This window comes from Caloranaerobacter longqiensis (assembly GCF_050286925.1).
GTDB lineage: Bacteria > Bacillota > Clostridia > Tissierellales > Thermohalobacteraceae > Caloranaerobacter.
This window is the reverse complement of record NZ_JBFWFX010000002.1, coordinates 1-115343: the sequence shown is the minus strand read 5'-3', so window position 1 is coordinate 115343 and position 115343 is coordinate 1. Positions and strand designations below refer to the sequence as shown.

Annotated in this window: 97 protein-coding genes, 1 tRNA gene, 1 pseudogene and 2 riboswitches (1 of these 101 running past the window's edge); of the genes and pseudogenes, 22 read left to right on the top strand and 77 right to left on the bottom strand. The window is 28.9% G+C overall.

Features of this window, described 5'->3' with window-relative positions:
* Positions 1-539 carry the 3' portion of a DMT family transporter gene (locus tag AB4Y15_RS02610; protein WP_427338280.1) on the top strand. Its footprint begins 340 nt before the window's first position, so 539 of the gene's 879 nt are visible here — the last part of the coding sequence; the start codon falls outside the window, past its left edge; its stop codon occupies positions 537-539.
* Positions 540-687: 148 nt separating this feature from the next.
* Here the strand turns inward: AB4Y15_RS02610 and AB4Y15_RS02605 are convergent, their stop codons facing one another.
* Both AB4Y15_RS02605 and AB4Y15_RS02600 read right to left on the bottom strand, forming a co-directional pair.
* Positions 688-1020: a DUF5320 domain-containing protein gene (locus tag AB4Y15_RS02605; RefSeq protein ID WP_427338279.1), complete on the bottom strand. Its 333-nt coding sequence runs from the start codon at positions 1018-1020 to the stop codon at positions 688-690.
* A 141-nt stretch (positions 1021-1161) separates the two neighbouring features.
* A complete protein-coding gene (locus tag AB4Y15_RS02600) occupies positions 1162-1659 on the bottom strand; it encodes a DUF134 domain-containing protein (protein ID WP_427338278.1) in 498 nt (165 codons plus the stop codon).
* Positions 1660-1912: 253 nt separating this feature from the next.
* Here AB4Y15_RS02600 and AB4Y15_RS02595 point away from each other — a divergent pair, with 253 nt between their 5' ends.
* Positions 1913-2719, top strand: coding sequence for a VanW family protein (locus AB4Y15_RS02595; protein WP_427338277.1), 807 nt, complete (start codon positions 1913-1915; stop codon positions 2717-2719).
* Between the two features lie 71 nt (positions 2720-2790).
* Here AB4Y15_RS02595 and AB4Y15_RS02590 read toward each other — a convergent pair whose 3' ends face one another.
* From AB4Y15_RS02590 to AB4Y15_RS02540, 11 genes are all read right to left on the bottom strand, one after another.
* Positions 2791-3291: a cupin domain-containing protein gene (locus tag AB4Y15_RS02590; protein WP_427338276.1), complete on the bottom strand. Its 501-nt coding sequence runs from the start codon at positions 3289-3291 to the stop codon at positions 2791-2793.
* Positions 3292-3416: 125 nt separating this feature from the next.
* Positions 3417-4316, bottom strand: coding sequence for a hypothetical protein (locus tag AB4Y15_RS02585; RefSeq protein ID WP_427338274.1), 900 nt, complete (start codon positions 4314-4316; stop codon positions 3417-3419).
* A gap of 124 nt (positions 4317-4440) precedes the next feature.
* Complete coding sequence (locus tag AB4Y15_RS02580; RefSeq protein WP_427338273.1) at positions 4441-7221, bottom strand: DEAD/DEAH box helicase; 2781 nt, start codon at positions 7219-7221, stop codon at positions 4441-4443.
* Entirely contained in the window at positions 7214-8389 is a 1176-nt protein-coding gene (locus AB4Y15_RS02575) for a hypothetical protein (protein ID WP_427338272.1), read from the bottom strand. Before AB4Y15_RS02575 ends, AB4Y15_RS02580 begins: the two co-directional genes overlap by 8 nt.
* Position 8390: 1 nt before the next feature.
* A complete protein-coding gene (locus tag AB4Y15_RS02570) occupies positions 8391-9128 on the bottom strand; it encodes an OmpA family protein (protein WP_427338271.1) in 738 nt (245 codons plus the stop codon).
* 16 nt (positions 9129-9144) lie between these two features.
* Entirely contained in the window at positions 9145-10794 is a 1650-nt protein-coding gene (locus AB4Y15_RS02565; protein ID WP_427338270.1) for a MotA/TolQ/ExbB proton channel family protein, read from the bottom strand.
* A 317-nt stretch (positions 10795-11111) separates the two neighbouring features.
* Entirely contained in the window at positions 11112-11726 is a 615-nt protein-coding gene (locus AB4Y15_RS02560; protein WP_427338269.1) for an SIR2 family NAD-dependent protein deacylase, read from the bottom strand.
* 60 nt (positions 11727-11786) lie between these two features.
* Positions 11787-13073 carry a TIGR02679 family protein gene (locus AB4Y15_RS02555; RefSeq protein WP_427338268.1) on the bottom strand — a complete coding sequence of 429 codons (1287 nt, stop codon included), beginning with the start codon at positions 13071-13073 and terminating at the stop codon, positions 11787-11789.
* Between the two features lie 2 nt (positions 13074-13075).
* Entirely contained in the window at positions 13076-17179 is a 4104-nt protein-coding gene (locus AB4Y15_RS02550; RefSeq protein WP_427338267.1) for a TIGR02680 family protein, read from the bottom strand.
* Positions 17172-18320, bottom strand: a complete 1149-nt coding sequence (locus AB4Y15_RS02545; RefSeq protein WP_427338266.1) for a TIGR02678 family protein — start codon at positions 18318-18320, stop codon at positions 17172-17174. The genes AB4Y15_RS02550 and AB4Y15_RS02545 overlap by 8 nt, the downstream gene beginning before the upstream one ends.
* 11 nt (positions 18321-18331) lie before the next feature.
* A complete protein-coding gene (locus tag AB4Y15_RS02540; protein ID WP_427338265.1) occupies positions 18332-19807 on the bottom strand; it encodes a TIGR02677 family protein in 1476 nt (491 codons plus the stop codon).
* Positions 19808-20013: 206 nt separating this feature from the next.
* Here AB4Y15_RS02540 and AB4Y15_RS02535 point away from each other — a divergent pair, with 206 nt between their 5' ends.
* Entirely contained in the window at positions 20014-20223 is a 210-nt protein-coding gene (locus AB4Y15_RS02535; RefSeq protein WP_427338264.1) for a zinc ribbon domain-containing protein, read from the top strand.
* Positions 20224-20280: 57 nt separating this feature from the next.
* On the opposite strand, the gene AB4Y15_RS02530 is transcribed toward AB4Y15_RS02535, so the two are convergent.
* The 3 genes from AB4Y15_RS02530 to AB4Y15_RS02520 all read right to left on the bottom strand — a co-directional run bounded on the left by AB4Y15_RS02530 (position 20281) and on the right by AB4Y15_RS02520 (position 23498).
* Complete coding sequence (locus AB4Y15_RS02530) at positions 20281-20781, bottom strand: hypothetical protein (RefSeq protein ID WP_427338263.1); 501 nt, start codon at positions 20779-20781, stop codon at positions 20281-20283.
* 110 nt (positions 20782-20891) lie between these two features.
* A complete protein-coding gene (locus tag AB4Y15_RS02525) occupies positions 20892-22088 on the bottom strand; it encodes an MFS transporter (RefSeq protein ID WP_427338261.1) in 1197 nt (398 codons plus the stop codon).
* Positions 22089-22634: 546 nt separating this feature from the next.
* On the bottom strand, positions 22635-23498 hold the full coding sequence (locus tag AB4Y15_RS02520; protein ID WP_427338260.1) for a DegV family protein: 864 nt from the start codon (positions 23496-23498) through the stop codon (positions 22635-22637).
* A gap of 386 nt (positions 23499-23884) precedes the next feature.
* On the opposite strand from AB4Y15_RS02520, the gene AB4Y15_RS02515 reads away from it, so the two are divergent.
* Positions 23885-24469, top strand: coding sequence for a hypothetical protein (locus AB4Y15_RS02515; RefSeq protein ID WP_427338259.1), 585 nt, complete (start codon positions 23885-23887; stop codon positions 24467-24469).
* A 64-nt stretch (positions 24470-24533) separates the two neighbouring features.
* Here the strand turns inward: AB4Y15_RS02515 and AB4Y15_RS02510 are convergent, their stop codons facing one another.
* From AB4Y15_RS02510 to sigI, 7 genes are all read right to left on the bottom strand, one after another.
* The gene (locus tag AB4Y15_RS02510) at positions 24534-26327 is read right to left on the bottom strand and encodes an ABC transporter ATP-binding protein (protein ID WP_427338258.1); all 1794 of its coding nucleotides are present in this window, start codon (positions 26325-26327) and stop codon (positions 24534-24536) included.
* Positions 26327-28060, bottom strand: a complete 1734-nt coding sequence (locus AB4Y15_RS02505; protein ID WP_427338257.1) for an ABC transporter ATP-binding protein — start codon at positions 28058-28060, stop codon at positions 26327-26329. Before AB4Y15_RS02505 ends, AB4Y15_RS02510 begins: the two co-directional genes overlap by 1 nt.
* Positions 28061-28409: 349 nt before the next feature.
* Positions 28410-30029 carry a methyl-accepting chemotaxis protein gene (locus tag AB4Y15_RS02500; protein WP_427338255.1) on the bottom strand — a complete coding sequence of 540 codons (1620 nt, stop codon included), beginning with the start codon at positions 30027-30029 and terminating at the stop codon, positions 28410-28412.
* A 225-nt stretch (positions 30030-30254) separates the two neighbouring features.
* The gene (locus AB4Y15_RS02495) at positions 30255-31979 is read right to left on the bottom strand and encodes an HD-GYP domain-containing protein (RefSeq protein WP_427338254.1); all 1725 of its coding nucleotides are present in this window, start codon (positions 31977-31979) and stop codon (positions 30255-30257) included.
* 77 nt (positions 31980-32056) lie between these two features.
* A riboswitch (cyclic di-GMP riboswitch) is annotated at positions 32057-32142 on the bottom strand.
* A gap of 138 nt (positions 32143-32280) precedes the next feature.
* On the bottom strand, positions 32281-33558 hold the full coding sequence (locus AB4Y15_RS02490; protein ID WP_427338253.1) for an MFS transporter: 1278 nt from the start codon (positions 33556-33558) through the stop codon (positions 32281-32283).
* Between the two features lie 427 nt (positions 33559-33985).
* Positions 33986-35161, bottom strand: coding sequence for an anti-sigma factor domain-containing protein (locus AB4Y15_RS02485; RefSeq protein ID WP_427338252.1), 1176 nt, complete (start codon positions 35159-35161; stop codon positions 33986-33988).
* A gap of 4 nt (positions 35162-35165) precedes the next feature.
* Positions 35166-35873, bottom strand: a complete 708-nt coding sequence (gene sigI / locus AB4Y15_RS02480; RefSeq protein WP_427338251.1) for an RNA polymerase sigma-I factor — start codon at positions 35871-35873, stop codon at positions 35166-35168.
* A gap of 281 nt (positions 35874-36154) precedes the next feature.
* On the opposite strand from sigI, the gene AB4Y15_RS02475 reads away from it, so the two are divergent.
* On the top strand, positions 36155-36895 hold the full coding sequence (locus tag AB4Y15_RS02475) for a CAP domain-containing protein (protein ID WP_427338249.1): 741 nt from the start codon (positions 36155-36157) through the stop codon (positions 36893-36895).
* Between the two features lie 134 nt (positions 36896-37029).
* Complete coding sequence (locus AB4Y15_RS02470; RefSeq protein WP_427338248.1) at positions 37030-37812, top strand: ZIP family metal transporter; 783 nt, start codon at positions 37030-37032, stop codon at positions 37810-37812.
* A 61-nt stretch (positions 37813-37873) separates the two neighbouring features.
* Here AB4Y15_RS02470 and AB4Y15_RS02465 read toward each other — a convergent pair whose 3' ends face one another.
* The 5 genes from AB4Y15_RS02465 to AB4Y15_RS02445 form a co-directional block, all read right to left on the bottom strand.
* Positions 37874-38845 carry an acyl-CoA dehydratase activase gene (locus AB4Y15_RS02465; protein ID WP_427338247.1) on the bottom strand — a complete coding sequence of 324 codons (972 nt, stop codon included), beginning with the start codon at positions 38843-38845 and terminating at the stop codon, positions 37874-37876.
* A 15-nt stretch (positions 38846-38860) separates the two neighbouring features.
* Entirely contained in the window at positions 38861-39955 is a 1095-nt protein-coding gene (locus tag AB4Y15_RS02460) for an acyl-CoA dehydratase activase-related protein (RefSeq protein WP_427338246.1), read from the bottom strand.
* 2 nt (positions 39956-39957) lie between these two features.
* Positions 39958-40950, bottom strand: a complete 993-nt coding sequence (locus tag AB4Y15_RS02455; protein ID WP_427338245.1) for an acyl-CoA dehydratase activase-related protein — start codon at positions 40948-40950, stop codon at positions 39958-39960.
* A 104-nt stretch (positions 40951-41054) separates the two neighbouring features.
* Positions 41055-41222 (bottom strand): aspartyl-phosphate phosphatase Spo0E family protein, encoded by a 168-nt coding sequence (locus AB4Y15_RS02450; protein ID WP_427338244.1) that lies wholly within the window; start codon positions 41220-41222, stop codon positions 41055-41057.
* A gap of 81 nt (positions 41223-41303) precedes the next feature.
* Positions 41304-43022 carry a glycosyl hydrolase family 18 protein gene (locus AB4Y15_RS02445; RefSeq protein ID WP_427338243.1) on the bottom strand — a complete coding sequence of 573 codons (1719 nt, stop codon included), beginning with the start codon at positions 43020-43022 and terminating at the stop codon, positions 41304-41306.
* A 226-nt stretch (positions 43023-43248) separates the two neighbouring features.
* On the opposite strand from AB4Y15_RS02445, the gene pepT reads away from it, so the two are divergent.
* Complete coding sequence (pepT, locus tag AB4Y15_RS02440; RefSeq protein ID WP_427338242.1) at positions 43249-44475, top strand: peptidase T; 1227 nt, start codon at positions 43249-43251, stop codon at positions 44473-44475.
* Positions 44476-44490: 15 nt separating this feature from the next.
* Here the strand turns inward: pepT and AB4Y15_RS02435 are convergent, their stop codons facing one another.
* Positions 44491-46536: a methyl-accepting chemotaxis protein gene (locus AB4Y15_RS02435; RefSeq protein WP_427338241.1), complete on the bottom strand. Its 2046-nt coding sequence runs from the start codon at positions 46534-46536 to the stop codon at positions 44491-44493.
* Between the two features lie 91 nt (positions 46537-46627).
* Positions 46628-46714: riboswitch (cyclic di-GMP riboswitch) on the bottom strand.
* A 291-nt stretch (positions 46715-47005) separates the two neighbouring features.
* Between AB4Y15_RS02435 and AB4Y15_RS02430 the strand changes: the two genes are divergently transcribed.
* A complete protein-coding gene (locus AB4Y15_RS02430) occupies positions 47006-48790 on the top strand; it encodes a M3 family oligoendopeptidase (RefSeq protein WP_427338240.1) in 1785 nt (594 codons plus the stop codon).
* A gap of 23 nt (positions 48791-48813) precedes the next feature.
* Here the strand turns inward: AB4Y15_RS02430 and AB4Y15_RS02425 are convergent, their stop codons facing one another.
* From AB4Y15_RS02425 to AB4Y15_RS02380, 10 genes are all read right to left on the bottom strand, one after another.
* Positions 48814-48960 (bottom strand): hypothetical protein, encoded by a 147-nt coding sequence (locus AB4Y15_RS02425; RefSeq protein WP_427338239.1) that lies wholly within the window; start codon positions 48958-48960, stop codon positions 48814-48816.
* A gap of 40 nt (positions 48961-49000) precedes the next feature.
* On the bottom strand, positions 49001-49993 hold the full coding sequence (locus AB4Y15_RS02420; protein WP_427338238.1) for an ABC transporter ATP-binding protein: 993 nt from the start codon (positions 49991-49993) through the stop codon (positions 49001-49003).
* The gene (locus tag AB4Y15_RS02415; protein ID WP_427338237.1) at positions 49993-50976 is read right to left on the bottom strand and encodes an ABC transporter ATP-binding protein; all 984 of its coding nucleotides are present in this window, start codon (positions 50974-50976) and stop codon (positions 49993-49995) included. The genes AB4Y15_RS02420 and AB4Y15_RS02415 overlap by 1 nt, the downstream gene beginning before the upstream one ends.
* A 12-nt stretch (positions 50977-50988) precedes the next feature.
* Positions 50989-51891: an oligopeptide ABC transporter permease gene (opp4C, locus tag AB4Y15_RS02410; RefSeq protein ID WP_427338236.1), complete on the bottom strand. Its 903-nt coding sequence runs from the start codon at positions 51889-51891 to the stop codon at positions 50989-50991.
* Between the two features lie 21 nt (positions 51892-51912).
* A complete protein-coding gene (locus AB4Y15_RS02405) occupies positions 51913-52875 on the bottom strand; it encodes an ABC transporter permease (protein WP_427338235.1) in 963 nt (320 codons plus the stop codon).
* A 148-nt stretch (positions 52876-53023) separates the two neighbouring features.
* Positions 53024-54745, bottom strand: coding sequence for a peptide-binding protein (locus AB4Y15_RS02400; protein WP_427338234.1), 1722 nt, complete (start codon positions 54743-54745; stop codon positions 53024-53026).
* Between the two features lie 270 nt (positions 54746-55015).
* The gene (locus AB4Y15_RS02395) at positions 55016-56521 is read right to left on the bottom strand and encodes a carboxypeptidase M32 (protein WP_427338233.1); all 1506 of its coding nucleotides are present in this window, start codon (positions 56519-56521) and stop codon (positions 55016-55018) included.
* A gap of 288 nt (positions 56522-56809) precedes the next feature.
* On the bottom strand, positions 56810-57310 hold the full coding sequence (locus AB4Y15_RS02390; RefSeq protein ID WP_427338232.1) for a D-glycero-alpha-D-manno-heptose-1,7-bisphosphate 7-phosphatase: 501 nt from the start codon (positions 57308-57310) through the stop codon (positions 56810-56812).
* A gap of 14 nt (positions 57311-57324) precedes the next feature.
* Positions 57325-58188, bottom strand: coding sequence for an aminotransferase class IV (locus AB4Y15_RS02385; protein WP_427338231.1), 864 nt, complete (start codon positions 58186-58188; stop codon positions 57325-57327).
* A gap of 30 nt (positions 58189-58218) precedes the next feature.
* Positions 58219-61269, bottom strand: a complete 3051-nt coding sequence (locus tag AB4Y15_RS02380; protein ID WP_427338230.1) for an ATP-binding protein — start codon at positions 61267-61269, stop codon at positions 58219-58221.
* Positions 61270-61656: 387 nt separating this feature from the next.
* Here AB4Y15_RS02380 and adhE point away from each other — a divergent pair, with 387 nt between their 5' ends.
* Positions 61657-64248, top strand: coding sequence for a bifunctional acetaldehyde-CoA/alcohol dehydrogenase (gene adhE, locus AB4Y15_RS02375; RefSeq protein ID WP_427338229.1), 2592 nt, complete (start codon positions 61657-61659; stop codon positions 64246-64248).
* A gap of 441 nt (positions 64249-64689) precedes the next feature.
* The gene (locus AB4Y15_RS02370) at positions 64690-65043 is read left to right on the top strand and encodes a hypothetical protein (RefSeq protein WP_427338228.1); all 354 of its coding nucleotides are present in this window, start codon (positions 64690-64692) and stop codon (positions 65041-65043) included.
* A gap of 57 nt (positions 65044-65100) precedes the next feature.
* Here AB4Y15_RS02370 and AB4Y15_RS02365 read toward each other — a convergent pair whose 3' ends face one another.
* The 13 genes and pseudogenes from AB4Y15_RS02365 to yiaY all read right to left on the bottom strand — a co-directional run bounded on the left by AB4Y15_RS02365 (position 65101) and on the right by yiaY (position 78808).
* Complete coding sequence (locus AB4Y15_RS02365; protein ID WP_427338227.1) at positions 65101-66285, bottom strand: YibE/F family protein; 1185 nt, start codon at positions 66283-66285, stop codon at positions 65101-65103.
* A gap of 284 nt (positions 66286-66569) precedes the next feature.
* Positions 66570-66704: pseudogene (locus AB4Y15_RS02360) on the bottom strand (hypothetical protein); the annotation flags it as partial.
* Between the two features lie 29 nt (positions 66705-66733).
* Positions 66734-66865 carry a hypothetical protein gene (locus AB4Y15_RS02355; protein ID WP_427338226.1) on the bottom strand — a complete coding sequence of 44 codons (132 nt, stop codon included), beginning with the start codon at positions 66863-66865 and terminating at the stop codon, positions 66734-66736.
* A gap of 27 nt (positions 66866-66892) precedes the next feature.
* The gene (locus tag AB4Y15_RS02350) at positions 66893-68638 is read right to left on the bottom strand and encodes an ABC transporter ATP-binding protein (RefSeq protein WP_427338225.1); all 1746 of its coding nucleotides are present in this window, start codon (positions 68636-68638) and stop codon (positions 66893-66895) included.
* Between the two features lie 388 nt (positions 68639-69026).
* Positions 69027-69359, bottom strand: coding sequence for an SdpI family protein (locus AB4Y15_RS02345; protein WP_427338224.1), 333 nt, complete (start codon positions 69357-69359; stop codon positions 69027-69029).
* Positions 69360-69525: 166 nt separating this feature from the next.
* Positions 69526-69933: a hypothetical protein gene (locus AB4Y15_RS02340; RefSeq protein ID WP_427338222.1), complete on the bottom strand. Its 408-nt coding sequence runs from the start codon at positions 69931-69933 to the stop codon at positions 69526-69528.
* Positions 69934-70080: 147 nt separating this feature from the next.
* Positions 70081-70698, bottom strand: a complete 618-nt coding sequence (locus AB4Y15_RS02335) for a cyclodeaminase/cyclohydrolase family protein (RefSeq protein ID WP_427338221.1) — start codon at positions 70696-70698, stop codon at positions 70081-70083.
* Positions 70683-71963: an imidazolonepropionase gene (hutI, locus tag AB4Y15_RS02330; RefSeq protein WP_427338220.1), complete on the bottom strand. Its 1281-nt coding sequence runs from the start codon at positions 71961-71963 to the stop codon at positions 70683-70685. Before hutI ends, AB4Y15_RS02335 begins: the two co-directional genes overlap by 16 nt.
* Positions 71964-71967: 4 nt before the next feature.
* Complete coding sequence (gene ftcD, locus AB4Y15_RS02325) at positions 71968-72873, bottom strand: glutamate formimidoyltransferase (protein WP_427338218.1); 906 nt, start codon at positions 72871-72873, stop codon at positions 71968-71970.
* 66 nt (positions 72874-72939) lie between these two features.
* Positions 72940-74985: a urocanate hydratase gene (hutU, locus tag AB4Y15_RS02320; protein ID WP_427338216.1), complete on the bottom strand. Its 2046-nt coding sequence runs from the start codon at positions 74983-74985 to the stop codon at positions 72940-72942.
* 15 nt (positions 74986-75000) lie between these two features.
* Positions 75001-76680, bottom strand: a complete 1680-nt coding sequence (locus AB4Y15_RS02315; RefSeq protein ID WP_427338215.1) for a formate--tetrahydrofolate ligase — start codon at positions 76678-76680, stop codon at positions 75001-75003.
* Between the two features lie 277 nt (positions 76681-76957).
* On the bottom strand, positions 76958-77503 hold the full coding sequence (locus AB4Y15_RS02310) for an HD domain-containing protein (protein WP_427338214.1): 546 nt from the start codon (positions 77501-77503) through the stop codon (positions 76958-76960).
* Positions 77504-77653: 150 nt separating this feature from the next.
* Positions 77654-78808 (bottom strand): L-threonine dehydrogenase, encoded by a 1155-nt coding sequence (yiaY, locus tag AB4Y15_RS02305; protein ID WP_427338213.1) that lies wholly within the window; start codon positions 78806-78808, stop codon positions 77654-77656.
* Positions 78809-79018: 210 nt separating this feature from the next.
* On the opposite strand from yiaY, the gene AB4Y15_RS02300 reads away from it, so the two are divergent.
* Positions 79019-79858: a helix-turn-helix transcriptional regulator gene (locus AB4Y15_RS02300; RefSeq protein ID WP_427338212.1), complete on the top strand. Its 840-nt coding sequence runs from the start codon at positions 79019-79021 to the stop codon at positions 79856-79858.
* 115 nt (positions 79859-79973) lie between these two features.
* Entirely contained in the window at positions 79974-80180 is a 207-nt protein-coding gene (locus AB4Y15_RS02295) for an ATP-binding protein (protein ID WP_427338211.1), read from the top strand.
* Between the two features lie 41 nt (positions 80181-80221).
* Here AB4Y15_RS02295 and AB4Y15_RS02290 read toward each other — a convergent pair whose 3' ends face one another.
* Positions 80222-80608, bottom strand: a complete 387-nt coding sequence (locus AB4Y15_RS02290; RefSeq protein ID WP_427338210.1) for an ATP-binding protein — start codon at positions 80606-80608, stop codon at positions 80222-80224.
* A gap of 161 nt (positions 80609-80769) precedes the next feature.
* On the opposite strand from AB4Y15_RS02290, the gene AB4Y15_RS02285 reads away from it, so the two are divergent.
* On the top strand, positions 80770-81645 hold the full coding sequence (locus AB4Y15_RS02285) for a DMT family transporter (RefSeq protein ID WP_427338209.1): 876 nt from the start codon (positions 80770-80772) through the stop codon (positions 81643-81645).
* 142 nt (positions 81646-81787) lie between these two features.
* On the opposite strand, the gene AB4Y15_RS02280 is transcribed toward AB4Y15_RS02285, so the two are convergent.
* The 3 genes from AB4Y15_RS02280 to AB4Y15_RS02270 all read right to left on the bottom strand — a co-directional run bounded on the left by AB4Y15_RS02280 (position 81788) and on the right by AB4Y15_RS02270 (position 83744).
* Positions 81788-82663, bottom strand: coding sequence for a hypothetical protein (locus AB4Y15_RS02280; protein ID WP_427338208.1), 876 nt, complete (start codon positions 82661-82663; stop codon positions 81788-81790).
* Positions 82664-82722: 59 nt separating this feature from the next.
* Entirely contained in the window at positions 82723-83121 is a 399-nt protein-coding gene (locus AB4Y15_RS02275) for a secondary thiamine-phosphate synthase enzyme YjbQ (RefSeq protein ID WP_427338207.1), read from the bottom strand.
* Positions 83122-83333: 212 nt separating this feature from the next.
* The gene (locus AB4Y15_RS02270) at positions 83334-83744 is read right to left on the bottom strand and encodes an ATP-binding protein (RefSeq protein ID WP_427338206.1); all 411 of its coding nucleotides are present in this window, start codon (positions 83742-83744) and stop codon (positions 83334-83336) included.
* 318 nt (positions 83745-84062) lie between these two features.
* Here AB4Y15_RS02270 and rd point away from each other — a divergent pair, with 318 nt between their 5' ends.
* The 4 genes from rd to AB4Y15_RS02250 all read left to right on the top strand — a co-directional run bounded on the left by rd (position 84063) and on the right by AB4Y15_RS02250 (position 85844).
* Positions 84063-84224: a rubredoxin gene (gene rd / locus AB4Y15_RS02265; protein WP_427338204.1), complete on the top strand. Its 162-nt coding sequence runs from the start codon at positions 84063-84065 to the stop codon at positions 84222-84224.
* 208 nt (positions 84225-84432) lie between these two features.
* Positions 84433-84669 carry an EamA family transporter gene (locus AB4Y15_RS02260; protein WP_427338453.1) on the top strand — a complete coding sequence of 79 codons (237 nt, stop codon included), beginning with the start codon at positions 84433-84435 and terminating at the stop codon, positions 84667-84669.
* A 217-nt stretch (positions 84670-84886) separates the two neighbouring features.
* Positions 84887-85603, top strand: coding sequence for a hypothetical protein (locus AB4Y15_RS02255; protein WP_427338203.1), 717 nt, complete (start codon positions 84887-84889; stop codon positions 85601-85603).
* 25 nt (positions 85604-85628) lie between these two features.
* Positions 85629-85844 carry a hypothetical protein gene (locus AB4Y15_RS02250; RefSeq protein ID WP_427338201.1) on the top strand — a complete coding sequence of 72 codons (216 nt, stop codon included), beginning with the start codon at positions 85629-85631 and terminating at the stop codon, positions 85842-85844.
* Positions 85845-85885: 41 nt separating this feature from the next.
* Here AB4Y15_RS02250 and yihA read toward each other — a convergent pair whose 3' ends face one another.
* The 7 genes from yihA to AB4Y15_RS02215 form a co-directional block, all read right to left on the bottom strand.
* Positions 85886-86476 (bottom strand): ribosome biogenesis GTP-binding protein YihA/YsxC, encoded by a 591-nt coding sequence (gene yihA / locus AB4Y15_RS02245; RefSeq protein WP_427338200.1) that lies wholly within the window; start codon positions 86474-86476, stop codon positions 85886-85888.
* Entirely contained in the window at positions 86466-88820 is a 2355-nt protein-coding gene (lon, locus tag AB4Y15_RS02240; RefSeq protein WP_427338199.1) for an endopeptidase La, read from the bottom strand. The genes yihA and lon overlap by 11 nt, the downstream gene beginning before the upstream one ends.
* A gap of 53 nt (positions 88821-88873) precedes the next feature.
* Positions 88874-89689 carry a CPBP family intramembrane glutamic endopeptidase gene (locus AB4Y15_RS02235; RefSeq protein WP_427338198.1) on the bottom strand — a complete coding sequence of 272 codons (816 nt, stop codon included), beginning with the start codon at positions 89687-89689 and terminating at the stop codon, positions 88874-88876.
* A gap of 122 nt (positions 89690-89811) precedes the next feature.
* Positions 89812-91089 carry an ATP-dependent Clp protease ATP-binding subunit ClpX gene (clpX, locus tag AB4Y15_RS02230; RefSeq protein ID WP_427338197.1) on the bottom strand — a complete coding sequence of 426 codons (1278 nt, stop codon included), beginning with the start codon at positions 91087-91089 and terminating at the stop codon, positions 89812-89814.
* Positions 91090-91108: 19 nt separating this feature from the next.
* Positions 91109-91693, bottom strand: a complete 585-nt coding sequence (clpP, locus tag AB4Y15_RS02225) for an ATP-dependent Clp endopeptidase proteolytic subunit ClpP (protein ID WP_427338196.1) — start codon at positions 91691-91693, stop codon at positions 91109-91111.
* Between the two features lie 24 nt (positions 91694-91717).
* Positions 91718-93004 (bottom strand): trigger factor, encoded by a 1287-nt coding sequence (tig, locus tag AB4Y15_RS02220; RefSeq protein WP_427338194.1) that lies wholly within the window; start codon positions 93002-93004, stop codon positions 91718-91720.
* A 501-nt stretch (positions 93005-93505) separates the two neighbouring features.
* Positions 93506-93589 (bottom strand) — tRNA-Leu (locus AB4Y15_RS02215).
* A gap of 341 nt (positions 93590-93930) precedes the next feature.
* On the opposite strand from AB4Y15_RS02215, the gene AB4Y15_RS02210 reads away from it, so the two are divergent.
* Together AB4Y15_RS02210 and AB4Y15_RS02205 are read left to right on the top strand one after the other, a co-directional pair.
* Entirely contained in the window at positions 93931-95151 is a 1221-nt protein-coding gene (locus tag AB4Y15_RS02210) for a NupC/NupG family nucleoside CNT transporter (RefSeq protein WP_427338192.1), read from the top strand.
* Between the two features lie 257 nt (positions 95152-95408).
* A complete protein-coding gene (locus tag AB4Y15_RS02205; protein ID WP_427338190.1) occupies positions 95409-97493 on the top strand; it encodes an ATP-dependent helicase in 2085 nt (694 codons plus the stop codon).
* A 16-nt stretch (positions 97494-97509) separates the two neighbouring features.
* On the opposite strand, the gene AB4Y15_RS02200 is transcribed toward AB4Y15_RS02205, so the two are convergent.
* The 10 genes from AB4Y15_RS02200 to AB4Y15_RS02155 all read right to left on the bottom strand — a co-directional run bounded on the left by AB4Y15_RS02200 (position 97510) and on the right by AB4Y15_RS02155 (position 108095).
* Positions 97510-98475 (bottom strand): ABC transporter ATP-binding protein, encoded by a 966-nt coding sequence (locus tag AB4Y15_RS02200; protein WP_427338188.1) that lies wholly within the window; start codon positions 98473-98475, stop codon positions 97510-97512.
* A complete protein-coding gene (locus AB4Y15_RS02195; RefSeq protein ID WP_427338186.1) occupies positions 98475-99470 on the bottom strand; it encodes an ABC transporter ATP-binding protein in 996 nt (331 codons plus the stop codon). Before AB4Y15_RS02195 ends, AB4Y15_RS02200 begins: the two co-directional genes overlap by 1 nt.
* Before the next feature lie 16 nt (positions 99471-99486).
* Positions 99487-100368: an ABC transporter permease gene (locus tag AB4Y15_RS02190; RefSeq protein WP_427338184.1), complete on the bottom strand. Its 882-nt coding sequence runs from the start codon at positions 100366-100368 to the stop codon at positions 99487-99489.
* A 32-nt stretch (positions 100369-100400) separates the two neighbouring features.
* A complete protein-coding gene (nikB, locus tag AB4Y15_RS02185; protein ID WP_427338182.1) occupies positions 100401-101327 on the bottom strand; it encodes a nickel ABC transporter permease in 927 nt (308 codons plus the stop codon).
* Between the two features lie 133 nt (positions 101328-101460).
* Positions 101461-102990, bottom strand: coding sequence for a glutathione ABC transporter substrate-binding protein (locus tag AB4Y15_RS02180; protein ID WP_427338180.1), 1530 nt, complete (start codon positions 102988-102990; stop codon positions 101461-101463).
* A gap of 456 nt (positions 102991-103446) precedes the next feature.
* Complete coding sequence (locus AB4Y15_RS02175) at positions 103447-104616, bottom strand: class I SAM-dependent rRNA methyltransferase (RefSeq protein ID WP_427338178.1); 1170 nt, start codon at positions 104614-104616, stop codon at positions 103447-103449.
* A 226-nt stretch (positions 104617-104842) separates the two neighbouring features.
* Positions 104843-104986: a cyclic lactone autoinducer peptide gene (locus tag AB4Y15_RS02170; RefSeq protein ID WP_427338176.1), complete on the bottom strand. Its 144-nt coding sequence runs from the start codon at positions 104984-104986 to the stop codon at positions 104843-104845.
* Positions 104983-105570 carry an accessory gene regulator ArgB-like protein gene (locus AB4Y15_RS02165; protein WP_427338174.1) on the bottom strand — a complete coding sequence of 196 codons (588 nt, stop codon included), beginning with the start codon at positions 105568-105570 and terminating at the stop codon, positions 104983-104985. Before AB4Y15_RS02165 ends, AB4Y15_RS02170 begins: the two co-directional genes overlap by 4 nt.
* Before the next feature lie 356 nt (positions 105571-105926).
* On the bottom strand, positions 105927-107243 hold the full coding sequence (locus AB4Y15_RS02160; protein ID WP_427338172.1) for a sensor histidine kinase: 1317 nt from the start codon (positions 107241-107243) through the stop codon (positions 105927-105929).
* A gap of 129 nt (positions 107244-107372) precedes the next feature.
* Positions 107373-108095, bottom strand: coding sequence for a LytR/AlgR family response regulator transcription factor (locus tag AB4Y15_RS02155; RefSeq protein ID WP_427338170.1), 723 nt, complete (start codon positions 108093-108095; stop codon positions 107373-107375).
* 207 nt (positions 108096-108302) lie between these two features.
* On the opposite strand from AB4Y15_RS02155, the gene AB4Y15_RS02150 reads away from it, so the two are divergent.
* On the top strand, positions 108303-109316 hold the full coding sequence (locus AB4Y15_RS02150; protein ID WP_427338168.1) for an asparaginase: 1014 nt from the start codon (positions 108303-108305) through the stop codon (positions 109314-109316).
* Between the two features lie 545 nt (positions 109317-109861).
* Here AB4Y15_RS02150 and AB4Y15_RS02145 read toward each other — a convergent pair.
* Positions 109862-110068: a hypothetical protein gene (locus tag AB4Y15_RS02145; RefSeq protein WP_427338166.1), complete on the bottom strand. Its 207-nt coding sequence runs from the start codon at positions 110066-110068 to the stop codon at positions 109862-109864.
* Positions 110069-110278: 210 nt separating this feature from the next.
* Here AB4Y15_RS02145 and AB4Y15_RS02140 point away from each other — a divergent pair, with 210 nt between their 5' ends.
* Positions 110279-110467: a hypothetical protein gene (locus tag AB4Y15_RS02140; RefSeq protein WP_427338164.1), complete on the top strand. Its 189-nt coding sequence runs from the start codon at positions 110279-110281 to the stop codon at positions 110465-110467.
* Between the two features lie 536 nt (positions 110468-111003).
* Positions 111004-111564 (top strand): SHOCT domain-containing protein, encoded by a 561-nt coding sequence (locus tag AB4Y15_RS02135; protein WP_427338162.1) that lies wholly within the window; start codon positions 111004-111006, stop codon positions 111562-111564.
* 189 nt (positions 111565-111753) lie between these two features.
* Here the strand turns inward: AB4Y15_RS02135 and AB4Y15_RS02130 are convergent, their stop codons facing one another.
* The 3 genes from AB4Y15_RS02130 to AB4Y15_RS02120 form a co-directional block, all read right to left on the bottom strand.
* Entirely contained in the window at positions 111754-112518 is a 765-nt protein-coding gene (locus AB4Y15_RS02130; RefSeq protein WP_427338160.1) for a DUF1444 family protein, read from the bottom strand.
* Positions 112519-113620: 1102 nt separating this feature from the next.
* Positions 113621-114676 (bottom strand): PDDEXK-like family protein, encoded by a 1056-nt coding sequence (locus AB4Y15_RS02125; protein WP_427338158.1) that lies wholly within the window; start codon positions 114674-114676, stop codon positions 113621-113623.
* 161 nt (positions 114677-114837) lie between these two features.
* Positions 114838-115119, bottom strand: a complete 282-nt coding sequence (locus tag AB4Y15_RS02120; RefSeq protein WP_427338156.1) for a hypothetical protein — start codon at positions 115117-115119, stop codon at positions 114838-114840.
* Positions 115120-115343 lie beyond the last annotated feature (224 nt).

Genomic DNA, 115343 nt, shown 5'->3' with positions numbered 1-115343 from the left:
TACCCATACTTGAATCTTTTATAAATAAACATATACCTACACTTTGGACTATCATATGTGTAGTATCTTCTATTTTTGGACTTTATTTAATATCGGGTATGAATGGCAGTAATTTGAATTTTGGTGATATTCTCGTTATAGGTTGTGCATTTGTCTACACTATTTACATCATCATACTAGATAAATATGGTGATGATAAGGATAATCATATCCTTTCATTTATACAATTATTAATTGTTACAATATCTAGTCTGTTTTTCAGTATTTTTTATGAAGGTCTTAATCTCGCTTTATTAATAAAAAATATCATTGTAATTATTATAATCGGAGTTTTCAGCACAGGATTAACTATGTACCTTCAAACAAAAGCTCAGAAAGTTGTAAGTCCTGAAAGTGTAGGAATTATACTTTTAGGAGAGCCTTTATTTACATTAATTCTTGCATATGCCTTTCTTCATGAAACAATTTTACTCAAAGGGCTTATAGGAAGTGGACTCATAATAATATCTTTGGTTATAGCTATTATTAAAAAGATATAACAAAATCTTCGATTAAATAAATTATAAACTAAGGTAGATTTTGTTGAAATCCATTACGGAAATTATATTAAATTTATCCACAATTCAATGTAGTTTATAATTTCCTATGGATTATAAAAATGCTTAAGAAGCCTAAGTTTTTTTAACCTTAGGCTTCTTCTTTTCCATCAAGCTCTTTTAATCTTTTTTCTAAACTGTCTAATTGACTTTTAAGAAATTTTATTTCTTCATTTATATATCCTTTTAACTCTTCTTTTGATGGTGCATTATAAGCAAAAGCTCTCCATCCAAATCCTCTACCGAATCCAAATCCAAATCCTCTTCTACAAAATCTACCGAATCCTCTTCCAAGTCCTCTACCATAACCTCTGCCATATCCTGCATTCATATATCCTGGAACATCATAACCTGCACAATAACCCATCCTTCTACCAGTCATTGGTCCTACTCCCATTGGACCTGTTCTATCTCCTCTTGGCATTTTAACCCCTCCTCAATTATTTTTGGCATATGCTCATTTCTAACTTTATTATAATTCCATTTTGGGCATATGTCAATAACTTTTTTCAAAAAAAAGAAGACTCTGTATTAATTATTAATACAGAGTCAATTGGTAATAAAGTTATTCATTGTCAATCTCACATCTTCTATGTCTTCTTAAGCCTCTTCCTCTACCTCTACACCTATTTTGGCAAAAACTTCTTCTAGGTTTATCTGCACAGTAAACATCTTTTGAACCACATTCAGGACATTTTACTTCATCTTCATAAATATCTTCTACTCTATTTTCCCATTTTGTCCCACATTTCTCACATATAAATACACATATATTCTGTGTATAATTTCCTCCCTTTATTCTTATAGCTTTTCCATTAACTAAGCTATCTGCTATCTTCATCTTAGCTTCATTATAAATTCTCTGGAATGTCTGCCTTGAAACCTCCATTCTCTTAGCACATGTTTCTTGATCTAGTCCTTCTAAATCTTTAAGCCTTATAGCTTCTAATTCTTCAACTTTAATGATATTTTCTTCTAATTCACAATTAGATACATTAACTGGCACGAAATATTCATATTCTGGTAGGTTTTCAATCCTTCTCCATTTAACAGGCCTCGGCATTCAACTACCTCCTACTTTGATGTTTATACTAATTATTATATTACTATTAATTATAAAATAAAAGCTCTTTTATATTTATATTATGTAATATATTCATGTATATATAAATACAAAAGTCTGGCTTACTGCATGTCAATTTTTTAAAATTACGATGCCATATTCAGAATCTTATTTTTTTAATTTTGACATAAAAATCTATTATTGGTAAAATAATAATAGTGATAGCTTGTCTAATCTTTTAGGAGGATTTTGAATGAAACCAATTAAAAGGTCAGCTCTTAGAATTTTTTTAGGTAAAAATTATTACAAAGCTAAAAAGTATTTTGAATGGTATTTTGGCAATAAAAAATATGCCAAAACCTTAAATACCTCAAAATTACCTTATGTAATATTTAAACATCAAACTCCTCTAATTAGAAAACTTAAGAATATTGACATGTGGTTGCAGTATAATAAGATTATTAATCTCAAAATTGCAACAAAAAAAGTTAACGGGATAATAATCAAACCTGGAGAAACATTTTCATATTGGAAATTAATTGGTAAACCAACTAAAAGAAAAGGATATGTAGAAGGAATGAACCTTTTTTATGGGAGTTTCCGTCCTGAAATAGGTGGAGGACTTTGCCAATTATCAAATCTAATCTACTGGATGACCTTGCACACCCCTTTAACTGTTACAGAAAGGTATCGACACAGCTTCGATGTTTTTCCTGATGTAAATAGAACTCAGCCTTTTGGTAGTGGAGCTACTTGTGTATATAATTATAGAGATTTGCAAATATATAACGGAACTAATGAAACTTATCAATTAATTGTCTATTTGACAGACAAGTATTTAGTTGGCGAATGGAGAGCTGATAAACCTATAACTAAAAGATATGAAGTTTATGAAAAAAAACATTGGATTACACATGAATATTGGGGTGGTTATATGCGTCATAATATTATTCACAGGCGCATATATAATCTATTTGGAGAACTTATAGAAGATGAATATATAACTGAAAACCATGCAATTATGATGTATCAACCTCTTTTAGAAGAAAGTGTATTATAAAATAAGACGGTTCTTTTTTCATCTGTCATATTAAAGAACCGTCTTATGTTTCTAGTCTTTATCTAGTTTTTTTATATTTCAAAATTAAATGTGTAAACCTTTCTAATCTTTTTTCTTACTTCCCATGTACACTTTAATCCTTTTGGAAAAGAAACTAACATATTATCCGTTATATGTACAGTTTGTTCTGGTGTAGTTACAATAACATCTCCCTCAAAAACATAAGCAGTTTCCTGTTCATCATATTCCCAATCAAAAGTACTAGGTTCACACTCCCAATGACTCCAAGAATCAATACCTAACTTTTTAGCTTCTTCAAGACTCATTTTTTTGATTTTTATTTGTTCCATATTGCAATCCTCCTTCTTTCTTTCCATCTTTATTTTTAAATACTCTGGAGTTATATAACCCAATCCCAACCTTGTAAAATCACTTATCGCTTCATCTTCCTCGTCTTTATCATAAACAGCTATTCTTAACCAAATTTCTTTTCTTCCATCCTTATTGGTAACCAGTCTAAATCTTTCAACATCTTTACTTTCTTCAATAAAAATATAATCCCTCTTAGCCATAGTTATATCCCCCTGTATCTTAAATTTATAATACTAAATTTCTGTTTGGTTTCCCGAATAGTTAAGAATTTAATAGATTGTTGCCAAAAATATTTCTTTAATAGTAAAATTCTATTTATTTATTTTCATTCTTCATTAGCTAATTTACTAATTTCATCTAGCCAATTATAATCTATTTGATAAGAATGATCCCATTTTTCTCTATTATATTTACTATTAGTTGATGAACTTACTTTTGCCTCTTTTTTTATTTTGATAGGTGTTTTATTAAAAGATTCATTTACATCAACAAAACGTATTAAATCACGTTTTTGAAATATATTAATAGGAAAAATTTTTGTTTCAAAATCATCGAAACGAATAGTTACATATTTTTCATCCACTGATGTCAAACATCCAAACCCAAAATATTCATGAAATATCTTTTCTCCTATCTTCTTCTCTATTTTATACTTTTCTTTTTTATTCTCTATGTTTGGTTTATTTATTATTTTAGTATTTATCTGTTTTTTTATATTTATATCCTTTTTATATTTTATATTTTCATTATCTTTACATTTATTATTTTTATCTATTACAGTTTGTTTTTTAAAACTTAGAAGTTTATTTTTCTCACATATTTTAATTTCTAATTTTTTTATTCCATAATCGTGAAAATCAATTATAATAAAACCTTTATTTTTATTAATTGATTTAATAATCCCCTCACCGAATCTTTTATGATAAACTATAGAGCCTACATTATAATTAGATTTCAATATTTCTTTTGTTTTTAACCGTTTTCTACTATTTAAATTTGAATTTGTTATTTTAGGGTTAATATTTATTTCTGATATGTTTGATATTTTCTTATTCGTCTTATTCTTCTCAATTTCTTTAACATTTTTTGCAACTTTTATTTTATCTTGTTCACATATTTTTGTTGAATAATTATCCTGTTTTTTTATTTTTACTTTCTTTAAATATTTTAACAAATAATAAACAGAAAAAGAAATAACCAATACTAATAAAAAAAGCTTATACACGTCCCCCACTCTCCTAACAAAAATAATCAATTCAATTACAGAACTCTACAACTATTGAAAAAAATATAATTACTTAGTTATATTTTAAAGAACTTAATATTTGTTTTTTGATATAAAGCTGATATCAAAATAAGTCTGTAAAATCTTTTTCATTAATCTGTAATTTATCAACAGGAATTATTACATCTTTAAATAATTTTTTCTTATCTTCTAATAATTCATCTAACCTCTCTTCTACTGTTACCCCTAAACTACTAGTACAGATTGGATAATATACAAAAACATCTTTTTCTTGCCCTATTCTATAAACTCTATCAGTAGCTTGTTTCTCTATTGCTGGATTCCACTCCCTCGTATAGTGTATTACATGATTTGCACCTACTATATTCAATCCAACTCCTGCAGCTCTAGGTGACAATATTAATACATTGAACCCTTTTTTACTTTCAAACTCTTTTATTATATTAACTCTATTGCCTTTAACTTGTCCATTAATACAATTCGGATAGATTTTAAATTTTTCTCGAATTACTTTTCTTAATATATTTTGCATTTTTCTATACTTAGTAAATATAATAACTTTTTCATCCTTTAACCTTATATCATTCAGTAAACTTATAACCATTTTAAGTTTATCACACTCTTCTAGTAACGTTTTAGTATCTGGAATTTCATCCATCAAAAGTCTTGGATGGCTACAAATTTGAATCAACTGCTGTAAATAAGCCAATACTTTATTTTTTGCACCTTGTGTTTTAACTTTATAAACTATATCAGCGTATAATTCTTCTTGTTTCTTACTTAAAGAAACTCTTATTTTCTTTTCATATTTCTTTGGTATATTATCTAACTTATCCTCTTTTGTTCTTCTTAAAAATACAGGATGAATAAGTTCAATTAATTGCCTTTTTTTATCTTCTAACAATTTTTCATCATATAAATTCTTCTGTATTGGAACCTCGAAATTTTTTTTAAACCATTCATAACTCTTTAATAATCCTGGCTGTACATAATCCATAATCGACCACAATTCACTTAATCCGTTTTCAACTGGTGTACCAGTTAATGCTACTCTATATCTTGATTTTAGAGCCTTTACAGCTGTCGTAGCCAATGTATTTGAATTTTTAATCTTTTGTGCTTCATCACACACTATAAGATTCCAATCTATCTTCCCTAATAATAATTGATCCCTAACTAAAGTTTCATAAGTAGTCAAAACTAAATCATACTGCTTAATAATATCTTCTGTTTTATATCTATTAAAACCATGATGTATATAAATATCAGTAATATTAAAAGTAAACTTTTTTATTTCTTTTACCCAATTATCTATTAGTGCTGAAGGTAATATTATTATAGAAGGTTTAAGCTGTCCAATTTCCTTTAAATAAGCTATTAATGCTATCACTTGTAATGTTTTACCTAACCCCATATCATCTGCAAGTAAACCACCTAATCTGCTATAACTTAAAATTTTCAACCAAAGATAACCCTCTTGTTGGTATTTGTATAATTCTGCATTTAATAAGCTAGGCTTTTTATATGTTAATAAATCTCTATTTTGCAATTCTTTTTTCAATTCTATTAAAGTAAGATCGTACTCTAAAGTTGTCAAATTATCATATATATCTAGAATATATGGTATATCAGTAATACTTACCTTTTTATTCTTAAACCTTTTATCATAAACCTCTTTTGCTTCTAAAAACTTTTCCCCTTCTTCAATATCTACCTTTATCCAACTTCCTTTATAATATATATAGTCTTCTCCGTTTTTCTTTGCAATTTCGATTAGTTTTTTAAATTCCTCAGTCTCTATAGTTTTCATATATAGTTTATTTTCGATATTTTGTCCATCTTCTTCAAATAACTCATTTTCAACATTAATAGCTACACCTACTTCAAAATCAAACCATCCATATTCACTATTTTCCTTAGCTTTTACATATGGCTGTGTCTTATATGTACGAATTTTTAATCCTTTAACTCTGTCGCTAAAACCAGTTAAATCTATATCGTCTGGTAAATAAGCCTGTGGATTATTAATAAACCTAGGTACATCGGCTTCTTTAATATCTTTTTTTTCATTTATCTTTTTATATAAATTTAAAACCTTATCTGTTAAAAACACTCTTTCTCTTTTGTTTTTATTAATATATGAATTTATAACCTTTAATTCTTTTTCACCTTGTATTTTACTATTAATTTCATCATTTAAATCCTTAAACAATGGTCTTAATTCAATATAATGATCATTATGTTTCTTTATGTCTACATCAATTTCTTCAGGAAAATAACAAGCTTCATTTTCCAAATATTCATCCAATACAGCTTTAGACTTTTCTGCCTTTTTCTTAACTTTTGCAATAAATACAGCTTGCTTATTAACATCATTAGTTTTTTCAAACTTATCTATCTCTTCAATCAACTTATATTGCGCTTTGTTTAATAGATATTCTTTATCATTAAATTTAATAATATTACCATATCTTAAGTAATAATTTCCTAATTTACCCTCAATAGGATGTAAGATTTCATAATCTATGTTAAATTCCGGGTGTCCTAAATAATTATATGATTTAATCTTAATTTCAAATTTCCCATCTTCAGGTATTTCTAATTTTTCTTTTACATCATCTTCTAATTCATAAAGCAAATCATATGGAATATAATAATTTTCTTCTTCATCTAATAAAATAAGATCTTCTAACCAAAGTTCCTCAAGCAGATTAATTAAGTCATAATGATCAGATTTTATAATACAATCTATGATTTTGTCATTATTTTTTAATAATGGAAAAAATACTTTGATATTATCTTTATACAATATATCATAGATAATACCAATTTTCCCATACTTCTTTATTATGTTAATCCGAGGCCTCTTTATAAATTTAAGCATTTTCGATTACACTCCTTATGATTTGAGCTGCTTTATATTCCCAATTACCATTATGAGTTATCCTATCTATTGCAAGAAACTGATCTTTTAATTTCGAATTCGGTACAGAATTAGATTCATTTGTAAAGCGACTGAATTTTTCCTTGAAAACCGATTTTTTATAAATATAAGCTGCATTCCCAGTCTCTTCAAATTCAACTACAACAAAATTACCAAAGTCTAAGAACAATTGCCCTCTACTTTTTACTAAATACCAATCCTCTAGAATTTCTAAATAATTACGCCAGAATCTAAATCTATCACTTTCTCCAAAGAAATCCCTTATTACCTTTAGAGATAACCACTTGTTAAACTTACTGATAGCCTCAGACGACATTTGTTTCCAATAGATTGAATAATAAGGGTTATTTGGTTTATCAAAGTTATAATTAATATAATTAAGGATACTATACTGAAAATTTTCAAATCTAACTTTTCTCAAATAATTATCAGCAAATCGAGCTAATTCATTTCTATTAAAACTCTTAATCGTATTTAGTAAATATTGCTCATTAGTATTTAAATAACGCTCTTCATCACAATAAATATAAATGTGCTTCTTACAATCAATAACTAGCTTGGAATTATCATTTAATTTAAAGATTTTCACGAAAAATTCAAAATCTCTATTAAGTTTATAATAAGTCTTAACTATCTCTTGTATTACATCCTTTTTCACTAACCAAGATGCAATAACAGCAGATAGTCCTTTTTGAAAACCTAAATATTCATCTGATTGCTCTCTTCTTAATATTTTTGAAAGATAATTGTTAAAATCCGAATTGGTATAATGCTGCTGGAATCCGTAATAATATATTTTAAGGAAGTTTTTTCTATATCTTAAATCTAATATTCTAAATATTTTCGATAAATCAACATTATATTTATTTTCAATACAGTAATCCGCTAATAAATACAATTCTTTTGTATTGAGTTTATAAGCTAATTTTTCTAACTCATTTTCATTTTTGATTTTCATAATTCTATTTAGCAAATCCTTTAAATCTATCTTACTTGCTAATTTACGATAAGATTCAATACTACCTTTTTCAATGATATGTTTTTTTTCTATCTCTATCCTAGCTTTAATTATTTCTGTAGGTTTAAATATGAATGATTTTTTAATCATTTTATTTATTCCCCTTTAATAACCTATTCATTTCTTGAATCATTTCTTCGTCTTTCAACCTAAACTTAAATTCAACTCTTCTTGATTTATCTAAATCCACTTTCCCTTCTTTATTTTTTATAGGGTTACTAAAAGACCGACCATTAGCAGTAATTATTTTTCTTAACTTATTTTTTTCTTCGTCTGTTATTTCTTTAAACTCATCACTTAAAATATATTTTGTAACTTCAAATGCACGCTTTTGTGATAAATCTAAATTATACATATATGTACCATTAGTATCCGTATGTCCTTCTATTATAATTTCAGAAATATATTTACTATTCTCCTTATTTAGAAGAACATTAATATATAATGGTATAAACTTATTTAAATATGCTTTACCAGATGGTTTTAATGTATATTTATTAGTATCAAAGAAAACACCACTACTAAATCTAATTGCTCCTGTCTGAGAATCTATATCTATTTCTAAATTAGAATCTTTAAATTGTTCTTTTAATGCTTCTATAAGTTGAGTTCTAACTCCAATAATATTATTTATTTTTTCTTGCTGAATTTTTATTTTTTCGCTCTGTTCCGTTAGTAATTTTGATTGTTCATCAAACTGAAAACTACTAATGCTTAAAAATAATACAAAAATTAATAATAGTCCAGACATCATATCAGAATAAGACATCCAATAATTAGGAGGTTCTTCTTTATCAAGCAAATAAGAATCGAAATCATCATTAAACATCATGACTCACCTCTAATTAAGCTGATTGATATTCACTTTTAATTCTAGTAAAAACTTTATCCAATTCTAAAACAGTTTTATTAACAGTTTCAAGAGAATGAGAAAATCTTTCTGAAGTTGCCCTTAATAATCTTGGCATTTCATCAATAGTTTCTTGAATCTCATTAATAGTTCCGCTTAATCTATTAACTATATGAGCTAAATTTTTATCAAAGTCTTGGAAAGTAATTTCTAGCCCCTTATGCATATTCTCAATAAATGTTTTTGTTGCATTTTCTAATTGTAAATTAATCTCCTCCAAATTACTCTGCATACTATTCCAATTTGAATTAAGTTCCTCTACACACTGATTTATTGTTTTAATATACATATCATTTCTTTGATTTAATAATTTCTGTTTTTCTTCAATTTCTATAGTTATTTCCTTATTATATTGAACAAGTTCATTCATATTTGACACTATATTTTCCATCACATTTATACTTTTATCTATATTATTGTTAGCCTCTATTAATTTTTCAAAATAAGCTGAAAAATGTTTTATCATTTCCTCTGAACTTACATTAATTTCTTTTTGATTTCTTGCTGTTTCTTCAAGTTCATTAATTAATTTTTCTAAATTATTCTTAGTTTCAATCTGCCATTTACATAATTCATCAATAGTGTTAGCCAAATTTTCAAATTGTCCATTTAGAGATTCATTCATTAACACAACAAATTTCTCTACTATTTTATTTAATCCGTCAGTTTGATTAGAAGTAGCTACATTTGCAAAATCTTTTATCACATCGGACATAGAATTTATTGCTGGCAGAACATTTTCTTTTAAAGTCATACCAATAGACTCATCTATCTTTGGAATTAAGGTTTCACTAACTGTTTTATTAAAAGCTTTAGCTATCTCCAAAGATATATCCGTACTTATATGTTTTATAGCTTCTGTTTGTTCCTTTTGATACAAAACTATCTCGTTTAAAAAATTAAGGCTATTGGTTATTGGAAACTGTTCAGTAAATATAATATAGAAATTGTTTAACATTTCAATATATCTTTTATATGATTTTCTATCTAGCCATGACCAAATTATTGACGATAAAATACCTACAATCGAAGTCGTAAAAGCTAATGACATACCATTTAATAAAGTATTGATACCATTTCTCATTGTCTCTATATTTTGTGTATTTAACCCCGAAATACCATTTAATAACCCTAAAAACGTTCCTAAAATACCTAATGCAGTTAATACTCCTGGAATAATTTCAGCAATTTTTCTCTTTCCGGGAATATCTATAATTGTAGCTTTATTGAAATATTTAGATATATCCGTTACACTTTCTTCTATTCCAGATTCTCTAAGATTTTTAAAATATCTTTTCCACAAGTTATACAAATACATATCATTTTTTAAGATGTTCTCATCATTTAACTTAATTAACTTTTCGTTCATGTTTCCTGATAATCCCTCGATCTGCTTAATAAATAACCCCAGCATTTTAATATTTTGCCTAACTTTTTTATGTAAAATATAAAATGATGATAATGCCATAAAAATAATAAATAAGCAAAAAATATCATTAAATGTAAGTCCTATATAATTTGTTATTTTGTTGATAATACCCACAGTAAATGCAATTAATTTGCTAAAAATACCTATATTTTCCAACTTCCTCACCTCTTGTGTGTTTTATTGCAACATTTCACTTTACTTATAGATTTCTCTTTCCACAACTTACAACAAAATCTTCTAACTTTTAATACTTCTATATTAAAACACAGTTTCCTTTATCTAAAAATGTCGAGATTTGTCTTTTATCGTCAAAAAACTTCGAGCCTCTTGCTCGAAGTTTCCCCATGAACAAATTTAATTTTTTAAAAGGATAATTTTGTAAAAATCATCTTATATTTTAAAATTAAATATGTAAACTTTTCTATTTTTTTCTTACTCCCCAGATACACTTTCAATCCTTTTCGGAAATAAAGCTAACACCTTTCATTTCTCATAATTTCCTCCAAAAATTTAGGCACCAATTCTTCTGCTCTCTCATTTATTATTTCTACTTTTATCCCTGAACTTTTTGCTCTATAAACTAAATCACTTGCAGTTGAAGTATAAAATGAAGTACCTACAACTAATAATATATCGGCTGAACCTATAATATCAATAGCATTAAAATAATTTGGAATCATATCTCCATATAATACCACATTAGGATTTAATATACTTTTGCAATTCTTACAATAAATCGAATCATAAATAACATCAAAATCATATTCTCTATTACATTTACTGCAAAAAACCATTTCAAGATTTCCATGAATCTCTAATACATCTTTACTTCCTGCTTTTTTGTGAAGTGAATCTATATTCATAGTTATTACCGGAATATCATATTTAGCTAAAGCTATATGTGCTTCATTAGGTTTTGCAATTCTTACAGTATCTTTAAACTTTTTAAGTATTTCATAAAACTTAATAGGATAATTTTCAAAATAACTTCTACTTAATTTTTGTCTTAAATCACCTAATTCTTCAAAAGTAGGTATACCACTAGCTTTAGATATACCAGCTCCTGTAAATGCAACTACTTTACTCATAAACTCCCCTCCTACGGTTCACATCAAGATTTCCTATTGCCCGAAGTTTAAATTTAAACTCTATTCAATTATATCTCTAATTAAATCCTCAACTATCAACTCCTGATATCCGGCATATTTATTTTCTTTTATAATCTCAATCAATTCAATTAAATCTTCATTTTTAATATTGTCTAATTTCTTTAATCTAGTATCATCAATTATTTCCCGGGACATCGATTTAAAATAATCTTCTATACCATATCGCCAAAAGATTAGATTGTCTCCATATCTCTTTTTCAGTTTATCTGCAATCATTATTCCTTCTGGATCAAAATCTCCTGAATAATATATCTTAACCCCTTCTTTGACTAACATATCTAGTAAAACTAATGATGCTAGTTTTACTTGCCCATAACTACACATAAGTGGCGGCTTAAATCTAGAAATTCTATAGAGAACTTCACTAAAAACAGTTGGATTTTCAAATACAAATATCCTACCAGTAGGGCTAATTATTCTTTCTATTTTGCTTAAATTCCATAATGATACATGCATAGGTTCAGAAATTTCATAGAAATCTTTCCAACCTGCCGAAATTACACCGTCTCTATAAGATAGCAATCCACTACATACTGTAAAATTAGATATTTCATCCTTTATTAGTCCTACCTCATAGTAGTACTCGGCTTTATCTTCTCCACTTTTCGGAAAATCTCTACCTAATAAATAACTAATACCGTACATTAAAAGTTTTCCCGCTTCTGTTTTTTCATCAAAAGCATGAGGATTTTTTGTAACTCTTGAAGCAAATATAGCTAATCTTTCTTTTGTTTTAGATTTTAAAAACGGTAAACTATTTAAGCCTCTCATAGTTATTATTAAATCTTCTTTTAAGGCTTGTCTGTCTTCATCGTATCTTTTCGTAATCACTCTATATGCATTATCTTTAAACTCAAAAACATATTTTAACCAATCGTACGATTTAGTACCAATAAATTCTTTAAATATTTCTTCAAAATATCTTTTTCTTTCTAATTTATATTTTTCCTTTTCATCTTTTTTACTTATTATAGCACTGCCAAAATATTCTGCTAATACATCTTCTAATTTTATCCCTTTAAACCTCGAATTGTCTAATGAAGTTTGAAATTTTTCTACCTTTATCTTAACATCAGTCTTATCATATAGTCCTATTCCTAAAAAACCTGATAAAGCATCTTTTTCTTCTTTAGTTAAATTTTTTAAAATTATCGTTCCTCCAATTTTCCCTAATGTTCTATATTTATCTCTTATTTTTGAAAAAGCTCTCTTAAATCCTTTATTTCTTTTAAAATACTCACTCGCTTCTACGACTAATCTGTCCATTATTATGCACCTACATCCTCAACCAAAGTTTTAACCTTTCCATTCCAAATATATCTAAGGACTGCTATTTCTTTTGCATTATTAGGTCTTAAAAGCTCGCATATAGATAGAGACTTAACAGTATCATAGTCTCCCCAAAGAATCTGTGAATTTATTATGAAGTTTAACTCTAGTTCATTTAATAATTTAAACATATCTCTTATGTTATTCTCGTCTACTCCAGCAAAGGCCTCATCTAATGATATTATTTTAGGGCAGTCCTTTCTAGCCCCTTCATATTTGGCATATACTGCTGAAAATAACGGTACGTACATGGCCATAGCCTTTTCTCCACCACTAAATTTATAAAATGCATTATTTGTAAGCTCTTTATTTCTTTCATTCGTTTTTTTAAAATACAGTCTAAACTCAAACCATTTACGATAATCTAAAACTTCCTTCATTATTTGATGGAATGTCTGCCTTGTCCCTGTTTCTAAAGCTGCTCTCCTAGCCTCTTCAATTTTAGATCTAAAATGAGCAGCCAATTCATTTATTTCACTATCAGTAAGTAAATCTCCATCTTTCATTAAAAGCTCAACTAATCTGTTTGTATCCAATTGCTCCTCTGTTTCAGCTACTTTACTCTTCCACTTAAGGCTAAAGGATAGTCCGCTTGACGTATTCATACCTTCCATTAGCTTATTCATCTTATCAACCCAAGCCCTACTGTGATAAATCTTACCTCTAATCTTTTTAGCTATGTCTTTTGTCAGTATATCCTCAAAAATCTTTCTTTCACTTTCTCTAATCAATCTTTTATTTTCATCAATTTCCTCTTGTATATAATCTAATAATTGATAAAATCCAATATATTTTCCTCTAACTCTAGCCTTAACTGCATATCTTTTTTGTCTTAATACAATTTCTGAAATGTCTGGATCGTCTACTTCTTTATCAAAAATAATTTCAATCCTTGGTGAATATTCGGTTAAATACTGTCTTATTTCATAAAACTTACTGTGCAAATTGTTTAAATAATCTTCTCTATTTTTATTTTTGTCTTCAAAATATTTCAATTCGTTATAAACACCCTTTGCTAATTTATAAATATCCCCTTCTATGTCATTTGCAAAAACTAATCCAAGCAGATATTCTTCTCTAAAACCCGCCTCGAGAACGCTGTTTATCTTCTTTTGAAGTTCTATATCTTTATTTATCTCATCTAATTTTTGAATAATCTGCTCTAATTTAGTTTCAGCCCTCGCTCTTTTTTCTGTAAGTTCATTAATCATATTAGGTATCTTTCTTAAAAGTTCTATGCATTCATTTATTTCTCTTTCTATTTCTTTATAATTTGTAAGTTCCAACTGTTCTTTATAATTTTTCAATCTGCCTTCACTTTCTTTAATCTTTCTATCTATGTTGTTAATGTCATATCTTAGATTATCTATATCTATGTCTATTTCTTCTTTACTTTCAACAATATTACTCCTCGTTATTAAAACTTGCAAAAGATTTGAATGTTTTCTCTCTAATTCATTCAATAAATCCATATACTCTCTTATGCATTCTTCTGCATTCTCATATGCCTCTAAATTTGCTGGAAGATTAATATTTAGTGTAAGATTGTGTATATTTTGCTTTATCATATTTAATTCCCGATAAGTATTATCTAATATTTCCTGTTTCTTATCTAACTCCCTCAATATGTTTTCATAATTTAATGTCTCTTCTTTCACAGTTTGCAATGCAGTTTCTAAATCTCTTTTATTTGGAAAATTACTAAACTCATCTTCTAATTTTTTAAGTTTATGATTTATTGCCTCTATTTTTTCGTCTATTTCTTTAATTTTATATTCAATTTCTTGTTTCTCAACTGTCAATCGTTCTAATGTTTCTTTTCTAAATCGCTTTCTTGCAGTTGAGCCGATATATTTTGCCCTGTATCTATTTGTAACTTTTCCTCTTATTATTCCTATACCATATTCTCCGTTATCTCTTATATATGTGCCTTCATCAGCATAATCCATTAAAATACTCTTTACGGCATTATCGACATCTTCTGTTGTAATTCCATCAATGTCAATCTTTTCAATGCGCAATTTACTAGATAACTCATAAGTAAGATACTTCGGTGATGGGAAAATATATTTATCTGCCATATCTTCATCCATCTCAAGAACCTTATCTCTATATATAGATGGAATTATTAGTGCATCTAATATACCCATTTCCAATAGCGTTTCTTCTAATCTTCCTCTTTCTTCTTCCGTAAGCTCTTCTCTAAAATCTACAGCCATATAAAAAGGAATAAATGGTATTTTATTTTTTCTCAACCTTTCTCTATTTAATAGTACCTTCTCTTCTCTTATTGGCTCTGGATCTCTTTTTTCTTCCCACTCTTTTATTTCTTTTAACTTTTCTTCGTATTCTTTAACGTATTTACTTTTGATTAAACTTAAATCCTGTTTTTCTTCTTTTAATAAATCTTCGACTGTATTATATTCTTTTCTAACTAAAGCTAAAATGTCATCAAAGCTAGTTTTATCACCGTAAGTATTAACAGCTTGAGAAATATTACTTAATGCATTATTATCTATTTTAAAAATACTATTATTTTTCCCCCAACTATAAATCCGTTCTATAAATTCTTCCTTTATTTCTGAAAACAACAAATTTGCACTTTCTAATCTCTTTTCTATTATATTTTTATTTCCTTTAGTCCTCTCAAAATCTTCTAGAGCCTTCTCATAAGCATCTCGCTTAACTTTTTCCATTTCTAATTCTCTTTTTATTTTTATTACTTTATCTCTATAAGCTTTAACCTGATCTTTTACATAATTAAATTTATATTTGCGTCTTATATCTTTTAATAATTCCTGTTTCATATAAAATTGTTCATCAAACTTCATTTCATCAGCTAATGAGTCTAATTCTTCGATATCTTCACGTATTTTGCTAATACTATATTCTTCGTCTTCTTCTAACTTCTTAATTTTCGCATAAAGTTCTCTTTCTCTATCTTTCTTCCTTTCAAGTTCATCTGCTTTTTTGGCTCGTTCTTTTTTAAAATCGATTAGTTCTCTTTCTAAAAAATCTATTTTTTCTTTTAATCCGAAACTGTCATGCTTTCTTAATTCTTGTTCCTTCAACCTCAAGTTATCTTGTTGTATCTCAAGTCCATTGATATTTTCAGCAGCACTTGAAATTTCTTCTTCATAATGACTCTTTTTGTCTTCTAATTTGCTCTTTTGTTTTATTAGACTTTTTAATTTATCATAAGAATCGACATAATCTCTTGCCTTTTCAAATAACACAAAGTTATTATATGCTTCATACACTTTTTTGAGTTTTTTCGCTTCTCTATTAGATACTTCTAATTGTTCTAATTTATTTTTTATGTTATCCATATTTTCTATTGCTTCGGACATTGGTCTTAAATCTTCATCTGAAAGTGGCTGCAGTGAATTATTGAGTATCTCATATATTACTGTAGGTCTAAATTCTTTAGAAAGCTTTGGTGTTCTAAGTTGAACTAATAACTTAATAAGCTCATCATACTCCTCTAGTTCGTCAAATCCAAATAAATACTTGTTAACCATAGCCATATAGTCTTTTTGTTTGGTTTTTACTTCTCCACCGTCTCCTATCCTATTTTCTAATTCTCTCCTGCTAAGTGGAACTTTCTGATCAATTTTTTTATATAGAAAAAAGTCTTTTCCTATTCTTCTACCATCAGTAATGGCAAATCCCCAAAAATCTAGTCCTTTTCCCTTTTTAGCTTTTAATCCCATTCCTATAGTTAAGTAATTCTCCGTCTTTTCTTTCTTAAATTCCATGTATATATAGCTAATATTTTCATCTTTCCCCGAGTCTTCATCTCCTAAAACGTAATTCTCTAATTTTCTAGCTCTTGAACCAAATGGGTCTAGTCTATCCGGACTTTTATTTCCATCTAACAAAAGCGGTATAAAACTCTGCATTGTTACCGATTTACCTGATCCATTAGCACCTCTCAAAAGAAGCTTACCGTCTGAAAAGTTAAATTCCTCATCGTCATAATACCAGAAATTTATTAATCCCGCCCTATTCATAATCCATCTATTCATATCCAATTTAATCATTCTCCTTCTCTTTATTGTTAAAATCTTTAGGATAATCTCCCACAATTTTACCAACTAGAGGCAATATAATAATCTCATTGTTATCTTCATCTATCCTCAACATACTAAAATTCTTCATGTAGTTTATAACCTCTTTAGATAACTTTTCTAGCTTCATCTCTCTATATTCCTTACTCCAGCCGACACTATACTTCTCTTTTACCTCTTCAATAATATTGTCAAATACAGTTTTATGTACGATTATAATATCTTCCGCATTTCTCGAAAGTTCTCTATTTCTGACCTTATTAACTATAATTTTATTTACCTGTAAAACTATATCGCTAATAGCTCTATTTTCAGGAAATGAATTTTTATATCTCTTTTCCTCATCTAATACTAAAAAAGTACCATTTCTGTGAACATGTAAATCTACTTGTAGATATTTTTCTAAATCGGCCTGTATCATATTTCTATAATTCTTAATATATAAATAATCTTGATCGTCTTCTCCATCTCTATACACAGCCGGAGACATTATTATCCTTCTATATACCCTATTTTTCCTTATACGTCCTCTATCTGTATCCATATCCAGCCATTCGTCTCTTTCTAAATCTTCTAATGTGCTGTATTTTAATATATTACCAGAAAAATTTCTCATAAAATATTTAGATATTCCCGTATTTTCATATAATACCTCTGTTGATTGATCGGTATAAAATCTTTCTTCGTCTCCATCATTGACTTTAATAAATCCAATATCTATTGCAAATTTTAATACCTTTATTAGATGTCTTCTATGAGAATACAATGTCCATTCTATTTTCTCATCGCCAGGAAAAGTTCCTTGTATAAATTCTGTAAGCTGCGAAAGTAAAAATTGCTCTTCCTTTTCCTTATCTTCTAAAAACATTAATAGTAAACATAGAAAAGCATATTCTAATTTATCATCAAATGCATATATTCCCATCCAAGGTTCTGCCTTTCCTGGAAGTTTTTCTAGTTTTATTAAATCTGAAGTCAATATTATTTGATAACCCAATTTATCTGATATAAAACTTCTAAATTTGGAAATAGAATCTCTTATTCTATAGTACTTTTCTTTATCTCTATCCTTTAATATCCAATATTCATCTAATAATTCCCTTAATTCATTCATATATCATTCTCCTATTCAAACTTTAAAATATAAGATGGCATTTCTAGCTGTCCATCTTCACAATCTAAAATACAACGTTCATTATTTTTAGGTTTTATTAATTTAAATACTCGTCCATCTTCAGTTTTTGCCTTCCCATCTGGAGAACTGTTTGCCCTAGATATCCATTTTAAAAGAGTTGTCCTAACATAAGGCTCTATTTTAGGAAGTTTAGATATTTCTATTTGATTGTCAATTATGTACCCTTCTATTATTTTTCTTTCTTGATTTCGCTTCTCTATAGTCTCTTTAAGTATTTTCTTCTTTTTCTCTGTGTTATCTTTTATCGGCGTCCTATCTCTCTTTTCTCTGTAAGTCCTAACCCTAGGTTTAATTGCAACTTCGTATGGCTTTTCATCATATACCCCGCTATTTATACTTTCTGTTTCTCTATGCATATCTATTCTTATATGCTTCATATGAGGTATCCCAAAGGCATATGCCGATATCATATGAGCCTCCTCCATATCTTTAGCCTGCAAGAAAATACTACAAAGTTTTTTATATTCTTCTTTTCTATTTGCGGCTGTGTTCCTGCTCTCTACTATTTGAAATGCATACCTTGTTATCTTTCTTATAATTTGATTAGTAATTCCAAATAACTTCGATGTCTCGCTTTCTTGAAAATTACTTCCTAAAAACCACTCTTTGATACTTAACCATCTTCCTAATATATTTTCTTTAATATCCTTTTCGGATATTTCCATATCTAATCTAGGAATAGACTTACTGTACTCAATGACTTTATCAAGCACTATTTTTTCTGTATCTTCGTCAACATCTTTTATTATATATTCTATTGCATACGAATTCTGTTGAAGTTCTTTTACAAAGTTCCTCAAATATTCTATAAATTTATCTTTAAAAATTAAGAATTGTTGTGTCTTCATCATTTTTTCTGCTTTAACACTATTTAAATGTCTAATATAGTCTTGATAATTTTGATTTAATCTTTTAAAATCTTCATTTAATGACATCCACCAGCTTCCAGCCTCTTTCATGTCTCTATTTTTCATATCTTTAAATTTTTCTATCTCTTTTTTAAAACGTTCTAAAAGTGAAGGCTCTAATGAAGCCCCTTCAATTTTCCAATTTTCAAGTTTCAATATCATTCTTTCAATTTCAACCGTATAATCTGTTATTTGGTATCTAAACTGCTTATTTTTGAATTCTTCTATTGTTGAAGCTTTTGATGTATCTTGGACAGCATTTAAATTTTTCCACTCAACTAAAGCATCTAAATCTTGCCTGCACTGTTCTATTGTATAATCCTTGAATATATCGTGTTTTTTCAGTTCTTCAAATACTTCTTCTTTATATATCCAATATTTCATTTTTTGAGCCTGCAGGTAGAAATATCTGATTATTGCTCTATATCTCCATGCATTTTCAACCGTTAAATATTTTGTTTCTGTTACTTGTTTTAATAATTTCTCATTTATTTCCATAAATTCACCTTTTCTATTTTTGTTCTAAAAGTTTTACTTTATCTACAATTATTATACAATTATTACTAATTTTCTACAATTAAAACATAAATATTAACTCATTTATATATCATGAGAAAAAATCTAATTTTTGAAGGAATATTTTTTTATTAGTAGAAATAACTAATAATACATAGTTCTTTAACCTTAAATAAAGGAGGTAAATTATGGAATCTAATTGGAAATGCCCAAAGTGCTCAAATACATCATATGAAACCGATCAGTTCCAAGCAACTGGTGGGACATTCGCTAAATTATTTGATATTCAAAACAAAAAATTTACTACTGTAACTTGCACAAGATGTAGATATACAGAAATCTATAAAGCCAATACAAGCGAATTATCCAATATATTCGATTTCTTAATAGGTTCTTAATAAAATATAATAGGAAGGCTGGCAAGATAACTGCCAGCCTTTTCTACAAATAATATTTTAACCTGCTAATTTTTTCTTAAGTTTAAAAATATCTTCTTCGTTTTTAAACTCTTTGTATTTTATAAATTCAACATCATCAATTATTTCATCAAGTCTACCATTAATTTCAATATGTCTTTGTGCGTTCTTTACTTCTAAATCATCGAGTTTATTAGATACTTCATCCAATTTTTTCTCTAATCTTGTTTGTCCTTGCTTTAACTCTACTATGTCTTTCTGCATCTGCTTCTGACTTTCTTTCAAGTCGCTTATATCTTTCTGCATCTGTTTCTGACTTTCTTTCAAGCCGCTTATATCTTTCTGCATCTGTTCTTGGTTCGCTTTCAAACCATTTATGTCTTCCTTCATTCCACTTATGTCTTTTTGCATTTTACTTATATTTTCCTGCATCTTAACTTGATTTTCTTTTAAATTACTTATATCTTCTTGCATTTTAACCTGATTCTCTCTTAAACCTTTTAATTCACCTAATATCTGTTTTAATAATTCATCTACCATAATACCCGTACAACCTTTCTTTTCCTTTATTAAATAATTCTGAAAGGATTCTATGTTACATTTATAATAAACCAATTAAAACTTTAAATCAATATATTTATACTAAAAAATTAAACTCCGCTTTTCTCTGCTTGCTTTACTCCTAATCTTTTATTCATATATCTCATAACAGCTAATACTAGCACAAGCATTATTCCAGCTAATATTAAATGTGTAGTAAATATATCTGTCGAATCTTTTAATACACCCATAAATGGTAAAGTTACAGCTACGGCAATATTTGTTATTAAACTTTGAAAAGAAAGTATTGTAGCTCTTTTGTCCGATGGTATATGTTTGTTTAAATATTTAGTTGTAACTGGTCTATAAAGTCCTCTAGCCATTTGCTGCAGTAATATCGCTAACACGCCTACCCATACTCTTATAACTCCTAGTAAAGCAAATGATAATATTATAAGAAATGCCATAAATGATAAAGTTCTAGGTTTAGTTTTTTCCATTATTAAATGACACCTTTTAGAAGTTATTGCGGCCACAATGTTGAAAATAAAAAATATTATCCCAAAGTACTCAACAGGTATTTTTACACTCTCCATATAAGGTTGAAAATACCAAAACCCAGCTCTATAAAATATAAAGAAAATCATTGAAAATAGCATTATCGCTTTAATTTTCTCATGTCTTGCAATATATATCCCACTTTCTTTAATCTGTTTTAAATAATTACTACCATATTTGCCCTTTTTCCCTTCTATTGGAGGTTCAATAAAGTTTAAAATAACAATTGCAGTTATAAACATAAATCCAATAGAAATATAGAGCGGTAAAAAAATATTTACTTTGTACACAAATCCCGCAATAATAGAACCTACAGCTTGAGCATATAGAGCTAATGACCTTGCATAACCTTCTATACTTTGGAACTCTCTTTCTCTCCCTATCGATTTTAATGAATCATATATTAAAGCAGTATCTGCTCCAGATTTCAATGTAGCTCCTAAACTAAAGGTTATTTCAGCCAACATAAAAGTTAGAAACTTGGTTCCTAATATATATATCAGAAGACTAGTTGCCCATAATATTGCTCCTATGAGCATACTAACCTTTCTTCCAAATTTATCTGCAAAAGCTCCTGTAGGCACTTCAAATATAACTACTGAAATAGCTGCTACAGATTGCAACAACATAATTTCTGTAAAAGATAACCCTTTTGCTGTAAGGAATAATACTATTATAGGTCCTAATATTAAAAGGTCTGCAAATATAGAGTATATGTAGTATGTCTTTATGTTCCTTGTTATACCCATTCCCCCACCCCCATATAAATGTAAAATATTATAAAAATCTATTTTGGTTATTAAATCAGTATGTTATCACAAAAATACATTTTTGTAAATATTAAAATTTTTTATAATCCATAGTAAATTATATATTCCTTATTAATTATTAAATTGTAGATAATTTTAAATATAATTTTCGTAATGGATTTCAACAAAATCTTCTTTAATTTATTCAAATCGAAGATTTTGTTCTTTTTTCTGAACACATAAAAAAGCCACTGAATAAACAGTAGCTTCAGACTGTAGACAAACTTATCTTTTTAAATATATATGAAAATAAAAGTGAATGCTTGAAAGAATTTAGTGAAAAAAACTAGGTGAAAATTTTTAAGAAAATCCGTAGGCTTAGCATGGATGCTAAGCCAGCTTCCAGAGTCAGGACGACTCATTGGAAGCGTTAGGATTTTCTAAAAATTTAAGCCTTAAGTTTTTTCTAAATTCTTTCGCATGAGCGTTATTTTCATAAATAATTTATTATGTCAACAAGCTCAAGCTACTGAATAAACAGTAGCTTTACATCTGTGGTTTTTCATTTAAGAAAAATACTGATAAAGTTCCAGGTCCTGAATGTGCACCAATAGCACATCCAACTATATTTACAATAAACTCTTTGCATCCAAATCTTTCTCTTATCATTTCTTCAAGTTTTTTAGCTCCTTCTAAATCATCACCATGATTTATACCTATAACTTGATTAGATAAATCTACTCCTCTTTCTTCCATTATTTCAATCATTCTCTTTAATACTTTTTTTCTGCCTCTAACTTTTTCAATAGGAACTAATTTGCCATCTTCTACATCTAAAATAGGTTTAATATTTAGTAAACTACCTACAAATGCAGCTGTACGACTTACTCTGCCACCTCTATATAAATACTCCAAATCGTCTACAGTAAAAATATGTTCCATATGTTGTGAATAAAAGTTAACTGCATTAACTATTTCTTCTTTTGACTTACCTTCCTTAGCCATTTGTGCAGCTTTATATACAACTAAGCCAAAACCTACAGAAGCACATTTTGTATCAATTATCTCTAAGTCAAAATCTGGATATTCCTCTAACACTTCATTCTTTGCCATTAAAGCCGATTGATATGTACCAGATAAACCAGATGAAAAAGCAACATAAATTACACTTTCATTTTTCTTTGCATACTCTAAAAAAACTTTTTTAAAGGTAGCTGGAGGAATTTGTGCTGTCTTATAGACCTTACCATTTCTCATGTCTTTATATAAATCTAATGGATTAAGAGTTTCTCCATCTAAATATTCTATATCTCCAAAATAAATTAATATAGGTATCACATGAATATTATATTCATCTATGATATTTTTAGGTAAATCACAAGCACTATCAGTAATTATCCTAACTGCCATTAAATCACCCCTTGTATTTTTAGTTTTATTATATTATATAGTTTTCAAACTTTAAAGCAATTTCTTAATTGTAGCCAATTATACAATTTTATTTTAACAAGTTTTATATTTAATAAATTAGTTTAGATTGTTATAACTTGTAGATATCGAACATTTGCTGTTTTATAGTTTTATTACAAAATTTTAACATTCGTCATACCGCATTTCGACATGTTTTTTATAGAACATCTGTTAATATTGTATGTAAAATATATGTATTTCATATTTACTTCAAATCTATTTAAACTACAAAAATTAAAGGAACAAAAAATTTTATTAATATAATACCTATTTACACTTATGAATACAAAACTGAACATAAATATTTTTGAGGAGTTGGCTTGTAAATGATCAAAAGAACAAAAATTTTACTTATAATAACAATTGTTGTAATAAGCATTGCTGGTATATATATCTTTAATAATAAAAAATCATTAAATTATAATGAATTCGATTCTATATCAGATTATATTATAGAAGAGCTAAAAAAAGAATATCCTCTATCATATATCGGGAAACCAACAATAACAGTTTACCCTGGAAATGAAGAATTGAATAAACATTGGGTCGATACTACTTTTAATGCTCTTAATGATAATACAGCTTTTCTAAAACAAAAATCAATTTATATACTAAATCAAGAAAAAAATATTGCAACAAAAGTTATTGTTAACTATGAACCTAAAATAAAACAAAGATATTACTTGGCTGTTAACCGAATTTATTCTAATCCCATAGATTATAAAGAATTAGATGTAAGTCTTTCTCCTACTTTTAGCAATTCTATTACTGCAAACGGATTATTTATTCAAGTTACTACAATTTGTACAAATCAAGCAAATATAAACAGAGAATTTGAAAAAAGTATGATAAAAATGAATACTGATATAACTTCTAAAATTCAAAAATATGTATTAAAAATAGACAAGTAAGCTATAAGATTTAGGCAGAAATTGCCCTCTTAAGAAAATTCTTAAGAGGGCAATATTATTTATATCACACTGCTTTCTTATTATCCAAAAACTTAAACTGCGACATAAACAGATTATAATAGATACCTTTCATTTTCATAAGCTCATCATGGTTGCCCATTTCCTTAATCTTACCATCATCAATAACAAATATACGGTCTGCATTCTGGATTGTTGAAAGTCGATGAGCTATTACAAAAGATGTTCTACCTTTTAAAAGTCTCTCTATCCCTTTTTGAACTAATCTTTCTGTATGAGTATCAATACTAGATGTTGCCTCGTCTAAAATTAAAATTCTAGGATCTGCAAGTAAAGCTCTTGCAAATGCTATTAATTGCCTTTGCCCTACAGATAATCTCGTTCCTCTTTCATTAATATCTGTATCATACCCATTTGGCAATTTCATAATAAAATCGTGAGCATAAGCGGCTTTAGCTGCTTTAATTATTTCTTCATCAGTTGCATCAAGTTTACCATACCTTATATTTTCCTTTATTGTACCTGAAAATAGAAATGTATCCTGAAGCATAATCCCCATTTGGCTTCTTAAGGTTTCTAATTTGACATCTGAAACATTATACCCATCTATTAGAACTTCTCCACTATCTACATCATAAAATCTTGCTATTAAGTTTACTATTGTTGTCTTACCAGCTCCAGTTGGACCTACTAATGCTATTGTTTCTCCAGCTTTAACACTAAAATTTATATCTTTTAAAACAACCTCATTATCATCATAGCTGAAATTAACATGTTTAAACTCAACATTCCCTTTTATTTTTGGCATAGGCTTAGCATCTTTTTTGTCTTCTATATCAGGCTTTATGTCCATTATTTCAAATATTCTCTCTGCTGCTGCCATATTTGTAATTAAATTGTTATAAAAATTACTTAAATTCATTATCGGTCGCCAGAACATTGATATATAGCTTGTGAAAGCAACTAAAAGCCCTACACTAATCTCTCCAGTATTTAATAGTTTTACTCCATACCAAAATACTATTACTGAACCTATTCCCCATGAAATCTCAACTAATGGCCAAAATAAATCACTTATTCTTACTGCCTTGACAAATGCTGCATTAAGTTCTGTCAGTATCTCATTAAATCCTCTGCTGGTCTTATCTTGGGCAGCAAAACTCTGTATAACTCTAATACCAGAAAAATTTTCATGAATATATCCTTTCATATTGGAATTCTTTTTCCTAAATAACTGCCATCTCTTCCTGCATGTAACTTCTATTAAAAACATAGATACTAATAGAAATGGTAGTGTTACTAGAGATACTAAAGCTAGTTTTAAATTCATAGAAATCATTATCACTACAACAGCTATTAAAGTAACTAAATCTGGGATTAAATTTGTAACACTACTTGTAAATAAATTATTTAAAGAGTTTACATCTCCAATAATTCTGGCAATAATTTTCCCATTTGGACGATTATCAAAAAACTCAAATGACAGTTTTTGTATATGCTTATATAGCTGATGCCTTATAGTAACTAATATATTATTGGTTATCCTAGACATCTTCTTAATTCTCCATCTAGAACAAATCATAGAAACTATATTAATTAAAATCATTAATCCTCCCAGCAAGAAAAGCCCTTTTATATCTTTATCTGCTATATATTTATCTATACCTAATCTAAAAAAATATGGATTAATAAGATTAACCCCAATAACAACTCCCATTAAGACAAGTACTTGAAAAACTTCAAATTTGTATGGCTTTAAATATGAATATAACCTTTTAATAATATCTCTCTTTACAATTTCATTAAGTTTTTCATCTTGCCTTACTGTATTTTTAGCCATTATATCACCTCCTTATTCTCTGTATAAATACCTTTTGTCTGCTCAAAGTATGTGTCATAATATTTTCCCTTCTTCTTTAGAAGTTCATCATGTGTACCTCTTTCAACGATTTTGCCATTTTCAAGTATAATTATTTCATCAGCATTCTTTACTGCTGAAATTCTATGAGCAATTATAAATTTAGTTATTCCTTTTCTATTTTCTATAGCGCTTTCAATCTTATACTCTGTTTCCATATCTAAAGCTGAAGTTGCATCATCTAATATTAAAATCTTCGATTCTTTAGCCAATGCTCTTGCTATAGAAATTCTCTGCTTTTGTCCTCCAGATAACCCAACACCACGTTCACCTATTATCGTATTAAATCCATCCTTCATTCCCATAACAAATTCATATACTTGTGCATCTCTCGCCGCCCTCACTATATCTACATTTTCCGTATCCTTTACTCCAAATTTTATATTTTCTTCAATAGTATCTGAAAATAAGAATACATCTTGCATTACTACAGATATTTGGTTTCTCAAAAAATTAAGATCGATATCTTTAATATCTATACCGTCTAATAATATTCTTCCTTCAGTACAATCATAAAATCTTGGTATTAAATTAACTAATGAACTCTTTCCCGCACCAGTAGTTCCCATTATTGCAATTGTACTACCCGGTTTTGCATCAATATTTATATTCTTTAAAACCTTTACTCCATCGTATTCCAAAGATACGTTTTCAAATTTAATATGTCCTTCAACAGATTTTAACACTATAGGATTTTCTGCATTTTTGATAGTAGGTTTTTCATTAAATATTTTATCAATCTTTTTCAAAGAAGCATTACACTGCCCAAGTATATTAGTAAGCCATCCTAACATTCTCATAGGCCAAATAAGCATAGATGTATAAAAATTAGCTGCTACTAATGTTCCTATTGAAATATCTTCTTCGATTACTAAAAGCCCTCCAACTGTTATTATTAAAATACTTATCGCATTCGATAAAAATTCTATAACAGGATGATATTTAGCCCAGATATCAGCCTGTTTTACATTTAATTTGTAATTTTCTTTATTTTGACTTAAAAACTTTTCAATCTCGTATTTTTCTCTAGCAAATGCCCTAACTAATCTTACTCCTGCTACGTTCTCCTGAGCAGTTGTATTCAATAAAGCACCTTGGTCGCTTATTTTTTCATATACTTCACCTATCCGTTTTTCTAATGCTACAGCAAGATATGCTATTAACGGCATTGTAGCAAGACTTAACAAGGCTATTTTCCAATTTAACGTAAATAACATTATTGTAGCCACTATAAAATAAATCATCTGTTCAATAAACAACATACTACCAAATCCCAAAGCTTGCCATACATTATCTACATCTTCGGAAAGTCTTGATAAAATTTCACCTGTATTCATACCATCAAAATATGAAAATGATAAAGTTTGTATATGATCAAATAAATCTTTTCTAAGCTCTTTAACTATTTTACTGCTAGTAGTATCAAATAGATACTCTTTAATATATCCCAAAACAGCTCTCGATAAGGTTATCCCAATAAGAGCTAAAAGTAATTTCAATAGAATTTCAGTTGTACCTCCAACTATGACATCATCAATTATAATTTTAGTTAATCGTGGATTAAACATATCAAGTGCCATAGCTATTATCATCGAAAGCATAGCTACCAAATAATATCTTTTGTATTTGCTTATATACTTCCATATCCTTTTCAAATCAATTCCCCCTTTTACTCAGATAGCCCCCAAAAAATAATAATAAGCCATAGGAAGACCCATGGCTAAACTATTGTGGTACACAAAAAGGCCATAGGGAAAATACCCTATAGCCTTAATTTTCTCTAAAAGCATTAAATATCCTTTAGCTCAGACCACCACAAATAGGCAAGGTAGGGCTATCTTCCTTATTTATAATGATAGTACTATTATTTTGTAATTCTCTGCCATAAATCGCTATTTTATTAATCATAAGTCCTACCTCCCTTTCATAATTATTTGGCTACTTTTTAATAGTAACCCATTTTGTTCCATAAGTCAATGTTTGTAATTAAATTGTAATATTCGATTAGATATTACCTATTTCATATTCAATTATAATAAGTCCTTTTCTATCCTTCTTAAGCATTGCACAAAAACGAGCATATTTCCCATCTACTCTCTTAACTACTGGGGTTAAATAACATTCTGTCGTATTACCTTTTTTATAAAAATCTCTATAAGGCTCATAAATTTCAAACAAATTCAATCCTATACTTTCTTTCTCTGTTGCACTAACTATTACTCCATTTTGGTCAGTAATCTGGAAATTATCTATATGTAACTCATCCGCTATCCTTATACAATCTTCTACAGTTAAGTCATCTCTAATAACTTTACTTAAAATCTTCATTTGATTTCTCAATATTTTATCAGTAGTATCATCTGCTACATATTTATAAAGTTCTTTTGCCATCATATCAAGATTATTTACAGATTTCGATAAATCTATAACACTGTCTTTTAATAACTTCATAGCATTAAAAGATTCATTCGTACTAGCAACCGTAGCATTTGTTCTTTGTGAAATAGAATCTATATTTTCAATTATATATGAGATATTTTCCTTTAGCTCGCTCAATATATTGAAAGAAGCATTTACTTTTTCTTCTGTAACGTGTGAATTTAGCTTTATCTCGTCAAATACTTTCTTAGAATTTTCTGCTTTTTCAATTGCCTCTCTAGTAACCCTTCTATTTTCTTCTGTAGTTGATATAGCACTATTTATGTTATCTAATATTTCCATTACAATGCCTTCTATCTCTTTAAGCGATTTAGTAGTATCCTCAGATAACCCTCTAATTTCATCAGCAACAACTGCAAAGCCTCTTCCTGCTTCTCCTGCTCTTGCACTTTCAATAGCTGCATTTAATGCTAATAAATTTGTTCTTTTAGCTATATCATTAATAGAGTTTACTATTTCTATTATTAATTTTGACTTATCTCCAAGCTTTTTCATTATATTAAATAAATCTTCTACAGTACTCTGAACCTCACTAAATTTAGCAAAAGTATCTTGTATTGTAACTTCTCCTTTTTCTGACACCTCTCTAGACTTCATAGAAGAATTATTAGCTGCATTTACTATATGTTCAATCTCCTCTATATGGTTTTCTATATCATCCAGTTTTTTTATTGAATTGCCAATATTCTCTGCATACTCATTATTATATTCAACTACTTTTTCTAAAGTATTTGATATCTCTTGTACTTTTTCATCACTAATATCCATATACTCTCTTAACTTTTGAGTTAACTCTGAAGTCTTAATTGAAACAGCAATTATTTTTTCAAACATATCTCTATAATTTGAACTCAAATTATTTATAGCTTTAATAGTCCTACCAACTTCATCATTACTAAATACTGGTATTTTCAATTTATAATTACCTTCTGTTATTTGGTTTAAATAATTTACAATATCCTTATGACAGGATATAAGCAAAGTATCTACCACTATATATACTGGTATCAGTAATGTAATAAAATTAACAACTGATATTATAAATACATTAGAAATTTTAAATAAAAATATTAGTGCAAAATTAGCTAAAAAACCTACTAGCATAGTAAATGCCAAAGTAATTCTAGATGATTTCTTAGATGTTAATTTGAAAAGTATTTTCTTGAAAATATTAATATCACTCATTTGCCCACCTTCCCTTTGCTGCTTATTAATTAAAATTTGACAACGGCTATATTAATTCGACAACTGTTTATAGAAATCCTCTAATTAACACAAAAATAAGTAGCAAGACAATATATTCTTGATTTGCTACTTTATATAAATTGAATTAGTACTATATTCTTATTGTAAATTTTGGTATTTTCATGCATGATATTAATATAACAATAGTAGTGGGATACATTTTTATTAACTAGAATGTGTCAATAAATGAACTATTGATTTTCTAGTTTCTATCTGTTTTTTGAATAATTGCCTTAAAATGTTATCTCTTACTGAGTCTGGTATGTTTATAAAATTAAAATCATAGTAATTTTTGATGCCTACACGATATGATTTGCTTATTTTACCAGAAACTACTATGTTACAATCATCTTCAAAACGAATTATTACTTTTAACATTTTATCTCTTTCTTCTTTATTTATTTCAAAATCTTCAATATAAAATGACATGAAATTTCCACCAATTCTAGTTATATTTATCTTGTAAACCTTCTTCATATTATCTATTAACAACCCTTCTAAATCCCATAGCATACTAAATAATTCTCCTGCATGCTCTGCTTTAATTTCTGAAATGTAAAGTTTATTTTTGTAATATTTGCTAATTTTTACATCGTATTCGCTTACATATTGGTTTTTTTCTAAATACAGCTTAATACTCATAATCTTTGATTTTTCTATATCCTTATCAAAGTCAAATGTTTCAGTTACAAATTTATATTTATCTCCATTTCTGACCAATGTCCCTTCAATAAAATATTCTTTTTCTAATGTTGTAATTAACAATGTTCCCCATATAATAGGTTCCGATAATATTTGTGCATTTATAGCTTTAGATTTCATCAATATTTTAATCATAATCTCTGCAATATCAGGGTCAAATTGTTTACCTTTATTTCTAATAAGCTCATTTATAACCAAATTTACCGATTTAGCTTTTTTATATGTTCTATTTGACAACATGGCATCTACTGCATCTGCAACACTTATTATCCTACTTTCCAAAGGTATTTCTTCTCCCTTTAATCCATCTGGATATCCTCTTCCGTCATATCTTTCATGATGATACTTTGCAAAAATCGCTATTTCATCAAAATTTTCTGTAAATTGAAGCATGTTCTTTATAATACTATAACTATACACAGGATGTTTCTTCACTTTTTCATATTCCTCATCAGTTAATTTTGTTGGTTTATTTAATATATCTGCGCTTATATAAATTTTACCCAAATCATGTAACACTGCCGATAAATACAATATTTCTAATCGTTTTTCATCAAATCCTAATTCTTTTCCTATAGCTAATGACCATTGTGCCACGTTGTACGGATGAGTTATCATATAAGGTTCTCTTTCTCTTATTATTTGAGATATTATATATATTACATTTAGCATTCTTTTTTTCCTAGACATTTTGATATATTCTAATTGATATAGATTTTGTATAATTGATAATTCTCCAGATATATCTTTATCTAAAAATGTACTACTATCAACTACTTTAGTTTTATCGGTACTTCCTAAATATAAACAACCTGTTACTTCTCTAGAGTTACTATTTCCAGAAAATAACGGTATATAAATTTCGTTTTCCATTTCTTCGATCAAAGGTAAATAATCAGCTTTGTCATCTTTATTTTTGTTTAAAAAAACAATTTGTTTGGTCTTTATTAATAAACCAAAAACACAGTTGGAGAAGTGCTTTATTAAACGCTTAGAATTTTTATAACTTGCATTGTGATTTATTCCATCTCTAACAAAAATTCTTTGAAATGTAGCATAAGTATTACTTTCATCAAATGTAACCAACATTGCTACATCGCAACCTAATAAATTAGCAATTCTCCTAATCCATACATGCAAATATTCTTCTGTTGAAAGCTGATTATCAAATTTAATCAAGCTCACCATAAAACCAGCTCCTTCCTGTGTGTATATAAACAAAAACACCCACTGATAAAGACAAAAACAGTAGGTGTGTTCTACAAATTGGCAGCCTGGCAGCCATAGTAAATACTACCTTAGGCCCATGGCTTTGCGCCCCTACCTTTCGATAGGTTTGCCTTTATCAGTGTGTAAACGTTTTCATTATTATACTATCAACACTCCAAATCATTATTTTTATTTAATTTCGACATTTTTTCTACAATTCCCTTCTTTTTTATATAATTTTTTACCCATTTTTATAATTCATAAACATATTTTATCTCTGCTAAAATTCTCTTAACTCTGGTATAAAGAACATCCATACTCCTAGCAATAAGACTATAATTCCAGAAAATATAAATATAGTTGAAGGAGCTAATTTATCTGAAATATATCCAAATACAGCTAATCCCAATGGTACTATCCCCTGACTTAATGTATTCAATATTCCAAAAAATCTGCCTCTAAATTCATCGGGAACTATTTTTTGAAATGTTGTATTAATAGGCACGTTAATTAAAGCATTAACAATCCCTAACACTATAATTAAAAATAAAAATATTATATAAACCCCAAATGCTGAGATAAATGAAAAATTAAAAAATATCAATGGAACACCAAACAGCATTATAAGCAAACCATCTGCTATAATACCATTTATCATGAACATATAATATTTTTCTCTAGATGGCAATATCGATAAAATAAACATCCCTATCATTGCTCCAATTGGAAATGCAGAACTTAAAATACCATTTTCCTTAGCCGTTAAATTTAATGTAAACTTTACTGTTTTAGGAAACACTATTTGAAAAAGTGGATTAAATAGAAAATTAATTATTAATGCAAATCCTAATAGTACAACTACAGCTTTCTGTTTCTTTAAAAATACTATTCCTTCTTTAAAATCTTTCCAAAAACTCCACTCATTTTTATTAGTATTATTTATATCTCTCTTAATAGGTGGAATATTTATAAATATTTCAGATATTCCAGATATAATAAATGAAATTCCATTTAAAATAAATATTCCTAATATACCTATCCAATAATATAAAAATCCTGATATAGCTACGCCTACAATCAAAGACAACTGTAAACTCATACCATCTAAGGAATTAGCCCTATGTAAATCTTTTTCTTCTACTATATTAGGAATTGTTGCACTTACTGCTGGATTAAAAAAGGTTGCAAAAAAAGCACTTATCGCTGTTATTATAAATAAAATCCATAAGTCTAACACATTAAAATAAGATAATAAAGCTAATAATAAAATAAGCCCTCCACGAATAAAATCTGTCCCCACTATAATCTTTTTCCTATCTATTTTGTCAACAAACACACCTGAAATGGGACCAAAAATTATAAAAGGTATTAATGAACACATTCCAAATATACCCATAAAAACTCCTGCACTTTTCTCACCAACTACACTCATAATATACCAAGCAACAGCTGCATTATGCAGAGAATTCCCAATGTTAGATACTATTTTACCAATTATAAGCAACATAAAATCCCTGTTCCCAAGTATATTAGATTTACTTTTTACTATACTTACCATCTAATCCCCCCAATCCATTAAGTTTGTATTTATTATTTTTAAATTTTATTTATTTATTTATTAATATTTTATTTTATATCTTTAAAAATGTCAATACAATTATTAATATTTTTAATTTTATCATATTCCTATATATCCCGATCCCTAACATCTAGCACCAAATATCTAATACCTAATTACCTAGTACCTAAAATTGTTGTAATATATTTAATTTTCTTTAAATAGATTATAATATGAATATTTACCACAACTTATACATGGTATTTTAAGGGGTGATTACGTGACTAAAATATTTTTTATTAGAAAAAAAATACTACACATAATAATTTCTGTAATAATCGTATTAATATTATTATTTTTAATTGTTCCAAAATTAATTTAACTGCTAATAACAAATGAGTCAGGGTAATTCCCTGACTCATTTGTTTTAATCTTTATCCTTATCTTGTTCTTTTTTATGATGTTTATATTCGTTTTCATATCCACGCTTAGATTTATTTCTCTTTTCTGATTTATCAACTTTATCTTTGCTATCTTGATCTTTCTCATTATCATTAACAATTAAATTCTCTTGTTTTTCTTTTTTCTGTTCTTCAAACTTATCTTGATTTTTCTTTTTAGTATATCTTTTTTGATCTTTTTCTATATATTCTTCTATTTTATCTATTTCAATCTCTTTTTCTTCTTCATCTTTTTTTATTTCATCTTTTCTAGATTTCTCAATCTCTTCTCTTTCTAGTTTATCTTCTTTCTTTCCTTTCTCTTTTTCTTTTTTATTTTTATTAAATCTCATTTTCTCTTTTTCCTCTATTTCGAATTTCTTTATTTCTTTTTCAGCTTTTTTCTCTATTATTTTTTTTATTTCTTCTTTATTTTCTTTTTCCTTTTTAGCTTCTTTGATTATTCGCATTATCTCTCTTACTGGCTTTTTAGCAACTTCTTCAAACTTAATATCTTTATTTAAATCAATTGCTTTTTCAATCAACATTAATTTTCCTGGCGATACTTTATCTTTCCTTGCCTTTTCATATACATTAGTATCTCCTTCAATAAGAATAACTTGTGTATTTTTAACCTTTTGTTTAATATGATTATCTACTGACTTATATATTTTCTCATCATCAACTTTATCTTTCTTCTCTGTTATAGTAATAAGTATTACATTCTCCTCTTCAGGTTTAACATAAGCCTCTTCTACTGCTGTATCAATAACTTCATTAATTACATTTTCTATTGTTTTATTTCTGTAATTTTTTATTTTCGATATCAATATATTACCGTCTTCATTTAACCCTTTCAAATCTATAACTCTATTATATAAGTTATAAGCTATCTCTACGCTTGGGTTAATGTCCACATTTATATATCCATAGGGAGTATAATATCCATAAACTCCATATCCTGTTGTTATCAACAAAATAAATGCAGCTGCTACAGAAACAAATCTTCTTATTATTCGTCCTTTTAGTCTTTTATTATTATTTATTATTATTTCCTGTCCTATATCTAAAGTTCTATTATCTTTACTTACTTCTAAAAAATTCCCATCTTTAGTTAATACAATAACTTTATCTTTATGAATTTCCATGACTATACCTTTCACTTTATCACCTCCAATCTACATACTCCCTTATGTATTGATAATCACCAATAAGAACTATGACCATTGCTATTATATACTTTCTACCTCTTTCTAATTTTTTTCGGTGTATTGGAATAATTTTCTGTATTTCTTTTATTGGTAGTCTTCTAGTAGACAATAAATTTTGCAATATTGTTTTATCTTCGACTATCTTTTTGGCAATCTCTTTATATAAATTCCTGACCTTCTCTTGTTTTGGAGATTCTTTAACTAAATCATAAAAATCTATACCCCAGTCATTCAATTCCTTTTTATATTCTTGTATCTCAATTTTTCTTATCTCGTTTTCTTCTCTATCTCGAAAAACTGTAATTGATCTATCTAAACTATAATCTATATTGTTATTTTCTTCATTGTTTTCAATTTCGTTAAACAACACAATTTTTTTATCTTTTTCTTTATTTCTGTAATAATCTATTATTCTAAGACTAATCACCATTTTTGCAAAGCTTAAAAATTTACCTTTACTTCTATCATAAGATTCTATAGCTTCTTTAAATGCCATCATACCAATAGTTAGCTCATCATCATATCCATATTTTAAAAATCTACCTGTCTTTTTTTGAATTGTACTAGCTATAAACGGTTTATATTCTTCAATTAAGTTATTCAATTCTTCAGCATCTTCTTTGGCCTTTTCTACTCTGTCTTCTAGAGATTTTCTAAACAGCATTTCGTCACCTCGCTTATCAAAAGATTAGATGTGACCATAATATATATTCGGCAAACTAATTTATATTTCTAAGGAATTAGAATAATTAGTTGTAGAAAAATTTCATTAGGTCAAATTTTTCGATTTAAATAAGCTACAAAGAAGATTTTGTTTATATCTATAAATGGAAATTATATTTAAAATTATCCATAATTTAATAAGGTATATAATTTCATATGGATTATAAAATTAATTTTTTTGCAAAAAATATATTTAAACTATTTTTATATGGAGGTATGAAAATGAAAAGAACATTTGTTATATTGTTAATTTTATCACTTTTTTTAGTGTCCTGTACTTCTCCAAGTAAAAAACCTACACAAACACAAAGCAAAACTTCTTCAATATTTGATACTGCAGATGTTGAAAATATTAAAATAACTACTAATAATTGCAATGTACGGTCTGGCAAGGGAACAAATTTTCCAGTAGTAGGAAAATTAAATAAAGGAGATATAGTAGATGTTATAGGCAAATTTGGAAATTGGTATGTAGTAAAACTTCCTAATAATAAGGTTGGCTGTGTAGCCTCAAACAATGCTAAACCTGTTGTTGTAGAAAATGAAGAAAAACAAATTAAGGAAGTTTATAGGCTTACAGATGAAGAACAGAGAATGGTAACCTTAATAAACAATGAAAGAATTAAAAGAAATTTGAAACCTTTACAAGTCGACAAAGAACTTACTAGAGTAGCTAGAATTAAATCGCAGGACATGGAAAAAAATAATTATTTCAGCCATTATTCTCCTACTTACGGCAGTCCATTTGACATGATGAAAAATTTCGGGATTAAATTTTTAGCAGCAGGTGAAAATATTGCAGCAAATCGTTCAATAGAGAACGCTCACAATTCTTTAATGAATTCTAAAGGTCATAGAGATAATATCTTAAATCCTAATTTCACTCATATAGGTGTTGGAATTGAAAAAAGTAGCAAATATGGAAACATAATTACTGAAATGTTTATAAGTAAACCTAAGTAAGCACAGCTTGACTGTGCTTATTATTTTTTTGATACATATCTTGTATCATGGGTATAAATATCTCTAGCTTTAAAAATAACTTTTCATCTCAAAAAATTTATACTTTACTAGGTAATAAAAAAGGGGGAATGTTTTTGAGTAGTATATTTAACTCTCAAAATGTAATAACAATTGGAATAATTGCTAGTATATTGGCTGGTACAGCCACTGGTTTAGGAGCTATACCTATTTTTTTTACAAGAAAAATATCTAACAAAATGTTAGATATAATGTTGGGCTTTGCTGCTGGTGTAATGCTAGCTGCTACTTCCTTTTCTTTAATAGTACCTTCAATTGAATATGGTGGTGGAGGAACTAAGGGTGCTTTTATTACATTATTTGGTATCTTGCTTGGTGGTATATTCATAGATATTACCGATAAATATTTGCCACATGTACATTTATTGGACAACCGAAAAGAAGGTATATCATCATCATTTTCAAAAATATGGTTATTTATTATAGCCATAACTATACATAACTTCCCTGAAGGTCTTGCAGTAGGTGTAGGTTTTGGTGATGGAAACATAAATGATGGTATTATACTTGCATTAGGTATAGGATTACAAAATATACCTGAAGGATTAGCTGTAGCTCTAGCACTTTTTAGAGAAAAATATTCTAAATCTAAGGCTTTCTTTATTGCACTACTTACTGGACTAGTTGAGCCAATTGGTGGACTTGTTGGTGTTTTGTTAGTACAAATTGCTAAACCAATTCTTCCTTTAGCATTAGCTTTTGCCGCAGGGGCCATGTTGTTTGTAATTAGCGATGAAATTATACCAGAAACTCATAGAAACGGATTTGAAAGATTAGCTACCTATGGGGTGCTTATAGGTTTTGTTGTCATGATGTTCTTAGATGTAACTTTAGGATAAAAAGAATCTACTTATTTTAATACCTCGGGCTTTAGCCCGAGGTTAGGAGTCGAAGACTCTTTTATATCGCCTGTTTTACTTTTTCTGTCCACATACCACATCTGTCGCCCCACATAGCTATAGGTGTTCCATCCATTTCGACTTTGATAACTTCACACATATTTGAACATCCAGTACAAATAAAACTCGAAGGAACAAAATTAGTTTTAAGTGAGTCAAAACCTCTAAAATTAGTTTTTCCTTTTTCTTTTACTGCTTCTTTAGCTAATAGGGCTGCACCTATTGCTCCCATCACATTATAATATTTTGGTACTATTACTTCATGTCCTACTTCTCTTTCAAAAGCAGCTTTTATGCCAACATTAGCCGCTACTCCTCCTTGAAAGACATATGGAGGTTCTAGTTTTTTGCCCCTGCCTAAATTATTTATATAATTTCTCACTAATGCATTACATAATCCCTTTATTATATCAGCTTTAGAAAATCCATATTGTTGCTTTGCTATCATATCTGACTCTGCAAATACAGTACATCTTCCTGCTATTCTTACATCATTTTTTGAAGTCAAAGCAAGTTTCCCAAATTCTTCTATAGGTATTCCTAACCTCTCTGCTTGATGATCTAAAAACGAACCTGTACCTGCCGCACATACGGTATTCATTGCAAAATCCACAACCATCTGGTCTTTTATTAGAATTATTTTTGAATCCTGTCCTCCTATTTCAAAAATTGTTCTAACATCTGGAACATAGTGGACAGTAGCTACAGCATGAGCTGTAATCTCATTTTTAACAATATCTGCACCAATCATAACTCCTGCAAGTTGTCTACCACTTCCAGTAGTACCTACTCCACTTACAACAATATTTTTTCCTAATTCATCTCTTAATTTTTTTAATCCTTTTTTAATAGTTTCTAATGGCTGACCATTTGTCCTTTCATACAACTTAAATAAAACTTCATTATTTTCATCAAGTGCTATAATATTTGTACTTACTGAACCCACGTCAATACCTATATAAGCCCTGACCATTTTGGCATCCCCCTTCTAAACTACAAACTTACCTAATTTTCTATTTCTTATTAAATCTATAAAGGCTTCTATTCTCGTTAAATTATTTGCTTTACCAGTCTGTTCATCTATAGATAAAGTAAGGACCGGTATATCATGCTCTTTAGATATTTTAGGTATTATACTCTGAGACACAAGCTCAGGTAAGCAAGCAAAAGGCATCAAATGAATTACTCCATCAAATCCTCTGTCTTTAAAATCAACAATAAAACCGACTGTTTGCTTTGCATGACCACCTATAATTATCTCTATATACTTTTCACCTTTCTTCAATACTTCTTCTTCATGCGTTTTCTTTAAAAAACTAGGAATAAGATTAAAATCAACCCACTCAGATAGGTATTGAGATCTTTCTACTTCACATCCTAGTTCTCCTAAAATCTTTTCTATTTCCATGTTTATAGATGGCTCCATAACAACATAAATTTCTCCTACTATTCCAATCCTTATTTTCTCTCTTTCATCAACTTTCTTTAAACGAATGGAATTTATTATTTCTCTACTCCTATCGACAGCCTTTTTCAATTGTTTCTTATCATATGCCAAATCAAATTCTTTTTGTATTTCCTGCCAAGCCCTGTATGCAGAACCAGGTACTTCTTCATACGGTTTTATTCTATGTATTTCCTTATCAAAAACATCTATTTGCTTCAATAAATCATAAGTAAATTTTACCGCCTTGGATAATTTAAGCCATGAATTTTTACCTTTAATTTTCTTTACATTTTCCATAAATCTATCCTTGTCCCTATTTATTGCATCGAATATAATTACATCTACATCATAGCCCATTCTGTGTAAAATCCTTTTATGAATTTCACCATAGAAACCAGCTCTACAAGGACCATGCCCACCACTTGTTACAATAGTATCTACTCCCATTTCACAAGCCTCTATATAACTCCCCATTATAACCTTAAATGGGAAACAAGCAAATTCTGGGCTATATTTAACACCTAAATCTATCGTTTTTTGAGACGGTCTTGGAGGAACTACAACTTCATGACCTAGAAGTTCTAAAAGCTTTTTATAAACAATTACTGTCCCCATATAAGGAAATGTTACTTTCAATTTTATCCCCCCATTACTGCCTTTGCTTTTTTTCTTCTTATCATGTCTACAAAAGCTTCAATTCTCGTTTGCAGATGATTTTCACCTGTATGCTCATCTACTCTTATAGTCATAAAAGGTATCTTTGTATCATCTGACTCTATTTCAAAGAGTTTTCCTAAAAATGAATCTGGACCACAACCAAATGCTGTTATATGTATTATACCATCTACTTCATTTTCTCTAAAAAATTTATACCCTGCCCCTAAAAGTTTATTACTAAATGTCCAAAATAATACCTTATCCATATCATCAATATATTTTCTTAATTCGCTTTCATCTATCATATCAAAAGTTATAAAATCAACATTTAGATCTTTTAACTTATCTATTATATTCATATTAACAAAACCATCATACATATTATATACATAACCTAATATACCTAATTTCACATCACTATCAGATTTTTTCATGCTTTCTAATTTAATATTGTTATTAACCATATCAATAGCTTCTAAAATATGATATCCTTTTTTATTATACTCTCTAAATCTATACCATTTTTCTGATGCAATCTCACAAGCCTTTTTTAACTTATCTTGCGATATCTTAAGTTTTTCAGCAATATTAATATAATTCTTATAATCTGATATATCATCACTTTTCGATTTTATATGACAGGTAAGTATTTTGCCTTCCATTCCTTCTACTCCATGTATAAGCATATCTGGAAGCCCCATAAATTTAGGACAAAATACCTCTCCTTTATATATAGAAACCATTCGTGGCACAAATATATAATCTACATCTTTTTTTGTTAAATCAATACAATGCCCTATAAAAATTTTTATAGGAACACATATTTCAGGTACAGATGCCTTTATACCTTCATTTATAAGTTTCTTATTCGTGTCCTCTGAAACTACAACTTCCATTCCAAGCTCTTCAAAAAAAGTCTCCCAAAAAGGTCCATAGTAATAATATAGAAGTGCTTTTGGAATTCCAATTTTCACTTATCTTCCCCCCAATCTGAAGTAACTAAATTATTCCCCTAATACCACTATACTGCATCTCTTAAAATATTATATCAAAAAAAAATAAAACATATTTTATCTATTTAATCTTCATCAGCACAATAATATTTATATATCAATTCATCTAATTGCATACTCAATTCTAAAACTCTATTTTTGTCTATATCTTTTTTGGATAGAAGCTCATTAAGTTCTTGGCGTTTCTCTTCAATTATATTCTTTAATTTTTCTCTATTCGTATTATAAGCCATACAACTTCCCCTTCTAAATCAAATTCGTTTGACCAAATACTAGAAAATATACATAACTTGTAAATGATATTTTTTTATATTTTAATTCAATCCATTAAAATTAACAACAGAAATGCCAATACCTTTATTATCCGATTCTATAATATTATTTAAAACTGTCCAAATACTTTCTTTTTCAAATCCCTTTCTCCAACTTGCAACGCCTGCCAAATTATATCTGTAAATCAATTTGGCTTTAAGCTCTATAGATTTATCATCTTCTATCCATATTCTATACTTTTTCCCATTTCTAAAGTACTCCGTATAATACTGCCCTGATTCCTTGAGCCAAATTACTTCTAGACTGTTCTCTTTTATTATCTTTTCTACATCTTTCATAGTTAATACCTTTGATTTAACTCTAAGCCTTCCTTTATTGTCTTTATATTCCTCCCATTCTCTTGTATAGAAAGGTAATCCCATTATTAATTTTTCTTCTGGTATATACTTTAAGCTGTTTTCTATTCCTTTTATTACCCATCCTATTGAAGCTACAGAACCACTTTTAGGACTTGTTGCCCAATGTTCATCATAAGTCATAACTATACAGTAATCTAATATTTTGCTCAATTTTTCTCTATCATAAAACTTAGACCAATTTGGATTTGCTGAAGGTACAGTCATGTCCATAGAAACTATTATGTTTTGCTGCTTTAAAGCCTCAGTAAGTTTTTTTACAAACTCTGTTAATCTATCTTTATCTTCATAATATACATTTTCAAAATCTATATTTATTCCATCTAGATTATATATACTTGAATATACAACTAGTTGTTTTATTAAATTCTCTTGTACTTGTCTACTTTTTAAAAATTGTTTTGTTAAATCCCTATTAAATTGATTGTCTATAAGAGCCCATGCTCTGTATCCCTTTTTATGAGCTTGGTTAACATAACTAAAGTCTCCATTATTTATTATATACCCATTTGAGTCAATTGAAAACCATGTTGGAGCTATTACATTCAGCCCTTCTATCTTATTTTCTTTTGATAAATCTTTAGAATACTTATATACATAATCCCAAACTAAATTTATTTTTCCATCTATCTTCACATTCTGTCTAACATTATTAATTTTTCTGTCTATCTTCACATTTTCTGTTTTGACATCAACTATCTTATTTAGAACATATCCTACATAGCCTTTTTGTGTCCTTACCTTAAACCATTTTCCATCTTCTTCAAAAACTATTACTTTATCGCCCTCCTGAAGCTTGTCCATTACAAAACTAAAAGAAGACTTTTTAGGTCTAAGATAGGTATTAGACTTAATCTTCCCAACTTTAATAATATCTTTGAGTCTATCTATTATTAAAGTATTGGTTTCTTCAATATAACTTACATTTATATCAAATATTTTCTCAAGCCCTCGAATATTTAAATACTGTTTACCATCTATATTAACTGTAAGAAAATTCAGCTTTATACCATTTCTAATCATATTATCCAACTTTTTTGTCTCAAGCTTAAATATAGGATTTTTAATTTCTAAATATAATCTATTATCATCTTCATCTAACACAATATCTGAATTTAAATACTCTTTTATAATCTCAACAGGAATATATATTCTATCGCCTTCTATCACGGAATATATATCTGATTTAAGTGCCATATCTTCTATCACAATATTAACTTCATTTTGGAGATAGGCATTAGCAACATTCTGGGGCTCATATGATTTAAAATATAATAATCCTAATACAGATAAAACTGTCATAATAGTAACCACAAATACAAATATTAGTCCTTTTTTTAGCATAAAATCCTCCCAACCCCTTATTTACATCTATTTACATTATACCAATATATTTAAAAATTTCTATAGGAAATTCAAGGGAAATATGTTTCGCATTGTATTATATCTTCAGGCATAAACATAAAAAGTGGCTGACAATAAAATATCTAATACTTTTAATATTAGTTAAATAGAAGTATAATATTTTTAGAATATATAAATATTATAATATTTACTAAGGAGGTTTAACATGTCAAAAGTTGTAGAGAGGTTTTTAAAATACGTGAAGTATGACACAAGATCTAATGAAGAATCTAATACCGTTCCAACTACAGATGGTCAAATGGTTTTTGCTAAAGAACTTGCTAAAGAATTAGAAGATATAGGATTAGAAAACGTTTCTGTAGACGAAAACGGTTATGTAATGGCTACACTTCCTGCTAATATAGAAAAAAATATACCAACTATAGGTTTTATAGCTCATATGGATACAAGCCCAGAAATGCCTGGAAAAAATGTTAACCCTCAAATAGTAAAAAATTATGATGGCAAAGATATCATCCTTAACAAAGAAAAAAATATAATTTTGTCTCCTAAAGATTACCCTGAATTGAAAAATTACATAGGTAAAGACATCATAACTACCGATGGCAATACACTTCTTGGAGCAGATGATAAAGCTGGAATTGCAGAAATAATTACTGCAATGGAATACTTAATAAATCATCCTGAAATACCGCATGGTACTATTCGTATTGCTTTTACTCCTGATGAAGAAGTGGGTAGAGGTGCAGATCATTTTGATGTGAAAAAATTTAATGCTGACTTTGCTTACACAATAGACGGTGGTGCAATAGGAGAACTTGAATACGAAAATTTCAATGCAGCAAGTGCAAGAATATATATAAATGGTATAAACATACACCCTGGTAGTGCTAAAAATAAAATGAAAAACTCAATGCTTATTGCAAATGAATTTATAAATATGCTTCCTGAAACTGAAACTCCTGCACACACACAAGGATATGAAGGCTTCTATCATCTAATTTCAATAAAAGGAAGTGTTGAAAAAACTGAACTCTATTACATAATCAGAGATTTTGATAAAAATAATTTTGAAAAGAGAAAAAAATTAGTAGAAGAAATTGCCAATAGATTAAATGATAAATACGGTGACAATACCGTTGAAATAAAAATAAAAGACCAATATTATAATATGAAAGAAAAAATTGAAGAGGTAAAACATGTTGTAGATACTGCAATTGAAGCTATGAAAGCCGCAGAAGTTACTCCTGTAATTGTACCTATCAGAGGTGGTACAGACGGAGCAAGATTATCTTTTATGGGACTTCCTACTCCTAATATATTTACTGGAGGACATAACTTCCATGGAAGATATGAATATATACCAACATTTGCAATGGAAAAAGCAGTTGAAGTTATTTTAAAAATTGTAGAAATATATGCAATGAAATAAATTAGAGGGCTTAAATTAGCCCTCGTTTACTTTAAATTCATTAACTATTTCTTGTAATTTATCTGCTAGAGCTTTTAAATCTTGAGTATGTGAAGAAATAGTTTCCATAGAAGCTAACTGTTCTTCTGTAGATGCTGACACTTGCTGAGTTGCAGCTGCTGTTTGTTGTGCAGCGGCTGAAATATTTGATATAATATCTAGTATTTCGTTTTTCTTTTTAGCCATATCATAGTTATATTCTTTTATTTCTGAAACTTTGTCAACTAAATTTCTTATAGAAATTAATATTTTATTAAATATTTTTTCAGTTTCTAATACTGCTAAATCTTGCTCTTCAACAATAACTCTTGCATTTGCCATTGCATCTACAGCAATTTTTGATTGATTTTGTATACCTTCTATTAAAGCCTTTATTTCTTCTGCTGCTTTTGATGATTGTTCTGCCAATTTTCTTATTTCCTCAGCAACAACTGCAAATCCTTTCCCTTGTTCTCCTGCTCTTGCGGCTTCTATAGCTGCATTTAGAGCGAGAAGATTTGTCTGTTCTGCTATTTGTGATATTGTATCAGTAATTACTCCAATTTCTTCTGAACTCTTATCTACTTTTTGAACTATCTCATTCACTCTCATAGCTGCTTTACTATTTTCTCTTGTTTTTTCTATTAGCACTTTGACTTGCTCTAATCCATCATTGCTAAGTTCGCTCGTTTCTTTTGAAATGTTATTCATTTTTTCTGTTGTATTAAGTACTATATCTATAGCTTTTGCTAATTCATTAGCATTAAAAGAACCTTTTTCAGTATCTTTAGCCTGCTCTGTAGTACTTTTTGCAACTTCCTCTATTGTCTTAGCTATTTCATCAGATGCTATTGTTGCTTGCTGCGTTGTTGCAGCTAAAGATTCTGATGCTTCATAAACAGTATTTGAAGCCTTCTTAACTTCTTTAATCAAATTACTTATATTATCAATCATATTATTAAAGCTGTTCGCTATTTGACCAAATTCATCTTTTGTCTTCAATTCTGCTTTTGACGTTAAATCTCCTGTCGAAGCCTTTTCAATAGCTACTTTGACTTTATTCAACTGTTTAGCTACTTTCCCTGATATAATTAACGAAATAATAACTGCTAATATTATCCCTATTAATATACCATATAATACAAAATGCTTTATTATATCTGTATCTTGTAGTAATTCATTTTCCTCCATAGAAGCCATGAGTTTCCAGCCTGTTTTTTCATTTGTTGTAAAACTTAAAAATTTATTCTTTCCTTCAAAAACATATTTTGAAAATCCTCTATTATTTGTCTTCGCAGTCGGCCAAAATTCTAACTTAGGAATCATATCACTATTACCTATTTGTTTTGGATCAGGATATGCTATAAGAGTACCATTTTCATCCGTAACAAAAACATATCCTTTTTTACCAACAGCTATACCCGATAGCTTTTCTGATAAATGCTTAAGATTCATACCTATACCTATAACTCCTACAACATTACCATTATTTATAACAGTTTTAGATACTGTTATAGCTACTTCACCTGTAACTGCATCTTTATAAGGCTTTGTCCACATTACTTTGCCTTTGTTTTCTAAAGCTATCTTATACCATGGTCTAGTCTTATGGTTATAATTATTTGGTAACTTTACATTTGGGTATATATACATATCTCCACTTTCTGTACCAAAATATATGTTCATTATCTCAAGATTATTTTCCTTAACACTTTTTAATAACTCCATAACTAGCTTTTCATTATTCAAATTCTCTTCGTATATCATATTTTCTTGATTAAAAACAATATTCTTATTATCTATATTCTTAAAACTCACATTATCAGCTAATATTGAAACTAATTTCTCCATCCTTGTTAAATGCTCATTTAAATATTTATTAACTCCGTCTATATTTTGTTGTGTAGTAATTCTAAAATTACCCTCTAATATTTCAAAAGATTTCCGGTAAGTAAAATAACCTAATAGGCTTAAAGGTAATATGATTACTACCATAAAAATTGATAGTAATTTAAATCTTACACTTCTAAAAATATTTTCCATTTTCAATATAATTCTCCTTTCCCCTTTTATTTTTCAAAAAAAAAACTATACTCATGGGTATAGTTCTGCCTTTGATATATTTCCAACTTATATCGGCAGTCTGGCAATCTTAGGACATATGTCCCTTAGACCCATGACTTTGCGTCCCTACCTTTCGATAGGTTTGCCTTTATCGTACTATTCAATATTCAATTGATACTTTTAACCTGCTTATAAATGTTATAAATGTCATTTTATATATTCTACACCAAGCAAACAAATTCCTTTTTTTCGTCAATTTTTTTGTTGAATTTTCTATTATATAATTTATATTCATTCTTCTTTGTCATTTTATTTTCTTTTAAATCTTTTATAGAACAATTATGATATATTATAATTTATAAATATTATTATATATTGAAATATTAGATAAAAAGATATATTATTAAAATAAACTGTTAAAATATTCTAAAAATAAGGAGGTATAGTTATGGATTTAAGGTGGAGCTTAGATGAGTTATATACATCTTTTGAATCAGAAAATTTCATCAATGACATGGAAAAACTTAATAGTGTTATTAAAAAAATTAATGATTGGGCTGAAGTTAACCTCAATACTAAAGACAATACAATGCAAAAAATAGAGGAATATATAAACATACAAATAGAACTAAATACTCTTTTTGAAAAGCTAATGTCATTTGCAGAGCTTACTTCAAGTGTTGATGCTAAAAATGAAAAAGCTTTAATGGTTATTGATAAACTTCAGACTAAAATAACTGAACTAACAAAGCCAACAGTTAAATTTCAAAGATGGTTAAGCTCTATAGAAAATCTTGATGAAATAATCTCATCATCTGATATTTTAAAAGAACATGAATTCTATCTAAAAGAAATTTATAATAAAGCAAAATATCTACTTAGTGATGAAGAAGAAATATTAATTGCTAAAATGTCTAATACAGGCTCAAATGCCTGGACAAAACTTCAAAATATACTTACATCAACTCTCCTTGTAGATATTAATGTTGACGGAGAAGAAAAACAGCTTCCACTTCCTATTGTAAGAAATATGGCATACGACAAAGATCCTAATATTAGAAAAACAGCCTATGAAGCTGAATTGAAAGCATACAAAAAAATAGAAGAATCTTCAGCAGCATGCCTTAATGGTATAAAAGGTGAAGTCCTTACTATATGTGAAATGAGAGGATATAGTTCCCCATTAAATATGACACTAATTGACTCGAGAATGGATAGAGAAACACTAGATGCTATGCTTTCTGCAATAAAAGAAAGTTTACCTACTTTTAGAAAATACTACAAAAGAAAGGCTGAACTTCTAGGCTATAATAACGGTCTTCCTTTCTATGAACTATTTGCTCCTATGGGAGAAATTGATATGAATTTTACATATGATGAGGCTAAGGATTATATAGTAAAGAATTTTAGAAGCTTTAGTGAAAAATTAGCTACATTTGCTGATACTGCGTTCAAAAATAGATGGATAGATGCAGAACCAAGAGAAGGTAAAAGAGGAGGAGCGTTCTGTTCAAACCTTCATCCTATAAAACAAAGTAGGATTTTATCTAATTTTACTGGCAGTTTCAGCGATGTTATAACACTTGCTCATGAATTAGGTCACGGCTACCATGGAGATTGTTTAAAGGATGAAAGTATATTAAATAGCGACTACCCTATGCCATTAGCTGAAACAGCTTCTATCTTCTGCGAGACTATAGTAAAAAATGCTGCATTAAAAGAAGCTACTGAAAAAGAGGCTTTTTGGATATTAGAACAATCTATCTCTGATGCAGGACAAGTTATCGTTGATATTTACAGCCGTTTCTTATTTGAATCTAACTTATTTGAGAAAAGAAAAGACCATGCCCTATCTGTAAGAGAACTAAAAGAACTTATGTTAGATGCTCAAAAAGAAGCTTACGGTGATGGTTTAGATGAAAATTACTTACATCCATATATGTGGGTTTGTAAACCGCATTACTATGAAGCCGCTTATAACTTCTATAACTTCCCATATGCTTTTGGATTGTTGTTTGCAACTGGATTATATGCAGAATATTTAAAAAAGGGAGAAGCATTTGTTGAAGAGTATGATAACTTGCTTGCAGCTACAGGAAAAAATAATGCTGTAGATGTAGCAAAATTAATGGGCATAGATATAAGGTCAGTAGATTTTTGGAGAAGCTCTTTGAAGTTAATTGAAAAGGATATTGAAAAGTTTATCGAATTAAGCAAATCAAATATACTATAGAGTCAAGGAATAGTTCCTTGACTCTATTTTATAAAAAATTCTATTAATAGAATAATAAATAATAAACCCGCTGCTATGGATAATACTCTTGGTATTACTATTCTATACATAGCTATCGTAAGAGCTATTACATCTCTCCAGCCTAAACGTACATCATCATTTTTATCCATTTATAACACCACCATTTATTTACAAATATTATTTAATAAACTACATTTTATCAACAAAATGGCATGCAACAAAATGTCCTGATTCTACTTCTTTTAATTGAGGTACTTGCTCTTTACATATATCTTTTACATATTGACATCTTGTATGGAATTTACATCCTTTTGGAGGATTTGCTGGACTCGGTACATCTCCCTCTAATATAATTCTTTCCTTTTTAACCGTTGGATCTGAAATAGGTACTGCTGATAACAAAGCTTTCGTATATGGATGCAATGGATTTGCAAATAGATTTTCACTAACAGCAATTTCAACAAAATTACCTAAGTACATAACTCCTATACGATCACAGAAGTATTTTACAACACTTAAATCGTGTGATATAAAAAGATAAGTTAAGCCGAACTGTTCCTTAAGCTCCTGCATTAACGTTAAAACCTGAGCTTGAATTGAAACATCTAGTGCCGCTATAGGCTCATCACATACTATAAACTTTGGTTTCAAAGCTAATGCCCTTGCTATGCCTATCCTCTGTCTCTGTCCTCCACTAAACTCATGTGGATATTTATTTATATAAGCAGCTCTTAGTCCACATAATTCTAATAATTCTTTAGCTAAATCTATTGCTTCTTTTCCTTTTGCAATACCATGTTTCTTTAAACCTTCTGATACTATTGAACCAACATTCATCCGCGGATCTAAAGAAGCATATGGATCTTGGAAAATTATCTGCATATCTTTTCTAAGCCGTCTCATTTCTTCTTTGTTCATATACTTTTTTTTCTCAACGTCAAATATTACCTTTCCCTCAAATTTAACTGAACCCGCTGTAGGATTAAGTAGTCTCAAAATAGTCCTCCCTGTCGTTGATTTGCCGCATCCTGATTCTCCAACTAATCCAAAAACTTCCCCTCTTTTTATCTCAAAAGAAATACCATCAACAGCTTTGACATCTCCTATTTTTCTCGATAATACTCCACCTGTAATTGGAAAATATTTTTTCAGATTTTTAATTTCTATTATATTGTCTGTCACTACTTGGTACCCCCTTTACTATGTAGCCAGCATCTCACCTTGTGTCCAGATTTTATTTCTACTAGTTCGGGCATCTTTTCTTTACAAATATCCATAGCATAATCGCATCTTGGTTCAAAAGCACATCCTTTTGGCATATTAAATAAACTTGGAACCATACCTCTTATACACTTTAATTTTTCGTCTTTACCTATTAAAGAAGGTCTTGAATTAAGTAATCCTATTGTATATGGATGCTTTGGATTTTTAAATAAATCGATAACATTTGCTTCCTCTACAATTTTGCCAGCATACATAACTACTACATCATCTGCCATCTCTGCTATAACACCTAAGTCATGAGTTATAAACATAATCGCTGTTTTAAATTCGTCCTTTAATTTTCTAATTAGATCGAGAACTTGTGCCTGTATTGTAACATCTAATGCTGTTGTTGGTTCGTCTGCTATTAATAGTTTAGGATTACAACTCAATGCCATGGCTATCATTACTCTTTGCCTCATTCCTCCACTTAACTGATGAGGATACTCATCTATAACCTTCTCCGCTCTAGGTATACCAACCATTTTTAAAAGCTCGATACATTTCTCTCTATTTTGTTTACCTTTTAAATTTAAATGAAGTTCTAAAACTTCCCCAATTTGATCTCCTATAGAAAACACAGGATTTAATGCGGTCATTGGCTCTTGGAATATCATTGCAATTTCATTTCCTCTCAACATTCTCATTTCATCTTCAAAAAGTTTTAAAAGGTCTTTCCCATCAAAAAATATTTTCCCCTTTTCTATAAAACCATTTGGTTTCGGAACTAATCTCATTACTGAAAGTGATGTAACACTTTTTCCGCATCCAGACTCTCCTACTATACCTAAAACTTTCCCCTTTTTAACCACAAAATCTACATCATTAACTGCTGTAATCTTGCCATGCGATGTATTGAAGCTTGTCTTTAATCCCTCTACTTTTAGTAATATTTCTGACAACTCTTACACCTCCTACTGTTTTAACTTTGGATCTAGTGCATCTCTTAATCCATCACCTAAAAGGTTAATTGACAATACTGTAATAAATACCAATATTCCTGGAGGAATCCATAACCACCAATGTAATCTAAGCGAACGCATAGACTGTGCAGCCGAAAGCATATTACCCCAACTTGGCCTTGGCTGTTTTACTCCTAATCCCAAGAAACTTAGGCCCGCTTCGCTTAATATACCACCAGCTATTCCAAGCGTAACAGCTACAATAATAGGAGCAAAAACATTAGGTAATATATGATTAATAATTATCTCTTTAGAGTTTAGTCCAAGTGCTCTTGCTGCCTCTATAAACTCTCTTTCTTTAAGCGATAATACTTCTGCCCTTACTAGTCTAGCTATTCCAGTCCAACTAAGAATTCCCCTTATAAGCATAACATTCCATATACTAGGTCCAAGTATAGCTGCCATTGTAATAGCCATTACAAAGAATGGAAAACACAAGAAAATATCTACTATTCTCATTATAAAGTTATCTACCCAACCTCCAAAATAACCTGCTATAGCTCCTAGTGTAACTCCAATAACTGCTGCTATACCAGTTGAAACTAGTCCAACACTTAATGAAACTCTTGCTCCATAAATTAATCTAGTATACACATCTCTACCTAATTCATCTGTTCCTAACCAATGTTCTTTAGATGGCGGTTCAAACACTCTTAATGGGTCTATTGTATCTCTACCATGTGTTGTAACAAGCGGTGCAAATATAGCTAAAAAAACAAGTATAGCTAAAACCGTAAACCCAAACATTGCTAACTTATTTTTTTTGAGTCTATCAAATGCAAGTTGCCAAGGAGATACTCCCTTTTCGTATTGTATAAATCTATTATTTTCTACTACTGATTTAGCATCTGCCACTTTTCTCGCCCCCTTTTTCATTTAACTGTATCTTATTCTTGGATCTATAAATGCATAGACTATATCAGCAAATAAATTAGCAATCAATACACAAAGTGCAATAAGCATATTACTTGCCATAATAAGAGGATAGTCCCTATTTAATACTCCTTGATACATTAAAGTTCCCATACCTGGCCATGCAAAAACAGTTTCAGTAAGAATTGCACCTGATAATATAAATCCTAATGACAAACTCAATATAGTTACAACTGGTATAAGTGCATTTCTAAGTGCATGTTTATAGATAACAACTTTTTCATTTAAACCTTTTGCTCTAGCTGTACGAATATAGTCTTGTCTTATAACTTCAAGCATACTAGAACGTGTATACCTCATTGTACTCGCTATTTCGAGTAAAGTTAAAACTATTAAAGGCAGTGCCATATGATGTAATAAGTCTAGGAATGCTCTTAATCCTGTATAATGAGCACCTGCTGTCCTAATTCCCGATATAGGAAATAATCCAAGATCAAATGCTAAAAACTTAATCAATAGGAGAGCCAAGAAAAATGCAGGTATAGAAATGCCTATAAATGCAAGTATCGTAACTATATAATCAAAAATGGAATACTGTTTAGTCGCAGAAATAACTCCTATAGGTACAGCTATTATCGTACTTAAAAGTAAAGCAGCAAGAGATAAAATAAAAGTATTACCTATTCTTCGTCCTATTACATCAGTAACAGGAACCTTATATCTAATCGAATACCCTAAATCACCTTTAATTGCTCTACCTACCCACTTTACATATTTAACTGGAAGTGGATCATAATATCCTATGGCTTTAAGCATTCTCTCTTTGTCTTCTGGCCTAATTTTGGGGTTTATCATATGTTGGTAAGGATTTCCTGGCATGCTGTTTATTAATGCAAATAAAATAATAGATAACCCAAACATGATTGGTATCATAATTAACAGCCTGCGTATGATATACTTTCTCAAGTTCGTACCCTCCTTTTAAATAAACCTTCAATTTAAAATCAACTACAAGGTATATGATTTCTTAAAATTTAAAGACAAATTTAATTAATAGCCCAATATGGGCTATTAACTAAATCTGTAAACATAAGTCTACTTATATTTTTATGTTTTATTTCTCATAATACCACTTATGCACTTGATAATAGTCCCCAAATGTAAAGATTTGAGTTCCTTTTAGTTTAGGATTTAGTGCTCTACCTTCGTTTTGATGATATAAGAATATAGCTGGCAGTTCTTCATTCATAAGTTTAGCCCATTCTTGATATATTGGTTTTCTCTTTTCTATTTCTAGATATTTAACTCCTTTTTCCAACAACTCATCACTCTTCTTATTTACAAAACCAACGGCATTCCATCCGCCTTTTCCTACTAAATCAGAACCCCAAATACCTCTTGCATCTGGATCTGGAGTAAGTCCCCAACCCATTAGATACATTTCGAAGTCGTGTTCATCAAATACTTGTGTTGCTAATGTATCAAATTCCATAATCATAAGTTCAACCTCAATACCTATATCAGCAAGATTTTGCTGAATAAGAGGAGCAGATTTTTCTCTTACCTTATTTCCTGTTGGATACTTAAGTGTTAACTTAACAGGTTTTCCGTTTCTATACATCTTTCCATCTTTGTATTCCCATCCAGCTTCTTTTAAAAGCTCTATAGCTTTTTGTGGGTTGTATTCATACTTGTTAATTCCTGTTTTTGGTACTGCCCAGCTAGTAGGAGGTAATGGAACATTTGCTACAGTACCATGTCCTTCCAACAAGTTGTCAACTATAGCTTGACGATTTATGGCATAAGCAAATGCTTGATGAACCCTCTTATCTTTAAATATATCTAATCTGTTATTTAATCCCATATACTGATATCCATTTGAAACTATCTCTTGAACCACAACACCATTATCTTCTAAGAACTTTACATCGTCATCATTTAAACTTGATATATCCATAAAATCTATTTCTAAATTAGCCATTTGAGCAAGTGAAGTTTCTTGATTTGCTACTTGAATAATAAATCCATCTAAATAAGGTCTTCCATCCCAATAGTCTTCAAATGCAACAAGTTCACAGTATTGATCTGGTGCAAACTCCTTCATCTTGAATGGACCGGAACCTATAGGATTTCTTAATAACTCTGTAGCTTTTGATGCTTCACCAACAGGAACCTTTTCCCATATATGTTTAGGTATTATAGCTCTTGCACCTATATCTGACATAAAAGGAGCATAAACATCTTTAGTAGTAAAGCTTATAGTTCTTTCATCTATTATTTTAATGCCTGATATGTCATCTGCTTTTCCTTCATGGAATTCTTCTACTCCTACAATAGCAGTTATATCTGAATAACGAGGTCCTGTATAATCTGGATGAGCTATGAATTCAAATGTAAACTTAACGTCTTCAGCTGTTACAGGCTTACCGTCATGCCACTTAAGTCCTTCTCTTAAATAAAATGTAACTGTTTTAGAATCATCTGATACTTCCCATCTTTCTGCCATTGCTGGCTCATACTCAAGATTAGGATTCATAGTAACCATAGAATCATAAATTAAACTAATAATAGCAGCATCATAAGTATCTTCATAAAGTGATGGATGTAGTACTCCTGGAGGTGAACTCCATATAGCCCTTCTTACAACTCCCCCATATTTATCATCTTTACTAGTTTCTTTTTGCTCTTCTTCACTCTTACTAGTATCTTCACTAGCATCTTTATCAGTCTGCTGCTGCGTAGGATTGTCTGTTGGTTGATCTTTAGTACATCCTGCTAGTGTCAAAGAAAAGACTAGCACAAGTACTAATAAAATTACTGATAACTTCTTAAACATATAAAATCCTCCCCCTTATTTATTTTGCTCTTTAGCATAAATCCTTGTATTTTTCAAGGATTATACTATTTTTATTTTAAAATACTCTTAATCAAGAAATTTATATCCTGATTTTAGAGTATTTTAAAGCTTTAAAATAAGCTTGGCTATAATAATCATGTAATATATATATGCAACCAAATTTGTAATTATTATCTATCAGCTTTTTCTGTTAATCTTATTAAGACTTATATTTTGTTAATTTCTAAAGCTCATTTTAACTTAAAAACATTATTTCAAATCATATAATTTCTTATATTTCTCTTCTAAGTATTCAATTAAGTAAACAGAATTAAACTCCTCTCCAGTAGCACTCCTTAAAATCTCAATCGGCTCCTTCAATAATCCATATTTATGAATATTTTCTCGAAGCCAATATAAGATTTTAGTATAATCTCCTTTTTCAAGTAATCTATCTAAATCTATTTCATTTCTCATAGCATGAGCAAATTGTGCTGCAAATGCATCTCCTAATGCATATGACGGAAAATATCCAAACATTCCACTTGACCAATGAACATCTTGAAGAACTCCCTCAAAATCATCAGTTGGCACAATACCTAAATACTCCTCCATCTTCTCATTCCAAATTCTTGGTAAATCCTTTACATTTAATTTACCTTCAAAAAGTGCTTTTTCTACTTCATATCTAACCATTATATGTAGAGAATAAGTAAGCTCGTCAGCTTTAATCCTAATTAACGATGGTTTTGATTCGTTTATAGCTTCATAGAATTGTTCTAATGAAATATCTGAAAGCTGTTCTGGGAATGTTTCAACTAATTTAGGATAAAAATACTTCCAAAAGCTTATACTTCTTCCAAAGATATTTTCAAACATTCTAGATTGCGATTCATGAATACCTGATGAAGAACCATTAGCTAACAAAGTACCAGATAAAGCCTCATCATAATTTTGTTCATAAATAGCATGTCCACCTTCATGTATAGTGCTAAATATAGCAGACATAACATCATTTTCATAGTAATGCGTTGTTAGTCTTACATCACTTGGATCTAATCCCAAAGTAAAAGGATGTTCACTTTCTTTTAACATACCTGCATTCATATCAAACCCTATTTTTTCTAATAAATACATAGAAAATTTTCGTTGTTTATCAATAGGGTAAGATAGCTTAAGAAAATCATTTTCTATCGTCTTATTGCTATTTTGTATCTCGTGTACAAGAGGAACTATCCTCTTTTTTAATAATTCAAAAAAACTATCAAGTTTATCAACAGTCATACCTGGTTCATAATCATTTAATAAAGTATTATATGGATGTCCTTCATATCCCCTATAATCTATAAACTTGCGCAAATATGAAATTATCTCTTCTAAATATGGAGCAAATAACTGAAAATCAGATTTTCGCTTTGCCTCTTCCCATACAATATTAGATTTTGTGCAAAGTTTAGTATATTCCTGTAACTCATCCATAGGAATTTTAATTAAACGATTATATTCCCTATTTACCTTCTTTAAAAGTCCCTTTGTAACCTCATCTAGTTCACCTTTGAATTTTTCTAATGTAATTAAACACTCTTTCATTTCATCTGAAATCAACATTTTATGAGCTTCGCTTCTTATGATTCCTAACGATTTAGCACGAACATTTATGCCTTTTTTTGAAGCACCTGTAAGACCATCCCAATAAACAACTGATGATACATAATTCATCGCATATAAACGATCTACAAGATTTCTAAACTGCTTTTTGACCTTTTCTATATCCATTCGCTCACCTCTTATCATGTTATGTTAAATAAAGGTATACCTTACCTTTATTTACTAAAATTCAAATTGTTTTTTATAATCTATAGGAAATTATAAACTGTATTAATTTGTGGATAATTTTGAATATAATTTCCGTAATGGATTTCAACAAAATCTTCTTTGATTATTTTAATCGAAGATTTTGTTCTATTCTATATTTACTTTCAAATTCCTGCTGAATTTTTAAACTTTTTTGAAATTTCAGAATATTTATTGCAAAAAAAATAAATTTCAACTATTAGCCACATTTTATACTTGAGACAATATTTTTTCTGCTACTTCGTCTAAATCTTTACCATTTATATGTGCTTTTTCATATGCTTCTCCTATTTTCGCAGTTTTACAACCAGCTTTCAAACCCGCAATAATATCTGTATCCATGTCCCCTATCATCCAACTTTGACTTAAATCTATATTATACTTTTCAGCAAGTTCTAAAATCATCCCAGGTTTAGGTTTTCTACATTCTGATTTTCTATAAAAGTCGGGACAAAACTTAATCTCTTTAATCTCACAGTACGGCTTAAGCTCTTCTATGAGCTTTTTATGTATCTTATCTAAATCTTCTTCTGTTATATATCCTAATTCAATTCCACCTTGATTAGTAACTATAAATAATGTGTATCCGGCATCATATAATTTTTTTAAACCTCTTTTAGCCGATTCGTAAATTATCAAATCTTCTGGCTTGTTTACATGTTTGCTGTTATCATTTATAACTCCATCCCTATCTAAAAATATAGCTTTCATAAGTAAAACCACCCCTAAAATAAATTTTTTCTTGATTTAATATACCTCTCCATATCATTAATATACCTTAAACTAATTTCCTTTATTATTTTATTATTAACAGAATCTAGCTTTATTTCATCAATAGTCCTTATCGGCAGAACGTTTACAGATGTCCCTGTCATAAAAGCTCCATCTAAATTTTTCAATTCATCAATATGTATATTCCTCTTTATAATTTCTATTCCAAGCTCTTTTGAAACTTTTAATACTTTTTCTCTAGTTATTCCCTGTAAAACCTCACCTTCTGGTGCTGTGTATACCTTGTCATCTATAACAAAAAATATATTAGAACGACTGCCTTCAGTAATATATCCATCTTCATTAACTAAAAGAGCTTCAAATGCATTTTTATCTTCTAACTCTTTTTTTACTCTTTCTTTAAAACTCATATTTACTATTTTAGCATTAGGATTTTCTCTTACAATATTGAAAAGGATTGTATGTATACCATTTTCATATACTTCTTTTTCTGGATAATAACTTTTTATAAAATATGCCAAAAATAGCTGATTACTTTTATTAAGATCGCTAAACATTAATTTTATATTTAAATTTGGAAAGTTATTTACAGTAATCAATTTTTTAATTTCATCTAATATTTCATCATCTGACTTTTTTATTTTAAACCCAAGTAATTCTGCCGATTTTCTCATTCTCATCAAATGCTCTTCTACATACAAAGGAACACCATCTATAACTCTAATAACTTCATATATAGATGGTGATTTTATTAAATCAGATATATTGACTTCTTTAGTCAAACAAACCTTATCATCAACAATACAAAAATCTAAATATAATTCATTTAACATTTCTATCACCTCACAGTTTTTCATATCTTAATCATATACTTCTTCGTCAAATTTTCATCCTCTCCTCAAAGCCTTCAGAATATCAATCTCATAGCTCTCCTTCACTTTTTTAAGAAGCTCTATACCACAATCACAATAATATTTCAAATCTCTTTTCAAATAATCTTTAAATATGTCGTTTAAAAACTGGTTTCTATCCATTTTACTTCTAATTTCAGCCTTAACCCTATATATAAGTCCTAATTCATAAGGACTTTTTAACTTTTTAGAAAAAGAATCTGCTCTTTTTAGACATTCTAAAGCCTCTCTATACTTACCTTCTTGTATATATAGAAGTGCCATATATCCTTCAGCTGTTGAACGTCCCCAAAGTGTATCAATCTGATTATATACATTTAACGCCTTTCTTAAATACTGTCTAGCTCTATGATAATCTCCCATGTCATAAGCTGCTTGTCCTGCATTTGTCGTAAATATTGTAAGCCCTCTTATTACTTTTTTATCTTCACAGATTTTAATAGCTTTATCATAATAATTTAAAGCCGTTGAAAAACTCATGTTATGCCTTCTTATCTCACCTATATAGTTATAAGCGGCTGCTATATTTAGTGAATACCTATCTTCATTTTGATTAAGTATTGTAAACATTTTTATAGACTCTTTCAAAAGTTCTTCAGCTTTTATGTATTCACCAGTCATAATCTTATTTACACCTTTAAGTCTTAATAAAATAGCTATATCCTTTTTATATTCCAACTGTCTTGCAAGCTTTAACCCTAAATCCAGATACTTTTTCATAATATCGTTATTATGAGTTTGAATAGCATAATATATCATCTGTCTATAACCTTTCAAAGCATATTTGTATTCTCCAATCTCAATAGACTTACTTATAACTTTCTTTATATAATCAATTCCTCTGTCATATTCACCTTCTCTTATTAAATATCTACCCTTCATATGAAAAAACGCTATCTCGAGTTTTGTAATATCTTCAGTTAAACCTTCCTTTTCCTTTACTTCCTCAAGTAATTTCTCAATATCATCTAAATACTTAACAGCTCTATCTTTTGTTATATACAAATACCCTTGGTCCTTAACTGGCATATTTGTTAATTCAGGAAAAAGCTCATGGCTGAAATCTAAGTATCTATCAACATTCTTTATGCTATACTTTAAAGTAGCTAACTTATTACCTCCATTAGAAAAATGGTATATAAGCTTTGGATATAAAAGCATATCGCTGTTATTATTCTTTAAACTACCCTCTAATATAAGTCCAACTTTATTATGAAGCAGTCTTCTCATAGCCTTAGGTTGTTCAAAATATACAAACTCTCTTAATTTTTGATGTGTAAATTTATAACTTATCCTATCTTCTTGAATTATTTCCTTGATTATATATTTATTTTTTAATTCTTCGATAATTTCAATAATTTCAAACTCACTTTTTCCACTTACTTCTTTTATAATATCTAAACTTGCTTCATCAAAAAATAGCGAAATAATATTTATTATTTTCCTACCATCATCAGAAATATCTAACAATCTGCTTCTTAGTATATCTTGGATTTTTGAAGTCATAAAATTTATATTACCTTTTTCTTTTACTGTGTTCAGAAATTCTACTAGAAAAAAAGTATTGCCTTCCGTTTCTTCATAAATCCTATTTTTCAATTCTTCAGTAAATTTATATCCTGGAAGAGCTTTGTTTAAAAAATCTTCTACCTCACTTTTTGTAAACCTACTTAAACAAATTTTCTCTAACTTATTATATTTACTCAAAAGTGCTGTAAACTTCTCAATCTTATAACTATATACATTTCTTAAAGTCCCCAATAGATTTATAGTATTATTTTCATCATGTAAAATTAATTTACTAAGTAAAGATAAACTCATATCATCCATCCAATGCAAATCTTCAAATACAAGTAATATTTTCTTTTTTCTAGAAACTTTTTTGAAAATACTTAAAATTACATCTTCAACAACCTGATATTTTAAACTATCTATTTTTTCAACTGGGTTTATATTAAGCTGTATTGATTCATCTGCAAATACAGGAAATATACAAGAAATAATGTTTTTCCACAAAACTGGAACATCTATCTTCTCAATTTTGATAATACTGATAAGTTTATCAAGTATAGTATTCCATGGTTTAAGCAAATAATCTTCTTCTACTTGATAACAGTTAGCTTCAATTATATATACATCTTTCTTATCCACCATACTTAAAAATTTATCCTTAAGCTTCGTTTTACCTATTCCAGCTTCTCCTATTATAAGGACTGACCTTGAATTTCTGCCGTATACAAATTCTTTGTAATTTCTCTCTAAAAACTGAAGTTCCTCATTTCTTCCATAGAAAAATTCTTTATTACTTAAATCTTTCTTTCCCTTTGAATTCCTCATAAGTAAAATATTTTCATAAAGCTCCTTAGTTTCTGACTCAGGCGTTATTCCTAATTCATCAACCAATCTCTTTAATAACTTGCTATAAATATCAATTGCTTTGTTATAAGCTCCTTTGCTACTATAAAACTCCATCAAAATTCTATGTGCCTTTTCATCAAATTCATCAGCTTCAATCAGCAATTTTGCATATTTTTCAACTAAATCATATTCTTTTTTAAATTGGCTCTCATTTATCCTTTTATAGAGTTTCGATATATATATTTCTTTAAAGTTCTCTCTTGTATTTATCAACCATTCATCAAATTTCTGAGCATCCTTAACCAAAAATCCCTGTAAAAATTCTCCTGAATACGCTTCAATATCATTATCACTATCAGATAAAAAAATATCTAAATCTGTATGTAAATCTATTTCAGGATTTAACATAACAATATGCTTTTGTGGAGATATAATAATATCCATATCAAAAGATTTTCTTATTTTATACATTGTATTTCTCAAATTCTTTTTTGCTTTCTTTTCTGGAAATTCTCCCCACAAAAGAAAGGCTAACTCATCTCTAGTTGCTTTTCTATTTACTACTAAATAATAAAACAAAGCTTCTGCTTTTCTTAAAGGGAAAGTTATTTTTTTACCGTTCTTCATTACAGTAGGAATATTAAACATCTTTACATGTATTGAAGCCATATAATCCCACTTTCACTTTTTTTGAATATATTTCGACTAAATATATTAAAATCCTTTTTTAAGCTATAGGCAAACTCATGTTTTTTGTGTTTAAAAAATTTTTTAAAAAAATACTTGAATCTATAAAAGTTTATGATATTATATATATGTGCAACGCTTTTGAAAATAAATTTTTATCTCTTTACTGTTAAATATGTAAAAGCATGTTATTTTTTTGATGCTTTATTGTTAAATTTTTAACTATGTCTCATGTCTTAGATTTTTAGAAAAAAAGACATCAATTATATCTGTAAATATACAAACACATGCTATTTTTTTGATGCTTTATTGTTAAATTTTTAACTATATTTTAATATTCTAAAAATTTTTAAGAGAGAGGTGGCAATTATGTCTGTTAAAAATGTAGAAGATTTAATGAAAAAACTAAAAGAAATAAGAGAAGCTCAAAAGAAATATGCTACTTATACTCAAGAACAGGTAGACGAAATTTTTAGACAAGCTGCTATGGCTGCAAATAATGCTAGAATTAAACTTGCAAAAATGGCAGTTGAAGAAACTGGTATGGGAATTGTGGAAGATAAGGTAATAAAAAACCATTTTGCATCTGAATATATTTACAATAAATACAAAGATGAGAAAACTTGTGGTGTTATTGAGAGAGATAACTCCTTTGGTATTACAAAAATTGCAGAACCAATAGGTGTTATAGCTGCAATTGTACCAACTACAAATCCAACTTCAACTGCAATATTCAAAGCACTTATCGCACTAAAAACTAGAAATGGTATAATATTTTCACCTCACCCAAGAGCAAAAAAATCAACAATAGCTGCAGCAAAAATAGTATTAGAAGCAGCAGTAAAAGCTGGAGCACCAGAAGGAATTATTGGATGGATAGACGAACCTTCTGTAGAACTTTCCCAATATGCTATGAGAGAATCTGATTTAATCCTTGCTACTGGTGGGCCTGGAATGGTTAAAGCAGCTTATTCATCAGGTAAACCAGCTATAGGTGTAGGTGCAGGAAATACTCCGGCTATAATAGATGAAACTGCACATATAAAAATGGCAGTAAACTCAATACTTCTTTCAAAAAGTTTCGATAATGGAGTTATCTGTGCTTCCGAACAATCTGTAATAGTTATAGAAGATATTTATGATGAAGTTAAAAAAGAATTTGCAGAAAGAGGGGCTTATTTATTAAAGAAAAATGAAGTAGACAAAATTAGAAAAATTATTTTAGTTAATGGCTCTATAAATCCAAATATAGTTGGTCAATCAGCATGTAAAATAGCTGAAATGGCAGGAATTAAAGTCCCTGAAAGCACTAAGGTTCTTATTGGAGAAGTTGAATCTGTAGAAGCTGATGAACCTTTTGCCCATGAAAAATTATCACCAATCCTTGCTCTATACAAAGCAAAGAATTTTACAGAAGCACTTGACAAAGCTGTAAAACTCGTTGAACTTGGCGGTTTTGGACATACTTCAGTATTATATACTGATCAAATTAAGTCAAAAGATAGAATTGCAAAGTTTAGTGAAGTAATGAAAACTGGAAGAACAATAATAAATATGCCTTCTTCTCAAGGTGCTATAGGAGATATATACAATTTCAAACTTGCTCCTTCTTTAACTCTAGGCTGCGGTTCTTGGGGTGGAAACTCAGTATCAGAAAATGTTGGAGTAAAGCATCTTTTAAACATAAAGAACGTAGCCGAGAGGAGAGAAAATATGCTTTGGTTTAGAGTTCCAGAAAAAATATACTTCAAATATGGTTGCTTAGCAATGGCATTAAAAGAATTAAAAGATATGAATAAAAAGAAAGCCTTCATTGTAACTGACAAAGTTCTTTATAATTTAGGCTTTGTTGATAAAATTACAAAAGTGCTAGAAGAAATACAAATAGACCATAAAGTATTCTTTGATGTAGAACCAGATCCAACTTTAGCTACTGCTAAAAAAGGTGCTGAAGAAATGAGAAGTTTTGAACCTGATACAATTATAGCTCTAGGTGGAGGTTCACCAATGGATGCTGCTAAAATAATGTGGGTAATGTACGAGCATCCAGAAGTTAGATTTGAAGATTTAGCAATGAGATTTATGGATATAAGAAAGAGAGTATTTAAATTCCCAAAAATGGGCCAAAAAGCTATGATGGTAGCAATACCAACTTCAGCTGGTACAGGTTCTGAAGTAACTCCTTTTGCAGTTATAACAGACGAAAAAACTCAAATTAAATATCCACTAGCCGATTATGAACTTACTCCAGACATGGCTATTGTAGATGCAGAACTCATGATGAATATGCCAAAAAGTTTAACAGCAGCTTCTGGTATTGATGCATTAACTCATGCTATAGAAGCATACGTATCTGTATGTGCTTCAGAATATACTAACGGAATGGCCCTAGAAGCTATTAGACTAATATTCAAATATTTACCACAAGCATATAATGATGGCCCAAATAATATAAAAGCTAGAGAAAAAATGGCTCATGCTTCGACTATGGCAGGTATGGCATTTGCTAATGCTTTCTTAGGAGTATGCCATTCAATGGCTCATAAATTAGGTTCTATGCATCATATACCTCATGGTATAGCAAATGCTCTATTAATTAATGAAGTTATTAGATTTAATGCTGTAGATAATCCTAGAAAACAAGCTACATTCCCACAATATAAATATCCAAATGCTAAATGGAGATATGCTAGAATTGCCGACTATTTACAATTAGGTGGAAATACAGATGATGAAAAGGTAGAACTTCTAATTAAAGCTATTGATGATTTAAAAGCTAAATTAAATATACCAAAAACTATAAAGGAAGCGGGAGTTTCTAAACAAAAATTCTTTGCAACATTAGATGAAATGAGCGAAAAGGCATTTGATGATCAATGTACAGTATCTAATCCAAGATATCCTTTAATTAGTGAAATTAAACAAATGTATATAAATGCATTTGGAGAAATAAAGAAATAATCTTGATAAACCCACGATGTAAAAAATCGTGGGTTTAATTTTATCTTTAGCAGGAAATTTTTAAAGAGATATAGAATACAGATATAGCAAAAAATACATTTATTTTAAATCTTTATTAATTTGTTAATTGTTTTAAAAAAAACAGAGAGGTAAAATGTAAAACAAAATAAAAAAGGTTGGAAATACAATCCTGAAAAAAGACTAGGTCGATTGTTAATCTTCGAAAAAGATGGTAAGTCTAAAGGAATGTCGTATCCTAGATTTATAGGAATTAAATGGTAAGGAGATAATTGATATGAAACTTAAAAATAAATTATTTACTATTCTAATTATAGTTATTGTTTTAATATTCGGATTTACAACATTTAAATTTATTCATATAAAAACTTACAGCTAAATAATGTTAGTGAAATAAACTTAGAAAAATTAATCGAACCATATTTGAAAGATAATTCTAAAATTGATTTTAATAAAATTATTCCCTTCGATTGGGATGAAATATATATCTTTGAGCCATATATTCCAAGAGAAAAGATATTTAATACAGTTGGTTCCAAATGGATTTCTTCAGATACAACATTTATTGAATACCTATTTAGTGAGAGTACAGGTTTATATACAGCCAATTTAAAAAAGATTGTCTTTTTAAATAATAAAAAAGTTATTTATGATACAAATTATAATAAATATACATTTGATTTTTCTGAGAACTACTATTCAAAACAAAATCATGTTTTTAATATAAAAAGAAAAAAAATAGATAATATGTATATATTTATTTTTTACGCTAAATAATAGACTCCGAACTTAAACTCGGAGTCTTTTATTAATAATTATCATTTTATTTTCAATCTAGATCGATTTATAATTTTTGTCCCTTCCTATTGTTCCTGACACTAGAACTGTTAACGGTATAGTTAAAATAAGCCCTATACTTCCTGCTAATGCCCTAACAACTTCAGAAGCAATCATATCTCTATTTATTATTTCAACAAACGAAAAATTATATGCTAAAAATAGAAGCATTAAATGAATTGCTCCACCAGCATATGCCAATATTAAAGTATTTGACATAGTTCCCATAATATCTCGTCCCATATTCATACCAGATTTAATTAAATCCTTTGTGCTGATTTCTGGATTAACAGCCTGCATTTCGTACATAGCTGAAGAAATAGACATACTTACATCCATTACAGCACCTAATGCCCCTAATATAATTCCTGCAAAAAGCAACCCTCTAAAATTAAAACTTATATTTTGAGGAATAAACATAAGCATTTGTGCTTCTTCATTACCTAATCCCGTAAGTTTAGCCATTGTACCAATACTTAATGCTATCAGACCAGCAATCAATACTCCACCTGCAGTACCTATTATAGCACATAAAGTTTTTCTATTTACTCCACTTATAATTAACAGAGTTATAATAATCACACCTATACTAACAACTACAGATACCAACACAGGATTATATCCTTTTAATATCAAAGGTAGTAGTATTTTAACAACTGCTAAAATTGTTAAAGCCAAAGTTATTACCGTTTTAAAACCTTTAAACCCACCAACTAATATTAAAAGCAGTATAAAAGCTATAGCTAAATAAAGCAAATATCTATCTCTTGCAATCTCACCTATATATCCAACCAAAATATTTCCATTTTCATCTTCCTCTAAAAATAAAAGTACGTTATCGCCCTTATTTACAATAATATTGTAAACTATTCTTTCATCAATATAATTATCTACAATAATAGTTTCTCCTTTATGCTTTCCACTTGTAATTTTTACTTTTACTCTCTGATGGCGCATTTCATAACTTTGATCATAACCTTCAGTTTCCTCAATTTCATCTGACAATATCTCGATTACTTTTCCATGTACAGGTTTTAGTTCCTCCTGACTAATGTCTTGCATTTCATTTTCAAAGTCACCGTCATTACCTTCAGCAAAAACACTTACTACATTAAATGCCAAGGTAAATATAGTTAACAATACAACAATAAAAAACAATCGCCTGCTGTCATAAATCCTCATTCTGACACCCCTTTTAAAAAATATGTTATAAAACAATATTAAATCACTTTGATCTATTAGTCAACAAAAGCAATTACAAAAAAAAGAAAAAGATTCCCATCTAGATTATTATTTAAATTTAATACACATTAAAAATCTATCAAATTATATACCCTCATATCTAATAGAAATTTACAAATATCTTTTTTTATACTATCTTTGTTTTTACTACTGCACATATACTGCACATAATTATTCGTTTTCTTTCTCCATAATATATTCACATTCACTAACCCTGGTTTTACCTAATTTCTAATCAAAATATCTATAATATCATCATTCATAACCGTCCCATTCGTTGTTATAAATACTTTTATAGAATTTTTGTTTGCTGCTTTTAAAATACGATCAAGATTTTCATAAATAAGTGGTTCTCCTCCTAATAAATAACATTAATTTATCAAAACCATTATTGGCTTTCTATTTTATCTGACAAAGTTAATGAATTAACTTTTTTATTAAAATACATATCAGCATTATAACAATGAATACATCTTAAGTTGCATTTATCCGTAATATCCCAAACTAATATTTTAAGCATAATACTTCCCCACCCCAATTTATATATCTATGAAGATTTTAAAAACTGAGCATTATATATCTTTCTATATAATGTATCTCTATTAATTAATTCGTCATGTATCCCTTCTTCTACAATTTCACCATCTTTAAATACATATATTTTATCACACAACTTAGAAATAGTCGTTAATTTGTGAGCAGTAAATATTATTGTTCTATCCTCATATTTTTTTAAAATACGTTTTATAACCTTTGATGTTGTAATTGGATCTAATGAAGATGTCGATTCATCCAAAATAATTATATCAGGATTTCTTAATATTGTTCTTGCAATAGAAACCCTTTGTCTTTCTCCTCCAGATAGATTAAACCCATTTTCACCTACAGGAGTATCAAGCCCGAACGGAAGCTTTTCAAGAAACGAATCTACTCCTGCAATCCTTAAAGCCTCATTTAACTCCTCCTCTGTAGCTTGTGGATTACTAAACAGTATGTTTTCTCTTAAAGTTCCTGTAAATAAAAAAGTATCTTGAAAAACTATTCCAAATATTTTTCTTAAATTATTTAAACTTATATTTTTTATGTCATAACCATCGATAATTATTTGCCCTTTGTCAGGTTCATAAAACCTTATTAGTAACTTACACAGTGTACTTTTCCCCGAACCGCTATATCCTACAAAAGCAACCTTTTCTCCTTTAAATATATTTAATGAAATATTCTTTAAAGCAATTTTATCATTATATTTGAAAGTCAATTCTTTTATTTCTAATTTATTTTCAAAAGTATATTTATAGTCAATTTCTCCACTGTTTTCTTCCTTTTCTTCTAAAATAGAAAAAATTTTATCTGAACTTACAAACACTTGCTGCATTTGTTGATAAAACGAGAAAAAATTAATCATAGGATCTATAAGAAGTCCATTATACATCATAATAGCAGTAAGTCCTCCAATAGATAAAGTCCCAATACTTACCTTATATCCTCCAAATATCATAATAAAAGCAATTATTCCCATAAAAAATGCACTATTAATATTACTAGTAATTATTACAAATTTCTGAAGACTCAATATCTTTTTGTTCATATTTATACTTTTTTTAGACACTTCTTCACTAAATCTCTTTTCCTGACAATAAGATTTTATTTCTTTAATCCCTTTTATTCCTTCAGAAAATTTTCCCCACAATAAAGAATTCGCTTGTCTTTCATCTTCGGCCAATTTATTTATCTTAGGCCCCGTTTTAATTGCCTGCAAAGATAAAACAATTCCTATTGGAACCATTATTAAAGTGATTTGCAAATCAATTCTTGACATATAATAAAATCCAAAAATGAAAATTAAAATATCCCTGATTATAAAAGTCAATGGTTTCAACATCCCACTTACTGTTATTTTACTATCTTCTATCAATCTAACCATTAAATCACTAGTATTATTCTCAACATAAACTCTATATGGAATTTTTTGAAGTTTTGAAAATAATTCAATTCTTATTTTATGTCCAATTTGCGTTTCTAAATAAACATTTAAATATTCAAATAAAGCTCTAAATATTATATTTAACACATGTAATAATAGATAAACACAACCCGCCAAGAAAAAAGCTTTAACTTTATCTTGGGATGAACTCGTAGCAATATTTATTATTTTCTCTATGTATTTAATGGGATAAGCAGATAAAAAACTAGTCAATACTAAAGTAATAGCTAATACTATAGCCTTGCCCCAAAATTCTCTACATAACTTAAAAATTTTCAATACTTTACTAAGTGTACTTGAAGATTTCATGAATCATATCTCCTTTATATTTAATATCCTGTTTGGATTTTATTCTACTATCATCAAATCTATTTCTTATACTTTATATTTGTATTAATTTATTGTAATAGGTTTTTTTGAAATGTCCATCATATTTTTCCAACATAATCCCCTATATTTCGACTTTTATAAGAACAAAATCTTCGATTTAAATTTGTATAAGGTAGATTTTGCCCATATCCATTACGGAAATTATATTTAAAATTATCCACAATTTAAAGTAGTTTATAACGACTCTAGCATGTAAACATGCCAGATAAAGTTTCAATAAAATCAACATTAATTTTTTTAAATATAGGATTTTATTATAATTTCCTATGGATTATAAAAAAACTCCGAGCTTATATGTCCGAAGTTTTCATTTTTCAAACAATCTTTTAGAAATAATCCACGTTGCTATCCCTAAAACAGCTATAACTGCTATCGGCGAAATTAACGTAAACCATAAATAGAATTTTTCATTACTTGGTCCTATAAACAAATTAGGTACCAATAATATTAAACCTGAAATTATAAGTACTATACCACCTGATCTATTCGTTTTTCTCCATATTTCTTTGTTTGACAATGTATATTTATTACGAATGCCAAACCAAAGATTCGGCGATTTATTCGCTATTGTTCTTATGAGTAACAATCCAGCTAAAGCATAAATAAAACTTATAACGATATTTAAATAGTAGAAAAACAATCTAATCTCCCCCTTTCTGTATAAACTAATCAAATAGAGTGCATAATAATAGTGCTTTTTCATTTAGAACATTTCAGAATACGTTTTTTCTAATAATGAAAAGTTTTATCATCCATTTCATCAAATCCATATCTCCTAAATATCTATCTTTATTAAAAAATATTACCTATTCTTTACTATTTAAAATTTTCTCTATTTCTTTGTTTAACTTATCACTTATTTCCTCCATTGTTTTTGCTTCTTTCTCATATTGTTCTATTAAATTCTTTATATTTTCATTATTAATAGCATCTTCTCCCAAATTCCCCTTTTTACTAGTAATTTCTTTTTTCATTCTATCTATTTTCTTATTTATTTCTTTCAATTCTGTCTTAATATTTTCTAATTCATCTTTTTTATCTTTATCTATCTTTTTTGGTAATCTATTTTCGCTATTTACATTTTTATCTCTTATCACATTATTAGTAAAATTATTTTCTCTTTTATTGCATCCAGTTAAAATTACAGTTAGAATTAATATTAATAATAAAAAAGAATTCATAATTCTGAAATATTTTCTATTTACTAATCCCACAATATCCCCTCCAATTTTATATAAATTTACATTTAGCGTAACAGGATTTTTTTGAGATGTCAATCATATTTTTCCAACACAATCTCCTATATTTCGACTTTTAAATGCAAAAAACTTCGAGCTTATAGCCCGAAGTTTTAATATTTTTTATAACTTAACTTTTGAGAGTATTTCTTTTTCTATATTATTTACTTGAGATTCTAAACTTTCAACCTGTTTTGATACTTTAGATACAAATTCTTCATCTTTTATAGAACCTAAATTTATTTTTACATTATATAAAGCTGAAAGAACTGCAGTCCTTGCCATCATAGCCGCAACAGCTCCATCTGTAACTGCATTTTTATTACCCTTTTCTACAACCTTTGCTGCAAACTCTAATAACTTGAAAGCATCTTCAGCTACTTCAAGAGGTACTAATGCAGCAGTTTTAAAGCTTTCTTGTATAGCTTTTTTTCTAGCCGCCTTTTCTTCTTCAGTATCCTTAGGTAATTTAAAAGCAGCCATTACTTTGTTAAAAGCATCTGAATCTCTGTCTATATCGTTAACAAATTTTTCTCTGTATTTAGAACAAATACTAACTATCTCTTTCATTTCATCTTCTACATCTTCGTATCCTTTTTTACCTATAGTCAAATTACCAACCATTTCAATCAAACTAGCTGATAAAGAAGCACTCAAAGCCGCTACACTTCCTCCACCTGGAACAGGTGATTTAGAAGCTGTTTTTTCTAGAAATTCCTTAAGGTTTAAATCTTGTAACATAATGCTGCCTCCTCTTCCTTATTAAAAACTAATACACCGTTTTTAATTACTTTTTCAACAGTACTTACTCCGATATGATACGGTATGTACTTATATGACGGAAACTCAAGAATTATAATGTCTCCTTTTTTACCTACATCTATACTACCTATGCTATCAGCCCTGTCTATTGCAGCAGCTCCATTAATAGTAAGTGCTGTAATAGCCTCTTCAGTAGTCATATTCATATAAAGCACGGCTAATGCAAAAATCAGAGGTATTGACTCCGTATGACAGCTACCTGGGTTCATATCAGTAGCCAATGCAACTGCTAAATTCTGGTCTATCATGTATCTAGCTCTAGCATAAGGCTCTTTTAAGCTAAATGCAGTACCAGGCAAAAGCGTAGCAACGACCTCTTTTTCAGCCATTTGCCTTATTCCTTCATCTGATGCCTGCAGTAGGTGATCTGCTGAAACAGCTCCTAATTCAGCTGCTAACTCAGCCCCTCCTAACTGCACAATTTCATCCGCATGAATTTTTAACTTAAATCCATATTCTTTAGCTTTTTTAAGATATCTTCTAGACTGCTCAACAGAAAAAACATTCTTTTCGCAAAATATATCACAGAATTCGGCTAATTTTCTTTCAGCAACAACAGGCAATACTTCATCTATCATAAAATCTATAAATTCATCTTCTCTTCCTTTATAATCTTTTGGCACTGCATGAGGGCCTAAAAAAGTTTTTGCTATATCAATAGGATGTATATTGTCAAGCTTATCCATTACTTCTAACTGTTTAATCTCTGTTTCACAATCTAATCCATAGCCACTTTTTCCTTCAACTGTTGTTACTCCAAAAGAAAGCATAGAATCTAGCCTCTTTAATCCTGATTGGAATAGTTCTTCAAAAGAAGCCTCTCTAGTAGCTTTAACTGTACTTACAATTCCGCCGCCTCTTTTCATAATTTCCATGTAGCTATCTCCACGAAGCCTCCAAGAAAACTCTTCCGCTCTGTATCCTCCAAATACAAAATGAGTATGGGAATCTACAAAACCAGGCAATACAGCTTTATTAGTTGCATCTATTACTTTATAATCTTTTTCATTATATTCTTTAAGTATTTCCTCCGTCTTCCCTACTGCTTTAATAATTCCATCTTCTATTACTACTGCTCCATCACTGATTATCTTTAAATCAGACATCTCTTTACCTTGCTTAGCTTTAAAACCACTACAAGTAACAAGCTCGTTGGCATTCTTTATAATAATATTACCTTTCATGCAATCACTCCATTATTCTAGTTTCTAGAATTTGCTCCATAGAGAAGTCTTCTATGCCAAGGTAATATACAGCAGTATCAATTAACGCTTCCATTGGTACAAGGCCAATAATCTCACTTCCAACTATATTTACGCCATATCTTCTTGCCTCTATTCTTATAAGTTCAAAAACTCTGTAAAGTGCTGTTTTAGTATAATCTGTCATATTCATTGAAACTTGGACAATTCCTCTATCTTTAAGTTCTATCCCTATGGCCTTGCAGTATCTTAGTCCACCACTTATATGTCTAACTCTTCTCGCTATTTGATTAGCTATTTCTAGATTATCTGTAGATAGATTAACATTGAATGCAACTAGAGGCATTCTTGCTCCTACAGCAGTTACTCCAGCTGTTGGATGAACTTTATCTGGTCCAAAATCTGGCTTCCAATCTGGATCTTTGAGTTTTTCTTCCATACCCTCAAATTCGCCTTTTCTTATCTTAGCAAGATTTTGCCTTTCTGGTCTCGTAGCTGATTTTTCGTATAAGAATATAGGTAAATTATACTTTTCAGCAGCTTCTTTAGCTACTTCTTTTGATAATTCAATAGCTTCTGTCATGCTTACATTTTTAATAGGTATAAAAGGTACAACATCTATAGCTCCCATTCTTGGATGCTGTCCCTGATGCTTCGTCATATCAATTTCACGAATAGCAACTCCCATTGCCTCAATAACTGCTTCTTTAAGAGGTTCTGGCTCTCCAACCACTGTAACAACCAATCTATTATGATCCTCATCTCTTTGATAATCTAGAAGTTTAACTCCATCTTTTCCTCTGAACGGATTTACTATTTTCTCTATCTTTTCTAAATCTCTACCTTCACTAAAATTAGGTACACATTCTATTATCTTTTTCATAGCTGCCATAAATATCTCCTCCTTAAGTTTAAATTCTTATCAGCAATATGAGGGACTTAACGCCCCTCATACAGATTATTTATTCATTTTTTTAAACGCTTCATCAACAAGCCCTTTTATTAAATCTTCATCAGGAATATATGGAATTGTAATATGATCTGTTCCTTCATTCATTTTGTTATATTCAATACAAGTTTCAATAGAATTTTTATTTCTAGCCCATGCACGTCTTGCTACTCCACCCATAACGTCCCATGGCATAGCTCTTTTAATTATATTGTCTACTCTTTCACTTCCATCTAGAACCAATCCGAAACCACCATTAATAGCTTTACCTATTCCTACTCCACCACCATTATGAAGTGCTACAAGACTCATACCTCTTGCGGCATTTCCTGCAAAGCATTGTGTAGCCATTTCAGCCATTATGTTACTACCGTCTTTTATATTAGCAGTTTCTCTAAATGGTGAATCTGTTCCTCCAGTATCGTGGTGATCTCTACCAATCATTACAGGTCCAATTTCACCTTTTCTTACCATCTCATTAAATTTAAGTGCTATTTTCATCCTTCCCATTGCATCTTGGTATAATATTCTAGCTTGAGTACCTACAACTAAATTGTTCTTATCTGCATCTCTTATCCATACATAATTATCTCTATCCTGGAATCTTCTATTTGGGTCTATACATTCCATAGCAGCTTTATCTGTTTTAAGTAAATCTTCACGCTTACCGCTCAAACAAACCCATCTAAATGGACCATATCCATAATCGAATAGAAGTGGTCCCATTATATCCTCTACATATGATGGGAATATAAATCCATCTCTTTCATCTACACCATTTTTACATATTTCTTTAACTCCTGCATCATATACAGCTTTCATAAAGCTATTACCATAGTCAAAGAAATAAGCTCCTCTATCAACTAAAGTCTTTATTAATTCAAAATGACGTTTTAATGACTTGTCTACTAATTCTCTGAATTTAGCTTTATTGGTCTTAAGAAGTTCTGTTCTCTCTTCAAATGTTAATCCTTGTGGACAGTATCCTCCATCATATGCTGCATGGCATGATGTTTGGTCGGAAAGAAGGTCTATATCTATATTATTTTCAACCGCATATTCTAATAAATCTACAATATTACCATAGAAAGCTATTGCAATACCTTCTTTTCTATCCATATATTCTTTAGCTAGTTTGAATGCTTCTTCTGGATTATCTACTACTTTACTTACCCATCCTTGCTCATATCTAGTCTGTATTCTTGAATAGTCAACTTCAGCAATAATTGCCACACCATTAGCTATTTGGGCCGCCTTACCTTGAGCTCCGCTCATACCACCTAGTCCAGAAGTTACATATAAACGCCCGCTTAAATCTGCATCATCTGACAAACCGAATTTAATTCTACCTGCATTAAGTATTGTATTATAAGTACCATGAACAATACCTTGAGGCCCTATATACATCCATCCACCAGCAGTCATTTGACCATAGTTTGCAACTCCTAATGCAGCTGCTCTATGCCAGTTTTCTTGGTCATCAAACATACCTACCATTAAAGCATTTGTAATTATTACTCTTGGAGCTTCTGGTGATGATTTGAAAAGCCCTAATGGATGTCCTGATTCTATTACTAATGTTTGTTCTTGAGTCATTACTTCAAGATATCTTTTAATAAGTCTATACTGCATCCAATTCTGACAAACCTGACCTGTTTCTCCATAAGTAACAAGCTCATAAGGATAAAGAGCTATATCAAAGTCAAGGTTATTGTCTATCATAACTTGAAATGCTTTTCCCTCTATACAGTTACCCTTATATTCATCTATTGGTTTTGCTTTTATATTGCCTTCTGGTCTAAATCTATAACCGTAAATTCTACCTCTAGTTAAAAGCTCTTCTAAAAACTCTGGCGCTAATTTTTCGTGCCACTTTTCAGGTATATATCTTAATGCATTTTTTAATGCCAATTCTGTTTCTTTTTGTGTTAATGTAAATTCTCTTTTAGGTGCTCTTCTTATACCCTCAACAAATTTCGGCATTTCTGGTAATTCATCAAACATATCCTCTAATTTAATAGTCATTGCCTTGGAAATATCAATGTTTGATATCATCTTATCCCTCCCTTATTAGAATAATCCAGTTATTTCGCCATCTTTAGATATATCCATATTATTAGCTGCAGGTACTTTAGGTAATCCTGGCATTGTCATAATATCTCCTGTTAAAGCTACTAAGAATTTAGCTCCAGCGGATACTTTTATTTCTCTAACAGTTACTCTAAAGCCTGTAGGTCTTCCTTTTAATGTTGGATCATCTGATAATGAATATTGAGTTTTTGCCATACATATAGGCATTTTATCCAATCCTAATTCCTCTATCTGTTTAATTTGTTTTTCACACTTCTTAGTAAAGTCAACTCCGTCTGCACCATAAATTTCTTTAGCTATTATTTCTATTTTTTCTTTTATCGGTAAATTAACATCATATAGAGGTTTGAAATTAGAAGGTTTATTTTCTATAGTTTCTACAACTTTCTTAGCAAGTTCTATTCCACCTTCTCCACCTTTTGCCCATACTTTTGATAAAACTACTTCTGCTCCGGCCTCTTTACATTTATCGAATAATAGATTTAACTCTTTTTCAGTATCTGATGGGAATTCATTAATAGCTACTACAACTGGAACACCAAATTTTTGAACATTTTCTATATGTTTTTCAAGATTTCCAAAACCTTTTTCTAAAGCTTCAAGGTTTTCTTCATTTAATTTATCTTTTGGCACTCCCCCATGATTCTTAAGTGCTCTTACTGTAGCCACTATTACAGCACAATCTGGTTTTAATCCTGCAAATCTACACTTAATATTAAAGAATTTTTCTGCACCTAAATCAGCACCAAATCCCGCTTCTGTTACAACATAGTCTGCTAATTTTAATGCAAGTTTTGTTGCCATGATACTGTTACATCCGTGTGCGATATTTGCAAATGGTCCTCCATGTATAAATGCAGGTGTATTTTCTAATGTTTGTACTAAATTTGGTTTTATTGCATCTTTAAGTAATATTGTCAATGCTCCTGTCGCCTCTAAATCGTTTGCAGTTACTGGTTTATTATCATATGTATATGCTACTATCATATTTCCTATTCTTTCTTTTAAATCTTCTAAACTAGTTGCTAAACAAAGGATTGCCATAATTTCAGAAGCAACAGTTATGTCGAATCCGTCCTCTCTAGGAACTCCGTTTGCTCTTCCACCTAATCCTACTACGATATTTCTTAAAGCACGGTCATTCATATCAAGTACCCTTTTCCAAACAATTCTTCTAGGGTCTATATTCAATTTGTTTCCTTGATGTAAATGGTTATCAAGTAATGCTGCCAATAGGTTATGTGCTGTAGTTATTGCATGGATATCTCCTGTAAAATGTAAATTTATATCTTCCATAGGAACAACCTGGGAATATCCTCCACCTGCTGCTCCTCCCTTTACACCAAAGCAAGGACCTAATGAAGGTTCTCTAAGCGTTGTTATAGCTTTTTTACCTATCTTATTTAATCCCATGCTTAAACCTATGTTTGTTGTAGTTTTTCCTTCTCCTGCTGGAGTTGGATTTATTGCTGTAACTAATATAAGTTTTCCATCTGGTTCATTTTCTAATCTTTTTAATACATCTAATGATACTTTTGCTTTATACTTCCCGTATAGTTCCAATTCGTCCTCTAAAATATTACATTTTTTTGCAACCTCTGTGATTGGCTGCATTTTAGCATTTTGTGCAATTTCAATATCACTCGGTACTTTAACCATTTTCCCACCCTCTCCTTTTTTGTAAATTTATAAGAAATTATAAACCTTATTAAACTGCGAATAATTAATAATATAATTTCCGTTATAAATTTCAACAAAATCTACATTATAGTTAATTTAAATCGAAGATTTTGTTCTCTCTAGTTGTTATTATAATGTTTTATCGTCTCTAATTCGTCTAATTTTAATATTAATTTAAAATTTTCTGATATTTTTGCACAAAAAATAAGGGCAAAAACTAAATAGTTTTTGACATTTACTTATCTTCTTTTTCAAATTACTTACCAAACATCTTATCAACCATATTCTTAAACTCTTTAAAAAGAATTATGCCACTATTTAAGTTCTCTTCTGTACACAACACATCTACCAGACTTCTATAATACCACTCTTGTTTATCTCTGCCTCTTTTAAATCGCTGCCATACTTTTTCACCCATTTTTTTATATGATTCATACATAGTACTAACATTATGTAATTTATCTGCACATGAAACAACCTGTTCTTCAAATGAAGCAGTCTTTAGATATTCAATAGTATGTTTTTTTCTATCTTCCCATGGTAATGTTTTATCAGGTTCCGAGCATCCCTTTACAATTTTAGCTACTTTTTCACCAAATTCTTTTTGTATAAATTCTAATGTAATAGATGTGTCTTCTACAGTATCATGTAAAATTCCAGCAGCAACTATCTCTTCCGATAATCCCTCTCTTAAAAGCATCATGCCTACTGTATACGGGTGTGTAATATATGGAATATCTGTACATTTTCTAGTTTGATTTTTATGAGCCTTAGCTGCTACTTCAATAGCACGCTCAATCATAATAATTATCGCTCCTTTATTGCATATTTATATATTACATAATATCCATAACAACTATAAAAATGCAAATTTATTATTTTTAGTTAAAAAATAAGGCAATGAACCTAACCCATTGTCTTGGTGGTTCATTGCCTCGGTTTTATTTTCTTATTACATTGCTCTTCTATATATTTCCATAATTTCTTCTAAACTTGCTTGTTTTGGATTTGTAAATCCACACGCATCTTTTAATGCGTTTTCTGAAAGTGTTTTTATATCTTCTTCTTTAGCTCCTAATTCCTTTAATCCTGATGGAATACCTACATCAGCAGATAATTTTTTGATTGCTTCTATAGCTTTTTTAGCTGCTTCTTCTACTGAAAGACCTTCTATATTTTCTCCCATAGCCTTAGCTATATCTGCTAGTCTCTCAGGCACTACCTTAGCATTATATTCTTGAACGTGAGGTAATAATACCGCATTACATACTCCGTGTGGTAAATCATAGAAACCTCCTAGCTGGTGAGCCATAGCATGAACATAACCTAAACTTGCATTATTAAAAGCCATACCAGCTAAAAATTCAGCATAAGCCATTTTATCTCTTGCTTCGCGGTCTTGACCATCTTCAACTGCTTTTCTCAAATATTGAGAAATTAGCTCAATCGCCTTTAATGCACAAGCATCAGTTATAGGAGTAGCTTCAGTTGATACATAAGCTTCTACTGCGTGTGTTAAAGCATCCATTCCTGTAGCAGCAGTTAATGATTTAGGCATTTCTAACATTAATAAAGGATCATTTACTGCTAAGTTAGGTGTTGTACGCCAGTCTACAATAGCCATTTTTATGTGTCTTTCTTCATCTGTTATAATGCAGAATCTTGTCATTTCACTTGCTGTTCCAGCAGTTGTATTTACTGCCACTAAAGGTAACATTGGCTTAGTTGATTTATTTACACCTTCATAGTCTTTAATTGAACCTCCATTTGTAGCAACTAAACCTATACCTTTAGCACAATCATGAGGAGAACCTCCACCAAAAGATATAATGAAATCACAAGCATTCTCTTTTAATAATTTTAATCCATCTTCTACATTTTTAACAGTTGGATTAGGTTGAGTACCATCATAAATAACGTATTCTATTCCCTCTGCATCTAATACTTCTGTTAATTTATTTACTAACCCAATTTCTACTAATACTTTATCAGTTACTATTAAAGCTTTCTTAAGCCCTAAAGATTTTATTTCTTTTCCTGCTTCTTTTAAACAACCAGGTCCCATTAAACTCACAGGCGGCATAAAAAATCTGAAAGTCTTTTCCATCTTTATCCTCCTCAAAAATTATTATTTTGAAAATATTTTTTACAATTTGATAATACAATATTCATTGTTAAAAAACTAACTCAAAATTTTAAAAAATAAGCTAAATTTTAAAAAATATACACAATAATCAGATATTGATAAATAATTAACGTAGTAATTATTTTATGATATAATTTAACTTATCAGAATTGTAACAGTAGAGGTGATAACATGTTAAATAGCTTTGATAGGAATTTAGAAATTTTAGATGGATTTGAAACAGACTATTTAAGAATTTTTTATTATGATTTCACTAAAAAATATAAGGGCAAGTATAAATCATATGAATACAACAGACTCTGCACAATAATTGAAGGTGAAAAAAAAGTTAAAGTTAATGATGATCGCACTTTTAAATACGATAGTAACCAATTTATCTTGTTACCTCCATACTCTAGTGTCGAAATGGAAATAAATGTTCCTACCAAAGCACTAGTTTTAGAACTAAATAGCGACCTAATTTATAACATCAGCAATAAAATATCTCTAGATTTAGAAATAGAAACGGATAAATTAATTTATAATGATTTATTTATTGCTGCAAGCGACAATGAAATAAAAAATTGTATATCAAAGATTATAAAAACTTACAATAGTTCAGATAAAAATAAAAAATTCTTAATAGATTTATACGCTCAGGAAGTTATTTATAACCTACTTAAAATAAAAGGGGCTAGTCTAATATTAAACACAGATTATAAAAATCCCATTTATAAAGCTATTAGATATATGGAAGAAAACTATAACCAAGCTATAAATATAAAAGACATAGCATGGAGCTTAAATATGTCTGAATCAAACTTCTCTTTGTATTTCAAAAAAATAGTAGGGATTTCACCCAAAGACTATTTGAAAAATATTAGGTTATCAAAAGCAAAGGAACTTTTAAAAGAGCATAACGTTACAGAAGTGGCATATAGTGTTGGTTATGAAAGCATTTCACATTTTATAAAACTGTTTAAAAATAAATATGGTATTACTCCAAAACAGTACAAAAAAAACTTTTATTAAAAGATTCTCAAGAAAGTTTCAAAGGATTTATAATTTTAATTCTTTCTCTTCAAATATTTTATATTATATGTTATAATATACCCATGAGGGGTATATGAAGAGGAGGGATTCATCTATGAAAAAAGCAGTTATTAATCCAAACAAATGCGACCAATCACCATTTTGCCCTGTTGTTAGAGTATGTCCAGTTAATGCTGTTAAACAAAAAAGAGAAGGATTTTTTAGAGCATCTACTCCTGAAGTAGATCCTGATATTTGTATTGGCTGTGGTAAATGTGTAAACTATTGCCCTCACAGAGCTGTTGAAATGGTTGAAAAATAGACAATATAAAATACTAATGACAAAGCGGCCAAAGGCCGCTTTCATATATATTTAATAGATATAACTTTATTTTTTTGAATATAAAACTCATCACTTAATCCATCGACTATCACAAGTCCTCTACCACCAATTTTTAAATCCATAGGATCATACTCATCGATATTATAGTCAATGCCTTTACCTTCATCAGTCACTTCAATCCTAATTAATTCATTCTGTATTTTTATATAAACATTGACTATTTTGCATTCATCTTGCTTATTACCATGAATAATACTATTTGCTACAAGTTCATTTAAAATAAGTTTTACTTCAAATATTATATCTTCGTCACAGATAACCATATTAACTTTATTAATTATTTCATCTAGAATATTTTTAGCTTTATACAAATCACTTGAAATGGTCTTATTAATTATTAGGTTCAACACAACCACACCCATCTAATTATATTTGTTAATAACTTTAACGGGACTATTATACCCAATGGATAAACAGTTAATCAAATGTTAAAATCAGATTATTATAATATAAACTGTTAAAAATTTTTATGATATAATGTATTATATGAGCTTTTAGGAGGGTTAATATGTCAAAACAACTTAAAGCTGATTTAGCTCTTTTGTTAGTTACAATCGTTTGGGGATCCACTTTCGTAATAACAAAAAACGCTCTTAAAGATATCCCTACATATAATTTCTTAACTATCAGATTTTTTGTTGCTTTTATAGTTTCTTCTTTAATATTTTTTAACAATATGAAAAATTTAAATAAAAAGACTTTATTTTTAGGTTCTATTATTGGTATAGTTCTATTTGCTGGATATGCATTCCAAACTGTTGGTTTATTATATACAACAGCGTCTAAATCTGGTTTTATAACTGGCTTTTCTGTTGTATTAGTACCAGTTTTCTCTGCAATTCTCCTTAAAAAAATACCGAATATATCAACAATAATTGGTGTATTACTAGCAATACTAGGACTTGGATTTATGACTCTTAATTCAAATTTATCTCTCAATATAGGAGACCTTTATACTCTAATATGTGCTTTTGCATTTGCCTTTCATATAATACTAGTTGGGAAATACACAACAGAGGTTGACTCAATAGCTTTAGCGGTTATACAAATAGGAATTGTCGGAATATTAAGTTTAATTTTTTCTCTATCTACAGAAAATTTCATTATTCCTAAGTCTACAGATGTATGGATAGCTATATTTATTACAGGCATTTTAGCTACATCTGGAGCATACATAATTCAAAACACTATGCAAAGGTTTACATCACCTACGCATACTGCCTTAATATATACAGCTGAACCTGTTTTTTCTGCTATATTTGCTTATATATTTCTTCATGAAGTTATGACATTTAAAGCAATTTTAGGAAGTATATTTATTCTTACAGGAATGATTCTTGGTGAAATAAAGTTTAATAAATTAACAAGCTCAGTCAAAAACTAAGTAGTATTTAGCTCCCCATTATAACAAGTACAATTAAATTATACAATATTTTCTAAGATTTTCAAATAAAGGTTTGAAAAAATGATTGATTTCATAGTAAAAAGCGCTCCGTTTATACGAAACGCCTTTTAAATATTTTAATCTACTTAGCTGCTTCTTTTAAAGTATCTAAATTTTGAAGTGCTATATCTCTCTTAATTTTTAATAATTCAACATTCTTTTTATCTATAACACTTTTTAAATCTTGTATAGAATCTTTTAGTTTTTCTTTAAGTTTTTCATCTTTTTTGTCTAATTTTATTTTTTGGTTAAGTCTTTCAAAAATAGGTTCTAGGTATTTTGACATCTCGATAGCCTTAACCCATTCATTAATTTCTCCGTACAAATGTATCTGTCTAATATTATACTTTAATTTTGCAACCTCACCATCAGGATTTCCTTTATACATATTTAAAAAGTTCGAAAGTCGCAAAGTTACATTATTTGCATCAAATAAAGATTTAATTTCATTTTTAGCATCTGCTGAAATTGTCAAATTATCAAGAGCTTCTTCAAATTTCTTTATATCTTCTTCTCTTATACCATCTTTTACAACGTCTAACTCGTAATCATTCCATTTCTTATGAACATTAACAATTACTTTATTTACAGCTTCCCACGCTTTTTTTATTTTCTCCTCTATATCTGTCTCTTTTTTTCCTTCTTCAGACTTTTTCTCTGATTGCCCCATTTTGTCTTTTAACTCATCTTGTTTTTCATCTTTTTGCTGTTTATTTTTTTCCTCTTCTTTCTTTTTATCTTCTGCTGCCATCTCTTTCTCTTCTTTTATCTTTTCTATTTCATTAAATATATTTTCTACATCTTCTACCATAGCCTTTAATGAAGTAGGTATTTCATCTTTGTTTATTTTAGGCGACGGTTTTTCTTGTTGTTTACTACAGGATATACTAACTGGTAAAATTATTAAAATAAGTATTAAAACAAAAATTATTCTTTTAAACTTTACTGTCTTTCTCAACTTAAATCACCTCAGAGTTAGTATATCCCAATCTTCGTATTTTTTATGTCTTTTACTAATTAATCTTCAATAATTTTTACGTAAACCTTTCTAAATCTTGGTCCATCAAACTCACAAAAATATATACCTTGCCATGTACCCAATAATAATTGTCCATCTTCTATAAAAACTGTTTCTGAAAAACCCAATAAACTAGCTTTTATATGTGCTGAAGAGTTCCCCTCAATATGCTTATAATTATCGTCAAACGGTATTATTTTATTAAGCTCCATCAACATATCAGACTTTACATCAGGATCGGCATTTTCGTTTATTGTTATTCCAGCTGTTGTATGTGGTACAAAAATATAACAAACACCACTTTTAACTTTTGAACTCATTATTATTTCTTGTACTTTTCTTGTTATATCTATAAACTCTGTATGCTTTTCTGTCTTTATCTGTAAAGTTTTTATCAACCCAATCACCTCTTTATTGCATATTTGTATATTACATAATCCCCATAACAACCATAAAAATGCAAATCTATTATTTCACATTGGAACCAGTTTTCAAAATATCTGCCATTAAGTATTTATTTTTTTATTGGTATATCTTTTATTTTAGGTTCTTACCTAATACTTTCAAAAGACAAATAAAAAACATATATCAAAAATCGTAAATACTTACATTACATGATATATTTTGATTTCCTCTTTAAATATTTAATAGATATAACTTTATTTTTTTCAATATAAAACTCATCACTTAATCCATTGACTATCACAAGTCCTCTACCACCAATTTTTAAATCCATAGGATCATACTCATCGATATCATAGTCAATGCCTTTACCTTCATCAGTCACTTCAATCCTTATTAGTTCATTTTGTATTTTTATATAAACATTGACTATTTTACATTCATCTTGCTTATTACCATGAATAATACTATTTGCTACAAGTTCATTTAAAATAAGTTTTACTTCAAATATTATATCTTCGTCACAAATAGCCATATTAACTTTATTAATTATTTCATCTAGAATATTTTTAGCTTTATACAAATCACTTGAAATGGTCTTATTAATTATTAGTTTCAACACAATCACACCCATTTAATTATTTTATTAATAACTTTAACGGGATTATTATACCCAATTGGACAAACAGTTAATTAAAAGTTTTTATAAAACAAACATAACCATTATAACCTTATTAAAGTATAAATACTTTTCTTCAAAAAAGTCAACCTTAAAAATTTTTCAAGCTGCAGACAAAATATTTATTTTATAAATATGTGTTAATCTATTTTAAATTTTTGACTCATAGATTTTATTTTAACATATCTAATTTTTATGTTTAATATTTTTATAGCAGGGTATTTAATACATTGAAAATACATGAAAGGAGATTTTGCAATGGATAAATATGTATGTGTAGCTTGTGGATACATTTATGACCCTGAGAAAGGAGACCCAGATAGCGGTATAGCTGCTGGAACTGCATTTGAAGATATACCAGATGATTGGGTATGTCCAATATGCGGTGTAGGCAAAGATATGTTTGAAAAAGTTGAATAAAATTATGTCATAAAAAGCTTCCTTTTGGAAGCTTTTTTTATAATCCATAGGAAATTATAATAAAATCCTATATTTTAAAGATTTAATGTTGATTTTATTGAAACTTCAATTTATTTAAATCGAAGATTTTGTTCTGACACAATTTTATAAAGTTTCATATAATATATCTACAAAAAATTTCATTATTCCTAAATCTACAGATGTATGGATAGCTATATTTATTACAGGCATTTTAACTGCATCTGGAGCATACATAATTCAAAATACTATGCAAAGGTTTACATCACCTGCGCATACTGCCTTAATATATACAGCTGAACCTGTTTTTTCTACTATATCTGCTTATATATTTCTTCGTGAAGTTATGACATCTAAAGCAATTTTAGGAAGTATATTTATTCTTACAGGAATGATTGTTAGCGAAATAAAATTTGGCAAAAGTTAAATAAAAATATTTAATTTTATATTAACTGTAAATAAAATATAATTTGCGTTACATGTTAAGTTTTTATTAAAAATCGTTTCTTTATTACATATTTACGCATTTACAAATCATATAATGTCCATATAAACCATAAAAATGTTGTTTTGTATATTATTGACATCAATGTTGAATTGTTTTATAATTAAAACACATAAATTTTAAATTGGGGGGATATTTTGTGAATTTTAAATCAATTTCCAAAATTTTGTTGTTTGTTTTACTCTCTCTATATTTAAACACCTCTGTCTTTGCATCACCTAAAATAGACGATATTACTCCAGATAGCAGACATTCAGAGGGTTATACATGGCGAATAAAATCTATCATAAAAAATATAAAAACTGAAACAAAAGGAAATTGGAACCTTATATACGAAGGTAACCCAGCTCAAAGAAATGGTGAAACCGATACTATTTCATATTCAACCACTTATAGTCATACTTATACAGGCTCCTTTGCATTTACTCTTCTAAAAAGGCAGGTAGAATTTGCATTAGGATATTCATTTGGAAAAAGTGAATCTTTTTCAGGTGCTAAAACATCTGCTCCATTAAAGAAAAATGAATACATAAAGGCATATATTAAAAGAAATTACAGAGTAAGTAAGGTTATTCAAGAAGAGTTATACTATAACACAAAAAATAGACCAATTTACAAACCTACAGGAAAAACTAAAATTGTTTATTGTTATGAAGCAATTCTTCCAAAAATAAAGATAACATACCATATGGCTCCAAATACTAGATCTCAATACAAACTATATAACTCGTCATTAATTTCACACCCATATAGAGAAGAATATTATGAACCAACACCTGATGGAAACTATAGGCTATATAAAGTTATTGAATACAGTAAATTTAAAAACGAAACAAAAATTATAAATTTGAAATGATTTGAAATTAGGAGATGAAAAATATATGAAATTCAGAAAAATAATTGGTATTTTAATTATCTGTTTATCGTTGCTTACTTTAACTTTAACTATCATGCTAGCACAAGTATCTATGCACGTAGATAAACTAGTTGGAAGTTTTTGGAATGAAGTTTCACGTTATTTGCCATTAAGTGCTTACCTTTTTATTGGTATAGCTTTTGTTTTAGGTTTCTATCTTATACTTTCAAAAGATAAATAAAAATATCAAAGAGGGACGCTTAAGTCCCTCTTAATTTCTATTTAAGATTTATCTAAAATATTCTCAATGATCTCCCATACCTTATCTACATTAACCTTTTTAGTTGCAGAAAATGGTATTATTAAATTTCTATCTTCTACTCCTAACTCTTTTGCTATTATTGATATATGCTTTTGCCACTTACCTTTAGCAATTTTATCTGCTTTAGTAGCTATAATTATTCCCTTATAGCCAAAGGATTTTATCCAATTATACATCATCTTATCATGTTCTCCTGGAGCATGTCTGATATCTAAAAGAAGAAAAACTTCTTTTAGTGATTTCCTATTTACTAAATAATTTTCTATCATCTTCCCCCATTTTTCTCTCTCTTTTACTGAAACCTTAGCATATCCATATCCAGGTAAATCTACTAATCTAAGTTCTTCATTTATACTGTAAAAGTTTATTGTTTGTGTTTTTCCGGGTTGAGAACTAGTTCTCGCAAAGTTTCTTCTATTAATCAAAGCATTGATAAGCGAAGACTTTCCTACATTAGATCTTCCGGCTAAAGCTATCTCTACTACTCCTTCATTTGGATACTGATTCTCATTTACTGCTGTAATTAATAATTTTACATCTCTAATCTTCATTGCCATCATCCTCTTTCACTAAGGCATTTTCTAATACTTCATCCATATTCTTAACCAATACAAATTCTAATTTTCTCTTAACTTTATCAGGTATTTCTTCCATATCCTTTTTATTATCCCAAGGTAAAATAACCTTTTTAATACCTGCTCTATGTGCTGCTAAAACTTTTTCTTTTATTCCACCTACTGGCAGCACTCTACCTCTTAAAGTAATTTCACCAGTCATAGCTACATCACTTCTAACTGGAATGTTCGATAGTGCGGATATTACAGCAGTAGCCATTGTTATACCTGCTGATGGTCCATCTTTAGGAATAGCTCCTTCTGGAACATGGATGTGTATATCCTTTTCTTTATAGAAATCTTCTTCTATGCCTAATTCACTAGCCTTTGATCTGATATAACTTATACCTGCCATTGCCGATTCCTTCATTACATCACCAAGCTGCCCTGTAAGCTGCAATTTACCTGTTCCATTCATACAATTAACTTCAATAGATAAAGTTTCCCCACCAAATGCAGTCCAAGCTAGTCCTGTTGCTATTCCCACCTGATGCTCCTCAGCTGCCTTTTCATATCTGAATTTAGGAATACCCAAATATTTATGCAAATTGTTACTATTTATCCTTACAGTTTTTACATTATCCTCTACTATCTTTTTAGCGACTTTTCTACATATATTCGCTATATTTCTTTCAAGATTTCTAACACCAGCTTCTCTTGTATATTTGTTTATAATATCTCTTATAGTATTTTCTGATATTACTATGTTTTCTTTTTTCAAGCCATGCTCTTTCATCTGTTTAGGTAACAGATACTTCATTGCTATCTGTACTTTTTCTTCTTCTGTATAACCAGATATTCTTATAACTTCCATTCTGTCAAGTAGTGGTCTCGGAATTGTAGATGTTGTATTCGCTGTTGTTATAAACATAACCTTCGATAAATCAAAAGGTACTTCTAGATAGTGATCAATAAATGCATTATTCTGCTCAGGGTCTAAAACCTCTAATAATGCTGATGCTGGGTCTCCTCTAAAATCACTACTTAATTTATCTATCTCATCAAATAAGAATACAGGATTTTTTGAACCTACTTTTCTCATTGAAGATATTATTCTTCCCGGTATAGCTCCTACATACGTCCTTCTATGTCCTCTAATTTCTGCTTCATCTCTTACTCCACCGAGAGACATTCTAACGAATTTTCTATTTAAAGACCTAGCTATAGATTTAGCGATTGAAGTCTTTCCAACTCCAGGAGGTCCAACTAAACATAAGATTGGTCCTTTCATATTTTTTGCTAACTGTCTTATAGCCAGATACTCAAGAATTCTCTCTTTAACATCTTTAAGACCATAATGGTCTTCATCTAATATTTCTCTAGACTTTTTAATATCAATTCTATCTTTAGTCTTCTTATCCCAAGGAAGCTCAATAATCCACTCTAAATAGTTTCTTATAACACCAGTCTCTGCTGATGCAGGAGATAATTTTAATAATCTGTCTGCTTCCTTTAATGCCTTTTCTTTTACTTCTTTTGGCATTTTTATTTTATTTATTTTCTTCTTATACTCTTCAACTTCAGCTTCTATTCCATCATCTTCTCCTAATTCTTTCTGTATAGCCTTTAACTGCTCTTTAAGATAATATTCCTTCTGTAATTTGTTTATTTGTTTTCTAACTCTTTGGTATATCTTTTCTTCAATTTCCAATACTTCTATTTCTTCTTTTAAAATTATGTATAGAGTTTCTAATCTTTCATAAGGGTCAAAAGCTTCTAATATTTTCTGTTTATCCTCTGGTTTTAATTGAATATAAGATGCTATAACATCTGCTAATCTTCCTGGTTCACTAATTTCAGAAACTGTAATCACTACATCCGGAGAAACCTTATTACCAACTTTAACATACTCCTCAAAAGCTTCTAATACAAGCCTCATCATAGCCTCTGTTTCTATATCCTTTTCCTTTTCAGTATCGTAAATAAATTCCTCTATCTCTACCTCAAAATATGGGTCTTCTTTTAAAATTTCTATGATTTTCCCTCTATTAATTCCTTCAACTAAAACTCTAATAGCGTCTCCTGGAAGCTTTAACATCTGCTTAATCTTACATACCGTTCCTACATGGTAAAAATCTTCTGCTGACGGCATATCTACATTAGCTTCTTTTTGAGATGTAAGAAAAATAAGTGAATTATTTACCATAGCCTGTTCTAAAGCATTAATAGATTTATCTCTACCAACATCAAAATGCATTACCATATATGGAAATACAGAAAGTCCTCTTAATGGTATAAGAGGTATTACTCTTTTTCTGTTTACTACCTTGTTTTCTTCCATAACATCAACTCCTTTAAGTGTGCAAATCAATAATATATAGTCATAACTTACATCTATCTAACTATATTCTTTCTTTTCTGCAAAACTTTTAGTCCATAATTCACATTATAGTTTATAACTAATATAGATAGTGAAATAAAAGATACTATAAATAAATTTTTCCACTCTATATTAATACCTGACATTCCTAAAAATGAATATATATTAAAAAGCATATGTAAAGTTACTGAACCTAAATACCCATAAATATCATATATAAAACATAATGTTACACCTGTTACAAACGTATAAATATATGTTTTATAATCAAAGTGAGTAAAAGCGAAAATAACAGAAGAAATTAATACTGCAACAATCTTTTTATTAAATAGACTTGAAAGCCAATTATCGTATATCAATACTCTAAAAGTAAACTCTTCTACTACTGGGGCTATTATAGATGTTAATACAAAAAACGTTAAATAGTCAATAAATTGTTTTTGATAAATTAAATTATTTCCACTACTATCTAAATTAAAACTAATTATTGCTTGAAATATAAAAAATAAAAATGGTGATAAGAAAACAACCTGTAAAATGGAGTTAATATTTACATTAAACTTAAGTTTGCTAATAGGATAAAAAGTCTTAAATGTCTTATTATCCAATATATTATATCTATATATTAAAATTAAGAATACCATAACAGAAGGGAATAAGAAAAGCCCATCATAAAAAAGCAAAAGGAGAATTTCACAAATAGGCAGTGTATATTTAAGCACTTTTTGATTAAATTTATCTAAAAGAATCCACATTTCTACATACTGCTTTAAAAGAATTATTATCAAAAGTATTGTAAAAATAAACTTCACATACGATAATGCACCCACATAAATCCCCCCAAAGGTATACAATAATATTTTATCAAAAATAACACAACTTTCAATTAAAAATAAGTTTTATCATTTAAAAAGAGTTTTAAATAGGAAAAATGTCCGCATAAGCGGACATTTTATGATACAGACTCTTTATTATCTTGCTTTTTTCTAGTCCTTCTCTTTTTCTTTTCTGCTAAAACAAAAGTAGGTTTAGATTTATTTAAGATAGTATCTTTAGTAATAATACATTTTTTAATATCGTTTCTAGAAGGTATTTCATACATAATATCTAGCATAATTTCTTCTAGAATACCTCTTAACCCTCTAGCACCAGTTTTCCTTTCAATAGCTTTTTGAGCCACTACTTCTAAAGCTTCATCATCAAATTCAAGTTCAACATCATCCATTCTGAATAACTCTTTATACTGCTTAATAATAGCATTTTTAGGCTTAGTAAGAATATCTTTCAAAGCTTCCTTATCAAGCTGCTCTAATGTAACTATAACTGGTATTCTTCCTACGAACTCTGGAATAAGTCCATATTTCAATAAATCTCCAGGTTCAATTTGTTTTAATAGTTCTCCTACATCTTTCTCTTGTTTACTTTGTATTTCAGCTCCGAAGCCCATAGACTTCTTACCTATTCTTTTTTGTATTATATTTTCTATACCATCAAATGCTCCACCAACTATGAAAAGGATGTTAGTAGTATCTATTTGAATAAACTCTTGATGAGGGTGTTTCCTTCCTCCTTGAGGAGGAACGCTAGCTACTGTCCCTTCTAAAATTTTAAGAAGTGCTTGCTGAACACCTTCACCACTAACATCTCTGGTAATCGATGGATTATCAGATTTTCTTGCTATCTTGTCAATCTCATCTATATAAATAATACCTTTCTCTGCTCTTTCAATATCATAATCTGCTGCTTGTATTAATTTAAGCAAAATATTTTCAACATCTTCTCCGACATATCCTGCCTCAGTTAAAGAAGTAGCGTCAGCTATAGCAAAAGGAACATTTAAAATTTTAGCAAGAGTCTGAGCAAGTAGTGTCTTACCAGAACCTGTAGGACCAATAAGTATAATATTACTCTTTTGTAATTCGACATCTTGATCAGTAGTCTTTCTATTTATGCGTTTGTAATGATTATACACCGCAACAGCCAATGCTCTTTTTGCTCGATCTTGCTTTATTACATATTGGTCTAATATTTCTTTTATTTCTTTTGGTTTAGGAAGCTCATTTAAATCAAATTCCATTACTTCTTCAAATTCTTCATCAATTATCTCTTGACATAACTCAATACACTCGTCACAAATATACACATTAGGTCCTGCAATTAATCTTCTAACTTGGTCTTGAGTTTTTCCGCAAAAAGAACATTTAAGCTGTTTTTTTTCAAATCTTGACATTATGACACCTCTCTTAATGTTATTTCCTAAAAGTTATTACATCATCTATTAATCCGTATTCCTTTGCTTCATATGCTGACATGAAGAAATCTCTATCTGTATCTTTTGAAATTCTTTCATATGATTGACCCGTTCTTTCGCTCAAAATTCTATTTATATTCTCTCTCATTTTAATTATTCTCTCAGCATGTATTCTGATATCTTCAGCCTGACCTCTAGTTCCTCCTAAAGGCTGATGTATCATGACTTCAGCATTAGGAAGTGCAAATCTCTTACCTTTAGCTCCAGCCGCAAGCAAGAACGCCCCCATACTAGCTGCCATTCCTATACATATTGTTGAAACATCAGGCTTAATATACTGCATTGTATCATAAATTGCAAAACCTGCAGTTATAGAACCTCCCGGACTATTTATATAAAGTTGAATATCTTTATCAGGATCCTCTGCTTCTAAGAATAACAGCTGAGCTACTACTAAACTCGCAGTTGTATCATTGATTTCATCAGTTATAAAAATAATCCTTTCTTTTAATAGTCTAGAATAAATATCGTATGATCTCTCACCTCTATTAGTCTGCTCTACAACAATTGGCACTAATGCCATAGATTATCCCTCCCGGTTAAAAATTTACTGGAATTTAGCATTTTCTACTAAAAACTCGACAGTTTTCCTTCTAATTATACCCTCTTTAATGTATTCTAAATCTTCCTCTCTTATGTTTTTCTTAAATTCTTCAAAATCTTGTCCGTACCCAGCAGCAATCTTCTTTAATTCTTCATCTAAATCTTCTTCTGTCTCCTTTATATTTTCTTTCTCAGCTATTGCTTCTAAAACTAATTCTGCTTTTACTGCCTTTTCAGCTTCTGGTCTGAATTTTTCTTTTAAATCTTCTATCTTAGTATTTGTTAATTCTAAGTATTTATTTAAATCTAATCCTTGATATCTTAAAGTAAACTCAAAATTTCTTATTTGATAATCTACTTCATTTTCAATCATTACTTCTGGTATATCAACTTCTGCTGCTTCTACAACTTTTTCTATTACTCTATTTTCTTTTTCAGATTTTTCTCTGTCTTTAGCTTGTTTTTCTAATCTTTTCTTAATATCTTCCTTTAATTCATCTAAAGTATCAAATTCACTAACATCTTTTGCAAATTCATCATCTAATTCAGGTAAATCTTTTTCTTTAATTTCATGTATTTTTATCTTGAATGTAGCGTCTTTACCAGCAAGGTTTTCTACATGATATTCTTCTGGAAACTTCACATTTATTTCGAATTCTTCATCTTTATTCTTACCAACCAATTGTTCTTCAAAACCAGGTATAAATCTACCTGAGCCAATCTCTAATACCTGATTATATGCAGTACCTCCTTCAAATTTCTCTCCATCTACATATCCTTCATAATCAATTGTTAATATATCTCCTTCTTTTGCTGGTCTATCTGTTACTTCTACTAATCTAGCATTTTTTTCTTGCATTGATTTCAATTCATTTTCAACATCTTTTTCTGTAACATTATACTCTACCTTTTCAATTTCTATACCTTTATAATCACCTAACTTAACTTCTGGCTTAACTACTACTTCTGCTGTAAATACTACCGGCTTACCGCTTTCGATTTGCTCTATATCAATTACTGGTCTGTCTACTGGCTTTAAGTTGTGTTTTTTTATCGCTTCATTATATGCTTCAGGGAAAACAATGTTTATAGCATCTTCATAAAATATTCCTTCTCCATATCTTGCCTCTATAATTTTTCTTGGAGCTTTACCTTTTCTGAATCCTGGTATATTGAACTTATGTCTGTTCTTTAAATACGCTTTTTGAACTCCCTCTTGAAATTTCTTTTCATCAATTTCAATTTTCAAAGTTACATTATAATTTTCTTTTTTAATGATTTCTGAATTCATTCTCGTTCCTCCTCGTTCCTTTTTATGTAATTTTTATTTTCTGTCTTCAATTAGTAATTATCGCCTTTTGATGCCATTTTTATAATCCATAAGGAAATTATATTCCTTGTTAAACTGTGGATAATTTTAAATATAATTTCCATTTATGGATTTCAACAAAATCTTCCTTAATTTATTTAAATCGAAGATTTTGTTCTAATCCATAGAAAATTATATTCCTTATTATATTATAGATAATTTTGAATATAATTTCAGTATTTCAGTAATGGATATAGGCAAAATCTTCCTTACAATATTTGCTTAAATCGAAGATTTTGTTCTATTTACTGTACAAAAAATAATAAAATCGTTTGATTGCAGTCTTAAACCACTATCTTGAACCACTATATTATATCATAAAAATTTTTTCAATGTCTATTATTGTCTTATTCTGTATAAAATACTTTTTGAAAATACGAAAAAAACCAATGGTTTACCCATTGGCTTTTTACTTTATGTCAGTGGTGCGGGTGGAGGGACTCGAACCCCCACGCCGAGGGCACTAGATCCTAAGTCTAGCGCGTCTGCCAATTCCGCCACACCCGCGCAATTTGTCAATCCTTTACTGACAGAAATAATTATACATATTATTATATTTATTGTCAATAGTTTTTTTGTTTTTTACATATCCTATAATTAACATTCTTTTATTATTTTTTCTAGCATCTAACACTTAGTACCCATTTCCATAAATTACTTGTTTTCTACAGTTGAAACGTTTGCTATAATATGTTTGGCATTATTTTAATTCTCGGTTTTATTAAAAATTTTTTCTTTGCAAACTTAATAGGATTATGCTATAATAGGAAATAGGATTATGCTATAATAGGAAAGCGTTTCTTGTTTTCTGGAAAATCAAAAGATAAAAAATTAGAAAGGAGATACAAATGGAAAAATTAATAAGTTTCTTAGGTATTTTCGTTATGATTTTTATTGCCTACTTATTATCTGAAAATAAAAAAGAGATCAATTGGAGACTTGTAGCAATTGGTACATCTATGCAGGTTGTCTTTGCTCTTTTAGTTCTAAAGTGGACACCTGGTCAAATGGCTTTTACATTTTTAAGTGATTTAGTAACAAAACTACTCGATTTTACAAAAGAAGGTACTGCTTTCCTATTTGGTAATTTACTAAATGTAGAAAGCTTTGGTTTTATATTCGCTTTACAAATATTACCTACAATAATATTCTTCTCATCACTTATGACTATTTTATATCACTTAGGTGTAATGCAAGTTGTAGTATCATTCTTAGCTAAAGTAATGCTTAAGCTAATGGGTACAAGTGGAGCTGAATCTTTATCAGCAGCAGCAAATATATTCGTTGGGCAAACAGAAGCTCCTCTTGTAATTAAACCATATATCAAATCAATGACTAAATCAGAGTTATTAACAGTTATGACAGGTGGTATGGCTACTGTTGCAGGTGGAGTTATGGCTGGATACGTTTCAATGGGTGTTGATGCAGGACACTTAATAGCTGCTAGTATAATGTCTGCACCAGCCAGCCTTGTTATCGCTAAAATAATGATTCCAGAAACAGAAACGCCAGTAACTAAAGGAAAAGTTAATCTTGAATTAGAAGAATTAGATGCAAATGTTATAGATGCTGCTGCAAGAGGTGCTAGTGAAGGTTTATCATTAGCTTTAAACGTTGGAGCTATGCTACTTGCTTTTATAGCACTAGTTGCTCTATTAAACTCATTATTAAGTTGGTTCGGTGGTATAATAGGTCTTGATTTCTTAAGCTTAGAATGGATATTAGGTAGATTATTTGCTCCATTAGCATTCATCATGGGTGTACCTATGAGCGATATAATTCAAGCAGGTAATCTATTAGGTCAGAAAATCGTTATAAATGAATTCTTCGCTTATGCAAACCTATCAACATTAATTAAAGAAGGAGCATTAAGCGAAAGAACAATTATCATATTAACTTATGCTCTTTGCGGTTTTGCTAACTTCAGTTCAATCGGTATTCAAATCGGTGGTATCGGTGGATTAGCACCTGAAAGACGTTCTGATATAGCTAAATTGGGTATTAAAGCTTTAATAGGTGGTTCACTTGCTGCATTCATGACAGCTACAATTGCAGGTATATTAATCTAATATAGTATGTAAAGCCCTGGTTATCCAGGGCTAATTTTATTGACAAAATAAAATATTTTATGGTTTGACATCCTGTCAAACCTACGGATTTTCTCAAAAATTTTCACCTAGTTTTTTAACTAAATTCTTTCAAGCATTCGCTTTCATTTTCATAAAATATTTAAAAGAATAAATTTGTCAACAGTCTGTGCCCTGGTTATCCAGGGCTTTGTTATGTTAAAATATGAAATGTAATCTTATTTAAGGAGGAACTTCTGTTGCAAAATAGATTTTTTCAGCTTCTTAATAAAAAGTTTGGAATATGTCTTACTAAACAGCAAAGGGAAGCTGTTTTACATAAAGAAGGACCAGCAATCGTTCTAGCTGTTCCAGGCGCAGGTAAAACCACAGTTCTTATATGCAGAACTTTAAATTTAATATTAAATCACAGAATTAACCCAAACAATATTCTAACAATTACATTCAGTAAAGCCTCTGCTTCAGATATGAAAAACAGATTTATATCGACTTTTGGCAATATATTAAATATAAAGCCTAATTTTTCTACTATACACAGTTTCTCTTATTCAGTCATAAGGTACTTTTCAAAAATAAAAGGGATAAAATATGAACTTTTAGAAGGTAATGATTCTAAAATAAATAAAAATTTATTATTGAAAGAAATCTACTATAAATTCAATAAAATACAGATTAATGAAGAAAAATTAGAAGACTTGATAAACACTATAAGCTATATAAAAAATATGATGATTAAACCAGAAGACATTAACTATTTCAATAATTTTGGTATAAAAAATCTATACAATATATTTATAGAATATGAAAACTATAAAAAAAGAGCAGGACTTATCGATTTTGACGATATGCTTACCCTTTCTCTAAATATATTAGAAAACAACCCTGATATTTTAGCACAATGCAGAAAAAGATATCCTTATATACAAGTAGACGAAGGACAAGATACATCAAAAGTCCAAAATATATTAATCAAACTGCTTGCATATCCCAAAAATAATTTATTTGTAGTGGCTGATGATGATCAATCTATTTACGGATTTAGAGGAGCTACACCCCATGAACTATTAAATTTTAAAGATATAGATTATCCTGATGCAAAAATATTCTTTATGGAAGAAAACTTTCGTTCAACTAAAACTATCGTAGATATCAGCAATAAGTTTATACAATTGAATAAAATTAGATTTAAGAAAAACTTATATACAAAAAATGAAGAAAACGAACCGATAAAAATTATTAAATTAAATGACGAATTTGAACAAATAGAATATATTATCAATCAATTAAAGAAAATCAAAGATTTATCTAATACTGCCGTACTTTTTAGGAACAACATATCTTCAGTAGGATTAATAGATAAACTCGAAAGAAATAATATTCCGTTCTATATAAAAGATACGAAAAAATTATATATATTTAAACACTGGGTCTGTCAGGACATAATTTCTTTCTTGAAACTCTCTTTAGACAATACTGATATAGACTCTTTTCAGAGAATATACTATAAAATGAACGGTTATATTACTAAAAAGAGCGTCGAATATATAAAATCAACAAAACCAAAAGAAAACATTTTTGAAAGTCTAATAAATCTACCAGAATTAAAAAACTTTCAAAAAAGGAATTATATTAGATTAAAATCTGACTTCAAATATTTATCGAAACTAAAGGCATATGATGCAATATCTTTTATAGAAAACGAACTTGAATATAGAGGATTTCTTATAGATAATTCGAGAAAATACGGCAATTCATTCGAATACTCAAATACCATAATATCAATATTAAAGATAATTGCAAAAGAAACTAATTCTATTAACGAATTTTTAGCAAGGTTAGATAGCCTAGCTAAAATGTTAGAGAATACAAGATTTAATAAAAATAATGCAGTAACCCTTTCAACGATACATTCAGCAAAAGGATTAGAGTTTGAAAATGTATATATTATAGATCTAATAGATGGAGAATTCCCTTCGTCCAGCAGTATTGAAGCATTAGAATCGAATATTATTGAACCTTTTGAAGAAGAACGCAGAATATTTTATGTAGGAATCACTAGAGCCAAAAGAAACCTTAATTTGATAACTATAAACTTCAAAAATGGAGAAAGAGTAATCCCTTCGAGATTTGTTCAGGAGATAGAAGCTATAGGAAAACCATTAAGACATGATTATAAAGTTGGCAGTACTGTAGAACATGAAAAATTCGGTAGAGGAATTATAAAATTTATAGATGACAAAAATATTATAATAGATTTTGAAAAGATAGGAACAAAACAGTTATCTACAAAAATTTGTGTAGAAAAGAACTTACTTAAAACATAAAGCGGCAAATGCCGCTTTATATATTATTTATTTCTTTTACATAATGGCATGCAACAAAGTGTTCATTGCCTATATCTACTAATTTAGGCTCTTCATTGAAACACTTGTCTTTAGCATAAGGACATCTCTTTGCAAATCTACATCCTGGTGGAGGATTGATTGGTGAAGATACTTCTCCTTTAAGAATAATTCTTTCTCTTTTCTTCTTAATGCTTGGTACTGGTATAGCAGATAATAAAGCCTTAGTATATGGGTGATATGGTCTATCAAATAATTCCTTACATTCTGCCTTTTCAACTAGCTTACCTAAATACATAACTGCAATATCATCAGAGAAATGTTTAACTACTGATAAGTCATGAGTTATGAACATATAAGTAAGTCCAAGTTCATCTTGTAAATCTTGCATTAGATTTAAAACCTGTGCTTGTATTGAAACGTCTAATGCTGAAACTGGCTCATCACAAACTATGAATTTAGGATTTAATGCTAATGCTCTTGCTATACCGATTCTTTGTCTTCTACCACCATCTAATTCGTGTGGATATGCATTAACTAGTCTTTCTGCAAGACCAACAGTTTCCATCAGCTTTGAAACTCTTTTATCTAGCTCAGCTCTGTTTTTAGTAATTTTGTGTATTATAAGTGGTTCTGCTATTATTTCACTTACTGTCATCCTTGGATTTAATGATGCAAACGGGTCTTGGAAGATAATCTGCATCTCTTCTCTTAATTTTCTAAGCTGTTTTTTATTGAAATTTCTTATATTTTGGCCTTCAAATAATATCTCTCCGTCTGTAGCTTCTAATAGTCTTAAAACTAATCTACCCGTTGTAGACTTACCACAACCAGATTCTCCAACTACTCCAAGAGTCTTTCCTCTTTCTATATAGAAATTAACGCCATCTACAGCGTGTAATAATCCTTTAGGAGTCTTGAAATATTTTTTAAGATTCTTAACCTCTAAAATTCTATCTGCCATTATTTCACCTCCTTAACATCTACTAATCCCTCGTATATCAGACATTTAACCTTATGTCCATTTTCAATTTCTGTAACCTTTGGTTCCTTTTTTGCACAAATATCCTTTGCATAAGGACATCTTGGGTGGAATTTACATCCTGATGGAAGATTTGTTGGGTCTGGCATTAGCCCTTTTATTGGTTTCAATCTATCTACTTCTTCATCTAATTTTGGAATTGAACCGAATAATCCAACTGTATAAGGATGTTTTGGATTTTCAAATAATTGCTCTAATGAAGCTGTTTCAACTATTTCCCCTGCATACATAATAGCTACTTTATCACAAACTTCTGCAACAACTCCAAGGTCATGTGTTATAAGAATCATTGCTGTATTAAATTCATTTTTCAAGTTGTTCATTAAATCTAATACTTGAGCTTGAATAGTAACATCAAGAGCTGTTGTAGGCTCATCTGCTATTAGTAATTGTGGATTACATGCTAATGCTATAGCTATAATAACCCTCTGTTTCATACCCCCTGAGAATTGATGTGGATAATCATTAAGTCTAGCTTTTGGTATTCCAACTAGTTCAAGCATTTCTCCCGCTTTTTCCATCGCTTCTTGTTTTGAAACATTTTGATGTATTTCAATAACCTCAGCTATCTGCTCTCCAACTGTCATTACTGGATTTAATGATGTCATTGGGTCTTGGAATATCATTGATATTTTGTTACCTCTGATGCTTCTCATCTCTTCTTCTGAAATCTTTAGTAAATCACGTCCTTCAAACTCTATTACTCCATCTATTATTTTCCCTGGAGGATTTGGAACTAATCTCATTATACCTAAAGCAGTAGTAGTTTTACCTGCTCCTGTTTCACCAACTAATCCTAATGTTTCACCTTTATTAAGCTTTATATCTATACCGTTAACAGCTTTAACTGTTCCATCATCAGTTATATAATGTATAACTAAATTCTTTATGTTCAACAGTTCTTTATTTCCCTTCATCTATAACACTCCCTTCTTACTGTTTTAACCTTGGGTCTAAAGCGTCTCTTAACCCGTCCCCTAGGAAGTTTAATGCCAAGATTATAATCATTATAGCTAAACCTGGGAAAGTAGTTACGTGCCAAGCGTACCTTAAATAAGCTCTACCACCTGCTAACATAGCTCCCCATTCTGGTGCTGGTGGCTGTATACCTAATCCGATAAAACTTAAACCTGCAGTTGAAAGAATAGCTCCCGCAACCCCTAATGTACCTTGAACTATAACTGGAGCTAATGTATTAGGAATAATATGCTTTAATATTATTCTTAAATCGCTCGCACCTATAGCCTTCGCAGCTTCTATAAATTCTTGATCGCGAATTGATAATACTGAAGCTCTAACTATTCTTGCATAAGAAGGAACAGATGAAACTCCAACAGCAATCATTAAGTTCATTAAACTCGGGCCAAGAGCTGATACTATAGCAATTGCCAATAATATACTTGGTATTGCTAAAAATATATCCATTGTTCTCATTATGATATTATCAATTAATCCGCCATAATAACCTGCTATTGAACCTAATATTCCTCCGATAATTATAGATATACCTACCGATATAATACCTACTTTTAGAGAAACTCTAGCCCCATGTATTAATCTTGCAAAAATATCTCTACCAAATTCATCAGTTCCTAACCAGTGTTTTGCACTAGGTCCTTGTAATCTTTCTTTTAAGTTTTGTTTTATAACAACATCATCATAATCAGCTATAAAATCAGCAAACACAGCCAATAGAACTATTATTGTTAAAATAGCAAGTCCTACCATTGCCATTTTATTTTTCTTAAGCCTTCTCCAAACTTCTGCCCATTGGCTTCTTTTCTTGTTTTTCTTACTTTTCTTAGCCGTTGCCATCCTTTAACCTCCTTCACATTGTAAATTGAAAATTATTTATACTGTGATTTTATTCTTGGGTCTACGTATGCATATAGAATATCAACCATCAAGTTTACAAAACTGAATGTTACTGATACGAAAACAACTGAAGCCAATACCATTGGAGTATCTTTTTGTCTTATTGCATCAACTAATAATCTACCTACTCCAGGCCATGAAAATACTGTCTCTGTTAAAACAGCACCACCTAGTAGATAACCAAATTGTAAACCTACAACTGTTATAATTGGAATTAATGCATTTTTCAAAGCATGTTTGTTAATTACCTTTTTCTCTACAACGCCTTTAGCTCTTGCTGTTCTGATATAATCTTGTCTTATAACTTCAAGCATTGAAGAACGTGTCATACGAGTAATTAATGCTGCTGCACTTGTACCTAATGTTATTGCTGGAAGTACTAAACTTGACAAACCATTATCTCCACCTGAAGGAAACCATCCTAGCATAACTGAAAATACAAGAACTAACATTAATCCAAACCAGAAGTTAGGCATTGAAACACCAAGTAATGCACCAATCATACTGATATTATCGAATAATGAGTACTGCTTAGTTGCTGAAATAATACCTACAGGAATACCTATTATTATTGCAACTAACACTCCTGCTATAGTAAGTTTTAAAGTCGCTGGAAATCTTGCAAATATCTCTGCGAAAACAGGTCTTCTAGTAGAATATGACCTACCGAAATCACCTTTCAAACCATTTTTTACAAATCTGAAATACTGTACAATAAATGGATCATTAAGTCCCATTTCTTCTCTTAATTGTTCAACCTTTTCAGGTGGTGCACTTTCTCCAAGAATAATTTGAGCTGGATCTCCAGGTGTTAAATACATTATTGAAAATACTATAAAAGTTACACCTAAAATAACAGGTATAAGCAGAAGTAATCTACGAAGTATATACTTATGCATTATATTCCTCCTTCCAAAATGTCATTGCAATTGTCGTTATTGTTTGATTTGTCGCAAAATTCCGTATTATTTCTCTTGAAAGTAAAAGCAGGACCTAAATCTGGTCCTACTTTTTACTTTCAAGAGGTAATTTCTACTCAAAGTATACATTGTATAGTTTATGATGTCCTGCTGGATGAAGCTTAAATCCTTTTATGAATTTTTGTGTTCCAGCATTTTGAACTTTATAGAATAATGGGAATATTGGAGCATCTTCCATAATTAACTCTTGAGCTTTTTTGTATATTTCTTCTCTCTTTTCAATATCTGTTGTAACTTTACCTTGTTCTAATAACTTATCAACTTCTGGATTTTCATAGAATGATCTGTTACCTGCTGAACCTTTTGCTGAACTGTGGAATAATGGATATAAACCATAGTCAGCATCTGCAGTAACTGTTCCCCATCCTAGGAAGAACATTTCTTGTTCTCCTTTAGCAGTTTTATCTATATAAGTTCCCCACTCTAAAGATTCAATACTTACATCTATACCTACTTCTTTTAATTGAGCTTGTACAATTTGCGCTATTTGGTTAGCTAATGAACCACTTATCCAAAGTTTAGTTTTAAATCCATTCTCATATCCTGCTTCTTTAAGCAATTCTTTTGCTTTTTCTGGATTGTACTCATATCTGTTTAATTTATCGTTATATCCAAATACTCCTGGAGCAATTGGTGAATTAGCTTTAAATCCTGAACCACTTAAAACAGCTTCGATTATATCATCTGGATTTATAGCATAGCTTATAGCTTGTCTTACAAGTTTGTTGTCAAATGGAGCTTTTTCACAGTTAAATCCAATATAGTACATAGCTAATGATGGAGCTTCTATTAATTGTAATTTTTCGTGATTTGCTACTCTATCCTTATCGATTGGTTCGATACCATATGCAATGTCAATTTCTCCTGTCTCTAATCCTATTGTTCTGTTTGTTCCTTCTGGAACTACTCTAAATACTATATTTTTAACTTTAGCAGGTCCTCTGAAATAATCATCAAATCTTTCTAAAGTTATTTTATCTCCTGCTTCCCAACTTACAAATTTAAATGGACCAGTACCAACCGGATTTTGCCCGTAATTTTCACCTGCTTCTTTTACAGCTTTCTCATTTAATATTGATGCTGCACTATGAGCTAAATGTGCTAACAATGGACTGAATGGTTCTTTAGTTTTTATAACAACTTTATAATCGTCAACTACCTCTACTGAATCAATAGCCTCTACTATGTGGCTAACTTTGCTTGATTTCATCATTCTATCTAATGTAAACTTAACATCACTTGCCTTTAATTCCTCACCGTTGTGGAATTTAACACCTTTTCTAATGTTGAATTCCCATGTTGTTTCATCCACTTGGTTCCAACTTTCAGCTAATCCTGGTTGTAATTCCATATCTTCTGTAGCATAAACTAATGTGTCATAAATTTGAGTCATTACATTTGCTGATGTTGAATCGTTTGTTGCATGTGGGTCTAATGATTTTGCATCTGCGCTTTGTGCAACTACTATTGTATCTTTTTGCCCTTTAGCATCTTCAACTGGTTTTTGTCCGCATCCAGCTAAAGCAAGAGCTAATACTAAAACTGAAGTTACTAGTAAAAATAATTTTTTGTTTCTTAGCATAACGTTTTCCTCCTTTATCCTTATAGATTTTTTATCAAAGGCTCCATAATTTTATAGACAAAGTCTACACATTTTACTATGACGCAATGAAAATTGGAACCTTTAATTTTTTTAAGAAGCTAAATTTTCAAACAATTAGAATAATAGAGGTGTTAACATTTTCGACAAGGTTTGTATTGAATCGACAATTAACATAGTACAATATGCTTATTTGATTTTCAATGGTTTTATTTACCATTGTTTTGAAATGATTTGTGAAAACGTGTATTTTTACAGGTTTAGAAGTTGTTTTTAAAAATATTTAACATTTGATTTGTTAACTTTATTTAATTTTTCACAAAATTTGAATAATATTGAATTTACAATAAAAAGCGACCTTTGGTCGCTTGGTTATTCGCTATTCGTCTTTCGAGTTTCATTAAATAATATAGAGCCAACGAACTAAATTCGTTGGCTCTATATAACCTGCACAATTACGCATTTTAAATATAATGACTCGTCTGAACCTAATAAAATTGGATGATCTTTTGCCTGAGTGCGCACTTCTATCTGTCTTAATGTCTTTTTAGCATCTTTTGCTGCATCTTGAATCATCTCCATAAATAGCTGGGGTGTCATATAATGAGAACACGAGCAAGTAACTAAAAATCCACCTGGTTTAATTATCTTCATTGCCCTTAAATTAATTTCTTTGTATCCTCGGTATGCTCCTTCTAAAGCAGAACGTGATTTACAAAATGCTGGTGGATCTAATATTACTACATCAAATTTTTCTTTATTTTTATGATAATCTCTTAATACATCAAAAACATTCCCTACAACGCCTTGAATTTTATCCTCAAACCCATTTAATTTTGCATTTTGTCTTACATAGTCTATCGCATGTTCTGAAATGTCAACAGCTATTACCTCTTTAGCGCCATAATGTGCTGCATGTAATGCAAACCCACCTGTATGTGTAAATGTGTCTAATACTCTAGCATCCTTAACTAATGGCTTAATAGCAGCTCTATTCTCTCTTTGATCTAAAAAATATCCTGTTTTCTGTCCATTTTCTATATCCACAATCATTTTTATTCCATTTTCAACAATTTCAACTTTAGTATCAAATGGTCCCTTTAAAAATCCCTTTTTCTGTTCCAATCCTTCTAACTCTCTTACTGGAACGTCATTCCTTTCAAATATTCCCTTTGGTTTAATAATTTCATCAAGAAGTTCAACAATCATATCTTTATATTTATCTATCCCTAATGCAAGAGTTTGAACTACTAAGTAATCACCAAACTTATCAACTATAAGAGCTGGAATAAAGTCAGCTTCTCCAAATATAACACGACAGCTAGATGTATCAACCAATCTTTTTCTATACTCCCAAGCATTTTCAATTCTCTTTTTGAAAAATTCTCTATTTATTTCTTCTTTTTTACGTGTCATAATACGTACTCGTATTTTAGATTTTGGATTAATGTAACCTCTTCCTAAAAATTTATTTATACTATTGTATACATCTACAATATCGCCAGGTTCGTAATCTCCTTCAATTCGATCAATTTCATTATCAAAAACCCATAAATGACCATTTAATATCCTCTTATCTCTATGTTTTTTTAAAATCACTTTTGCCATTTTCAGTCCTCCATTAGCTTTAATTTAGAACATTTCTATCATATATTATTTAACGATAATTGTAAATATATTAACTTCTAGTTTACAGAAAATAAGGAATACGATATAGTAAACAAAAAAACTAAGGCAACGGATCAAATCCGTCGCCTTAGTTTAGCATACAGATGTACAGAAACAGTAAACTAAACGTCTTTTGCCGCATTCATTTGCCAGTCAAAACAACCTACTAATTTTTCAACAACTTAGCAGGAACTTTTGGCTGATGGAAGAAACAGTAACAATTAGTGCTTAAATTAGTATTTACAAAATATACTGCAACAACTGCTAAAAGGCTTAGAACTTTACTATTTATAAATCTTCTCATTTTCATATTTTCACCTCCTCTCGTTTTTTATTTTTAATTAAAGTCAATGATTCAGCTAATACAGCTAATGCTGCAATACTACAATAAGCTGACAAACTTTTGTAAATTAAACTAATAAAAAGAATAGCTACCGATAACAACAAAACCAAAAGTCTGCTATTTTTTTTATATTTTTCGTATTCTTTTTTACTTAAAGGTTTATTAGGCGTATCCTTTGGTGCATATTTAAAAACTAACAATATAGAAATTAATAATATTAAAGATATAAAAACTAATGAATTACTTATATACACATTTTTTACAATAACTATACATATAAAAGTAAATAATGATGTAAATACAAAACAACTCAAAACTGAATTGGCATGATAACCTCCAGCCTGTGTTCTTAGTAATCCAAATACAATTAAAAAGATTGCAACTTCTTTTACCCATCCTAGATAAAAACCTAATATAAATATTCCTACAATCTCAAAAACAGTAGTCAATAATAGTTGTAACCCATACAAGTAAACTTCAAAATCATCAAAGTTAATTATGTCATAGTCAATTAATTTTTGAGTTATATGTTTTGACATATTAACTATCATATTTTTCCTCCTTGCAGTTATTCTTTAATAAAAGCATGTCCAAATTTCTTTATTCAAGAAATGAACTTATTTAAAAAATAAGTCTGAGCTTATTAACAAAGTTAATTTTTTAAAAATATATGAAAATAAAAGTGAATACATGAAATAATTTAGTTGAAAAACTAAGTAAAAATTTTTATTTGAGTACCTTTATATCATTTTTGCTAAAATGTTTATATATAGTAATTACTTTACAATTAATATTGTATAACTTTTCTAAATTTTTCAAAAGTAGTTTTGTAAAAGTGGGCATTTTTTTGTCAAAAATGGATATTGCCAATTTAAACAAAACAAAAAAAGACGATTTAATCGTCTTTTCAAAACTTACTTTGAGGTATTGCAATATTAACTTCAAAATGATTTTCATGATCTTTAACTTTCATAAAACCATCATATTTGTCAACAACATATTTTACATTTCCTAAACCAAATCCATGATTATCCCTGTCTTTTTTAGTTGTATATCTTTCTTTAATTTTACTTTTATTTATATTTGGCTCGACTACCTTAGAATTTTTTATTTTAATAATAACATTTCTATTTTTCATATATATATCTATATCAATATATCTTTTATCTTCTTCAACTTTTTCACAAGCCTCTATAGCATTATCTAGCAGATTCCCTAAAATAATTGATAAATCTATATCTTCAACATCTATTTTTTCTGGCAAATTAACCTTTACTGACATTTTTATATTTTTTCTTTTTGCTTTGTTTAATTTTATATTTAATAAAGAAAGAATAACGGGATTACTAATGTTTATCATTGTATTAATCTCTTCTACATTTTTCACAAGAGCTTTCAAATATTTTTTTGCTTCTTCAATTTTTCCGAGCATTATAAATCCATATACACAACTTAAATGGTTATTAAAATCATGCCTTTGTGCTTTGAGTGCATTGTTCATTTCAAGTAAATTTTTTATGTAAATACCTTGCTTTTTATATTCTTCTTCCCTTAAAATCCATTCTGTTTCTTTTTGTGCATATTCTATTATTTTTTTTATTACAACAAACAGAAAAATATTAAAAAAAACTGTCCCTATAGAAATAAAAATTAAAAATAACTTTTCTGTTGTTTTAGTTATGTTAATATTTTTATAAATCCATATTATTAAAAATAAAATGCCTAAATTAAAAACAAGAATTGTAAACATTAAATAAAATTCTTTAGTATTAAAAGATTTTTTAATTTTAATATTAATTAAAAACATTTTTATAATGAGAAAATATATTGTCTTACTGATTAAAAGTAAAATTATTCTTAGAATACTTTCTTCAAATATAAATACAGTTGTTTTCATAAAAATTATAGCAAATGAACTAATAACTATTATTTCTATAATTATACTTAAAGTAATCCCTATCAATACATAAAAAAATACTTTTTTCAAATCTTTTTTAAAAATTATATTAAATACCAATCCTGTTATGAAAAACATTATAATAAAACCATAAAAATTAGCAAAACCAAAATAAGTACTAATAAACCTATTTAAACAAGTTAATGTAAATAATACAAAAATAATTTTTTTTATTTCGTTTTTATCATATTCTAAACATAATTTCGTAAAATAAAATATTAATACAGTATCTATTAAACTAAATAAAAATTCTATAATCCACCACATATTTAATCCATCCCATCTATAACAAAATCTTTGATTTAAATAAACTAAAGTAGATTTTGATGAAATCCATTGCGGAAATTATATTCAAAACTATCCACAATTTAATAAGGAATATAATTTCCTTATGGATTATAAAAATAGATTATCTTCCAAAGCTTGTCTAATTTTTGAATAATATCGTTTGCTTATAGGCACACTTTTATTAATATCTCTAAAATTTATTTCATTCTTATATTGCTCGAATATTTTGAATTTGTTGACGATAAAACCTTGATGACATTGAATAAAATAATCCATATCTAAATCTTTTTTAAGCTGTCTTATTGTGCCATAAAAATCATATTCTCCTTTGTTTGTATATACTATTATTTTTCGTTGGTTTTTTTCGAAAAAATATATATCTTTATAACTAATTTTTATATAATCGTTACATCTTTTTATAATGTAATATTTTTTAGTTTCTCCTATATAAACCTGTTCATTGTACCTTAATATTATTTCATTCATCAATTTATTAAATTTTTCTTCAGTTATAGGCTTCATAATATAATCAAAAGCTTTAATCTTAAAAGCATTAAATGCATACTCTTTAAAACCAGTTATAAAAACTATTATAGCAGTTTTACTTTTTTCTCTTATTTTTTCTCCCAATTCTATACCATTCATTCCATCCATTTCTATATCCAAAAAAGCTATATCAAGTTTTTTATCTTTAATATTACTTAAAAGCTCTTCTCCACTATAAGCTTTTATTATATCAAACCGATATTTTGTATCTATTTTCTCTATAAAACTTGTAATAACATCTATTTGAGCTGGATTATCATCACATATAGCTATATTAAATAACATCTTTATCACCTTACCAGCTTAATTATTACAATATTATTTTACCATAATTTTTTAATATATTGTTGTAATATAAGATAAAATATGTATTAAATTTCAATTTTTTTAAAAATATATCACCTCAAACCTGACTCAAAACGGTATTTAGTATTTTAAATGCAAAATAATGTGATACAATTAAAATATATTAGATTATAAGGGGGGCTATAAATGTCAATAATAGCAAAAACTTATAGGGGGAATATAGTAGACCTTACTCATATAGGTCATATTGCAGTAGTTGACTATACAGGAAAAATACTTTACTATTACGGTAATCCTAAAAGAGTAACATTTGCTCGCTCGTCTGCCAAACCCATACAAGCTATACCAGTTTTAGAAAGTGGCGCAGTCAAAGAATATGGAATAACAGATAAGGAAATAGCCATATTTTGTGCATCTCACAGTGGTGAAAGCTTTCATATCAATGCTGTAAGGAGTATTTTAAAAAAGGCAGGTTTAAATGAAGAATATCTTCAATGCGGTTCCCACTATCCTATAGCTGATTATGCTGCAGAAGAATTAAAAAGCAAAGGATTAAAGCCTAAAAATATACATTGTAATTGTTCAGGCAAACATGCTGGTATGCTTATCACAGCTAAATACTATGGTGAAGATTTGGATTCATATTATAAGTCAGAACATCCTGTACAAAAAAGAATAATAAAAACTATATCTGAAGTATGTGAATATGATGAAGATAAGATAGTAACAGCTGTGGATGGATGTGGTGTTCCCGTTCATGCTATGCCATTATATAAATTTGCTCATGGTTTTGCCAAGTTATCTAAACCTGAAGTTTTTAATTCTGATAGAGAAAATGTTGTTAGAAAAATTATAAATGCAATGACCCAGTATCCTGAAATGGTAGGAGGAACAAATAGAATCTGTACTGATTTGATGAAAGTTTGTGGGGACAGGCTATTTGCTAAATCAGGAGCTTCTGCTTACTATGCAGTTGGATTAAAAAATAAGGGAATAGGAATAACATTTAAGATTGAAGATGGAAACTCAAAAATCATGCCAGCAGTAGTATTAGAAACACTAAAACAGTTAGAAGTTATAACGAATGAAGAGTTGAAAAAACTTGAAAAATACTATGTCTTAAAAATTAAAAATCATAAACAGGAAATAGTTGGAGAGACAAAGGTAGAATTTAATTTGATTAAAAATAAGGAAGCCTGATTTTATCAGGCTTCTTCACTTCTGGTGCGCCCTGAGGGACTCGAATCCCCAACCAACTGATTCGAAGTCACAACAAATTAATGACATGCCTGAATCCCAGTTATTTAGCCATTTTACAAAAATTTTGTTTGTATAGTCCACCTGATTTTAATCATATACACTCGCAAATTAGCACACTTCTATTGAAATGTCAATTTACATATCCATTTAATCCATTTAGTTTTCAAAACAATATTTCATTTTATTTTTCTGCATATATCTATACTAATTTCTATTAGTAGTTAATCACAATTATTCAATATTGCCACTCAGGCTATATATCAATATTTTTTTAATTGAATATTTCTTATAACCGTCTCTTATCCCAAAATTTTTCAACAACAAATTAAGTTTTTTATCTTATCCCGACTTTTTAAAAAACTTTTTAACCTTTCTTATTTAACTATAACGTTCTTTTACCAACCTAATACCTCATCAATTGCTAATAAAGTAAAATTCCCCTGCCATTAAACAGGAGAAATCTATACTTATGCACTGACTTTTTATCACTGATATTTTAAATAATTTTTTATTCCTTTATAATCTTCAAATATTAAATATGCAATTAATGCTGTGAATGATATTAAATAATATTTTTCTATTAAAGGAACATTTAAATATACTCCAAGTTGATACATTAATAGAATACAACTAGTCCAGCAAAATTTGAAACTAAAAGGCTTACTATTCTTTTTAGCATTTTTATCCCTCATATTTAAATAGGTTATTTCTCAATTTTTATTAATGTATTTTTATACTAACACAAAAAAATCATTTTGTGTTTAACTTTGAACTTTTTTAATATAACTGTAATAATCTGTAAACAAAACTTTTAAACATAAATTTTAAAAAAACAGCATAAAAATTTGAAAATACAAATAAATGTGTTTATAATGCTGGAAATTAAATTGGAGGTGATCTTTATGATACAATTAGAAGTTCTTAGACTAGAAATAAATTATTTTTTATATATTATCAAAAACAAATTTGGATTTAAGGACAAACATCTTGTAAAAGAGGCTTTTAATATACTAATTAATTATTTTGTTTTCGGTTATAATCAAGAGTTTTGTTTAGATTATATTAATATGATAAACCATTATATTCAATAGAAAAACTAGATGATATTAAATACAATAACTTACAGTGTAACATCTCAAACATTATAAAATTATTAAACACGATAGAATTGGAACTCTCATAGTCTAAGGTTCCTTTTGTTTCAAACAAAGGGAACCTTAGACTGTAAGTAAATTTGATTTTTTATAATTCTATAAAAATAAAAGTGAATGCTTGAAATAATTTAGTTAAAACACTAGATGAAAATTTTTTAAAAAATCTGTAAGTTATCAATAACTGTTGAAAATGTAACCCAAAAAAGGATAAAATCATCTTAAGGAAATGTGACTTTGTTTAAAATAAAAACATTAAAGTTTCGGTATAGTTTGATTATTTCACTTGTTATATCATAATTTTGTTTTATGCTAATAGAACCAAACTCATCGACAGGTAGCCAGATATTTCTAACTTAGTGCGTAAATACTCACAATTTTACTACTTAAATAGACTGAAAAACTAAAATATTTAAGAAGGAATAATATAAAAAATATAGAAGTTATCATTTAATTTTATATATGGAGTTGATAAAATGAATAAAAAAATTTTGATTAGTATTGCAGGATTTTTAATAATAATTACTTTAATAATATTAATGCAAAATGAATTACTGGTATATAAAGAAAGGTTATTGCAATATAGTAATATAGGAAGTGAACTAGATACCTTAGAAAAAGAAGTATTTAGTCAATTAGAAAATGTAGTGAAAAAGACTCATACTATTCCTCCTATACTCAAAAAAACTCATCCCAAAGTCTATAAGGAACTAACAAGATTAATAGAAAAGGATAAATTACAAAAAGAAATGCAACCAATAAAAAACAAGTATATAGGATTTATATCAGTAACTATTATTGTGTCAATATTATTAATTTTACTCATATCAAATAATAATGGAAGTAAGCAAGTATCAAATTGTCAACCACCAGATTTTGAAATCGAAAAAGCGAAAATAGATGCTTATAGCCAAATTATTGATAAAAACGAAGATATAAAGAATAAATTAAATTTACTAAAATCATTAAGGGATGACGGAATAATAACGGAAGAAGAATATCAAAATAAAAGAGCAGAAATAATCTCTAAAATTTAAATATAATATTTGTAAAATGGTTACAAGTTTATACATTAAACAATAAAAAATTCAAGAATAATATTTAAAATGTAGTACAACAAGATGTTAATTTTATTGATTCTACAATAAATGCTAGAGTGATAAACTTCAACACTACAAATTGTTGACAATCTAAGATTTCCTTTGTTCGGAACAAAGGAAATCTTTTTATTTTATTATTTTAAAAATCTTTCTTTTAACTGCATATTCTATTTTGCCATTTTCATATTTATACATACTATCAGAAATTTTATCAATTTCAGGTATCATTTTTATTAATTCATTTAAATAATCTATATATTTGTCATTATTCTCTGCAACTACTAAAGCACCATTAAAAGTAAAAGGTATTGCAAATAAAAAACTCTTTCCAACCTTCCTATAAATCTGTTTTTTAAAGTTTTCTGATAAAATCATTGAACTGCCTAAATCTGTTGTAAAACCTAATGTGTAAACTGATAATTCTTCATCTAATTTTACTAAGACATTATATATTTTGTTTATATTATTTATTGCTGATTTTTTTAATAATTCTATATCTACATTATCATGTTTAGTCACAAATCTGTAAATATCCCCCATGTCTACTGCATATAAAATATCTAAATCATCTGTAAATTCTTCTCTTATAAAACCTATTTCTTTATCTGATCCAAAATCTTTAGGTTTTATAATTGGAAAAACTTTATTATAATTCACCTTAAATCTCTTCTCTTCTATGATTTCTTTTATAACATTTAAGCAATGTTTTTTAACCGTATTATAGTTATTTTTTGATTCACTATACAATTTATATATATCCTTAGTGTCAATTATAACTTCTAGTGTCCCAAATTCAAAAGTAATGAGTTCTTTATTTAGTTCAGCATTTTCATATACTTTTTTTATATCATTTAATAATTTTAATTTAAATTGTTCTTTATCAAGTTTCAATTTAATTCCTCCTTATATGCCTTAATAACATCAATTTCTAAACTAGATGCATTTTAATTAAAAAGTATTTATGTTTTCAAGTATTTATTTAGAACAAAATCTTCAATTTAAATAAATTAAGGAAGATTTTGTTGAAATCCATATACGGAGGAAATTATATTTAAAATTATCCACAATACAATAAAGTTTATAATTTCCTTATGGATTATAAAAAAATAAAAATTTAACTTGAAATTTAATTGTAAGATTATATAAAAATTAGAAAAACACAATAAGGAGGAATTAAAAAATGATAGGCAATATTTAAAAATTATTTTTTACTGTCTCGCTATTTACTTTATTGCATTCAATCTTTTAATGTTTATTGTAGAAGACTATATGACTGAAAAAGTAAAAAGAATAATTAAAAGGATTTATTTTTTGTATGGTTAATACCTTTGGGTATTTACATTTATATACTATCAAATAGCACTTATTCAGAACATTATTTTTTAGAAACCTCTTTGCAGGTATAATACTTCATGCATTAATGGCGTATTTTGGTTATCGTGCTACATTAGAATAATACTTAATTAATTAAGAAATAATTAAATCTATACTGATATAATTAATTTGAAAATATACTAATATTTTTTCGTAAAATACCCTTTAAAATAGATATGAGTAGTTTCAAACTGCCCATATCTATTTACTAATTAATTCTATAATTCAAGTTATTTATGTTTTTAATTAATATAACTACATTTCTAGCCCCAGTTTATTTCAGGATTTTTAACTGTATTTCACAGTTAAAAAATTCACCAGTAAAGATATAACAAATATGAAATGTAAAATAACAAGTTGGCATGGAGTCTCTACAGGTATGGTATATAAACCTTAACGACAACCTAGGAAATAGAAGGCCTATCTAACTACAATAAGCTGCCTTACCTACTCCTCCATGTAAACTCTGTTGAAAATATAATAGTATATCTATTTAATAAAGTGGAAAAACTTTCAATTAATATCGTGGAAACTTTTCAGTAAATATAAAAAATTGCTCTAACAATAATTGATATTCTAATCCACATTTTATCATATATTATACTATTTATGACATCCCCTACATTTTGAAATTCTCTAACATTGGATAAACTGTATCTAATATATAATCAACTTTTTTCATTACTTCACTCAAACCTTCTTTTTTAAAATCGAAAGTCCATTTGTAAATTGAGTTAGAAACTCCATATTTATTTGATGTTCGCTTCCCTTTAAACTTAATTATAGTTTCACAAATTTTTACAATTTCTTTTCGTAACATATTCAGATTATCTTTAGATATCATATTATTCTTATCTAACATTATCTTTAGAATAAAATCTTCATAATTAAATTCAAAGTAAAATTGAATCTTACTTCCTAAAATATACCTAGTAACCCATCCTTTGCTCCAATTCATTACTGGGTTATTATGACCACTATATATATTCCATTCATTGAATCTCTTTGATGTTTTCCTCAACTCATTGTAAATATAGTAAAATAGTGGAAACCATGTTCTGTACCCTTTATCTTTCCAGTACTCTTCTTCCCATATATTATCAACTCCATTAATATCTAATCCTATACATCTTCTTCTCATATTTTCATACCTTAAAGCCTGTATCCAATCTTTGTAAACATTTTGCTCTATATGATATCCTGAAAATACTTCCAATATTTCTGGTAATCTAAAAATATGAAATCCATGCAAATCTGGAATCATACATACCTGTGATGCACCAAATAAGAATAATAAAAACAATGCATCTTCATCATATTTTTTACTTTGAATAAAATCATTATAAGTTCCAATTAACTGCTCTTCATAAGGAATAGAATCCACTTTCATTTCAATAACTAAATATTTAGTTTTACTGTTAATCAAATCAATCTTTATCACAAGATCTATCTTTCTTTTCCTTCCGAAAGAAAATTCAGGTATACAAGATATGTTGCATATTTCATTTATACTAAAAGGTATACTCATATTACACACTTTGTACACTCTTCTTAAAATTTCATATTTCTGTTCAAAAGATATACTCTGATTTTTCGAATCCAACAGCCATCTTATAACTCCTGTATGAACTTTTTCTAACTGATATCCTACTATGCTCACAAAATTACTATCCATATAACCTATCTCCCCCATGAATCTCTGATATAATGTTAAATCATGTTGTTTATGTTAATCTAAAAGTATTAATTGAAAAATCCCCCACAATAAAATATACTACTCCTAGTAATATAATTGCTTTATAACTTTTTTAACTATTATTAAATATTCATTTACATCTAATCTTCTATTGCATTAATTCTAGGCATTTCTCTACCATTTCTATATTCATAATACTTTCTAACTGCATTATATAAATTACCAAGCAAACTACCTTTATCACTATATTTTTCATATATTTTTCTTCTTATTTCTATCATATTATCTTCGCTTTGTATTACAATATCTAAGTTAACATTAAATTCCCTCTCAACTCTATTACCTCTCGTAACCCTTGAGTTAATCACGTTATCTGTTAAGCCTTGTCCTTCTAAAAATTTACGAAATCCTCTTTCATCCATAAAACTCCATCCATCTCCTTTTATATAACCTTATTTTTTTACCGATATTATTGCATTCTTCCTTAGTTTTTTCCCATACTTTTTGTAGCTTCGCAAAATATTTTGCAAAATTTCGCACGTTATTTCGCAAAATATTTTGCTTTTTTTTTATGGTTCGTTTTTAATATCATTACCTCTCACTAATACAAAATTATCAAACAATTTCTTCCTCAAGTTATAACTAT

Bases quoted from the DNA above. Each gene is read 5' to 3' on its own strand.
- AB4Y15_RS02575 (WP_427338272.1), bottom strand. From the start codon at position 8,389: ATGATTAAAAAATCATTCATATTTAAACCTACAGAAATAATTAAAGCT.
- AB4Y15_RS02380 (WP_427338230.1), bottom strand. From the start codon at position 61,269: ATGGCTTCAATACATGTAAAGATGTTTAATATTCCTACTGTAATGAAG.
- tig (WP_427338194.1), bottom strand. From the start codon at position 93,004: ATGAATTCAGAAATCATTAAAAAAGAAAATTATAATGTAACTTTGAAA.
- AB4Y15_RS02350 (WP_427338225.1), bottom strand. From the start codon at position 68,638: ATGAAATCTTCAAGTACACTTAGTAAAGTATTGAAAATTTTTAAGTTA.
- AB4Y15_RS02450 (WP_427338244.1), bottom strand. From the start codon at position 41,222: ATGGCTTATAATACGAATAGAGAAAAATTAAAGAATATAATTGAAGAG.
- AB4Y15_RS02180 (WP_427338180.1), bottom strand. From the start codon at position 102,990: ATGCTAAGAAACAAAAAATTATTTTTACTAGTAACTTCAGTTTTAGTA.
- AB4Y15_RS02445 (WP_427338243.1), bottom strand. From the start codon at position 43,022: ATGCTAAAAAAAGGACTAATATTTGTATTTGTGGTTACTATTATGACA.
- AB4Y15_RS02385 (WP_427338231.1), bottom strand. From the start codon at position 58,188: ATGAAAAACTGTGAGGTGATAGAAATGTTAAATGAATTATATTTAGAT.
- AB4Y15_RS02545 (WP_427338266.1), bottom strand. From the start codon at position 18,320: ATGAATGAATTAAGGGAATTATTAGATGAATATTGGATATTAAAGGAT.
- AB4Y15_RS02165 (WP_427338174.1), bottom strand. From the start codon at position 105,570: ATGATAGTTAATATGTCAAAACATATAACTCAAAAATTAATTGACTAT.
- AB4Y15_RS02315 (WP_427338215.1), bottom strand. From the start codon at position 76,680: ATGGTTAAAGTACCGAGTGATATTGAAATTGCACAAAATGCTAAAATG.
- AB4Y15_RS02425 (WP_427338239.1), bottom strand. From the start codon at position 48,960: ATGGATAAAAATGATGATGTACGTTTAGGCTGGAGAGATGTAATAGCT.
- AB4Y15_RS02580 (WP_427338273.1), bottom strand. From the start codon at position 7,221: ATGCTTAAATTTATAAAGAGGCCTCGGATTAACATAATAAAGAAGTAT.
- AB4Y15_RS02400 (WP_427338234.1), bottom strand. From the start codon at position 54,745: ATGTTTAAGAAGTTATCAGTAATTTTATTAGTACTTGTGCTAGTCTTT.
- AB4Y15_RS02510 (WP_427338258.1), bottom strand. From the start codon at position 26,327: ATGGCTAAAAATACAGTAAGGCAAGATGAAAAACTTAATGAAATTGTA.
- AB4Y15_RS02595 (WP_427338277.1), top strand. From the start codon at position 1,913: ATGAAACCAATTAAAAGGTCAGCTCTTAGAATTTTTTTAGGTAAAAAT.
- AB4Y15_RS02250 (WP_427338201.1), top strand. From the start codon at position 85,629: ATGAAATTCAGAAAAATAATTGGTATTTTAATTATCTGTTTATCGTTG.
- AB4Y15_RS02295 (WP_427338211.1), top strand. From the start codon at position 79,974: ATGAAAAAAGCAGTTATTAATCCAAACAAATGCGACCAATCACCATTT.
- AB4Y15_RS02125 (WP_427338158.1), bottom strand. From the start codon at position 114,676: ATGGATAGTAATTTTGTGAGCATAGTAGGATATCAGTTAGAAAAAGTT.
- AB4Y15_RS02570 (WP_427338271.1), bottom strand. From the start codon at position 9,128: ATGTTTAATGATGATTTCGATTCTTATTTGCTTGATAAAGAAGAACCT.
- AB4Y15_RS02520 (WP_427338260.1), bottom strand. From the start codon at position 23,498: ATGGCAGTTAGGATAATTACTGATAGTGCTTGTGATTTACCTAAAAAT.
- AB4Y15_RS02160 (WP_427338172.1), bottom strand. From the start codon at position 107,243: ATGTGGTGGATTATAGAATTTTTATTTAGTTTAATAGATACTGTATTA.
- sigI (WP_427338251.1), bottom strand. From the start codon at position 35,873: ATGCTGTTTAGAAAATCTCTAGAAGACAGAGTAGAAAAGGCCAAAGAA.
- AB4Y15_RS02365 (WP_427338227.1), bottom strand. From the start codon at position 66,285: ATGAGGATTTATGACAGCAGGCGATTGTTTTTTATTGTTGTATTGTTA.
- hutU (WP_427338216.1), bottom strand. From the start codon at position 74,985: ATGATATCAAACATTGATATTTCCAAGGCAATGACTATTAAATTAGAG.
- nikB (WP_427338182.1), bottom strand. From the start codon at position 101,327: ATGCATAAGTATATACTTCGTAGATTACTTCTGCTTATACCTGTTATT.
- AB4Y15_RS02525 (WP_427338261.1), bottom strand. From the start codon at position 22,088: ATGGGTATAACAAGGAACATAAAGACATACTACATATACTCTATATTT.
- adhE (WP_427338229.1), top strand. From the start codon at position 61,657: ATGTCTGTTAAAAATGTAGAAGATTTAATGAAAAAACTAAAAGAAATA.
- AB4Y15_RS02355 (WP_427338226.1), bottom strand. From the start codon at position 66,865: ATGCTTAAAATATTAGTTTGGGATATTACGGATAAATGCAACTTAAGA.
- AB4Y15_RS02300 (WP_427338212.1), top strand. From the start codon at position 79,019: ATGTTAAATAGCTTTGATAGGAATTTAGAAATTTTAGATGGATTTGAA.
- lon (WP_427338199.1), bottom strand. From the start codon at position 88,820: ATGGAAGAAAACAAGGTAGTAAACAGAAAAAGAGTAATACCTCTTATA.
- AB4Y15_RS02490 (WP_427338253.1), bottom strand. From the start codon at position 33,558: ATGGTAAGTATAGTAAAAAGTAAATCTAATATACTTGGGAACAGGGAT.
- AB4Y15_RS02145 (WP_427338166.1), bottom strand. From the start codon at position 110,068: ATGAGGGATAAAAATGCTAAAAAGAATAGTAAGCCTTTTAGTTTCAAA.
- yiaY (WP_427338213.1), bottom strand. From the start codon at position 78,808: ATGGAAAAGACTTTCAGATTTTTTATGCCGCCTGTGAGTTTAATGGGA.
- AB4Y15_RS02190 (WP_427338184.1), bottom strand. From the start codon at position 100,368: ATGGCAACGGCTAAGAAAAGTAAGAAAAACAAGAAAAGAAGCCAATGG.
- AB4Y15_RS02550 (WP_427338267.1), bottom strand. From the start codon at position 17,179: ATGATTAAATTGGATATGAATAGATGGATTATGAATAGGGCGGGATTA.
- AB4Y15_RS02175 (WP_427338178.1), bottom strand. From the start codon at position 104,616: ATGGCAAAAGTGATTTTAAAAAAACATAGAGATAAGAGGATATTAAAT.
- AB4Y15_RS02135 (WP_427338162.1), top strand. From the start codon at position 111,004: ATGAATAAAAAAATTTTGATTAGTATTGCAGGATTTTTAATAATAATT.
- AB4Y15_RS02560 (WP_427338269.1), bottom strand. From the start codon at position 11,726: ATGAGTAAAGTAGTTGCATTTACAGGAGCTGGTATATCTAAAGCTAGT.
- AB4Y15_RS02430 (WP_427338240.1), top strand. From the start codon at position 47,006: ATGGATTTAAGGTGGAGCTTAGATGAGTTATATACATCTTTTGAATCA.
- AB4Y15_RS02200 (WP_427338188.1), bottom strand. From the start codon at position 98,475: ATGGCAGATAGAATTTTAGAGGTTAAGAATCTTAAAAAATATTTCAAG.
- AB4Y15_RS02390 (WP_427338232.1), bottom strand. From the start codon at position 57,310: ATGAAAGCTATATTTTTAGATAGGGATGGAGTTATAAATGATAACAGC.
- pepT (WP_427338242.1), top strand. From the start codon at position 43,249: ATGTCAAAAGTTGTAGAGAGGTTTTTAAAATACGTGAAGTATGACACA.
- AB4Y15_RS02335 (WP_427338221.1), bottom strand. From the start codon at position 70,698: ATGTTACAAGATTTAAACCTTAAGGAATTTCTAGAAAAAACAGCTTCT.
- AB4Y15_RS02500 (WP_427338255.1), bottom strand. From the start codon at position 30,029: ATGAGTGATATTAATATTTTCAAGAAAATACTTTTCAAATTAACATCT.
- AB4Y15_RS02530 (WP_427338263.1), bottom strand. From the start codon at position 20,781: ATGGTAGATGAATTATTAAAACAGATATTAGGTGAATTAAAAGGTTTA.
- AB4Y15_RS02395 (WP_427338233.1), bottom strand. From the start codon at position 56,521: ATGGATATAGAAAAGGTCAAAAAGCAGTTTAGAAATCTTGTAGATCGT.
- AB4Y15_RS02310 (WP_427338214.1), bottom strand. From the start codon at position 77,503: ATGATTGAGCGTGCTATTGAAGTAGCAGCTAAGGCTCATAAAAATCAA.
- AB4Y15_RS02600 (WP_427338278.1), bottom strand. From the start codon at position 1,659: ATGCCGAGGCCTGTTAAATGGAGAAGGATTGAAAACCTACCAGAATAT.
- clpX (WP_427338197.1), bottom strand. From the start codon at position 91,089: ATGTCAAGATTTGAAAAAAAACAGCTTAAATGTTCTTTTTGCGGAAAA.
- AB4Y15_RS02435 (WP_427338241.1), bottom strand. From the start codon at position 46,536: ATGGAAAATATTTTTAGAAGTGTAAGATTTAAATTACTATCAATTTTT.
- AB4Y15_RS02210 (WP_427338192.1), top strand. From the start codon at position 93,931: ATGGAAAAATTAATAAGTTTCTTAGGTATTTTCGTTATGATTTTTATT.
- AB4Y15_RS02155 (WP_427338170.1), bottom strand. From the start codon at position 108,095: ATGTTATTTAATATAGCTATATGTGATGATAATCCAGCTCAAATAGAT.
- yihA (WP_427338200.1), bottom strand. From the start codon at position 86,476: ATGAAGATTAGAGATGTAAAATTATTAATTACAGCAGTAAATGAGAAT.
- AB4Y15_RS02120 (WP_427338156.1), bottom strand. From the start codon at position 115,119: ATGGATGAAAGAGGATTTCGTAAATTTTTAGAAGGACAAGGCTTAACA.
- AB4Y15_RS02555 (WP_427338268.1), bottom strand. From the start codon at position 13,073: ATGGACAGATTAGTCGTAGAAGCGAGTGAGTATTTTAAAAGAAATAAA.
- AB4Y15_RS02535 (WP_427338264.1), top strand. From the start codon at position 20,014: ATGGAATCTAATTGGAAATGCCCAAAGTGCTCAAATACATCATATGAA.
- AB4Y15_RS02285 (WP_427338209.1), top strand. From the start codon at position 80,770: ATGTCAAAACAACTTAAAGCTGATTTAGCTCTTTTGTTAGTTACAATC.
- AB4Y15_RS02540 (WP_427338265.1), bottom strand. From the start codon at position 19,807: ATGGAAATAAATGAGAAATTATTAAAACAAGTAACAGAAACAAAATAT.
- clpP (WP_427338196.1), bottom strand. From the start codon at position 91,693: ATGGCATTAGTGCCAATTGTTGTAGAGCAGACTAATAGAGGTGAGAGA.
- AB4Y15_RS02170 (WP_427338176.1), bottom strand. From the start codon at position 104,986: ATGAAAATGAGAAGATTTATAAATAGTAAAGTTCTAAGCCTTTTAGCA.
- AB4Y15_RS02150 (WP_427338168.1), top strand. From the start codon at position 108,303: ATGTCAATAATAGCAAAAACTTATAGGGGGAATATAGTAGACCTTACT.
- AB4Y15_RS02140 (WP_427338164.1), top strand. From the start codon at position 110,279: ATGATACAATTAGAAGTTCTTAGACTAGAAATAAATTATTTTTTATAT.
- rd (WP_427338204.1), top strand. From the start codon at position 84,063: ATGGATAAATATGTATGTGTAGCTTGTGGATACATTTATGACCCTGAG.
- AB4Y15_RS02475 (WP_427338249.1), top strand. From the start codon at position 36,155: ATGAAAAGAACATTTGTTATATTGTTAATTTTATCACTTTTTTTAGTG.
- AB4Y15_RS02605 (WP_427338279.1), bottom strand. From the start codon at position 1,020: ATGCCAAGAGGAGATAGAACAGGTCCAATGGGAGTAGGACCAATGACT.
- ftcD (WP_427338218.1), bottom strand. From the start codon at position 72,873: ATGGCAGCTATGAAAAAGATAATAGAATGTGTACCTAATTTTAGTGAA.
- hutI (WP_427338220.1), bottom strand. From the start codon at position 71,963: ATGAAAGGTAATATTATTATAAAGAATGCCAACGAGCTTGTTACTTGT.
- AB4Y15_RS02465 (WP_427338247.1), bottom strand. From the start codon at position 38,845: ATGGTCAGGGCTTATATAGGTATTGACGTGGGTTCAGTAAGTACAAAT.
- AB4Y15_RS02495 (WP_427338254.1), bottom strand. From the start codon at position 31,979: ATGGTGAGCTTGATTAAATTTGATAATCAGCTTTCAACAGAAGAATAT.
- AB4Y15_RS02590 (WP_427338276.1), bottom strand. From the start codon at position 3,291: ATGGCTAAGAGGGATTATATTTTTATTGAAGAAAGTAAAGATGTTGAA.
- AB4Y15_RS02195 (WP_427338186.1), bottom strand. From the start codon at position 99,470: ATGAAGGGAAATAAAGAACTGTTGAACATAAAGAATTTAGTTATACAT.
- AB4Y15_RS02515 (WP_427338259.1), top strand. From the start codon at position 23,885: ATGATCAAAAGAACAAAAATTTTACTTATAATAACAATTGTTGTAATA.